This window comes from Nocardia sp. NBC_00565, assembly GCF_036345915.1.
Lineage (GTDB): Bacteria > Actinomycetota > Actinomycetes > Mycobacteriales > Mycobacteriaceae > Nocardia.
Window position 1 is genome coordinate 8963977 of sequence record NZ_CP107785.1, and the last position, 113259, is coordinate 9077235.

The 113259-nt window shown below is 66.7% G+C and carries 112 protein-coding genes, 1 tRNA gene and 1 pseudogene (2 of these 114 cut by a window edge); 61 read left to right on the plus strand and 53 right to left on the minus strand.

Annotated features, from left to right (window positions below; translation table 11 throughout):
- The 3 genes from OG874_RS40970 to OG874_RS40980 all read left to right on the plus strand — a co-directional run.
- On the plus strand, positions 1-1319 hold the 3' portion of the coding sequence (locus tag OG874_RS40970; protein WP_330252389.1) for an MFS transporter. It extends 175 nt beyond the left edge of the window; only the last 1319 of its 1494 coding nucleotides appear in the window; the start codon falls outside the window, past its left edge; its stop codon occupies positions 1317-1319.
- A 286-nt stretch (positions 1320-1605) separates the two neighbouring features.
- Positions 1606-2823, plus strand: a complete 1218-nt coding sequence (locus OG874_RS40975; protein ID WP_330252390.1) for an NADP-dependent isocitrate dehydrogenase — start codon at positions 1606-1608, stop codon at positions 2821-2823.
- Between the two features lie 234 nt (positions 2824-3057).
- On the plus strand, positions 3058-4284 hold the full coding sequence (locus tag OG874_RS40980) for an MFS transporter (RefSeq protein WP_330252391.1): 1227 nt from the start codon (positions 3058-3060) through the stop codon (positions 4282-4284).
- On the opposite strand, the gene OG874_RS40985 is transcribed toward OG874_RS40980, so the two are convergent.
- Positions 4262-4672 (minus strand): nitroreductase family deazaflavin-dependent oxidoreductase, encoded by a 411-nt coding sequence (locus OG874_RS40985; RefSeq protein ID WP_330252392.1) that lies wholly within the window; start codon positions 4670-4672, stop codon positions 4262-4264. The two genes, OG874_RS40980 and OG874_RS40985, sit on opposite strands and share 23 nt — an antisense overlap.
- 85 nt (positions 4673-4757) lie before the next feature.
- A complete protein-coding gene (locus OG874_RS40990; protein WP_330252393.1) occupies positions 4758-5336 on the minus strand; it encodes a TetR/AcrR family transcriptional regulator in 579 nt (192 codons plus the stop codon).
- A 106-nt stretch (positions 5337-5442) separates the two neighbouring features.
- Between OG874_RS40990 and OG874_RS40995 the strand changes: the two genes are divergently transcribed.
- From OG874_RS40995 to OG874_RS41025, 7 genes are all read left to right on the plus strand, one after another.
- Positions 5443-6003 (plus strand): TIGR03086 family metal-binding protein, encoded by a 561-nt coding sequence (locus OG874_RS40995; protein ID WP_330252394.1) that lies wholly within the window; start codon positions 5443-5445, stop codon positions 6001-6003.
- A 54-nt stretch (positions 6004-6057) separates the two neighbouring features.
- The gene (locus OG874_RS41000) at positions 6058-6714 is read left to right on the plus strand and encodes a TetR/AcrR family transcriptional regulator (protein WP_330252395.1); all 657 of its coding nucleotides are present in this window, start codon (positions 6058-6060) and stop codon (positions 6712-6714) included.
- A gap of 486 nt (positions 6715-7200) precedes the next feature.
- The gene (locus OG874_RS41005; RefSeq protein WP_330252396.1) at positions 7201-8406 is read left to right on the plus strand and encodes a lipid-transfer protein; all 1206 of its coding nucleotides are present in this window, start codon (positions 7201-7203) and stop codon (positions 8404-8406) included.
- 71 nt (positions 8407-8477) lie between these two features.
- Complete coding sequence (locus OG874_RS41010) at positions 8478-8921, plus strand: type II toxin-antitoxin system Rv0910 family toxin (RefSeq protein ID WP_330252397.1); 444 nt, start codon at positions 8478-8480, stop codon at positions 8919-8921.
- Between the two features lie 24 nt (positions 8922-8945).
- Positions 8946-9824 (plus strand): MaoC/PaaZ C-terminal domain-containing protein, encoded by an 879-nt coding sequence (locus tag OG874_RS41015; RefSeq protein ID WP_330252398.1) that lies wholly within the window; start codon positions 8946-8948, stop codon positions 9822-9824.
- 85 nt (positions 9825-9909) lie between these two features.
- Positions 9910-10791 carry an SDR family oxidoreductase gene (locus OG874_RS41020; protein WP_330252399.1) on the plus strand — a complete coding sequence of 294 codons (882 nt, stop codon included), beginning with the start codon at positions 9910-9912 and terminating at the stop codon, positions 10789-10791.
- Positions 10792-10887: 96 nt separating this feature from the next.
- Positions 10888-12150, plus strand: coding sequence for an acyl-CoA dehydrogenase family protein (locus tag OG874_RS41025; RefSeq protein WP_330252400.1), 1263 nt, complete (start codon positions 10888-10890; stop codon positions 12148-12150).
- Between the two features lie 37 nt (positions 12151-12187).
- Here OG874_RS41025 and OG874_RS41030 read toward each other — a convergent pair whose 3' ends face one another.
- Positions 12188-13039 carry an alpha/beta fold hydrolase gene (locus OG874_RS41030; RefSeq protein WP_330252401.1) on the minus strand — a complete coding sequence of 284 codons (852 nt, stop codon included), beginning with the start codon at positions 13037-13039 and terminating at the stop codon, positions 12188-12190.
- Between the two features lie 69 nt (positions 13040-13108).
- Between OG874_RS41030 and OG874_RS41035 the strand changes: the two genes are divergently transcribed.
- The 3 genes from OG874_RS41035 to OG874_RS41045 all read left to right on the plus strand — a co-directional run bounded on the left by OG874_RS41035 (position 13109) and on the right by OG874_RS41045 (position 15031).
- Entirely contained in the window at positions 13109-13924 is an 816-nt protein-coding gene (locus tag OG874_RS41035; protein WP_330252402.1) for an exodeoxyribonuclease III, read from the plus strand.
- 130 nt (positions 13925-14054) lie between these two features.
- Positions 14055-14543: a ribonuclease domain-containing protein gene (locus tag OG874_RS41040; RefSeq protein ID WP_330252403.1), complete on the plus strand. Its 489-nt coding sequence runs from the start codon at positions 14055-14057 to the stop codon at positions 14541-14543.
- Positions 14543-15031 (plus strand): barstar family protein, encoded by a 489-nt coding sequence (locus OG874_RS41045; RefSeq protein WP_330252404.1) that lies wholly within the window; start codon positions 14543-14545, stop codon positions 15029-15031. Before OG874_RS41040 ends, OG874_RS41045 begins: the two co-directional genes overlap by 1 nt.
- Positions 15032-15053: 22 nt before the next feature.
- On the opposite strand, the gene OG874_RS41050 is transcribed toward OG874_RS41045, so the two are convergent.
- Positions 15054-15698, minus strand: a complete 645-nt coding sequence (locus OG874_RS41050; RefSeq protein WP_330252405.1) for a TetR/AcrR family transcriptional regulator — start codon at positions 15696-15698, stop codon at positions 15054-15056.
- 580 nt (positions 15699-16278) lie between these two features.
- Between OG874_RS41050 and OG874_RS41055 the strand changes: the two genes are divergently transcribed.
- The 3 genes from OG874_RS41055 to yhjD all read left to right on the plus strand — a co-directional run bounded on the left by OG874_RS41055 (position 16279) and on the right by yhjD (position 19353).
- Positions 16279-17211: an oxygenase MpaB family protein gene (locus tag OG874_RS41055; RefSeq protein ID WP_330252406.1), complete on the plus strand. Its 933-nt coding sequence runs from the start codon at positions 16279-16281 to the stop codon at positions 17209-17211.
- Between the two features lie 21 nt (positions 17212-17232).
- Positions 17233-18267 carry a tryptophan--tRNA ligase gene (gene trpS, locus OG874_RS41060; RefSeq protein WP_330252407.1) on the plus strand — a complete coding sequence of 345 codons (1035 nt, stop codon included), beginning with the start codon at positions 17233-17235 and terminating at the stop codon, positions 18265-18267.
- Between the two features lie 66 nt (positions 18268-18333).
- Positions 18334-19353: an inner membrane protein YhjD gene (gene yhjD, locus OG874_RS41065; protein WP_330252408.1), complete on the plus strand. Its 1020-nt coding sequence runs from the start codon at positions 18334-18336 to the stop codon at positions 19351-19353.
- A gap of 134 nt (positions 19354-19487) precedes the next feature.
- On the opposite strand, the gene OG874_RS41070 is transcribed toward yhjD, so the two are convergent.
- Positions 19488-20774: a D-alanyl-D-alanine carboxypeptidase family protein gene (locus OG874_RS41070; protein ID WP_330252409.1), complete on the minus strand. Its 1287-nt coding sequence runs from the start codon at positions 20772-20774 to the stop codon at positions 19488-19490.
- Positions 20775-20911: 137 nt separating this feature from the next.
- Here OG874_RS41070 and OG874_RS41075 point away from each other — a divergent pair, with 137 nt between their 5' ends.
- Positions 20912-22456: an MFS transporter gene (locus OG874_RS41075; RefSeq protein WP_330252410.1), complete on the plus strand. Its 1545-nt coding sequence runs from the start codon at positions 20912-20914 to the stop codon at positions 22454-22456.
- Positions 22446-23072, plus strand: a complete 627-nt coding sequence (locus tag OG874_RS41080) for a TetR family transcriptional regulator (protein ID WP_330252411.1) — start codon at positions 22446-22448, stop codon at positions 23070-23072. The genes OG874_RS41075 and OG874_RS41080 overlap by 11 nt, the downstream gene beginning before the upstream one ends.
- Before the next feature lie 9 nt (positions 23073-23081).
- Here OG874_RS41080 and OG874_RS41085 read toward each other — a convergent pair whose 3' ends face one another.
- The 3 genes from OG874_RS41085 to OG874_RS41095 all read right to left on the minus strand — a co-directional run bounded on the left by OG874_RS41085 (position 23082) and on the right by OG874_RS41095 (position 25450).
- The gene (locus tag OG874_RS41085; protein WP_330252412.1) at positions 23082-23753 is read right to left on the minus strand and encodes an ester cyclase; all 672 of its coding nucleotides are present in this window, start codon (positions 23751-23753) and stop codon (positions 23082-23084) included.
- A 91-nt stretch (positions 23754-23844) separates the two neighbouring features.
- A complete protein-coding gene (locus tag OG874_RS41090) occupies positions 23845-24762 on the minus strand; it encodes a phenylalanine 4-monooxygenase (protein WP_330252413.1) in 918 nt (305 codons plus the stop codon).
- A 127-nt stretch (positions 24763-24889) separates the two neighbouring features.
- On the minus strand, positions 24890-25450 hold the full coding sequence (locus OG874_RS41095) for a DUF4396 domain-containing protein (protein ID WP_330252414.1): 561 nt from the start codon (positions 25448-25450) through the stop codon (positions 24890-24892).
- 120 nt (positions 25451-25570) lie between these two features.
- Here OG874_RS41095 and OG874_RS41100 point away from each other — a divergent pair, with 120 nt between their 5' ends.
- A complete protein-coding gene (locus OG874_RS41100) occupies positions 25571-25774 on the plus strand; it encodes a type II toxin-antitoxin system VapB family antitoxin (RefSeq protein WP_330252415.1) in 204 nt (67 codons plus the stop codon).
- A 15-nt stretch (positions 25775-25789) separates the two neighbouring features.
- Here OG874_RS41100 and OG874_RS41105 read toward each other — a convergent pair whose 3' ends face one another.
- Positions 25790-25975, minus strand: coding sequence for an alpha/beta hydrolase (locus OG874_RS41105; RefSeq protein ID WP_330252416.1), 186 nt, complete (start codon positions 25973-25975; stop codon positions 25790-25792).
- Between the two features lie 36 nt (positions 25976-26011).
- On the opposite strand from OG874_RS41105, the gene OG874_RS41110 reads away from it, so the two are divergent.
- Positions 26012-26695, plus strand: a complete 684-nt coding sequence (locus OG874_RS41110; RefSeq protein ID WP_330252417.1) for a JAB domain-containing protein — start codon at positions 26012-26014, stop codon at positions 26693-26695.
- 87 nt (positions 26696-26782) lie between these two features.
- On the opposite strand, the gene OG874_RS41115 is transcribed toward OG874_RS41110, so the two are convergent.
- From OG874_RS41115 to sdhC, 4 genes are all read right to left on the minus strand, one after another.
- Entirely contained in the window at positions 26783-27556 is a 774-nt protein-coding gene (locus OG874_RS41115) for a succinate dehydrogenase iron-sulfur subunit (RefSeq protein ID WP_330252418.1), read from the minus strand.
- Positions 27556-29307, minus strand: coding sequence for a succinate dehydrogenase flavoprotein subunit (sdhA, locus tag OG874_RS41120; protein ID WP_330257631.1), 1752 nt, complete (start codon positions 29305-29307; stop codon positions 27556-27558). Before sdhA ends, OG874_RS41115 begins: the two co-directional genes overlap by 1 nt.
- A gap of 108 nt (positions 29308-29415) precedes the next feature.
- Entirely contained in the window at positions 29416-29847 is a 432-nt protein-coding gene (locus OG874_RS41125) for a succinate dehydrogenase hydrophobic membrane anchor subunit (protein ID WP_330252419.1), read from the minus strand.
- A 152-nt stretch (positions 29848-29999) separates the two neighbouring features.
- Entirely contained in the window at positions 30000-30398 is a 399-nt protein-coding gene (gene sdhC, locus OG874_RS41130) for a succinate dehydrogenase, cytochrome b556 subunit (protein ID WP_330252420.1), read from the minus strand.
- A 292-nt stretch (positions 30399-30690) separates the two neighbouring features.
- Here sdhC and OG874_RS41135 point away from each other — a divergent pair, with 292 nt between their 5' ends.
- Positions 30691-31092 carry a cytidine deaminase gene (locus OG874_RS41135; RefSeq protein WP_330252421.1) on the plus strand — a complete coding sequence of 134 codons (402 nt, stop codon included), beginning with the start codon at positions 30691-30693 and terminating at the stop codon, positions 31090-31092.
- 22 nt (positions 31093-31114) lie between these two features.
- Here the strand turns inward: OG874_RS41135 and OG874_RS41140 are convergent, their stop codons facing one another.
- On the minus strand, positions 31115-31357 hold the full coding sequence (locus tag OG874_RS41140) for a hypothetical protein (RefSeq protein ID WP_330252422.1): 243 nt from the start codon (positions 31355-31357) through the stop codon (positions 31115-31117).
- Between the two features lie 122 nt (positions 31358-31479).
- Here OG874_RS41140 and OG874_RS41145 point away from each other — a divergent pair, with 122 nt between their 5' ends.
- Together OG874_RS41145 and OG874_RS41150 are read left to right on the plus strand one after the other, a co-directional pair.
- Positions 31480-32766 carry a thymidine phosphorylase gene (locus tag OG874_RS41145; protein WP_330252423.1) on the plus strand — a complete coding sequence of 429 codons (1287 nt, stop codon included), beginning with the start codon at positions 31480-31482 and terminating at the stop codon, positions 32764-32766.
- A gap of 316 nt (positions 32767-33082) precedes the next feature.
- Entirely contained in the window at positions 33083-34180 is a 1098-nt protein-coding gene (locus OG874_RS41150) for an adenosine deaminase (RefSeq protein ID WP_330252424.1), read from the plus strand.
- Positions 34181-34239: 59 nt separating this feature from the next.
- Here OG874_RS41150 and OG874_RS41155 read toward each other — a convergent pair whose 3' ends face one another.
- From OG874_RS41155 to OG874_RS41175, 5 genes are all read right to left on the minus strand, one after another.
- Entirely contained in the window at positions 34240-35499 is a 1260-nt protein-coding gene (locus OG874_RS41155) for a primosomal protein (protein WP_330252425.1), read from the minus strand.
- 26 nt (positions 35500-35525) lie between these two features.
- Positions 35526-35873 (minus strand): YbaB/EbfC family nucleoid-associated protein, encoded by a 348-nt coding sequence (locus OG874_RS41160; RefSeq protein WP_330252426.1) that lies wholly within the window; start codon positions 35871-35873, stop codon positions 35526-35528.
- 147 nt (positions 35874-36020) lie between these two features.
- On the minus strand, positions 36021-36371 hold the full coding sequence (locus OG874_RS41165) for a hypothetical protein (protein WP_330252427.1): 351 nt from the start codon (positions 36369-36371) through the stop codon (positions 36021-36023).
- A 20-nt stretch (positions 36372-36391) separates the two neighbouring features.
- Positions 36392-37510, minus strand: coding sequence for a C40 family peptidase (locus OG874_RS41170; RefSeq protein ID WP_330252428.1), 1119 nt, complete (start codon positions 37508-37510; stop codon positions 36392-36394).
- A gap of 4 nt (positions 37511-37514) precedes the next feature.
- Positions 37515-37823, minus strand: coding sequence for a hypothetical protein (locus OG874_RS41175; protein ID WP_330252429.1), 309 nt, complete (start codon positions 37821-37823; stop codon positions 37515-37517).
- Between the two features lie 154 nt (positions 37824-37977).
- Here OG874_RS41175 and upp point away from each other — a divergent pair, with 154 nt between their 5' ends.
- Positions 37978-38601, plus strand: a complete 624-nt coding sequence (upp, locus tag OG874_RS41180) for a uracil phosphoribosyltransferase (RefSeq protein WP_330252430.1) — start codon at positions 37978-37980, stop codon at positions 38599-38601.
- A gap of 10 nt (positions 38602-38611) precedes the next feature.
- Here upp and OG874_RS41185 read toward each other — a convergent pair whose 3' ends face one another.
- Both OG874_RS41185 and OG874_RS41190 read right to left on the minus strand, forming a co-directional pair.
- A complete protein-coding gene (locus tag OG874_RS41185; RefSeq protein WP_330252431.1) occupies positions 38612-40108 on the minus strand; it encodes a phospho-sugar mutase in 1497 nt (498 codons plus the stop codon).
- Entirely contained in the window at positions 40109-40888 is a 780-nt protein-coding gene (locus OG874_RS41190; RefSeq protein WP_330252432.1) for a purine-nucleoside phosphorylase, read from the minus strand. It lies immediately after the preceding gene.
- Positions 40889-41155: 267 nt separating this feature from the next.
- Here OG874_RS41190 and OG874_RS41195 point away from each other — a divergent pair, with 267 nt between their 5' ends.
- From OG874_RS41195 to OG874_RS41205, 3 genes are all read left to right on the plus strand, one after another.
- Positions 41156-41860 carry an enoyl-CoA hydratase-related protein gene (locus tag OG874_RS41195; protein WP_330252433.1) on the plus strand — a complete coding sequence of 235 codons (705 nt, stop codon included), beginning with the start codon at positions 41156-41158 and terminating at the stop codon, positions 41858-41860.
- Between the two features lie 198 nt (positions 41861-42058).
- Complete coding sequence (locus OG874_RS41200) at positions 42059-43225, plus strand: M20 family metallopeptidase (protein ID WP_330257632.1); 1167 nt, start codon at positions 42059-42061, stop codon at positions 43223-43225.
- 128 nt (positions 43226-43353) lie between these two features.
- On the plus strand, positions 43354-44529 hold the full coding sequence (locus OG874_RS41205; protein WP_330257633.1) for a M20 family metallopeptidase: 1176 nt from the start codon (positions 43354-43356) through the stop codon (positions 44527-44529).
- A gap of 55 nt (positions 44530-44584) precedes the next feature.
- Here OG874_RS41205 and OG874_RS41210 read toward each other — a convergent pair whose 3' ends face one another.
- On the minus strand, positions 44585-45064 hold the full coding sequence (locus OG874_RS41210; RefSeq protein WP_330252434.1) for a gamma-glutamylcyclotransferase: 480 nt from the start codon (positions 45062-45064) through the stop codon (positions 44585-44587).
- Positions 45065-45189: 125 nt separating this feature from the next.
- Between OG874_RS41210 and OG874_RS41215 the strand changes: the two genes are divergently transcribed.
- The 4 genes from OG874_RS41215 to OG874_RS41230 all read left to right on the plus strand — a co-directional run bounded on the left by OG874_RS41215 (position 45190) and on the right by OG874_RS41230 (position 50498).
- Positions 45190-46593 carry an NAD(P)H-quinone dehydrogenase gene (locus OG874_RS41215; RefSeq protein ID WP_330252435.1) on the plus strand — a complete coding sequence of 468 codons (1404 nt, stop codon included), beginning with the start codon at positions 45190-45192 and terminating at the stop codon, positions 46591-46593.
- 379 nt (positions 46594-46972) lie between these two features.
- Entirely contained in the window at positions 46973-47935 is a 963-nt protein-coding gene (locus OG874_RS41220; protein WP_330252436.1) for a hypothetical protein, read from the plus strand.
- 73 nt (positions 47936-48008) lie between these two features.
- On the plus strand, positions 48009-49103 hold the full coding sequence (locus OG874_RS41225) for a hypothetical protein (RefSeq protein ID WP_330252437.1): 1095 nt from the start codon (positions 48009-48011) through the stop codon (positions 49101-49103).
- 219 nt (positions 49104-49322) lie between these two features.
- Positions 49323-50498, plus strand: a complete 1176-nt coding sequence (locus OG874_RS41230; RefSeq protein WP_330252438.1) for an aminotransferase-like domain-containing protein — start codon at positions 49323-49325, stop codon at positions 50496-50498.
- 37 nt (positions 50499-50535) lie between these two features.
- Here the strand turns inward: OG874_RS41230 and glpK are convergent, their stop codons facing one another.
- Positions 50536-52035 (minus strand): glycerol kinase GlpK, encoded by a 1500-nt coding sequence (gene glpK, locus OG874_RS41235; protein ID WP_330252439.1) that lies wholly within the window; start codon positions 52033-52035, stop codon positions 50536-50538.
- Between the two features lie 260 nt (positions 52036-52295).
- Here glpK and OG874_RS41240 point away from each other — a divergent pair, with 260 nt between their 5' ends.
- Entirely contained in the window at positions 52296-54029 is a 1734-nt protein-coding gene (locus OG874_RS41240) for a glycerol-3-phosphate dehydrogenase/oxidase (RefSeq protein WP_330252440.1), read from the plus strand.
- 29 nt (positions 54030-54058) lie between these two features.
- Here the strand turns inward: OG874_RS41240 and OG874_RS41245 are convergent, their stop codons facing one another.
- The 6 genes from OG874_RS41245 to OG874_RS41270 form a co-directional block, all read right to left on the minus strand.
- Positions 54059-54640, minus strand: coding sequence for a TetR/AcrR family transcriptional regulator (locus OG874_RS41245; RefSeq protein WP_330257634.1), 582 nt, complete (start codon positions 54638-54640; stop codon positions 54059-54061).
- 62 nt (positions 54641-54702) lie between these two features.
- The gene (locus tag OG874_RS41250; RefSeq protein ID WP_330257635.1) at positions 54703-56067 is read right to left on the minus strand and encodes a hydroxysqualene dehydroxylase; all 1365 of its coding nucleotides are present in this window, start codon (positions 56065-56067) and stop codon (positions 54703-54705) included.
- A 67-nt stretch (positions 56068-56134) separates the two neighbouring features.
- The gene (locus OG874_RS41255; RefSeq protein ID WP_330252441.1) at positions 56135-56968 is read right to left on the minus strand and encodes an MBL fold metallo-hydrolase; all 834 of its coding nucleotides are present in this window, start codon (positions 56966-56968) and stop codon (positions 56135-56137) included.
- 98 nt (positions 56969-57066) lie between these two features.
- The gene (locus OG874_RS41260) at positions 57067-57213 is read right to left on the minus strand and encodes a TetR/AcrR family transcriptional regulator (protein ID WP_330252442.1); all 147 of its coding nucleotides are present in this window, start codon (positions 57211-57213) and stop codon (positions 57067-57069) included.
- A 58-nt stretch (positions 57214-57271) separates the two neighbouring features.
- On the minus strand, positions 57272-58078 hold the full coding sequence (locus OG874_RS41265; protein WP_330252443.1) for a DNA-formamidopyrimidine glycosylase family protein: 807 nt from the start codon (positions 58076-58078) through the stop codon (positions 57272-57274).
- Between the two features lie 24 nt (positions 58079-58102).
- Positions 58103-62932, minus strand: a complete 4830-nt coding sequence (locus tag OG874_RS41270) for an ATP-dependent helicase (protein ID WP_330252444.1) — start codon at positions 62930-62932, stop codon at positions 58103-58105.
- Positions 62933-63063: 131 nt separating this feature from the next.
- On the opposite strand from OG874_RS41270, the gene OG874_RS41275 reads away from it, so the two are divergent.
- Positions 63064-63609 (plus strand): histidine phosphatase family protein, encoded by a 546-nt coding sequence (locus OG874_RS41275; protein WP_330252445.1) that lies wholly within the window; start codon positions 63064-63066, stop codon positions 63607-63609.
- On the opposite strand, the gene OG874_RS41280 is transcribed toward OG874_RS41275, so the two are convergent.
- Both OG874_RS41280 and OG874_RS41285 read right to left on the minus strand, forming a co-directional pair.
- Positions 63599-63994: a hypothetical protein gene (locus OG874_RS41280; RefSeq protein ID WP_330252446.1), complete on the minus strand. Its 396-nt coding sequence runs from the start codon at positions 63992-63994 to the stop codon at positions 63599-63601. The genes OG874_RS41275 and OG874_RS41280 overlap by 11 nt on opposite strands.
- Positions 63995-64035: 41 nt before the next feature.
- Positions 64036-65118: pseudogene (locus OG874_RS41285) on the minus strand (lipase family protein); the annotation flags it as partial.
- On the opposite strand from OG874_RS41285, the gene OG874_RS41290 reads away from it, so the two are divergent.
- Both OG874_RS41290 and OG874_RS41295 read left to right on the plus strand, forming a co-directional pair.
- Positions 65119-65304 carry a hypothetical protein gene (locus OG874_RS41290; protein ID WP_330252447.1) on the plus strand — a complete coding sequence of 62 codons (186 nt, stop codon included), beginning with the start codon at positions 65119-65121 and terminating at the stop codon, positions 65302-65304.
- A gap of 355 nt (positions 65305-65659) precedes the next feature.
- A complete protein-coding gene (locus OG874_RS41295; protein ID WP_330252448.1) occupies positions 65660-69133 on the plus strand; it encodes an indolepyruvate ferredoxin oxidoreductase family protein in 3474 nt (1157 codons plus the stop codon).
- Between the two features lie 44 nt (positions 69134-69177).
- Here the strand turns inward: OG874_RS41295 and OG874_RS41300 are convergent, their stop codons facing one another.
- Complete coding sequence (locus tag OG874_RS41300; protein ID WP_330257636.1) at positions 69178-69447, minus strand: DUF3761 domain-containing protein; 270 nt, start codon at positions 69445-69447, stop codon at positions 69178-69180.
- Here OG874_RS41300 and OG874_RS41305 point away from each other — a divergent pair.
- On the plus strand, positions 69431-69652 hold the full coding sequence (locus OG874_RS41305; RefSeq protein ID WP_330257707.1) for a hypothetical protein: 222 nt from the start codon (positions 69431-69433) through the stop codon (positions 69650-69652). The two genes, OG874_RS41300 and OG874_RS41305, sit on opposite strands and share 17 nt — an antisense overlap.
- 201 nt (positions 69653-69853) lie before the next feature.
- Here the strand turns inward: OG874_RS41305 and OG874_RS41310 are convergent.
- Positions 69854-69927 (minus strand) — tRNA-Met (locus OG874_RS41310).
- Between the two features lie 73 nt (positions 69928-70000).
- The gene (gene amaB / locus OG874_RS41315) at positions 70001-71530 is read right to left on the minus strand and encodes an L-piperidine-6-carboxylate dehydrogenase (protein ID WP_330252449.1); all 1530 of its coding nucleotides are present in this window, start codon (positions 71528-71530) and stop codon (positions 70001-70003) included.
- Positions 71531-71639: 109 nt separating this feature from the next.
- Between amaB and OG874_RS41320 the strand changes: the two genes are divergently transcribed.
- The 3 genes from OG874_RS41320 (at position 71640) to OG874_RS41330 (ending at position 74881) form a co-directional block, all read left to right on the plus strand.
- Positions 71640-72092, plus strand: coding sequence for an Lrp/AsnC family transcriptional regulator (locus OG874_RS41320; RefSeq protein ID WP_040686931.1), 453 nt, complete (start codon positions 71640-71642; stop codon positions 72090-72092).
- A gap of 66 nt (positions 72093-72158) precedes the next feature.
- Complete coding sequence (gene lat / locus OG874_RS41325) at positions 72159-73508, plus strand: L-lysine 6-transaminase (protein ID WP_330252450.1); 1350 nt, start codon at positions 72159-72161, stop codon at positions 73506-73508.
- A gap of 116 nt (positions 73509-73624) precedes the next feature.
- A complete protein-coding gene (locus OG874_RS41330) occupies positions 73625-74881 on the plus strand; it encodes a YVTN family beta-propeller repeat protein (RefSeq protein ID WP_330252451.1) in 1257 nt (418 codons plus the stop codon).
- A 5-nt stretch (positions 74882-74886) separates the two neighbouring features.
- Here OG874_RS41330 and OG874_RS41335 read toward each other — a convergent pair whose 3' ends face one another.
- Entirely contained in the window at positions 74887-75225 is a 339-nt protein-coding gene (locus OG874_RS41335) for a hypothetical protein (RefSeq protein ID WP_330252452.1), read from the minus strand.
- Positions 75225-75644 (minus strand): DUF1707 SHOCT-like domain-containing protein, encoded by a 420-nt coding sequence (locus OG874_RS41340; RefSeq protein WP_330252453.1) that lies wholly within the window; start codon positions 75642-75644, stop codon positions 75225-75227. The genes OG874_RS41335 and OG874_RS41340 overlap by 1 nt, the downstream gene beginning before the upstream one ends.
- Before the next feature lie 184 nt (positions 75645-75828).
- On the opposite strand from OG874_RS41340, the gene OG874_RS41345 reads away from it, so the two are divergent.
- Positions 75829-77328 carry a serine/threonine-protein kinase gene (locus OG874_RS41345; protein ID WP_330252454.1) on the plus strand — a complete coding sequence of 500 codons (1500 nt, stop codon included), beginning with the start codon at positions 75829-75831 and terminating at the stop codon, positions 77326-77328.
- Positions 77329-77571: 243 nt separating this feature from the next.
- The gene (locus OG874_RS41350) at positions 77572-79962 is read left to right on the plus strand and encodes a serine/threonine-protein kinase (protein ID WP_330252455.1); all 2391 of its coding nucleotides are present in this window, start codon (positions 77572-77574) and stop codon (positions 79960-79962) included.
- Between the two features lie 123 nt (positions 79963-80085).
- Here the strand turns inward: OG874_RS41350 and OG874_RS41355 are convergent, their stop codons facing one another.
- From OG874_RS41355 to OG874_RS41365, 3 genes are all read right to left on the minus strand, one after another.
- On the minus strand, positions 80086-81036 hold the full coding sequence (locus OG874_RS41355) for a patatin-like phospholipase family protein (RefSeq protein ID WP_330252456.1): 951 nt from the start codon (positions 81034-81036) through the stop codon (positions 80086-80088).
- 164 nt (positions 81037-81200) lie between these two features.
- Positions 81201-83006: an acetyl/propionyl/methylcrotonyl-CoA carboxylase subunit alpha gene (locus OG874_RS41360; protein ID WP_330252457.1), complete on the minus strand. Its 1806-nt coding sequence runs from the start codon at positions 83004-83006 to the stop codon at positions 81201-81203.
- Between the two features lie 162 nt (positions 83007-83168).
- Positions 83169-84083: a sulfurtransferase gene (locus tag OG874_RS41365; RefSeq protein ID WP_330252458.1), complete on the minus strand. Its 915-nt coding sequence runs from the start codon at positions 84081-84083 to the stop codon at positions 83169-83171.
- A 166-nt stretch (positions 84084-84249) separates the two neighbouring features.
- Here OG874_RS41365 and OG874_RS41370 point away from each other — a divergent pair, with 166 nt between their 5' ends.
- The gene (locus tag OG874_RS41370; RefSeq protein ID WP_330252459.1) at positions 84250-85080 is read left to right on the plus strand and encodes a helix-turn-helix transcriptional regulator; all 831 of its coding nucleotides are present in this window, start codon (positions 84250-84252) and stop codon (positions 85078-85080) included.
- Here OG874_RS41370 and OG874_RS41375 read toward each other — a convergent pair.
- The 3 genes from OG874_RS41375 to OG874_RS41385 all read right to left on the minus strand — a co-directional run bounded on the left by OG874_RS41375 (position 85006) and on the right by OG874_RS41385 (position 87747).
- A complete protein-coding gene (locus OG874_RS41375; protein WP_330252460.1) occupies positions 85006-85641 on the minus strand; it encodes a Maf family protein in 636 nt (211 codons plus the stop codon). The genes OG874_RS41370 and OG874_RS41375 overlap by 75 nt on opposite strands.
- Before the next feature lie 5 nt (positions 85642-85646).
- Positions 85647-85976, minus strand: a complete 330-nt coding sequence (locus tag OG874_RS41380; protein ID WP_330252461.1) for an acyl-CoA carboxylase subunit epsilon — start codon at positions 85974-85976, stop codon at positions 85647-85649.
- A 130-nt stretch (positions 85977-86106) separates the two neighbouring features.
- Positions 86107-87747, minus strand: a complete 1641-nt coding sequence (locus OG874_RS41385) for an acyl-CoA carboxylase subunit beta (protein ID WP_330252462.1) — start codon at positions 87745-87747, stop codon at positions 86107-86109.
- Between the two features lie 303 nt (positions 87748-88050).
- Between OG874_RS41385 and OG874_RS41390 the strand changes: the two genes are divergently transcribed.
- On the plus strand, positions 88051-88236 hold the full coding sequence (locus OG874_RS41390; protein WP_330252463.1) for a hypothetical protein: 186 nt from the start codon (positions 88051-88053) through the stop codon (positions 88234-88236).
- A gap of 84 nt (positions 88237-88320) precedes the next feature.
- The gene (locus OG874_RS41395) at positions 88321-89121 is read left to right on the plus strand and encodes a biotin--[acetyl-CoA-carboxylase] ligase (RefSeq protein WP_330252464.1); all 801 of its coding nucleotides are present in this window, start codon (positions 88321-88323) and stop codon (positions 89119-89121) included.
- 105 nt (positions 89122-89226) lie between these two features.
- On the opposite strand, the gene OG874_RS41400 is transcribed toward OG874_RS41395, so the two are convergent.
- Positions 89227-90180, minus strand: coding sequence for an acyl-ACP desaturase (locus OG874_RS41400; protein WP_330252465.1), 954 nt, complete (start codon positions 90178-90180; stop codon positions 89227-89229).
- A 281-nt stretch (positions 90181-90461) separates the two neighbouring features.
- On the opposite strand from OG874_RS41400, the gene OG874_RS41405 reads away from it, so the two are divergent.
- Genes OG874_RS41405 through OG874_RS41415 form a run of 3 tightly spaced genes read left to right on the plus strand, consistent with a single transcriptional unit; the run spans position 90462 to position 93060 of the window.
- Positions 90462-91007: a PH domain-containing protein gene (locus tag OG874_RS41405; RefSeq protein WP_330252466.1), complete on the plus strand. Its 546-nt coding sequence runs from the start codon at positions 90462-90464 to the stop codon at positions 91005-91007.
- Positions 91008-91047: 40 nt separating this feature from the next.
- Entirely contained in the window at positions 91048-91725 is a 678-nt protein-coding gene (locus OG874_RS41410; RefSeq protein WP_330252467.1) for a response regulator transcription factor, read from the plus strand.
- A gap of 18 nt (positions 91726-91743) precedes the next feature.
- On the plus strand, positions 91744-93060 hold the full coding sequence (locus OG874_RS41415) for a sensor histidine kinase (RefSeq protein WP_330252468.1): 1317 nt from the start codon (positions 91744-91746) through the stop codon (positions 93058-93060).
- A gap of 18 nt (positions 93061-93078) precedes the next feature.
- On the opposite strand, the gene OG874_RS41420 is transcribed toward OG874_RS41415, so the two are convergent.
- The gene (locus tag OG874_RS41420; protein ID WP_330252469.1) at positions 93079-93621 is read right to left on the minus strand and encodes a GtrA family protein; all 543 of its coding nucleotides are present in this window, start codon (positions 93619-93621) and stop codon (positions 93079-93081) included.
- A gap of 39 nt (positions 93622-93660) precedes the next feature.
- Here OG874_RS41420 and OG874_RS41425 point away from each other — a divergent pair, with 39 nt between their 5' ends.
- The 4 genes from OG874_RS41425 (at position 93661) to OG874_RS41440 (ending at position 97461) form a co-directional block, all read left to right on the plus strand.
- The gene (locus OG874_RS41425; protein WP_330252470.1) at positions 93661-94887 is read left to right on the plus strand and encodes a 5-(carboxyamino)imidazole ribonucleotide synthase; all 1227 of its coding nucleotides are present in this window, start codon (positions 93661-93663) and stop codon (positions 94885-94887) included.
- On the plus strand, positions 94877-95380 hold the full coding sequence (gene purE, locus OG874_RS41430) for a 5-(carboxyamino)imidazole ribonucleotide mutase (protein ID WP_330252471.1): 504 nt from the start codon (positions 94877-94879) through the stop codon (positions 95378-95380). Before OG874_RS41425 ends, purE begins: the two co-directional genes overlap by 11 nt.
- A gap of 85 nt (positions 95381-95465) precedes the next feature.
- Positions 95466-96152 carry a TetR family transcriptional regulator gene (locus OG874_RS41435; RefSeq protein WP_330252472.1) on the plus strand — a complete coding sequence of 229 codons (687 nt, stop codon included), beginning with the start codon at positions 95466-95468 and terminating at the stop codon, positions 96150-96152.
- A 148-nt stretch (positions 96153-96300) separates the two neighbouring features.
- On the plus strand, positions 96301-97461 hold the full coding sequence (locus tag OG874_RS41440) for an acyl-CoA dehydrogenase (protein WP_330252473.1): 1161 nt from the start codon (positions 96301-96303) through the stop codon (positions 97459-97461).
- Positions 97462-97545: 84 nt separating this feature from the next.
- Here the strand turns inward: OG874_RS41440 and OG874_RS41445 are convergent, their stop codons facing one another.
- A complete protein-coding gene (locus tag OG874_RS41445; protein WP_330252474.1) occupies positions 97546-97872 on the minus strand; it encodes a GNAT family N-acetyltransferase in 327 nt (108 codons plus the stop codon).
- Between the two features lie 38 nt (positions 97873-97910).
- A complete protein-coding gene (locus OG874_RS41450; RefSeq protein ID WP_330252475.1) occupies positions 97911-99320 on the minus strand; it encodes an FAD-binding oxidoreductase in 1410 nt (469 codons plus the stop codon).
- 141 nt (positions 99321-99461) lie between these two features.
- On the opposite strand from OG874_RS41450, the gene OG874_RS41455 reads away from it, so the two are divergent.
- Entirely contained in the window at positions 99462-99773 is a 312-nt protein-coding gene (locus OG874_RS41455; protein WP_330252476.1) for a hypothetical protein, read from the plus strand.
- A gap of 68 nt (positions 99774-99841) precedes the next feature.
- Entirely contained in the window at positions 99842-100360 is a 519-nt protein-coding gene (locus OG874_RS41460; RefSeq protein ID WP_330252477.1) for a GtrA family protein, read from the plus strand.
- A 5-nt stretch (positions 100361-100365) separates the two neighbouring features.
- On the opposite strand, the gene OG874_RS41465 is transcribed toward OG874_RS41460, so the two are convergent.
- The 3 genes from OG874_RS41465 to OG874_RS41475 are packed head-to-tail and all read right to left on the minus strand — an operon-like array spanning position 100366 to position 102326.
- Complete coding sequence (locus OG874_RS41465; RefSeq protein ID WP_330252478.1) at positions 100366-101004, minus strand: Type 1 glutamine amidotransferase-like domain-containing protein; 639 nt, start codon at positions 101002-101004, stop codon at positions 100366-100368.
- Positions 101005-101010: 6 nt separating this feature from the next.
- Positions 101011-101850 carry a maleylpyruvate isomerase family mycothiol-dependent enzyme gene (locus OG874_RS41470; RefSeq protein WP_330252479.1) on the minus strand — a complete coding sequence of 280 codons (840 nt, stop codon included), beginning with the start codon at positions 101848-101850 and terminating at the stop codon, positions 101011-101013.
- Entirely contained in the window at positions 101847-102326 is a 480-nt protein-coding gene (locus OG874_RS41475) for an HIT family protein (RefSeq protein ID WP_330252480.1), read from the minus strand. The genes OG874_RS41470 and OG874_RS41475 overlap by 4 nt, the downstream gene beginning before the upstream one ends.
- A 426-nt stretch (positions 102327-102752) precedes the next feature.
- Here OG874_RS41475 and OG874_RS41480 point away from each other — a divergent pair, with 426 nt between their 5' ends.
- From OG874_RS41480 to OG874_RS41490, 3 genes are read left to right on the plus strand one after another with little or no spacing between them, the layout of a single operon-like run.
- Positions 102753-103871, plus strand: coding sequence for a Re/Si-specific NAD(P)(+) transhydrogenase subunit alpha (locus tag OG874_RS41480; protein WP_330252481.1), 1119 nt, complete (start codon positions 102753-102755; stop codon positions 103869-103871).
- Positions 103871-104188 carry an NAD(P) transhydrogenase subunit alpha gene (locus OG874_RS41485; RefSeq protein ID WP_330252482.1) on the plus strand — a complete coding sequence of 106 codons (318 nt, stop codon included), beginning with the start codon at positions 103871-103873 and terminating at the stop codon, positions 104186-104188. The genes OG874_RS41480 and OG874_RS41485 overlap by 1 nt, the downstream gene beginning before the upstream one ends.
- Before the next feature lie 17 nt (positions 104189-104205).
- Positions 104206-105618: an NAD(P)(+) transhydrogenase (Re/Si-specific) subunit beta gene (locus tag OG874_RS41490; protein WP_330257637.1), complete on the plus strand. Its 1413-nt coding sequence runs from the start codon at positions 104206-104208 to the stop codon at positions 105616-105618.
- Between the two features lie 117 nt (positions 105619-105735).
- Here the strand turns inward: OG874_RS41490 and OG874_RS41495 are convergent, their stop codons facing one another.
- The 3 genes from OG874_RS41495 to OG874_RS41505 all read right to left on the minus strand — a co-directional run bounded on the left by OG874_RS41495 (position 105736) and on the right by OG874_RS41505 (position 108253).
- Complete coding sequence (locus tag OG874_RS41495; RefSeq protein ID WP_330252483.1) at positions 105736-105975, minus strand: ribosomal protein L7/L12; 240 nt, start codon at positions 105973-105975, stop codon at positions 105736-105738.
- A gap of 51 nt (positions 105976-106026) precedes the next feature.
- Positions 106027-107244 carry an MFS transporter gene (locus OG874_RS41500; protein ID WP_330252484.1) on the minus strand — a complete coding sequence of 406 codons (1218 nt, stop codon included), beginning with the start codon at positions 107242-107244 and terminating at the stop codon, positions 106027-106029.
- A gap of 160 nt (positions 107245-107404) precedes the next feature.
- Positions 107405-108253 carry an SDR family oxidoreductase gene (locus tag OG874_RS41505; RefSeq protein WP_330252485.1) on the minus strand — a complete coding sequence of 283 codons (849 nt, stop codon included), beginning with the start codon at positions 108251-108253 and terminating at the stop codon, positions 107405-107407.
- An 80-nt stretch (positions 108254-108333) separates the two neighbouring features.
- Between OG874_RS41505 and OG874_RS41510 the strand changes: the two genes are divergently transcribed.
- Positions 108334-109293 (plus strand): AraC family transcriptional regulator, encoded by a 960-nt coding sequence (locus OG874_RS41510; protein ID WP_330252486.1) that lies wholly within the window; start codon positions 108334-108336, stop codon positions 109291-109293.
- Positions 109294-109319: 26 nt separating this feature from the next.
- Complete coding sequence (locus OG874_RS41515; RefSeq protein WP_330257638.1) at positions 109320-109712, plus strand: acyl-CoA thioesterase; 393 nt, start codon at positions 109320-109322, stop codon at positions 109710-109712.
- Between the two features lie 122 nt (positions 109713-109834).
- Here OG874_RS41515 and OG874_RS41520 read toward each other — a convergent pair whose 3' ends face one another.
- The gene (locus OG874_RS41520) at positions 109835-110329 is read right to left on the minus strand and encodes an Lrp/AsnC family transcriptional regulator (RefSeq protein ID WP_330252487.1); all 495 of its coding nucleotides are present in this window, start codon (positions 110327-110329) and stop codon (positions 109835-109837) included.
- 146 nt (positions 110330-110475) lie between these two features.
- Between OG874_RS41520 and pdhA the strand changes: the two genes are divergently transcribed.
- The 3 genes in view from pdhA to OG874_RS41535 are tightly spaced (at most 25 nt apart) and all read left to right on the plus strand, a layout consistent with a single transcriptional unit that may run on beyond the window.
- Positions 110476-111588, plus strand: a complete 1113-nt coding sequence (pdhA, locus tag OG874_RS41525) for a pyruvate dehydrogenase (acetyl-transferring) E1 component subunit alpha (protein WP_330252488.1) — start codon at positions 110476-110478, stop codon at positions 111586-111588.
- Entirely contained in the window at positions 111585-112556 is a 972-nt protein-coding gene (locus OG874_RS41530; protein ID WP_330252489.1) for an alpha-ketoacid dehydrogenase subunit beta, read from the plus strand. The genes pdhA and OG874_RS41530 overlap by 4 nt, the downstream gene beginning before the upstream one ends.
- Before the next feature lie 25 nt (positions 112557-112581).
- On the plus strand, positions 112582-113259 hold the 5' portion of the coding sequence (locus OG874_RS41535; protein ID WP_330252490.1) for a dihydrolipoamide acetyltransferase family protein. The gene runs 687 nt beyond the window's last position; the window shows 678 of its 1365 coding nt (coding positions 1-678); its start codon is at positions 112582-112584; its stop codon lies off the right edge, out of view.

The window sequence follows — 113259 nt, forward strand, 5'->3', positions numbered from 1 at the left end:
AATGGATGCTCACCGCCTACACGCTGATCTTCGGCGGCCTGCTGCTGCTCGGCGGGCGGCTCGCGGACTACCTCGGCAGGCGCCGGGTCTTCATTGTCGGCCTGGTCGGTTTCGCGGGTGCTTCCGCGGTGGCCGGTCTCGCGCAGAACGGCGCGGAGCTGTTCGCCGGTCGGGCTCTGCAGGGCGCGTTCGCGGCTTTGCTTGCGCCCGCGGCACTTTCGCTGCTATCGGTGACCTTCACCGAGGCCAGGGAGCGCGCGACGGCGTTCGGTATCTTCGCCGGGATCTCCGCCGGTGGCGCCGCGCTCGGTCTCATCGCGGGCGGTGCGCTCACCGAGTACGCCTCGTGGCGCTGGTGCCTGCTGGTGAATACGCCGATCGCATTGCTCGCCCTGCTCGGCGCGCTGGCGTTTGTGGTGAAGGACATACCGGTCCCGCGCACCGGCGGCTACGACGTGCCCGGCGCGGTCACCGTGACGCTCGGCCTGATCGCCATCGTGTACGGATTCAGCCGCGCCGCCGAGGACGGCTGGCTGGCCGGGAGCACCCTCGCACTGCTCGTCGTCGGTGTCGCCTTGCTGATCGCCTTCGTCGCCATCGAGCGACGTTCGTCGAATCCGCTACTGCCGTTGCACATTCCCGGCGAGATCAACCGCGGCGGCGCCTTCCTGGCCGCGCTGCTGATCCCGATCGCGATGTTCGCGATGTTCCTGTTCCTGAGCTACTACTTCCAGATCACCCTCGGCTATTCGTCGCTGAAGGCGGGCTTCGCCTTCCTGCCGTTCCCGGCGGGCATCGCGATCTCCGCCGGTGTCACCAGCGCGCTGCTGCCCAAGCTCGGCCCGCGGCCGCTGATGGTGGCGGGTGCCGTGCTCGGTGTCCTGGGCCTGCTGTGGCTGGCTCAGTTGAGCTACGGCGACAGCTACGCGGCCAGCGTGCTGCCCGCTCAGTTGTTCATCGCGCTCGGTATGGGCCCGCTGTTCGTCGGCATGCAGACTGTTGCGCTGCATCAGGTCGAGGAAGCGGATTCGGGTGTGGCCAGTGCGTTGCTCAACGCGGCACAGCAGGTCGGCGGCGCGGTCGGCACCGCACTGCTGACCACCATCTCGGTGCAGACGGCCAAGTCCTACGCGGAGAGTCACGCGACGATCGACAACCTGATGGCACGTGCCTCGATTCACAGCTACGACGTCGCGTTCTATGTCGGCGCCGGATTCTTCCTCGCCGCGATTCCGGTGATCGCGTTGATGATCCGGGACAAGCCGGAGAACCTGATCGAGGGCTCCGAGGAGGGCGCGCGGATTCCGGTCGCGGTCTGATCGCGAAATAGCCTGTCCGGGTATCGCATCCGCTGCGATACCCGGACATTGCTGTGGTGCGCGCCACTCCCGGCCTACTTGTCGGTAACAATTTCGGGCAGGTTCACATGGGGGGCTGCCCGCGCGGTGCGGTCGTTGGCAGCAGTACGCTTGTCTTGTTTGCACCACATGTCTCGCGGACAACGCGGGGCATATACGTTGTCTGTTGGAACAGCTGGGGTCCGCTCACAAGCGTGTTCGCCTGGCCGTGCAATAAGGGCACCATCCTAGGAGGACACGAAGATCCATGTCCAAGATCAAGGTTGAAGGCACCGTCGTCGAACTCGACGGCGACGAGATGACCCGGATCATCTGGCAGTTCATCAAGGACAAGCTGATCCACCCGTATCTCGATGTGAACCTGGAGTATTACGACCTCGGTATCGAGTATCGGGACAAAACAGACGACCAGGTCACCATTGATGCGGCGAATGCCATCAAAGAGCACGGCGTCGGTGTCAAATGTGCCACCATCACCCCCGACGAGGCCCGGGTCGAGGAATTCGGCCTGAAGAAGATGTGGCGCTCGCCCAACGGCACCATTCGCAACATTCTCGGCGGCACCATTTTCCGCGCGCCGATCATCATCTCGAACGTGCCGCGTCTGGTTCCCGGTTGGACCAAGCCGATCATTATCGGCCGCCACGCGTTCGGTGACCAGTACCGCGCCACCGACTTCAAGGTGTTCCAGAGCGGCACGGTCACGCTCACCTTCACCCCGGACGACGGCAGCGAGCCGATCGTGCACGAGGTCGTGCAGATGCCCGAGGACGGCGGCGTCGTGATGGGCATGTACAACTTCAAGAAGTCCATCGAGGACTTCGCGCGCGCGACGTTCAACTACGGCCTGCAGCAGAACTACCCGGTGTACATGTCGACGAAGAACACCATCCTCAAGGCCTACGACGGCATGTTCAAGGACACCTTCCAGGAAGTCTTCGACGCCGAGTTCAAGACCCAGTTCGACGCCGCGGGCCTCACCTACGAGCACCGCCTCATCGACGATATGGTCGCCTCCTCCATGAAGTGGGAGGGTGGCTACGTCTGGGCCTGCAAGAACTACGACGGCGACGTGCAGTCCGACACCGTGGCCCAGGGCTTCGGCTCGCTCGGCCTGATGACCTCGGTGCTGCTCACCCCGGACGGCAAGACCTGTGAGGCCGAGGCCGCGCACGGCACCGTCACCCGGCACTACCGCCAGCACCAGCAGGGCAAGCCGACCTCGACCAACCCGATCGCGTCGATCTTCGCCTGGACCCGAGGCCTCGAGCATCGCGGCAAGCTGGACAACACCCCCGAGGTGATCGGCTTCGCGCAGACCCTCGAGGACGTCGTCATCAAGACCGTCGAGGGCGGCCAGATGACCAAGGACCTGGCTGCGCTGGTCGGCGGCGATCAGGGCTATCTGAGCACCGAGGAGTTCCTCGGCGCGCTCGATGTCAACCTGGCCCGCGCCCTGCGCTGACTCGGTTGAACTGAATATCCCGGCGCTGGAGCATTCCGGCGCCGGGCGCGACATACGGGCACCCGCACCACACCGGTGGTACGGGTGCCCGCACTGTTTCCGGGAGCTGGTTGCTCGGTGCGTGCCCGAAATGGGCGGTATCGCGATGATCTGGACGATTTCTTCATGCTGACGTGGGCGAACTCACGTCTACCCGGGGAAGCGGATCCGGCTGCTCGGCGGTTACATGAACACGTGACCGGACTCGTTGCCACGCAGACTCCCGCGCGCCCCGAGGCCGAGCGGACGGACTGGCATATTCCGGCGATGCTGGCGCTCGCGCTCGGCGGATTCGGCATCGGCACTACCGAATTCGTCACCATGGGTTTGCTACCGGATATCGCGAGCGCCATGGACGTTTCCGAACCGCAGGCGGGTTACGCGGTCTCGGCCTATGCACTCGGTGTCGTGGTCGGCGCTCCCGTGATTGCCGCGCTCTGTGCGCGGGTGCCGCGCAAGCGCCTGCTCGTGCTGCTGATGGTCGCGTTCACACTGGGTAATGCGGCGACCGTGCTCGCGCCGAGTTTTTCGACGCTGGTGATCGCACGCTTCGTCTCCGGCTTGCCACATGGCGCATACTTCGGCGTCGCATCGCTGGCCGCCGCGACGCTCGCGCCGGTTGGCCAGCGGGCCAAGGCGATTGCCGCGGTTATGCTGGGGTTGAGCGCCGCCAACGTTGTCGGCGTTCCCAGTGCGACCTGGCTGGGTCAGCATCTCGGCTGGCGCAACGCCTACGTGGTGGTCGCATTGATCGGCCTGGCAACCGTGGCCGCGCTACTGCGCTTCGTCCCGGAACTCACCGGCATCAAAACCACCAACCCACTGACCGAACTCGGCGCACTGCGCCGTTCGCAGGTGCTGCTCACCCTGGCGGTCGGCGCCATTGGCTTCGGCGGCATGTTCGCGGTCTACACCTACATCACCACCACGCTGACCGACGTCGCTGGTATGCCACTCGGCCTTGTCCCACTGGTGCTCATGCTCTTCGGTCTCGGCATGGTGGCCGGCAATATCGTCGGCGGCGTACTGGCCGACCGCGGCGTGGACCACGCGATCTATGTCGCGATGATCGCCATGCTCGTCATCCTCGCGGCCTTCATTGCCGCCGCGCACAATCCGTACACCGCGGCCATCGGCGCATTCCTGATCGGTGCTTCCGGTGCGTCGCTGTCCCCGGGCCTGCAGACCCGCCTCATGGACGTGGCCGCCGACGCCCAAACCCTCGCCGCCGCCCTCAACCACGCCGCCCTCAATATCGCCAACGCCGCGGGAGCATGGCTGGGCGGCCTGGTCATCGCCGCCGGCCTCGGCTACACCGCACCCGCCGTCATCGGTGCGGGCCTGGCGGTTCTCGGCGTCCTGCTGTTCACGCTGACCACCTGGGCGGCTCGCCGAACGGCTACGTACTCGGTTGCAAGCTGACGACCGGAATCACTCGGCTGGTCTTGGTCTCGTAGTCGGCGAAGCCGGGCATGACCGCCACCATCGCGGCGTAGAGCCGATCGCGCTCGGGTCCCTCGGTGATCGCGGTGGCGGTGGCCGCGACGGTTTCGGTGCCGATCTCCAGCGAGACCTTCGGGTGGGCCAGCAGATTGTGGTACCAATCCGGGTTTTCGGGCGCGCCGGCCTTGGACGCGATGATCACCAGCCGGTCGCCGTCGCGGATGTAGGCCGCCGGGTTCGTGCGTGGCAGACCGCTTTTCGCGCCGGTCGTGGTGAGCAGCAGTAGGTCCTTGCCTTCGAATGGGCCGCCCACCTTGCCTTTGTTGGCCCGGAACTCCTCGATGATGGTGGTATTCCAGTCGGTCATCTGCGCTCCTCGATCGAAGGATCGGTTTGGAGGTAATCGTCGCGGATGGTGGTGCACTCCGCAGGCCCTTGGCGATTACTTCGACTTATCGTTCGGTGATGCACAGGAGACGATCGACGAGAGTGTCGACGTAATCATCGGTGAGCGGGCCGGTGCCGAAGAGGGTGCGGGTGTACATGGGGGCCAGGATGATGTCGACGACCTGGAGTACATCGGGGGCGTGTTCGCCGCGGGCGGCGGCCCGGTCGAGCATGCGCTGGACCTGCTCGACTCGGTCGGCCAGGAACTGGTCGCGGGTTCGTTCGCCGGCCTCGCCGGTATCGATGAGCGCGAGGATGGAGCGCAATAGCGCAAGTCCGTTGGGGCCGTTCACATCTCGCGCCGCCTGCGTCGCATAGGCGCGCAGGTCGCCGTCGAGGGTGCCGGTATCCGGCATGGCCGAATCGGTGGTGAGTCGGTCGACGGTGACCTCCATGGCCAATGCCTCGAGATTGCCCCAGCGGCGGTAGATGCTGGTGTCCGCCACGCCGGCGCGGGCCGCGACCTCGGCGACGGTGAAGTTCCCGTACCCCCGTTCGGCGACGAGTTCGGTGACCGCCTGATGCACCGCCGCACGCACGCGGGCGCTGCGGCCGCCCGGGCGGCGGGCTCGTTGTTCTTCCATGCACCTACCTTAACGCAGTTTCAACTTGCGTTTGTGTTCGAGTGGGCGTTAGTCTGTCATTAACACCGATATGAACTGCGTTTAGACAACCTTTCAGGAGCATGACATGAACGACATGATCAACCGCATCGACCGGGCCATCGAGATGTCGGCGGCCGTTGTCGCGGGCATTCCGGCCGATCGGATGACCGCGCCGACACCCTGCGTCGACTGGGATGTCCGCGAGGTGCTCAACCATCTGGTGGGCGGGATGAACATCTTCGCCGCTCAACTGCGCGGCGTGGAACCGGGCCGGGAGCACCACGACGACTGGCTCGGCGCCGCGCCGCACGCCGCCTACGCCGCCGCGGCCGTCGTCGACATGGCGGCATGGCATCGCTCCGACGCGCTCGAACGGACGGTGCGCCTCGGCTTCGGCGAGGTCCCGGGTCCGATGGCGGCGGTGATCCATCTGACCGAGGTACTCGTGCACGGCATTGATCTGGCGGTCGCGACCGGCCAGGAGTCGCTGCTCGACCAGCAACTGTGTGCGGAAATGCTCGCGATCATGCGGAACATGGGCATGGACAACTTCCGCGGGCCCGGCATGTTCGGCCCCGAACTCCCGGCGGTCGCCGATGCGCCCGCGCACCGCCAACTGTCCGCCTATCTCGGCCGCTCATTCTGAACGGGCCACCTCGCATAGAACATGCAGATCTGTATGTAAGTGTAGAATTGCCGGATGACCAGGTCAGCAGAGCCCAAGCGGCGCCGCACGCAGGAGCAGCGCAGCAGTGAGATGCGCACCCGGCTGCTCGACGCGACCATTGATTGCCTGGTCGAATACGGATACGCGGGGACCACGACACCGCGGGTCGCCGAGCGTGCCGGTGTCACGCGCGGGGCGCAGGTGCATCATTTCGGATCCAAGACCGACCTGGTCGTCGCGGCCATCAGCCATCTGGCGCAGTTGCGCGCGGAGACCGCGATGCGCGAGATGGGCAAGGTCCAGGCCGTTGACGATCCGGTCGGGGCGGCCCTGGAATTTCTGTGGGAGTTGCATCAGGGACCGCTGTTCATCGCGACCGCGGAACTCTGGGTGGCCGGCCGGACCGATCCGGTGCTGGCCTCGGCGATGGAGAAGGTCGAGCCGTTCGTCAATAACGCGGTGCTGATGTCGGTCGCCCGGTTCGTACCGGATGAGATGCGGCGCAAGGAAGCTCGCGATTTCATCTACACCGCCATGGACGCGCTGCGCGGAATTCTGGTGTCGAACTTCATCGATCCCGATAGTGAACGGGCGCACCGGCGTTGGCGGCGTGCCTCGGTGCATCTGCGAGATATCGCGACCGCCGCGCTGGCGGGACAGGTACCCGCCGTCCAGCCGCAGGCCGAGTAGGCCGGCCGCTCAGGTCGGCGTCTTGCCGGACGGGTTACTTCAGGAGTTCACCGCGAGGAATATCGGTCGTTCCAGGTAGGTCTTGGTGACCCGAAGTTGGTCCAGGGCGGCGAGCCGGAGTGGGCGGCGGTCACGTTGGTCTGACCGATGACCACCAGCTCTGCGGCCGGCCGACCCGGCCGCGATGGATCTCCACATCACGGTGTGGCGTGATGGCCATCACAGCAATCACTTTCGGCTGGGTGCGATCCGGCTGTGGCGATCGCTGGAGATGCCTGCTACCAGCGCATACTGGCTACACATACACGGCTAGCTGTATGTAGCCACGTATGCGCAATTACCTCGCTATTTTCTGAGAGTGGCAGCTTTTCCGGTACCTATCTTGCCATGTTACATACAACTCTGTATGTTTGTTGCCAGTTCGATCCGCTGGATCGGCCACCGTCGTCCGCCACTGGCGTGGACGGCCCTACCTGAGGGAGTTCGATGACGAACAAGGTCTACGTCGTCGGCGTCGGCATGACGAAGTTCGAGAAGCCGGGCCGTCGCAAGAACGAGGACGGCAGCGCCTGGGACTACCCAGATATGGCTCGGGAATCGGGCACCAAGGCGCTCGCCGACGCGGGCATCGATTACCGCGAGGTCGAGCAGGCCTATGTCGGGTACGTCTACGGCGAATCCACTTCCGGCCAGCGCGCGGTCTACGAACTCGGCATGACCGGCATCCCGGTGGTCAACGTCAACAACAACTGTTCCACCGGATCTACCGCGCTTTTCCTTGCGGCGCAGGCGATTCGGGGCGGGTTGGCGGAATGCACGCTGGCGCTCGGTTTCGAGAAGATGCAGCCGGGCTCGCTGGGTTCCACCTGGGACGACCGCGAACAGCCGATGGCCAAGCACGTCATGGCGCTGGCCGAGATCTCCGAGGTGCTGTTCCCGGTGGCGCCGTGGATGTTCGGTGCGGCCGGTCGCGAGCACATGAAGCAATACGGCACCACCGCTGAGCATTTCGCGAAGATCGGCTACAAGAACCACAAGCATTCGGTGAACAATCCGTATTCACAGTTCCAGGACGAGTATTCGCTCGACGACATCCTGGGCTCGCGGATGATCTACGACCCGCTCACCAAGCTGCAGTGCTCGCCGACCTCCGACGGTTCCGGTGCGGTCATCCTGGCCGGCGAGGACTTCGTGAACTCGCACGACCTCGCGGCGCAGGCGGTGGAGATCGTCGGCCAGGCGATGACCACCGATTTCGCCTCCACCTTCGACAACACCGCCAAGAACCTCATCGGCTACGACATGAATGTCCAAGCCGCGCGGAAGGTCTACGAGCAGGCCGGGCTCGGTGCGCAGGACTTCCAGGTCATCGAGCTGCACGACTGCTTCTCCGCCAACGAACTGCTGCTCTATGAGGCCCTCGGGCTCTGCGGCGAGGGCGAGGCCGGAAAGCTCATCGACGATAACCAGACCACCTACGGCGGCAAGTGGGTCGTGAACCCCTCCGGCGGACTGATCTCCAAGGGACATCCCTTGGGCGCAACCGGTTTGGCGCAGTGCTCCGAGCTCACCTGGCAGCTGCGCGGCACTGCCGACAAGCGTCAGGTCGACAACGTCACCGCCGCACTGCAGCACAACATCGGACTCGGTGGCGCTGCCGTCGTTACCGCGTACCAGCGCGCTGATCGCTGAGCTTGCGGCGTCGATCCAACACAGCGCTGACATTCCAACTGCCGCAACAACACTCGACGAGGAGTCGAACCATGGGACATATCGAAGCCACCAAGGACGTCAACGCCACCCCCGAGGCCCTGTGGGCCGTCGTCTCCGACCCGCGGACCTGGGACAAGTGGTTCTCCATCCACGAGCGTTTCATCGAGGAGCCGCCTGCCGTGCTGACCCCCGGCGCGAAGCTGGTCGCGAAGATCGTGATGCTGGGCATGGCGAACAAGTTGGAGTGGTCGGTCGTGGCGGTCGAGCAGCCGAACAAGCTGACCCTCGGCGGCAGCGGACTGGCCGGTGTGAAAACCGAATTCACCTTCGATATCCAGCCCAGGGACGGCGGCGGCTCCACCGTGTCGGTCTCCGGTGACTTCGAGGGCGCGCTGATCAAGGGCGCGCTCGGCAAGGCGGTCGAGAAGGACGGCCTGAAGCAGCTCGACACCTCGCTCGAGCAGCTCGACTCGCTCGCCGTCGCCGCGGCCTGATTTCCGCCACCGAAGGAGAGTGTGATGACAGCGGAGACCACTGCGGCCCGCCTGGTGGAGTTCGACGACGCGGGTCTGGAAATCTGGTGCGACGAAGAGCGTTTCGAGGTCACCAGGGAACGGCTCGCCGAATACGCGGCGGCCACCAACGACCCGATCGCCGCCCATCTGGCGGGCCGGGTCGCGGCGCCGATCTTCGGCATCGTCCCGGTCTTCGAGGCCATGATGATGCCGGTGATCGACGTGGTGCCGATGGATATCTTCGGCCGGGTCGTGCACGGGGAGCAGGACTTCCATTTCCACCGCGCGATCCAGCCGGGGGACGAGCTGGTCTCGCGGGCCAAGGCCGTCGGCTACACCAGTCGCTCCAATGGCACCACCATCACCATCCTCATCGAATGCCGCACTGACGACGGGGATTTGGTCAACGAGCAGTATCTGACCGCCTTCTTCCGCAATATTGATGCTGGCAAGTCGGCGGGTATGGCGGCCCCGGCGCACAAGTTCGACGAGAACCTGCGGGCGCGGGACCCGATCGCGGTGGTGCCCCAGCACGTCGATGACGACCAAACCTTCCGCTACGCACCGGCTTCCGGTGACCCGGTGCCGCTGCACCTGGACGAGCAGGTCGCCAAGGACGCCGGGTTGCCCGGCATCATCGCGCACGGTCTGTGCACCATGGCCTTCGCCTCGTGGGCCGTGCTGACCGAGGTCGCCGGCTCGGATGTCGACCGGCTGAAGCGATTTGCCGTTCGATTCGCCAAGTTGGTCTTCCCCGGTGACGACCTGGAGACCCGGATCTGGAAGGTCGGCTCGGCCGACGGCATCACCACCTACGCCTTCGAAACGGTCCGTGGCGAGGACGTCGTCCTGAGCGACGGCCTCGCGGAGATCGCCGACTAGCCACATTGTCCCGGCGAGAGCCGCGACATTCATTTTCGCCACCGACCGGCCCGGCCGCCGGGGCAGAGGACAGGAGCCGACGCACATGGGTGCACTGGAAGGAAAAGTCGCCGTCATCACCGGCGCGGGCCGTGGTATCGGCCGTGAGCACGCCCTGCTGTTCGCCAGCGAGGGCGCGAGCATCGTCGTCAATGATCTGGGCGGCAGCAACTCCGGCGAGGGCACCGATGTCGGTCCCGCGCAGGAGGTCGCCGATGAGATCGTCGCGGCCGGCGGCAAGGCCGTCGCCAATACCGAGAACGTCGCGACCTGGGACGGTGCGAAGAAGCTTGTCGATCAGGCGGTTTCGGAGTTCGGCGGCCTGGACATCGTGATCAACAACGCGGGCATTCTGCGTGACGCCTTCCTCGCGGGCATGGACGAGGCCCAATGGGACGCGGTCGTCGCCGTGCATCTGAAGGGCCATGCGGCCGTGCTGCATCACGCCGCGGCGTTCTGGAAGGACCAGAGCAAGTCCGGCAACCAGCCCAATGCGGCGGTCGTCAACACCGCGTCGGCCTCGGGTGTCACGGTGCCCAACGCCGGTCAGGGCAACTACGGCGCCGCCAAGGCGGGGATCGCGGCGCTCACCCTGGTCGCGGCCGACGAACTGGCGCGCTATGGCGTCCGGGTCAATGCCATCGCGCCGATCGCGCGCACCCGCCTCACCCTGGCCACCCCCGGCATGGGCGCAATGCTGGCCGCCGAGGCCGAGGCGGCCGAGGAAGAGGGCGGTTTCGATGCCTTCAGTCCGGCCAATATCTCGCCGCTCGTCGCATACTTGGCTTCCGACAAATGTGCGCTCACCGGCAAGGTGTTCGCGGTGCAGGGCGGTGCCATCTCCGAACTCGCCGGTTGGCACGACGTGAAGACGATCGAGACAGAGGGCCCCTGGCTCATCGACAACATCGCCGCCCGGCTCGCCTGAGTTCACCCACCCCGTCGGCTTCGCCGACTGCCGCCCCCGAGTTCACCTACCCCGTCGGCTTCGCCGACTGCCGCCCCCGGAATTAGGAGAACAACGATGTTCCATTGGTCCGAAACCGATGTGATGGTCCGCGACGCCGTGCGGACGTTCATCGACAAGGAAATCCGTCCGCACCTGGACGGGCTGGACGACGGTTCGGTGTCGCCCTACCCGATCATCCGGAAGCTGTTCAGCGAGTTCGGCATCGATGCCATGGGCGGCGAGGCGATCGAGAAGATGCTGGCCGAACAGAAGGCGAAAGCGGCCGCCATCGCGGCGGGAGAGCCGAAGCCGGAGAAGAAGGAAAAGTCCTCCGGCGGGAGCCCGTTCAGCGGCCAGGAGTCGCTGATGGCCGTGCTGATCGCCGAATTGTCCGGCGTCTGTATGGGTTTGGTGACGGCTATGGGCGTGTCCATCGGTCTGGGCGCCACCACCATCATGTCGCGGGGCACCCTGGCCCAGCAGGAGCGCTGGCTCGCCGACATCGTGACCATGAAAAAGATTGCGGCATGGGCGATTACCGAGCCGGACTCGGGTTCCGACGCGTTCGGTGGCATGAAGACCTATGTCAGGCGCGACGGCGAGGACTACATCCTCAACGGTCAGAAGACCTTCATCACCAACGGGCCGTTCGCCGATGTGATGGTGGTCTACGCGAAGCTGGACGAGGGTGACGGCGGTGATAAGCGCGAGCGCAAGGTGCTGACCTTCGTCCTCGACAAAGGCATGGAAGGCCTCACTCAGGGCAAACCGTTCAAGAAGATGGGCCTGCACGCCTCGCCGACCGGCGAATTGTTCTTCGACAACGTGCGACTCGGCAAGGACCGGCTGCTCGGTGAGACCGAGGAGCACAAGGGCGGCGACGGACGTGAAAGCGCCCGTTCGAGCTTCACCGCCGAACGCATCGGCGTCGCGTTCATGGCGTTGGGCATCATCAACGAATGCCACCGGCTCTGCCTGGAATACGCCAAGAGCCGCAAGCTCTGGGGCCAGGAGATCGGCCGCTTCCAGCTGGTGCAGCTCAAGCTGGCCAAGATGGAGATCGCTCGAATCAACGTACAGAACATGGTGTTCAACACCCTGGAGCGCGGCAAGGCGGGTAAGCCGCCGACGCTGGCCGAGGCCTCGGCCATGAAGCTGTACTCCTCGGAGATCGCCACCGAGGTCGCGATGGAAGCGGTGCAGCTGTTCGGCGGCAACGGCTACATGACCGAATACCGGGTGGAACAGCTGGCCCGCGACGCGAAGTCGCTGATGATCTACGCGGGCAGCAACGAGATTCAGGTGACGCACATCGCGAAGGGCCTACTCGCGCAGTGATTACCCGTGCATATTCGGGGCGTCGGACCGTATCGGGTCAGACGGCGCGCAGGTGGGTGCGGCTGGCGTAGATGTGTTCGGCTATCAGGGTCGCTATGCGGTCGGGGGCCTCGAGCATGGGAACGTGGCCGACGCCGTTGACGAGGATGCGGTCGGCGGAGTCGGGGAGTTCCCGCAGGAAGCGTCGGGCGTAGACGCGGTTCGGGATGATGCGGTCGTATTCGGCCATCAGCAGTCGAACCGGGGTGGGGAGGTTGGACAGGTCCTCCAGCGCCGGGGCGCGCGCGCTGCCGAGGATCATCGGGATCATGGCGTCGCAGTGCAGGGCAGCGGTGATTATGGCGGCGACATCGCGGCGGGAGACCGCCGAGACATTCTTGCTCAGCGCCAGCAGCGCGAAGCGTTGGGCGATCGGGTTGTTGATCGCGAATCCGCCGAGGCGTTTGCCGATTTCGACGATCGGCACCAGCGACAGGAACTTCGCGCCGATGCGGAACTGGGTGAGCGACGGCGAATCCCAGCCGCCCGCCGGTGCGATCGCGGTGAGGGTGCGGGCCCGCCCGCGTCGCGCCAATTCGAACCCGACCCAAGCGCCCAGCGAATTACCCGCGATATGGCAGGTGCGCCAACCCAGGTCATCGAGTTGATCCTCGATCCGGTCGGCGAGCGCATGGACATCGGTGGACCAGCCCTCGATCCGGTCACCACCCCAATGCCCCGCGAAGGCCGGGGCAAAGACCTCGCAATGCGAGGCCAGCCGCAACGCAACCTGTTCCCAGCAATGTGGCGAGAGCATGAATCCGTGCAACAGCAGGACCGGATCACCCGATCCCACATGCAGCGCCTTGATCGGCGCGAGACGGGCGGAGGAGTTGGCGGTGCCTGACATCTGTCATCACCCCTTCCTGGACGGCGGTGTCCGGGGGAGTTCGTCTGACCAGCATTGTACGGTCGTCAGGTGCCATACATCATCTCCACGGTCAATGTGAACGGCGTTCGGGCGGCGACGGGGAAGACGGGCAAGGGGATGCTCGAGTGGCTGGCGGCCACCGAGGCCGACGTCATCTGCCTGCAGGAGACGCGGGCAACCGATGAGCAAACGCGCGCCGCGCTCGCGCCCGCGCTGGATGCGGGCTGGTATCTGACGCATGCGGAGCCGGGAGCGAAGGGGCGGGCCGGGGTCGGCATTCTGTCGCGCCGCGAACCGCGCGCGGTGCGCATCGGGATCGGGAGCCGGCAGGACGGTGCCTGGCGGCCGAGCGCCGAATTCGCCGCAAGTGGACGCTACGTCGAGGCCGAATTCGACGAACTGACCGTGGCCAGCGTGTATGTGCACACCGGCGAGGCCGATACGCCGATGCAGGACGAGAAGTACCGGTTCCTGAACGCGATCGGCGCCCATATGAAGGCGCAGACCAGCGATTTCGTGATCTGTGGCGACTGGAATGTCGCGCATACCGAACTCGACATCAAGAACTGGAAGGGCAACCTGAAGAACTCCGGCTTCCTGCCCGACGAGCGGGCCTGGATCGACGATATGCTCACCGCCGGATATGTGGACGTGGTGCGCAGCCTGCATCCGGGTATCCCCGGTCCGTACAGCTGGTGGTCCTACCGCGGTCGCGCCTACGACAACGACGCGGGGTGGCGCATCGACTACCACCTGGCGCGCGGCGAGGTGGCCGCCCGGGCCAAACAGGCCGTGGTCGAGCGGGCCGACACCTACGCGCAGCGCTGGTCCGACCATGCGCCGGTCACGGTGCAGTACCGATGAGGTCCGGGCCGACGATGATTCTCGGCAGTGCCGGGGATCGCGGCGCAGGATCGACGAACCTCGCGCCGAAGACAGTCCATACCCGCGCCGGATATGGTGCGGTCACGTTCGGGAACGCAGTGGAGTACTGATGAACTTGACGTCGAAGCGGGTCCGCTCTTTTGCCGTATTGGGCGTGGCCTTGCTGGCGCTCGTTATCGCGGTGCTCGTGTCGCGCGGGGGCGGGGACAGCAAACCCGTTGCGGCTTCGGTCACTTCGACCGCTCGCAGCACCAGCGCGGCGGTCCCGGCGCGCGGACCGGCCGCGACCACCGCGCCCGCGACGAACCGAGCTCCTGGTGTACCGGATCGCGCCTACGTGACCCTGGTCGAGATCGATGCGGGTCGCTGGCCGGATTCGGCGAACGCGCCGGGCACCAAAGGCGGCGACACCTGGATGAACCGCGCGGGGACCCTGGCCGCCAAGGATTCGGCGGGCAAACCCATCACCTACCAGGAATGGGATGTGAATCCGAAGCAGCGCAACCGTTCTCGTGACGCCGAACGCATCGTCACCGGCAGCGACGGTTCCGCCTGGTACACCGGTGACCACTACGAAACCTTCACGAGGATGCGCTGATGACCCGGTCGATTCCGTTATCGCAGTTCCTTGCTCGCCCTGAACCACGCCGGTCCGCCGCCCCGGCGTCCGGAGCTGCCGCGCGCGCACTGGGCGCTCTCCCGGTCGACGCCCCGACACTCAGTGGTGTGCGCTACGACGCCCCGTCCGGCTACGCCGTTCGCGAGTTGCGCGGCACCAAGATGCGCACGACCGCAGGGGTATTCGACGAATTCGCCGCCGCCTTCCAATTCCCGTACTACTTCGGCGAGAACAAGGACGCGTTCGACGAATGTCTGCGCGACCTCGATGATTTCGTCGGCCCCGCCACCGGATACGTTGCCGTGATCCGCGATTCGGCCGATCTGCTCGCCGATGAGCCCGCCGCGCGCGACTGGTTCACCGACACCATCGGCGAAGCCGCCGAATACTGGTCCAAGAAGGGCATCCCCTTCCGCGTCGTCCTGCAGGGGGAACCTGATGACAACGCGGTCCCCCTGAGCCCCTGAGCCGCCTCGAATACGCTGTCGCTCAGGTGAGGCGGCGGGCCAGATCCTCGCCGAGCAGCACGAATACATCCGTGGTGTGCTCGATCAGCTCGTCGCGGGTGAGTGGCAGATCGCCCTGGAGCCAGGCGGTCAGGGTTTGGACCAGTCCGCCGACGAGGTAGGTGGCACGGAAGTCGATGGTGGGCTCCGGATCCGGATCGGTGACGCCGTAGAAGTCGATGCCCTCGGCGGCGACCAGCCGGGCGAACACCCGCACCGTCTGATTCGTGCGAGCCCGCAGTTCCGGCGTCGCCATGCCCGCGACCAGTGCGACGTGCGCCTTGCGCGGATCGTCGGTGAGCAGATGAATGCCGGCGGAGATCGCGGCATGTGCTTTGGATCGGGTATCCGCCGGGGCGGTGTGCAGCGCTGCGACGATTGTTCCGGCCAACTCCTCGGCGATCCCGTCGACGAGCGCGCCGAGCACCGCGTCCCGGCTGTCGAAGCTCTCGTAGTAATACCGCTCGTTGAGTCCGGCCTGCGCGCACAGCCCGGAGACGGTGAGCTTGGCAATGCCCTGGGTGCCGATGATCTCCAGCGCGGCGTCCAGTAGCGCCGCGCGCCGCTGCGCCCGGCGCTCATCCGCGGAGACGCCGCCATACGTCCGCTGCGCCGGCCCACCCGTCATCCGACCATCACCCCCGCGGAATCGGTCCGTGATGCTGGCCGACTCGTCGCCCGACCACCGCTCCCCGTGGACTCGCTACGTGATGCTGGCCGACTCGTTGCCCGACCACCGCTCCCCGTGGAGTCGCTACGTGATGCTGGCCGACTCGTTGCCCGACCACCGCTCCCCGTGGAGTCGCTACGTGATGCTGGCCGACTCGTTGCCCGACCACCGCTCCCCGTGGAGTCGCTACGTGATGCTGGCCGACTCGTCGCCCGACCACCGCTCCCCGTGGAGTCGCTACGTGATGCTGGCCGACTCGTCGCCCGACCACCGCTCCCCGTGGACTCGCTACGCGATGCTGTCACATTGCGATTCTGGCACGGGTGCGGTTGCGGCCGAACGGATCGCGGTCCGATGCGGTCGTTGGACGCGCCCGGATCCAGCCCGGACAATATCTGGCAGACACTATTGCCAGATCACTAATTCTGGGGGATTCTATTGCCAGATGCTGTAGATCCCGGCGTGCGCCGGGATGGCGGGCAGTCCGGATCACCGCTGCCCGTTGACCCGACGGCACGCGCTCAACGAGGAGGCAGCGATGTCCGAGCCCGGCTACTTCGCCGACAATTCGATGGCCCGACGGGTCATGAGCAAGCGTGCGGTGGGTCTCACCTACGGTCAGCGCGCCCTGGTCATCGGCGCCGTGCACCCGCTGCTCTATGTCGGAACAGCCGAGAACACCGAGCATCGGATGACCCCGTACACCCGACTCGCGTTGACCGGCAAGCTCTTCGAGGCCGTCTTCCTCGGCACCAAGGACGAGGCGGATCGGGCGCTGGCCTTCACCGCCAAGAAGCATGCGAAGGTGGCCGGTGCACTGCCCGAGGACGCGGGTGCACACCACCCGGCGGGCACCGGCTACTCCGCGTTCGACCCGCATTTGATGTACATGACCATGGCGTTCGCCTTCGACTCCGCCGAGGTGATGCACGATCTGCTGGTTCGCCCGCTGACCGACGGCGAGCGCGAGGGCCTGTACCAGGACTACGTCCGCTGGGCCGAGCTGTTCGGCATGCCGCGTGCGGCCGCGCCCGGCAGCTACCGGCTGTTCCGCACATCCTTCGACGCCTACCTCGCCTCGGATGAGCTGTTCCTCACCGATGAGGCCCGGCTGGTCGGCTCGTATCTCGCCGGGCAGCGCGTGCCCTATCCGCAGCGCAGACCGCTGCGGCAGGTCGCCTCCGCATTCTTCCTGCTGGTGCAGGGCAGTCTGCCGCCGCGGATCCGCGCGATGTACGAGATGCGCTGGGGACTGCCCGAGCAGCTCGCGTACCGTGCGCTGGCACGGGGCGTGCGCACCGCGCATATCGCGCCGCCGCTGGTACCGCCGGTGCTGCGCGGCACGCTGGCCGGGCCGAGTGCGCCGGTGTACCGGCTCGTGTCCAAGCGCGAACACGAACTTCTCGGCACCGGTCGCCCGAGCATGCCCGGCGTCGACCCGCGCAACTGGGCGGCGCGTAATTCAGCTTGAGGGGCGTGCGAAGATCGGGATATGTCCAGTCCTGCTCAGACGACCCCGGCCGCTGAACGCAAACAGCGGGTGCTGTCCGGGATCCAGCCCACCAGCTCGTCCTTTCATCTCGGCAACTACCTTGGGGCGCTGCAGTACTGGGTGACCATGCAGGACGATTACGACGCGCTCTACTTCATCCCGGACATGCACGCGATCACCGTGCCCCAGGATCCGAAGGAACTGCGCGCCCGCACCAAGGCGGCCGCCGCGCAGCTGCTCGCGATCGGCATCGATCCCAAGCGGTCCACCCTGTTCGTGCAGAGTCAGGTGCCCGAGCACGCCGAGCTGACCTGGGTGCTCAGCTGCATCACCGGATTCGGCGAGGCCAGCCGGATGACTCAGTTCAAGGACAAGTCGGTCAAACAGGGCGCGGAGAACGCGAGCGTCGGGCTGTTCACCTATCCGGTGCTGATGGCCGCGGACATCCTGCTCTATCGCCCGCATCAGGTGCCGGTCGGCGAGGATCAGCGCCAGCATCTGGAGCTGACCCGAAATCTGGCCCAGCGCTTCAACACTCGGTTCAAGAAGACGTTCGTGGTGCCGGAGGCGCATATCGTCAAGGGCACCGCGAAGATCTACGATCTGCAGGACCCGACCTCGAAGATGAGCAAGTCGGCGTCCACCGATGCCGGTCTGATCAACCTGCTCGACGATCCGAAGATCACCGCCAAGAAGATTCGCTCCGCGGTCACCGATACCGAGCGTGAGATCCGCTACGACCCGGAAGCAAAGCCGGGGGTCAGCAATCTGCTGGTGATCCTCAGTTCGCTGAGCGGTACACCGATCGTCACGCTGGAACGCGACTATGCGGGTAAGGGTTACGGCGAGCTGAAGTCCGACGTCGCCGACGCACTGGTCGAATTTGTCACGCCGTTGCGGACGAAGGTGGAAGAGTACCTGGCGGACCAGGGTGAACTCGACCGCATTCTCGCCGCCGGTGCCGAGCGGGCGCGTGAGATCGCCGGCAACACCCTGGCGCAGGTTTACGACCGGGTGGGGTTTTTGGCGCGCTAGCCGGGGAACACCGGTAGCGACCGCTTGCGGATCCACACCGCGGTCTCTGTTGAAGGGGCGTGACAGGTGCAGGTGATCGACAATGTCAAGGCGTCGCTCGAACGGCGGATCCAGTCGCGGCCGTGGCTGGATCATCTGGTGCGGGCGGGTGGGCGGTATCAGCGCCAGCGTGGCGACTACTACGCCGCCGGGATCACGTATTTCACGGTGCTGTCGCTGTTTCCGCTGTTGATGGTCGCCTTCGCGGTCGCTGGGTTCGTACTGTCCGGTCATCCGGATGTGCTGACCGATCTGCAGCACAAGATCGTGGAGAACATTCCGGGATCGCTCGGCACGCAGCTCAACGATCTGATCGATCAGGCGGTGCGCTCGCGCGGCACCGTTGGCACGCTGGGTCTGCTGGTCGGTGTCTACACCGGGCTGGGTTGGATGGCGAATCTGCGTGCGGCGTTGACCGAGCAGTGGGATCAGCAGAGCCCCGAAGGCAACTGGTTCTTCACCAAGCTCTCCGACCTCGGCGCGCTGATCGGGTTGGGGTTGGCGTTCGTGGTTTCCATCGGCCTGTCCGCGATGGCATCGAGCACCCTCGGCGCCCGACTGCTGATCACCTTCCACCTGTCCCAACTGCCCGGTGCGCGGTTGATGCTGGTGCTCACCACAATCCTGCTCGGATTCCTCGCCACCTGGGCGGTATTCGCGTGGATGATCGCGCGGCTACCACGCGAGCCGGTCACCTTCCGCAGTGCCGCACGGGCGGCGGCGCTTGCCGCAGTGGTCTTCGAAATCTTCAAATACGTCGCGTCGATCTATTTGCAAGCCGTGCTGACCAGCCCGGCGGGCGCGGCATTCGGCTCCATCATCGGCCTGATGGTGTTCAGCTACATCACCTATCGGATCATCCTCTTCGCAACCGCCTGGGCCGCAACAGCATCCGATAACCTGCGCGAACCCGACATCCCCCCACCCGCCGCCGCCATCATCACCCCCCGCCTGAGCACCCCCACCTTCTCGATGAGCACTGGCGCCGCCTACTTCGGCGCCGGCGCCCTCGCCACCCTGATCCTGTCAGGCCTGCGCCGCCGCTAGCCGCGCCTGGCTCGGTTGCCTGCTACCCGGATGCTCTAGAAAATGCGGACGACGTGAGGGACCGCACTGGAAGGGCCGGTGGCCGCGCTGGATCTTGGTACACCACCGACGACGGCGTCTTGTCGCCGGCGGGGCTAGCGGTGACGGTTGATGCGGCGGGCACCTAGCAGGAGGGCCAGGATCAGGATGGCGCCGCTGACGAGGAACAGGGTGCGGGTGCCCGCGTGGTTGTCGGGTTCGGCTGCGGTCTCGGCCGTTTGGTCGGTGTCCTTCGGGGGTGGGGAGGCCAGTCCCGCAGTGGCTTTCGTGGCTGCGGTCGTGGTCTCGGGGAGCTTGCCGACGGTGGCGGTCTTGGGGAGGGCGAAACCGTAGTCGAGCAGGCGGGCGGCTTGCTCCCATGGACGCAGCGGCAGCACATCGGCTTTCAGCAGCGTCACCACCAGCCGGCGGCCGTCGCGTTGGGCGGCGGCGACGAAGGTCTGCCTGGCGTCGTCGGTGAAGCCGGTCTTACCGCCGATCGCGCCCTCGTATTCGTAGAGCAGGTGGTTGTCGTTGGCGATGGGGAAGCCCGGATGGTCTTTGTCGTCAGGGTTTTTCGGGTCCTTGGGGAAACCGGGGAAGTCGACCTGTTCGGTGTGGATGAGTTCGGCGAACAGCGGGATGGTCATGGCCTCGCGGAACAGCACCGACAGGTCATAGGCCGAGGTGCTCATGCCGGGACCGTCCAGGCCGGACGGGCTCGCGGTGCGAGTGTCCAAGGCGTACAGCGACTTCGCCAGCTCGTTCATCTTCTGCACCGTGCCCGCGTCGCCGCCGAGCTGCGCGGCGATGGCGTGTGCGGCGTCATTGCCCGACGCCATGATCAGCGCCTGCATGAGCTGCCGGTTGGTGTACTGCCCGCCGGGGCCGATGCCGACCCGGGTGCCATCGGCGTTCGCGTCCTCCTGGGTGCCGATGACGGTCTTGTTCAGGTCGAGGGTGCGCAGCGCGACGGCCGCGAGCAGCACCTTGATGGTGCTGGCGGGCCGGTAGCGCCCGTGCGGATCCTTGGCCGCGAGCACCTCGCCGGTATCGAGATCCGACACCTGCCACGCGGTCGCCGAAATGTCCTGCGGCACTGGTGGTGCGCCACGCGGGATGACCACACCGCACTCGCCGAGCCGGGAGCCGCCGACCGGCGGAATCGGTACCGACAGCGGGGTCGGTGTCGGCTGGCCCGGCTCGGGGACCTCGGATTCGTCGATCGGATTGGGCGGCTTCGTCTTCTGCGGGCAGCCGTCGGTATTCGGCGTGCTGAACGGCGTCGTGGTCGACGGTGTCGCCTGCGCAGGAGTCGCGGCAGGGCCCCAGGTCACGGCCGTAATGGCCAGTACCGACCCGAGGCAGAGGGCGGCGCGGAGGCGAAGGTCCCGGATGCTCATCGGCTGCGAGCCTACTGATCCCGCGCCCGGTGGGCCGCACATGCGACACGCGCGGCCGTGCCGAGCCAACTATTGACAGGAGCTACTAAATGAGAGTTACCATCAAAAAGCTGTAGCTATCATTTTTTGGAGGGGTTATGAAGACAGATTCGACTCGCCGCTGGCTGGCGCTGGGGGCGCTGGCCGTGGCCATGCTGACCATCGGCCTGGATATGACCGTGCTGACGGTCGCGCTGCCCACCCTCGCCGTCGATCTGAATGCGAATACCGGTGCGCTGCAGTGGTTCAGCACCGCCTACACGCTGGCGCTCGCGGCCGTGATGCTGCCCGCCGGCGCACTCGGTGACCGCTATGGGCGCAAGAAGCTGCTGCTCGGTGCCCTGGTGCTGTTCGGAGCCGCCTCGTTGGCCTGCGCCTTTGCCACCACCGCCGGTCAGCTCATCGCGGCCCGCGTGGTGCTCGGCGTCGCGGCGGCGGTCATGATTCCGCTGTCTCTGGCGGTGCTGCCGGTGCTCTTCTCGGATCCGGCCCAGCGGGCCAAGGCCATGAATATCTGGGTCACCTCGACCGCACTCGGGTTGCCGCTGGGGCCGATCCTCGGCGGCTGGCTGATCGATAACTTCTGGTGGGGCTCGGTGTTCCTGATCAATGTCCCGATGGTGGTGCTCGGCGCCGCGGCCGTCGCGGTCCTGGTACCGGAATCGCGAAACCCGGAGCAGCGGCCGATGGATTTGCCGGGCGTTGTGCTGTCGATCCTCGGCATGCTCGGCGTCACCTACGGATTCATTCGGCTCGGTGACAAGGGCTGGGGCAATGGGCTCGGCTGGGGCGCGCTGCTCGGTGGCGCCGCGATCGTGGTGGTGTTCATCGCGTGGCAGCGGCGTGCCGGCTTCCCGTTGATCGATCTCGGCCTGTTCCGGAGCTCCGGTTTCCGCTGGGGCGCCGCGTTCACGGTGATCATCACTTTCGGGTTGTTCGGCCTGTTCTTCACCGTGCCGCAGTACTACCAGGCGGTTCTCGGTGTCGACGCGCTCGGCAGCGGGCTGCGGCTGCTGCCGATGATCGGCGGGCTGCTGATCGGTTCGCGGCTGGGAGATCGGCTACAGCCGAAACTGGGACCAGCGCTCATGGTGGCCCTGGGCTTGGCGGCCCTGGCACTCGGCTTGGGCCTCGGCGCGCTGACCACCGTGGGAACGTCGTACTGGTTCATCGCCTGCTGGGTCGGCTTGACCGGCGCCGGTATGGGACTTGCCTTGCCGGTCGGCATGGCGGTGGCATTGGACAACCTCGAGGTGGCCCGCGCGGGTATGGGGTCGGCATTGGTGCAGGCATTGCGTCAAGCGGCCGGCACCATCGCGGTGGCATTGCTCGGCACCGTGCTGGCGACGGTGTACCGCGGCGATCTGGGCGCGCTGAACGTCGACCCGATCGGCGACAGCGTGAATGCCGGCGTGGCGGTGGCGAAGTCCACCGGCAATGCGGCCATGTTGGAGCAGGTGCAATCGGCCTTCGCCAGCGGAATGAGTGCGATGCTGTGGGTGTGCGCGGTCATCTGCGCGGTCGCGGTGCCGCTCGCGCTGTGGGTGCTCCCGCGCCGGGCCACCGCAGCCCAGAACCGCGCGGAAGCGACATCTGACGCGGCGATCACTGTCGATGCGCCAGAATCGACTCATGTCGGTTGAATTGCCCGGTGCCGGGACTGCTGCGCAGGGGCTGCGTGAGCGGAAGAAGGAACGGACCCGCCGGACGATTCGGGTGGAAGCGTTCCGGCTGTTCCGTGAGCAGGGCTACAGCGAGACGACGATCGAGCAGATCGCCGCGGCCGCCGACGTATCGCCGAGCACCTTCTTCCGCTACTTTCCGACCAAGGAACAGTTGGTGCTCGCCGACGATCTCGATCCGGTGATGATCGAGGCGTTTCGGGCCCAGCCGCGCGACCTGCCGCCGCTTACCGCGTTCCGCAAGGTCGTCACCGAGGTTTTCAAGAATCTGCCCCCCGCGGAACTGGCATTCGAGCAGGAACGTCAGGCGCTGCTGTTCCATGTGCCCGAACTGCGCACTGCCATCGGCTTGGAGTACGGCCGCAGCATCGACCTGATGTCCGAACTGCTCGCCGAGCATATGGGTTGTTCCGCTGACGATTTCGAGGTGCGGATAACGGCTGGCGCGGTTACCGGCGCGGCACTCGCCCTCACCACCATGACGCCGATGAATGCCGAAAACATCGGCCGGGTATTGGAATTCATCGAAGCAGGGCTGCCGCTCGGCAAGTCCGTGCCTACCGAGCAGCAGCCCTGATCGATACATCTAGGCGGACTTGGTGACCGGGCACCCGTGCGCCAGCGGCCCGAGCAGCTTGTTGTTGTCGTAGAAGTGCTCGAGTTCGAGAATGCGCAGGTCGTCGCTGACCCGGGCAATCGTCATGCCGTACATCTCGATCAGCTCACCGGTGGGCTGGTTGCCCTTGTACTTGCCGTCGTAGTGGCCCCAGTGCCGCCAGCGGAAGGTGACCGCGGGCGGTCCGGCGAGCACCTCGAGCACCTCCCAGAAGAAGCCGTTCGGGAATGCGGTGTGGAAGGTCTCGTGCGAGGACTCGAAGGTCTCCTTCTCGACCTCGTAGTACGGGTTGTCGCCGATCAGGATGTTGTAGCTGCCGATTCTGGCGAACTCCTCGGCGTTGCGCCATGGTCCGCCGTTGACCCGGCCGCGGTAGTACTCGGCCACCAGCGATACCCACTTCGCCGGATCCTTCTTGTGTGAGACCTCCATCTCGAAGACCCGTACCAGATCCTCGACGATGGCCTCGAGCGAACCCGCCGCGTGGTCGGTGGTGCGCTCGCGCGGCACGATTTCCTTGGTCAGGTGGTAATCGGGTGCGCCATCGCGCCAATCCTCGGCCGCCGCGGCCGCGACCACCGCGTCTCGGCCCCGCAACCACAGCGGTGTCTCTGGTGTGGAATCCGTTGTATCAACTGTCATCTCGGCTCTCGCCCCTTCGAAGAGATCGAACTCCGAGGCAGGCTAACAGTCGGCCGGACGATTGTCGCTATATGTGAAACAGTCGTGAACGCTAATGTGCCCCAGCAACATTCGAGTTTGCGCCCCGTCGATCGCGTAGTGCGCGCAGCGGTGCGTCGTCGTCCATGGTGGCGAAGAATCCGCCGATCACATCCTCGATCTCCGAAATCGATTGCGCGCAATACAGAATCGGTTGGTAGTGGGTGATGTCGTAGACGGCGGTGCCCATCGCGGCGACGTCGAGTGGGCGCAGTTCCGCGTGCCGGAACTCCTCGATCTCGCCGAATGAGGACAGCAATCCCGCACCATAGCAACGGATTTCGTCGCCATCGCGGACCACGCCGAATTCCATCGAAAACCAGAACACGTCGGCGAGAAACTTCAGCGCCGTCTCGGTGGTCAGTCGGGCGACGGCCGCGCCGGCCGTCTCGTAGATGACGGCGAAGCGCGGGCTGGCGATCTGATTGGCGTGCCCGATGATCTCGTGGATGGCATCGGGTTCCGGCGTGTACAGCGGTGCCGAGTGATGCCGAATGTACTGGGTGGAGTGGAATATCCGGTCGGCGAACGAGCCGAAGAACTCGCGCAGTGGCACCAGGCCGGCCGCGGGGACGTAGCGAAATCCGGTCAGTGGGGTCAGGGCCGCGGAGACCTCGCCGAGTTGCGGGATGTGATCGCCCGGTAGCGCGAGCCGGGCGGCGGCTTCGAGCACCTCGGTGCACGCGTACTTCTGGTGTTTGCGGGCCAGTTCCGCCGAGACGATCCGCCACACCTGCTGTTCGGCATCGGTGTAGTCGATATGCGGCAGTGGCTTACCCGGTGCGTAGTCCAGCGCCATCGCGGCGATCGCGTTGCGGCGGGCCCGGTAATCCGGGTCGTGCACACCGGGGTGCTCGTCGCTCAGGTGCACCATGACATCGCCATCGCCGGACCGGGTCACCGGCGAGTACAGCTGAGCTTCGGTGAACATATCTCGATGCAAGCACCGCTTGGCCGTTGCGACAACAAAAGCCCGACCAGGTGGTCAAACTGCCTAGTTGAGTCGGCTTTCTCGGGCGATTACCGGCGGCGGACCGGGCTTTGCCGCGGCGAGCTGATCAGTGGTGGGCGTGCAGTGAATGCACTACCGCGTGGCCTTTGCCGCGGCCGATCATCCACTTGTTCACCGGCGTGGTGAGCACGAACGCGACCACCAGGGAGAAGGCCAGCGTCGCCCAGAACATGACGGTGTCAAGATGTGCGTCCATGGCGCCGGGTACGGCCAGGATGACGGCGTTGTCGACGATCTCCATGACGGTGATCGAGACGGTGTCGGCGGCCAGCGCGGTGGTGACGGCGGCGGCCAGCGGCAGACCCGCCTTCAGGACGCCACGCATGGTCAGCAGGTAGCCGAAGAAGAATGCCAGGACGATTGCCAGCACCATGGTCGCGGTGTTGTTCCAGCCGAGTGCGGTGCCGATCACCATGCCGAGGATTTCGCCGATCGCGCAGCCGGTGAGGCAGTGCAGGGTGGCCTGCGCGGCCATCCGCCAGGACGCCGGAGCGTGCTGCCCGATATTTGCTCGAGCGGTGTGCGCGGTGTCCGTCAGCTGCGCGGAATGTCCTGCGTGCCCGGCATGTTCGTGGTGATCGCGGGGTTTTCCATGCGCGTGCTCCATGCGGTGAACTATACCCCCGTAGGGTAATGAGTCAACATGCTGGATTGTGGCGTTGTGCCCTATTTGCCGGACATGAGCGGGCTCCATGACGCAATATGGCGAACGTACGAAGGAGGGCGCATGAAAACCGTGCGGATCGATCTCGACCAGAAATTGCTCGCCGCCGCGGCCGCCATTATGGGTACGTCGACGAGCAACGCCACCATCAACGAGGCGCTGCGCCGAATCGTTGTGCACGAGCGGCAACTTCACCACCTGGAGCGCTTGGCCTCCGGCGTGTTGTGCGCCCTGCCCGGACCGGAGGTGATCACGGTGGCCGAATAGGTCGCCACCGGAGCGCTACTGGGCGTGGGCGCACCGCAGACCGTCGGCGGGCGACGACAGCTCGATGAGGTATTTCAGGACCGGTTCGTCGACACACTCGACGCCGTCCAGGAACGAACCGTGTCGGATGCCTTCGTAGGTGACCAGGGCGCGGACGCGACGGTCCAACTCGACAACCGACCTGTCGGTGGGTGCTGGCATGATCCGATGGATCGCACCGCATTCGAGGGGGATTTGATGTCGGTACCCATTGCCAGCCTGCCCTTCGGTCAACGACCGCGGGAACGACTGCTCACCCTGGGGCCGCATGCGCTCAGCGACAGCGAGTTGCTCGCGTTGCTGCTCGGCCAGGGCCGTCCCGGTGCGAGCGCATTGGAAATGGCCGCCGAATTACTCGCCGAACACGGCGGCATCGCCGGTTTGGCGTCCGCGCGCCCTGAGGAATTGTCGCGGCGGGCCGGTGTCGGCGTGGCGAAGGCCGCCGCGATCATCGCCGCCTTCCACCTCGGCACCCGGGCACGCAACAGTCCCGATACCGCACCGCGACTGGACGGCGCCGCCGATGTCGTCCGGATCGCGCTGCCGCTGTTCGCGGGTGCCCGGGTGGAACGGCTGCTCGTGCTGGTGTGCGATGCCCAGAATCGGTTGCGGCAGAAGGTCTTCGTGGCCGAGGGCGCTATCGACCAGGTCGCCGTCCCGGTCCGCGAAATCCTGAACACCGTGCTACGCCACGACGGTCGCGCCTTCGCCGTCGTACACAATCACCCCTCCGGCGATCCGGCCCCCAGTTTCGACGACCGCCGCGCCACCACCCTGCTGATCGAATCCGCCCGCACCGTCGGCCTGCGCTTCCTCGACCACGTGGTGATCGCCGGTGAGGTCTGGGCCAGCGCCACCCCCCTGATCCGTTCCTGCGAATGAAACCGACTGTCGCGGTGGTGGTTTCAGTGCAACGACGAAGGCCGCCCGCATCTTTCGATGGAGGCGGCCTTTGTGCGAGCCGGGGTGTCAGCGGGCGAAGAGCAGGGCGCGCTTGACTTCCTGGATGGCTTTGGTGACTTCGATGCCGCGGGGGCAGGCGTCGGTGCAGTTGAAGGTGGTGCGGCAGCGCCAGACGCCTTCGACGTCGTTGAGGATGTCGAGGCGTTCGCGGGCGCCTTCGTCACGGCTGTCGAAGATGAAGCGGTGTGCGTTCACGATCGCGGCCGGGCCGAAGTAGCTGCCGTCGCTCCAGTACACGGGGCAGGAGGTGGTGCAGCAGGCGCACAGGATGCACTTGGTGGTGTCGTCGAACCGGGCGCGGTCGGCCTGGCTCTGGATGCGCTCGCGGGTCGGCTCGTTACCCGAGGTCATCAGGTAGGGCTTCACGGCACGGAACGCGTCGAAGAACGGCTCCATGTTGACCACGAGGTCCTTCTCCACCGGAAGGCCGCGGATCGGCTCGACGGTGATGGTGATGGACTTGCCGCCCTTGGGCAGCATGTCCTTCATCAGCACCTTGCAGGCCAGCCGGTTCACACCGTTGATCCGCATGGCATCGGAACCGCACACACCGTGCGCGCAGGAGCGACGGAAGGTGAGCGTGCCGTCCAGGTAGGACTTGATGTAGATGAGCACGTTCAGGAAGCGGTCGGTCGGCAGGACCGGCACCTGGAACGACTCCCAGTGCGCGCCCTTGTCGTCCTCCGGGTTGAACCGGGCGACCTTGACGGTGACCATGACCGAGCCCTCGGGGACCGGTGCGGCCTTGGCCGGAGGTGTGTTCTCGAGTACGGCAGTCATCAGTACTTACGCTCCATCGGCTCGTAGCGGGTCTGCACCACCGGCTTGAAGTCGAGGCGGATATCGGAGATGAGCTCCGCGCCCTCCTTGTAGGCCATGGTGTGCCGCATGAAGTTGACGTCGTCGCGGTCCGGATAGTCCTCGCGGGCGTGGCCGCCGCGTGATTCCTTGCGATTGAGCGCACCGACCACGGTGACCTCGGCCAGCTCCAGCAGGAAGCCGAGCTCGAGGGCCTCGAGCAAATCGCTGTTGTAGCGCTTGCCCTTGTCCTGCACGGTGATCCGGGTGTAGCGGTCCTTGAGCGCGTGGATATCGGTGAGCGCCTGCTTGAGGGTGTCCTCGGTGCGGAACACGGCGGCGTTCATATCCATCGTGTACTGCAGTTCGGTGCGGATATCGGCGACGCGCTCGTTGCCGTGATCGGACAGGATCAGCGCCAGCCAGTCCTGCACCATCCGGGTCGGGTTCTCCGGCATGTCGACGAATTCGGTGCGCTGGGCGTACTCCGCGGCGGCGATGCCGGAGCGGCGGCCGAAGACGTTGATATCCAGCAGCGAGTTGGTGCCGAGCCGGTTGGAGCCGTGCACCGAGACGCACGCGCACTCACCCGCGGCGTACAGCCCGGGCACCACATCGGTGTTGTTGCGCAGCACCTCGCCGCGAATCTTGGTCGGGATACCACCCATCACGTAGTGACAGGTCGGCATGACCGGCACCAGTTCGGTCACCGGGTCCACACCCAGGTAGGTGCGGGCGAATTCGGTGATGTCGGGCAGCTTCTCCTCGAGCACATCCTCGCCGAGGTGGGTCACGTCGATGTAGACGTAGTCCTTGTTCGGTCCGGCGCCGCGGCCCTCGAGCACCTCGAGCACCATCGAGCGGGCGACGATGTCACGCGGCGCGAGGTCCTTGATGGTGGGGGCGTAGCGCTCCATGAAGCGCTCACCGCTGGCGTTGCGCAGGATGCCGCCCTCACCGCGGACGGCCTCCGAGATCAGGATGCCGAGGCCGGCCAGGCCTGTCGGATGGAACTGGTGGAATTCCATATCCTCCAGCGGCAGACCCTTGCGGAACACGATCGCCATACCGTCGCCGGTCAGCGTATGCGCGTTCGAGGTGGTCTTGTACATCCGGCCCGAGCCGCCGGTGGCGAAGATGATCGACTTCGCATGGAAGACGTGCAGTTCGCCGGTGGCCAGCTCGTAGGCGACCACGCCGGTGGCGACCGGACCACGGTCGGTCTCGGACATGACCAGGTCGAGCACGTAGAACTCGTTGAAGAACTCCACGTCGTGCTTGACGCAGTTCTGGTAGAGCGTCTGCAGGATCATGTGGCCGGTGCGGTCGGCGGCATAGCACGCACGGCGGACCGGAGCCTTGCCGTGATCGCGGGTGTGGCCGCCGAAGCGCCGCTGGTCGATCTTGCCCTCGGGCGTCCGGTTGAACGGCAGGCCCATCTTCTCCAGGTCCATCACCGCGTCGATGGCCTCCTTGGCCATGATCTCCGCGGCGTCCTGGTCGACCAGGTAGTCACCACCCTTGACGGTGTCGAAGGTGTGCCATTCCCAGTTGTCTTCTTCGACATTGGCCAGTGCGGCGCACATGCCACCCTGCGCCGCACCGGTGTGGCTGCGGGTCGGGTAGAGCTTCGTCAGGACGGCTGTGCGGGCCCGGGGACCGGCCTCGATCGCCGCGCGCATACCGGCGCCACCGGCACCGACGATGACGACGTCGTAGCGATGCTCCTGAATCCGGGATTCACTCATGCCTCCACCTCGCTGCGCTCGGCTCCGGCATGTGTGGAACACGCTGTGTCGAGGATTCGTTCGCTGCGCTCACTCATCGGAGTTGGCCTGTTCCTAACTGATGTTGGGGTCGAAGGTGAAGATGACGTAGGTGCCCACGCCCACCACGAGGATCATCGAGATGGCCAGCGCGGTGTTCAGCCAGAAGCGGGTCGAGTCCTTGCGGGAGTAGTCCGCGATCACGGTGCGCAGGCCGTTGCCGCCGTGTAGCTGGGCCAGCCAGAGCATGGTGAGATCCCAGAACTGCCAGAACGGGCTGGACCAGCGGCCCGCCACGAAGGCGAAGTTCAGGCGCTTCACGCCGCCGTCGAGCAGCAGCATGATCGTCATGTGGCCCAGGACCAGCACGATCAGCAGCAGGCCGGAGAAGCGCATGAACAGCCACGCGTACTTCTCGAAGTTGTTGTTCGAGCGGGCGCGCGGCGAGCGAGGAAGGTCCAGGCTGGCGGGCCGGTCGTACGACTTACCGAGAACAGGTGCGCTCATGCCTGCACCTCGCTGGCGCTCGGCTCCGGCATGACCGCACTGGCGGCTGTGTTCATTGTTCGCTCGCTTCGCTCGCTCATGCCTGCACCTCGCTGGCGCTCGGCTCCGGCATGACCGCACTGGCGGCTGTGTTCATTGTTCGCTCGCTCATGTCAGTGCTCCGTGAAGAGGTAGAAGAACTGGCGGCCGATCGCCGGAACCACCAGCACGAACCAGATGGCGAGAATGACCCAGAGCATCGTCTTCTGGTACTTGGGGCCCTTGCCCCAGAAGTCGACCAGGATCACGCGGACGCCGTTGAGCGCGTGGAACAGCACACAGACGACAAGACCCATCTCCATCAGGGCGACGATGGGGTTCTTGTAGGTCTCGATGGCGCGGTTGTAGGTGTCGGGGCTGACCCGAACCAGCGCGGTGTCCAGGACGTGCACGAAGAGGAAGAAGAAGATGGTGACACCGGTGATCCGGTGCAGCGCCCAGGACCACATTCCGGGGTCGCCTCGGTACAGCGTCTTCCGCTTCGGCTGTGCCGGAGCTTCTATCGTGGTCATAGAGTGCGGTGCCTCCAACGTCGTTGATGGACCCGGTCGCAGGTCCCTTGCCGACTGCCTGGAGGGGGCAAATGCCCAGGTGGCTGCGCTTTGTTCCGTAAGCGCGGGGCCGCCGCCGGGAACCTGAACCGATCTGTTCTGGACTCTAATCCCCTCCGAATGCCGGAACTAATTCGGCGTGCCGTGCGTTGCGCTACAGTCGGCCGAGTTAGGTTTACCTTTCTTGATGTGTAAAGGGTTGTGCGGCGGTCCTCGCGCGCCCTCGTTCGGGCCGGTTCACGGGAGGTCGCCGATGTCAGAAATCGACTGGAATATATTGCGCGCCAATGCCATTCAAGTTATGCATAACGCCTATGCGCCATACTCCCGTTTCCCCGTCGGCGCGGCGGCTCTCAGCTCTGCCGGCCGAATTGTGAGCGGCTGCAATGTGGAAAATGTCTCATATGGATTGGGCCTGTGCGCCGAATGCGTACTCATCGGTAACTTGATTTCCGGCGGCGGGGGACGCTTGATCGCCGTCTCGGTAACCGATTCCCGAAGCCAAATCCTGATGCCGTGTGGGCGCTGCCGTCAGCTGTTGTACGAACACGGCGGGGCCGATCTCCTGGTGGACCACAAGGGCGGTCCCATCGCACTGCGTGAGTTACTGCCCGACGCTTTCGGTCCTTACGACCTGGACGCCGGGCAGATGTGACGACCGGTGGCGATGCGTTCGGTCAGTACTCGTCTTCGAGCTTGGCGTCGATCTCGGCTTCGGACGGGGCAGCGATGATCGGGAGATCGATCGGAGCGAGTCCCATGTGCTCCATGATCAGTCCGATTCCGCGTCCTACAGCGTTCACGCCGTCGATGAGGCGATCTTCGACGATGTCGCTCTTCACGGCGCTTCTGGTCAGTTTGTAGATGGACTCGCTATGGCATGTCTCGACGTCGCCGACCCGAGACTCGAGCTTTGCCACGCGCCGGTCCATGTGTGCGAACGTCAATGCTCCCCCTACCTCGCTTCGAATGATGTGGCGAGGCTATCGGAACCCACTGACGGGAACCAGGGGGCGAGCGTGTCCGTGCCAGACTGGCCGGTGTGACGGCAGTGGACGCGGTTTCGGTCATTACCACCAAGCGCGACGGCGGGGAGTTGTCGGATGCGCAGATCGATTGGGTGGTGGATGGATTCACCACGGGGGCGGTCGCAGACGAGCAGATGGCGGCGTTGGCGATGGCCATTGTGTGGCGGGGAATGACGCGGCGGGAGACGGCGCGGTGGACTGCGGCGATGATCGCCTCGGGGCGGCGGATGGAATTCACGGATCTGCGGCGGCCGACGGTGGACAAACATTCGACCGGTGGGGTGGGGGACAAGATCACGTTGCCGCTGGCGCCATTGGTCGCGGCGTGCGGGGCCGCGGTGCCGCAATTGTCGGGGCGCGGGCTCGGGCATACCGGCGGCACCCTGGACAAACTAGAGGCGATTCCCGGGTGGCGGGCCGATGTTCCGGTGTCGCGGATGCGGGAGATTCTTTCGGACCCTGGTATTGGTGCCGTGGTGTGCGCGGCGGGCGCGGATCTGGCGCCCGCGGACAAGCGGTTGTACGCGCTGCGTGATGTGACCGGCACGGTCGAATCGATCCCACTGATCGCCAGCTCGATCATGAGCAAGAAGATCGCTGAGGGCACCGCCGCGCTGGTGCTCGATGTGAAGGTCGGTTCCGGCGCATTCCTGAAGACCATGGACGGCGCGCGCGAATTGGCAACGGCGATGGTCGAACTCGGCACCGATGCGGGAGTGCGGACGGTGGCGTTGCTGACCGCGATGGACACCCCGCTCGGGCGCACCGCGGGTAATGCACTCGAGGTCGCCGAGTCGGTGGACGTGCTGGCAGGCGGCGGTCCCGCCGATATCGTCGAACTCACCCTCACCCTGGCGCGGGAGATGGTCGCCCAGGCCGGAATCGATATCGACCCGGCCGATGTGCTCGCCGACGGCCGCGCGATGGACCACTGGCGTGCGATGGTGCGTGCCCAGGGCGGCGACCCCGACGCGGCGTTGCCTGTGGCGAAACACACCGAGATCGTGCGTGCCGAGAGCGATGGCGTGCTGACCCGGCTCGACGCAATGGGTGTCGGCATCGCGGCATGGCGACTCGGCGCGGGCCGCGCGCGACAGGGCGATCCGGTACAGGCCGGGGCCGGCATCGAAATGCACGCCAAACCAGGCGATTCCATCATCGCGGGCCAACCGCTGCTCACCTTGCACACCGATACTCCGGAAGCCTTTCCGGGCGCGCTCGCGGCTCTCGACGGCGCGTTCACGATCGGTGCCGAGCGTCGGCCTGCGCCCGTATTGGTTTTGGACCGAATCGGCGCCTGATCCGTCGGGGCTTGCCCTCCGGCATCCTCGGAGCAATCAAACCGGTCGGATTACGACGCACCCGGGTGTGCTCGAATCTGCTCTGAGCGTGCACTCTTCGCCGGAATCCGGCTGAATCGCCGGATTCGCTGGGAAAGTGCCTGCTCCGGCCGTCTATTCGGGTGGCGGTGAAAACCGGACGAGTGGTCGCTTCGACTACGGCACGACCGCCCGATTGTCGACTCGAGGGGGCGATATGCGGTCAATATCTCGGAGCCGAGCATCGGAGAGGGCAATCACAGGCGCGGCGACCCGGATGTGCGGCTAACGTGTGGTCATGACAGGACCGATGCCTTTGACCCTTGCCTCGATCCGCCAAGCTCCCAAGGCGCTGCTGCACGATCACCTCGACGGTGGTCTGCGGCCCGCGACCGTATTGGAGCTCGCCGCCGATTGCGGTTACGACGATCTACCCGCTACCGACGAAGCCGCGCTGGGCGCGTGGTTCCGTGACGCGGCCGACAGCGGCTCGCTCGAGCTCTACCTGGAGACCTTCGCGCACACCGTCGCCGTGATGCAGACACCCGAGGGGCTGCGCCGCGTCGCCCGCGAATGCGCGCAGGACCTGGCCGCCGACGGCGTGGTCTACGCCGAGATCCGGTTCGCGCCGGAACAGCATCTGGAGTTCGGCCTGACCCTCGACGAGGTGGTCGAGCACACTCTCGCCGGATTCCGCGAGGGCGAGGCGGCAGCGGCGGCCGCGGGCCACCCGATCGTGGTGATCTGCCTGCTCACCGCCATGCGGCATGCCGCGCGCTCGCGGGAGATCGCCGAACTCACCGTGCGCTGGCGCGACCGTGGCGTCGGCGGCTTCGATATCGCGGGCGCCGAGGCGGGCTTCCCGCCCAGCCGGCACTTGGACGCGTTCGAGTACATGCGGGCCAACAGCGCGCACTTCACCATTCACGCAGGCGAGGCGTTCGGGCTGCCGTCGATCCACGAGGCGCTGGCGTTCTGTGGCTGCGATCGACTCGGCCACGGCGTGCGCATCACCGACGACATTGCCGTGCCCGGCTCGATCGAGGACGCCCAACTCGGTCTGGTCGCGAACTACGTGCGGGACATGCGAATTCCGCTCGAGCTCTGTCCGTCCTCGAACGTGCAGACCGGTGCGGTGCCCGCGCTGGACAAGCACCCGTTCGACCTGCTCGCGCGGCTGCGCTTCCGCGTGACGGTCAACACCGACAATCGCCTGATGAGCGACACCAGCATGAGCCAGGAAATGCTCAAGCTGGTCGACACCTTCGGCTACGGCTGGAGCGACCTCGAGCGCTTCACCATCAACGCGATGAAATCGGCGTTCATCCCCTTCCCCGACCGCCTGCGCATCATCGACGACATCATCAAGCCCGGCTACGCGGTCATGCTGGGATAGGCAGCGCGACAACAGGTTTCGTGCGCATCCGTGATCTGGATGCGCACGAGGCCGCGAGGCTACTTGTGCGGGGTGAGCCGGGACTCGAAGTTGCGCTCGAGTTCGCGCCAGCTCTTCGCCTCCGCGTCGAACGGCGGGTTCGGGGCCAGCCGGGTCGGGTCCGGGTTCAGCAGGTAGGAGACGTACCAGCCGAGCGGGGTGGACTGGGCCAGCGCCTGCTCCACCGCATCGTCATCGGCGTAGTCGGCGGCGTCGCTGAACAACTCGACCGCCAGATCGAGCTGTTCGATATCCACTGCCTCCGGGCCTTCGCCCAGATCGTCGGCCAGACCGGGCAGCACGTAGACGTTCTCGTCGGTGACCTCGACCTCGAGGGAACCGTCAACGGCGGCGGTCTGCACATCGGTGTAGGTGCTCACCCGCGCCAGCTCGTGCTCGTGGTCATCGGCCAGGTAGCGGGCCAACGCGCGTTCGGAGCCGAAGACGGTGATGTCGCCGTCCTTGCCCAGGAAAATCGGCTCGTCGTCGAGGTAGCAGCGCAGTGTGAAGTAGGTGCCGTCGGAGGTGACGATCTTGACCGGGTCGATGCCGACCTCGTGCCAGAACGACTCGTCCTCGTCGGCGTCCTCGTCTTCGTCGTCCGCATCGAGGTCGACGGTTTCGAATTCCTCTTCCTCTTCGCTGTCGGCCACATCGTCGGCGTCGACGACGTTCTCCTCCGCGGCGAGCAACTCGGCCTCCGCGACCGCGACGGCCTCGGCATCGACCTCGGGGGTCTGCACCACGGAGTCGATGGCGTCGAGGACATCGTCCCAACCCTTGGCGATGGCCGCGCCGATCTGATCCCACAGCTCTTCGCCATCGCGCCCGACGAACGCGCTCACACCGCTGGCCAGCGCGCCGACCACCGGATGGGACCCGAAGAACTTGGTCACCGTCTCCAGCTCGCACACCTCACCGATATTGCGAACCATGCTGAGCGTGTCGTCGAGCTCGCCGATGATGTCCACATCGGGATCGCTCGCGACCAGCTCCGGCACGCCGACCAGATCGAAGGTGAAGTTCTCCTCCGGCTCCAGTTCCGCCGCCGACAACCCGGCCACGACTTTCCACGCGGGATGGTCGACGAGGTCGTTATCGGAGTTGGTCCGGATGAACGCGGCCAGCTCGGCAACGCTCTCGAAACCATAGAGGGAGTCCTCATGTCCGAGGAACGCCTCCCACTCGTCGTCACCGTCGCGCCAGCGCGGTGCCCACAGGGTGACGAGATCGCCGTCGGTCAGGCCGAGCTCGATCGGGACGATGTCTCCAGAAGCCATGTGCGGAAGCCTATCGACCTTCCGTGTCAGTGACTATCCGGCCCGCCCCCAACACTGCCGGAGGCGCCATCCGGCGCAGGTGCGAACGACTCGTTCAGTGTCGCAACGACCTTCGATCGCTGGTCGCCCGCGTCCTCGGCGGCCTGCCGACAGGCCCAGACGATCAGCTGTCCGACCTCGGCTGGCGGCAGCGAGGTGACCGACTCCGACAGGGTCAGCGCGACCAATGCGCCATCGCTGTTGACCTCGACGCCGACCGTGCCGTCCTCGGTGCGGAACCGGCCGTGCACCTGCTTGAGGCCGTACAGCGCGGCCTCCAACGCCTCGAGCTTCGCCGTCGCGTTCGCGACCAGCGCGTCCATCTCAGCACTCATGCCCGCGCCTCGCTGCCGCTCGGCTCCGGCATGACTGCTGGGGCAGCTGTGTTGATTGTTCGCTCGCTTCGCTCACTCATGCCCGCGCCTCGCTGCCGCTCGGCTCCGGCATGACTGCTGGGGCAGCTGTGTTGATTGTTTGTTCGCTCATACCGGCCTCATCCAGCTAGTCGGTCCCGTGTCCGCGTCATCGATCCGGTCCAGCTCGTCCACCGCGGCCTGGCGGGTGGGCAGTCCGAGCTTGTCCAGGATGTCGGCGGGCATCCCCGCCTCGGCGAGCAACTCGCGGCGGCGTGCCCGCGCGGCGACGGTGGAGCGCTTGGTGAGCCGCAGGATCTCGTCGGCCAGAGTCTGCGCGCCGTAACGGTATTCGCTGCGCTCGAACTTGATCTCGATCGGCATGCCCTGATCGGTGGCGCGGACCGAGATGGTGCCCGATCGGTTGCTGCTCGACGCCACCGTGACATTGGGTATCGGTGGTGTCTGGGGCTCAGACATGTTTCGTTCGCTCCGCTCACTCATGAGGTCGGCCGGTAGAAGCCATAGAAGTTCATACCCATGTTGTCCGTTCGAACCGAGCTGATCTGGACCGGATTACCGGCCTCGACGAACTGCCCGTTGCCGACCACCATCGCGACATGGCCATCCCAGACGGCCAGATCGCCCGGCATCAGATCACCCGGCGAGACCTGCATATGGCCGTTGCCCTGCTCCTGGGCCAGCCGGGGCAGGTCGACGCCCGCTTCGCCATAGGCATATTTGGTGAGACCGCTGCAGTCGAGTCCGGAGCCGGGCGTATTGCCACCCCACACGTAGGGCGTGCCGACGGCGCCGATCGCCGAGCGGACCGCGGTCGCGGCCTTCTCGTTCGGCGCCTCGACGACGCTGCCGTCGGGCAGCGTGATCTTGACGCCCTTGCCTGTGGTCGTCGGCGAACTCGTAGTGCCCGAGTTGGACGTGCCCGGTTTGGTCGCGGCGGCGGTCGAGGTGGTCGCGCTCTTGCTCGCCGTGCTCATCAGACTGCTCAGCATGCCGCCCGCACCGCTCGCGACGCTGCCGACCGTCGAGGTCAACTGTGAAACGCCCTGGGTGGCGGTGCTTGCCGTGCTGGCGACATTGGACAGCGACGGCGTCGACGGCGCGGGGGTCAACTCGTTCATCGACGCGGTCTGGGTATCCAGCTCGTTGCGCACGCGGCCGACGACATTCAGACCCTGGCCGATGTGATCGATCGCGGAGCCGACGAGCACCGTCAGACCCGCCGGTGTGGCGAGTGCGGGGCCGAGACTGGTGGCCTGGTTCACGAACGACTGGACGATCCCGTTGAGATCCTTCTGGCCCGATTCGACCTGGGCGGCAGCCTGATTCACGACGGTAGCCATATCGTTGCCGCGGTCGGAAATGGTGGCGGCGGAAGTCTGCACCCGCAGCGCCTTCGCGGTGACGGCATCGGCGGCCGCGCCGTCCCACGCGGTATTCACCTGGTTGATGCTGTTGCGGCCGAGCGCGTGCACCTGGTCGACGGCGGACGAGGTGGAGGTCAGTGCGTCGGCGGGTCCGCCGGTGGGCAGGACGCCGGTACCGAAGCTGGAGAGCAGGTCGAGCAGTGGCTGGACCAGGGCGCTGACGTCGATCACCGCGTCACCCGTCCAGTCCGGTGGCGTTCAGCCCGGCGGCATTGTTCAGGTCGGTTTCCTCGAGTACGACGGCCGAGCCGACGGCCGTGCCGCCGACACTCGCGAGCACCGCCGACAATTGGCCGATCGACGCGACGTGCCCGGCGTGCGCCGCGGCGTAGGCGGCCATGAAATCACCGCCGATCAAACCCATGATGGGACCCAGCAGCGTGGGATCGGCGGCCGCGGCGCTCACCCCGGCGGCCGCGAGATCACCGGACATGGCCCCGGCGGTCGCGCCGTAGGCGGTGATGCCCTCGGTGTCGGCCGACATCTTTCGCATAGTGCTTCCCCCATCTGTTTGTTCCCAGGCAGAGTACGTCATCTACCTAGTTCGACGCGCTGCCTTACCGATCGGTTCCAGCCGTTCGAAAAAAATTCGGGTGGAGGAACGCCGCCGAACTCGAATTCGACCTTATCGTTCCCTCATGCGCACGCACACCGTGGACCATCCACTCGCCGCTGCCCTGCTGACGACGATGCGCGATGCGCGCACGCCCAATCCCGCTTTCCGTGCGGCACTACGCGATCTCACCGGGATCCTGATCTACGAGGCGCTGCGCGAGGCGCCGGTGGATCGGTTCCCGATCACCACGCCGGTCGCACAGACCGATGGCACGCGCCTGGCCAAGCCGCCGCTGCTGGTGCCGGTGCTGCGCGCCGGGCTCGGCATGGTCGACGCGGCCGCCGAGCTGATCCCCGACGCGCGAGTCGGTTTCGTCGGCATCGCCCGCGACGAAACGACCCACCAGCCGGTGCCCTATATGGAGTCGCTGCCCGCCGACCTGTCCGAACTGCCGGTCTTCGTCCTCGACCCGATGCTGGCCACCGGCGGTTCGATGCGCCACACCTTGGCGTTGCTCGCCGCCCGAGGGGCTACCGACATCACCGCGGTCTGCGTGGTCGCCGCACCCGAAGGCGTTGCGGCGCTGGCTGATTCGGGTCTGCCGGTGCGTTTGGTCACCGCCGTTGTCGACGCGGGCCTGAACTCCGACGCCTACATCGTCCCCGGCCTCGGTGATGCGGGCGACCGCCAATTCGGTCCCCGCTGATCGTTGCGGGTCAGAGTCCGCCGCAGAAGGCGCGCAGCTCGGTCAGGCGTAGCTCGGCCGCTGTTCGCGCGGCGGCGAGTGCCGCGCGACCGGCGACCGGCTCGACCACTTCCAGGTAGCACTTGAGTTTCGGTTCGGTGCCGGACGGGCGGACCACGATTCGTGCGGCCGCGCCCTCGAAAATCAGTGCGTCGGTGCGCATTCGGCCGCGCACCTGCAGCAGATCGGTGTATTTGACCGGCTCGCCGGCGATCTCGCCGGGCGGCGCGGCGCGCAGCCGGTCGACCACGTTCGCGGCGGCGGCCGGATCCGGCAGGCGCAGCGCGACTTGATCGGTGGCGTGCAGGCCGAATTCGACCGCGTAGTCGTCGAGTTCGTCGGCGAGGGTGCGGCCCGCGGCCTTCAGCCGGGCGACGAGGTCGGCGGCGAGTACCGCCGCGGAGATGCCGTCCTTGTCGCGGACGGTGGCCGGGTCCACGCAGTGGCCGATGGCTTCCTCGTAGGCGTAGACCAGGCCGTCGCCCGCGCGGGCCAGCCATTTGAAGCCGGTCAGGGTTTCGGCGTACCTGGCGCCACGGGCGGCGGCGAGTTTCGAGAGCAGCCGCGAGGACACGATCGTGGTGGCCACCAACGCGGACGGTGGTGCGGTCCGCAGCACGCAATCACCGAGGATTACGCCGGTTTCGTCCCCGCGCAGCATGCGCCACCCGCCGTCGCCGTCCGGGATCCCGATGGCACAGCGATCGGCATCCGGGTCGAGCGCGATAGCGATATCCGCGCCGATTCGGGTTGCGGTGCCGAGTAAGAGGTCGGTGGCTCCGGGCTCTTCGGGATTCGGGAAGGCGACAGTGGGGAAGTCGGCGTCCGGTGCGAACTGTTCACCGACGACGTGCACATGCTGGAATCCCGCCGCGGCAAGGGCTGCGACGGCAGTGTCGCCGCCGACACCGTGCAACGGGGTCAATACGATTCGGACGTCGGCGCGTTCGCCGGGACCACCGATCAGCTCGGGCAGCCGGGCCACCCGCTCGAGGTAGCGACGCACCAGGCCATCGTCGGCGGGGGTGACCGGCGTGCGGGCGATCGGCTCGCCGACCGCCTCGATGCAGCGCTCGATCTCGGTATCGGCCGGGGCGATCAGCTGCGCGCCGCCGTCCAGGTACACCTTGTAGCCGTTGTCCGTCGCGGGATTGTGCGATGCGGTGATCTGTACTCCGGCAACGGCTCCCAGTTCACGCACCGCGTAGGCGACGATCGGCGTGGGCAGTGGGCGCGGCAGCAGTGTCACCGGAAAGCCCGCGGCGGCAAAGATTTCCGCGGTGGCGATGGCGAACTCGGCGGAGCCGTGCCGCGCGTCGCGGCCGACGACCACCGCGCCGCCGCCGAGACAGCGGTCGCGCAGCCAATCGGCGAGTCCCGCCGTCGCCCTGCTCACGGTGGTCGGGTTCATCCCGTCGGGGCCGTCCCGCAACGGCCCGCGCAGCCCGGCGGTGCCGAAGCGCAGCATCTAGAGCCGTTCCAGTACGCCGCGCAGCAGTTTGCCCAATCGCGGTGCGGCCGCATGTCCTTCGGCGAGTACCTCGGCATGGGACAGATGCGCACCGGTGACGCCCGCGGCGAGATTGGTGACCAGCGAGATGCCGAGCACCTTCGCGCCGAGCGCTCGGGCCGCGATCACCTCCAGCACAGTCGACATGCCGACCAGATCCGCGCCCATGGTGCGCAGCATCCGGATCTCGGCGGGGGTTTCGTACTGCGGTCCGGTCAGGCCCGCGTATACGCCATCGGTCAGACTCGGGTCGATTTCCCTTGCCAGCGCGCGTAATTCGGGATCCCACGCGTCCACGAGGTCGACGAAGGTCGCCCCGGTCAACGGCGTGCGGCCGGTGAGATTGAGATGGTCGCCGATCAGCACCGGCTCACCGACGTACAGCCCATCCCGGATTCCGCCCGCGGCATTGGTGAGCACCACGGTTTCCGCGCCCGCCGCGATCGCCGCGCGCACCGGATGCACGACATCGCTCGGCTGATACCCCTCGTACAGATGCTGACGTCCCATCAGCAGCAATACCGGGGTATCGTCGACGGCCACCGAATGCACCATCCCGACATGCCCCTGCGCGCTCGGCGTCCCGAACCCGGGCAGCTCCGGCATCGGCACCGACGCGGACGCCGTGCCGATCTCCGCGGCCGCCTCCTGCCACCCCGAGCCGAGCACCACCGCAACCCGGTGACGCGGCACTCCCGTACGTTCGGCGATCGCCTTCGCGGCCTGTTCGGCAAGCATGACCACACTGTATCTTTTGGCCGCGCCTGCGGCGCGGCGTGTTCGCGGCCCCTGGATGTCTCGCGTCCGAGCCGTCGAGACTCGCGACTGCGTCGCATGCGCTTCGACGGCTCGGACGCGGGACGGGCCGCGAACGGTCGCTCGTAAGACTCGCTCCGTGGTGGTTACGGAGGTGGCTATCTGACGACCAGGTGTTCGCGATGCGACCTGCCGAGGGTTAGCTACCCACGAGTAGGGGAACCGATAAGGACCCGTTACGCTGCACGCATGCCGTATCTGGGACGTGAAGGGGATGTGTTTGTCGTCTACCTCGGGAACGAGGGGCAGACCGACAGCGAGAACCGTTTCCATCCGGATTGGATCGATGAATTCCACGGCCTGCTCGATCAGGTCGAGGCGTCCGAGGGACCGGCGGCGCTGGTCACCACGGCGACCGGGAAGTTCTACAGCAACGGGCTCGACACCGACTGGCTGTTCGCCAACCTCGACAAGATGCACGGCTACCTCGACCGTGTGCACACCGTCTACTCCCGGCTGCTCACCTTCCCGATGCCGACGGTGGCCGCCATCAACGGTCACGCCTTCGGCGCGGGCGCGATGCTGGCCACCTCGCACGACTTCCGGGTGATGCGCGGCGACCGCGGCTTCTGGTGCCTGCCCGAGGTGCACCTGGGCATGCCGTTCACCGTCGGCATGAACGCGCTGCTCACCGAGCGGCTCACCAATCAGGTCTGCGTGCAGGCCATGACCGCCGGGCATCGCTTCGCCGCGGACGAGGCGATCGCCGCGGGCATTGTCGACGCCAAGGCCGATGCTGATGTGTTGCTGACGTCCGCGATCGAGCGCGCCGCCGCGCTCGCAGCAAACCGCAAGCCGAATCTGCCGGTGATCAAGCGGTCGCTGCACGCCAAGGCGCTGACCGGTCTCGCCACCCCGACCACCCCGGAGAATCTGGCGTTCGCCCCGGGTTAACCGCAGCCTGATCGCAACTATTGCGCGGCGGGTTCGCCCCGCGCCGGGGCGTGGGCCGCACCTGATCAGCGGCGCAGTGCGACACTGTGTGCCATGCCACCACCGCGCAGCGGCCACCCCGATTCCCGCACTGACGATGACGTCGCGCGCACGGATGCTGATCGTTGCGAGCGACCTGCGAGCAGTCGCTACGAGGCGATGGTGTCGGACGCGATCGAGGCCGCGACCGCCCAACTGATCGATCTCTCGCACGCCATCCACGCCGAACCGGAGCTGGCGTTCCAGGAGACCCGCAGCGTCGCCAAGACCATCGCGCCGCTGGCCGAACGCGGCTTCGAGATCCAGACCGGCATCGCCGAGCTGCCCACGGCGTTCCGCGCCAGCTATGGCTCCGGTGATCTCACCGTCGGCATCTGCGCCGAGTACGACGCGCTGCCCGGCATCGGACATGCCTGCGGGCACAACATCATTGCCGCCGCCGCGGTCGGCGCCGCGCTCGGTCTGGCCGAGGTCGCCGACGCGCTCGGCATCACCGTCGTCGTGCTCGGCACCCCCGCCGAGGAGAGTGGCGGCGGCAAGGTGCTGATGCTCGAACGGGGTGTCTTCGACGATGTCGCGATGGCGATGATGGTGCATCCGGGCCCCATCGACATCGTGGATGCGCGCTCGCTGGCGCTGGCCGATCTGTCGGTGATGTTCCACGGCCGCGAGGCGCATGCCAGCGCCGCGCCGGAAATGGGTCGCAACGCGGGTGACGCGGTGACCGTCGCGCAGGTTGCTCTTGGATTGCTGCGTCAGCATCTCCGACCCGGACAGCAACTTCACGGTATAGTCAGCGACGGTGGCGTGGCCCCCAACATCGTGCCCGGACGTGCGGAACTGCTGTATTACCTACGCGCAGTCGACTCCGCATCCCTCGACGATCTGATGCGACGAGCGTCGGCTTGTTTCGAGGCGGGTGCGTTGGCAACCGGCTGCACCCACGAGATCCGGACGGTTGCGCCGACATATACCGAGCTAACGCCCGATTCGGCACTACTGTGTGCCTATCGCGAGCAGATCGTCGGTTTGGGCCGGGTGCCGATCGCACCGGAACTCGAGGCGCAGCGACCGCTCGGGAGTACGGATATGGGCAACGTCACCAACGTCATTCCGGGCATCCATCCGGTCATCGGCATAGATGCCGGTGGGGCGGTGACTCATCAGCCCGGCTTCGCCGCGGCCAGTGTCAACGCCTCGGCGGATCGTGCGGTAACCGATGGCGCGCTCGCGCTCGCGTGTACCGCCATCGCGATAGCCCGCGATGAAGTACATAGAAGCAGGTTGTTGCAACAGCTCGTTCAACGACAGGAGGACATTCGGTGAGCACTACCGGCCGTTTGGCGGCGCGGGTTACCGCCCCCGGTGCGGCAGCGGGTGTGACCACGGGGAATCAAGCCACGGGAGATTCGGCTGACGGAAATTCGGCCAACGGACATTCGGAGAGCGTCGTAATGGCGGATATCGTGCAGACCGGGCAGGACGCGGTCGAGTCATGGTTGGCCGACCATACGGTCGATCTCGTCCAGTGGCGTCGCCACATCCACGCCAACCCGGAGCTTTCCCGCACCGAATTCGGCACCACCGAGTTTGTCGCGACGTGGCTGACCAAGGCCGGACTCTCGCCGCAGAAGATGCCCAACGGCACCGGAGTGCTCTGTGATATCGGCCCGACGGACGCGCCGCGGATCGGCCTGCGCGCAGATATGGACGCGCTGCCGCTGCAGGAGTTCACCGGGCTGAGCTTCGCCTCCACGGTCCCCGGCGTCTCGCACGCCTGTGGCCACGACGCGCACACCACGATTCTGCTCGGCACCGCGCTCGCGCTGGCCGATATGCGGCTGCCGGTGGGCGTGCGGTTCGTATTCCAGCCCGCCGAAGAGGTCATGCCGGGTGGTGCGATCGATATGGTCGCCGCCGGGGCGATGGCGGGCGTGGACCGAATCTTCGCACTGCACTGCGATCCCCGGCTCGAGGTCGGCCGCATCGGCATCCGGGTCGGTGCGATCACCTCGGCCGCCGACACCATCGAACTGGTCCTGGATTCCCCTGGTGGCCACACCTCGCGCCCGCACCTGACCAGCGACCTGGTCTACGCCATCGGCACGGTGATCACCGGACTGCCCGGCCTGCTCAGCCGCCGCATCGACCCGCGCACCAGCACAGTCATGGTCTGGGGTGCGGTCAGTGCGGGCAAAGCGCCCAACGCGATTCCGCAGACCGGCATGCTCACCGGCACCGTCCGTACCGGCGATCACGCGACCTGGTCGTTGCTGGAACCGATGGTGCGCGAGATCGTGGACGGTCTGCTCGCCCCGACCGGGGTGCGCTACCAGTTGAACTACAAGCGCGGCGTGCCGCCGGTGGTCAACGACGAACATTCGACCCGGATATTCGAGGACGCGATCCGCGCGATCGGCCCGGACGCACTGGCCGACACCATGCAGTCCGGCGGCGGCGAGGACTTCTCCTGGTACCTGGAGGAGGTGCCCGGCGCGATGGCCCGCCTCGGCGTCTGGTCCGGTCACGGCGAGCAGTTGGATCTGCACCAGCCGAACTTCGACATCGACGAGCGCGCGCTCGCGGTCGGGGTTCGAGTGCTCAGCAATATCGTGCTCAGCGCGGGCTGACAGCAAAAATACGGAAGCGGCCGATCCGAATGGATCGGCCGCTGTTGCGTCGAGCTCAGTTGCCGAAGAAGCCGGGACCGACGTTCTTGCTGTTGCGGGTGCGTAGCGCGTGCACGTATTCCGCTGGCGCGCCGGCCTTTTCGGCCGCGTCGGCCATTACGCCGATATAGCGCGCCGACGGCAGCCCGCCCTCGTACGCGTCGAGGACATACAGCCAGGCCAGGATTGGGTCGGAACCGCTGCCCGGGCTCGGCGTCACCCGTAGCCGGATCTTGCGGTGGATGCCGAAGTCGGAGCCCTCCCAGCGGTCCAGGCGCTGCTCGTCCTCGGGGGATACGTCGTAGAGCACGACGAATACTCGGGAGCCCGGCTCCTCGACAACGGTGGCCAGCGGGCCCTCCCAGCCGATGTCGTCACCGCTGAAGGTGAGGCGCCAGCCCTCCAACCAGCCTGTCCCGGACATGGGGGAGTGCGGACAGCGCTCGAGCATCTGGGACGAGTCCATGTTCGACCCGTAGGCGGCGTAGATCGGCACGACGCAAGGGTATCCAATAACCTGCGCGCCTCGTCTCTATCCCGGCGAGATGACAGTGTGTTCGCCAGCTAACGTTGACCACCGGCACCGGAGATCCCGGTCGAACAGCTCCAGCGGAGGTATCCATGACCCGCATAGCGATCATCGGTGGCGGACCGGCCGGTTACGAAGCGGCATTGGTGGCGGCCCAACACGGGGCCACGGTCACCCTGATCGATTGCGACGGCATCGGCGGGGCGTGCGTCCTGTGGGACTGTGTGCCGTCCAAGACCTTCATCGCCTCGACCGGCGTGCGCACCGACCTGCGTCGCGCCCGTGACCTGGGCATTACGCTCGATCCGAGCCAGGCCCAGATCGAACTCGGCGAGGTGAACGCGCGCGTGAAGGCGCTCGCGCTCGCGCAGTCCTCCGATATCCGATCCAAGGTGCAGGCCGCCGGAGTGACGGTAATGGCTGGGCGCGGACAGCTCAGCGATCGGGCCTCCGGGATGGCCGCGCACCGCGTGCGCGCGCTGCTGGCCGATGGCACCGAGCAGTTCATCGAGGCCGAAGTGGTGTTGATCGCGACCGGTGCGAGCCCGCGCGTGTTGCCCGGCGCCGAGCCCGATGGCGAGCGCATCCTGAACTGGCGTCAGCTCTACGACTTGGCGGAGCTGCCGGAGACCCTGGTGGTGGTCGGTTCCGGTGTGACCGGCGCCGAATTCGTCTCCGCCTATACCGAGATGGGCGTACGGGTGAAATTGGTCTCGAGCCGCGACCGCGTGCTGCCCGGTGAAGACGCCGACGCCGCCCTCGTGCTCGAGGACGCACTCGCCGAACGTGGTGTCGAGCTGGTCAAACATGCGCGCGCCGATGCGGTGGAGCGCACCGCCGAGGGCATCGTGGTCAAGCTGTCGGACGGCCGCACCGTCACCGGCACGCACGCGCTGATGACCGTGGGCTCGATCCCGAACACCGACGACCTCGGTCTGGAACGAGTCGGCATCGAACTCGACCGTGGTGGTTACCTGCGGGTGGACCGAGTGTCGCGGACCTCGGTGCCCGGTATCTACGCGGCCGGCGACTGCACCGGTCTACTGCCGCTGGCCTCGGTGGCCGCGATGCAGGGTCGGATCGCGATGTACCACGCGCTGGGTGAGGGCGTCAGCCCGATTCGGTTGAAGACCGTCGCCTCGGCGGTGTTCACCCGTCCGGAGATCGCGACCGTCGGCGTGAGCCAGACCGCCATCGATAACGGTGAGGTGCCCGCGCGCACGGTGATGCTGCCGCTGAATACCAACCCGCGCGCCAAGATGTCGGGTCTGCGACGGGGTTTCGTCAAGATCTTCTGTCGGCCCGCGACCGGTGTGGTCATCGGTGGCGTGGTGGTCGCGCCGATCGCCTCGGAGCTGATCCTGCCGATCGCGCTCGCGGTACAGAACAATCTGACCGTGAACGATCTCGCCCAGACCTTCTCGGTATACCCGTCGCTCACCGGCTCGGTGACCGAGGCCGCGCGCCTGCTCATGCGGCACGACGACCTGGATTAACAGCTGTGTTGGATTTGCCGCACCTGCGATAGGGCCGCGAACATCGCCCGTAAGACTCGCTCCGTCGTGGCCAATTACGCGGTCGATCTCTGGTGCCCCGAGTCTTACTGTCTTGTCTGAACTTTCACCGCGTTGCCAGGCAGGCCCGCATGTGGTTCACTTCCCGCAGAGATGCGATCGGCGGGCGATCGCGAGGGTTCTGTGTGGGGGGATCGATCCTTTCCAGCGGGAACGGCGAACGGCCGCATGGTCGTTCGCCGCTCCTGCTTCAGGGGCCAAGCGTCTCACCAGGGATAACTGTGTGTGACCGAGTCGGTCGCACCCGGGAAAGGGATTGCGAAAAGTGAAACATCGTAAGCCGAGTCGGGCGCAGCGAGCGATGGCGAGCACATCGTTGCCGCTGGCCACCGCGGCGGCCGTGGCCACTCTCTTCGCGGCGCCGGCGGGGGCAGTTCCGGATCAGCCGAGTACTCCGACCAACCCGGCACCGGCCCCGGCCGATCCGGGCACCAGTGCGCCGACGGATCAGGCACAGCCGGAGACCACCAAGCCGGACCCAGGTAAGCCGGAGACCAAGCCGACGCCGAGTCAGCCCGGCGTCACCACCCCGGACCCCAATCAGGTGATGCCGAATCAGCCGAAGGATCCGAAGCTGTCCGTGCCGACGCAGCCGGGTGTCACCACCCCGCGCGTCGCACCGCTGCCGGTGCCCGGCCAGACCGGTCCCGCGATCCCCGCGGTCGTACCGGAGACGGCCCCCGGCACCACGCCGAAGCCCGCCGAGCCGGGTGCGGTGAACCCGACCGATCCCAACGCCCGGACCGCGCAGCAGCCGGAGACCGAGACGCTGGTGCAGCAGCCGCGCTGGCAGGCACCGCGCTTCCAGCAGGCGCCCGCCGCCCCGGTCGTCGAGATGGACGGTCCGCACCAGGAGATCAGCGCCAATATCGATGGTGGTTCACTGGCCTCGGGTTACGTGGCCAACACCCATCACTTCAACAACGCCGACGGCTATGTCGGCACCATCGGGTACCGCACCCCGACCGGTGCGGGCGAGGCCGGTGTCTCGGTCGAGTACATCGGCGCCAATACCGTCAAGGTCACCAGCTACACCGGTGGCGAGGGTCTGGCCGATAACAAGACCGAGCTGGTCCTCGACACCACCCAGGCGAACCTGGCCAAGGCCGCGGTCGAGCACTGGATTCGGGAACAGCCGGGCGGCGAAGCTGCGCTCGAGGCCGCCGCGCAAGTTAAACTTCCGGTGCCGCCAGGCGAACTGGCTCCGCAGACGGTCAACGTTGCCGGGGTCACCACCCAGTGGGGTGGGTCACTCCAGTACTGACACGAGCTGATTCGACGGGTGGGGCGGTCGTTCGCGACCGCCCCACACGTGTGTCCTGGGGAAAGGATTTGGTGTGGGCTCCGTGGGTGATGGCAAGGACAACGAATCCGACCAGTCCGGGTCGGAGTTCGGTCCCCCGTTGGACGATTTCGGCCCGCCGGTCTCCGAATTCGGTCCGCCGGTGGGCGAATTCGGTCCGCCGACGGGCGATTTCGGCCCGCCGACGGGCGATTTCGGCCCGCCGACGGGTGGACAGGTTCGACCGCAGTGGGCCGTGCCGGAACCGGCCACCGATCATCCCGAGCTGATCTGGCGTCCTGCCGACGAGCCGCCGTCGGTGCCGCCGCCCCCGCCGCAGTACCGCGCGCCGGACTCGACGGTGTTCGGCGATGCGCCGCCACCCCCACCCCCACCGACGCGGCGTCCGCAGCCGCCGGTCGAACCGGATCCCACCGAGGCCACCGTCCGGCACACGACGCCGCCCCCGGCGCAGCGCGAGACCTGGTGGAACAGCCCCACCGAGTCCGGCGGCGTGCCGACCCCGCCACCCGAGCCGCCGGGCCTGTCATGGGCCGACGATCCGATCGCCAAACGTCTTGCGCCGAAACTGCTCTCCGATGAGATCGCCGCTACGCCGTCCCGGTCGGGTTCGCGCGGCCGGTGGATCGCGCTCGGTGTGTTGGCCGCGGTCGTGGTGGCGCTCGCGCTCGTGGTGACCTTCGTCGCGGTCAGCCGCGACGACAACACCAGCCCGAAGGCGGCACCGCCGCCACCGCCGAGCACCTCCGCCGCATTGAGCTGTCCGGCCAGTAAGGACGGCAGGGTGACCCGGGGTAACGGCCAGGGCGACACGTCCAGTGGCGCGGGCGCGATTCTCGGCTTCCAGTACGAGTTCTACGTCGACCGCAATGGCGAGAAGGCCAGGAAGTATGTAGCGCCGGACGCGGAGAACGTCTCTACCGCCGAGATCATCCAGCAGGCCATCAATGACCAGATCCCGGTCGGCAGCACACATTGCCTGCGGGTCGCCGAGGTCGCCGGCGACACCTTCGAGGTGGATCTGACCGAGCATCGTCCCGACGGCACGACCAATGTGTACCGGCAGACCGTGACCACGGTGGACCGGGACGGCAAGACCGTGATCTTCGCGATTCGGGAGCGGATCTGACGCTCCGCTGCGACGAATAGCGAAAATTCATCCCATGATACGGTAAGTGGGCTGCTGATTTCGCAAGCACATGGGTAACTCGTCCGGTACGCCCAGAACTCAGTACGCACTGAACTATCAGCCCGCGACGAGACGATCGTTCGCTCCCAACGACCGGCAAAATATCCGGGGCGGCGGGGGAGCATTCGCGTACCGTGGCGTCCCCTCGGAGGTTTTTTCATGTCGCCGACCAATCCACCGCTCGCGGCCAAGCTTGGCGGACTGAAGAGCTCGGCGATCCGTGACCTGCTGAAGCTGACCACGCGCGCCGAGGTGATCAGCCTGGCGGGCGGACTACCGGATGCGGAGCTGATGCCGCGTGAGCGACTCGCCGCGGCGGCCGATGCGGCGCTGGGGAGTTCGGCGGTATTGCAGTACACCGAGTCGCCCGGCTGGGCGCCGCTGCGCGAGGTGCTGCGGGAGCGGGAGACGGCCAAGCTCGGCCGTGCGGTCGCGCTGGACGAGGTATTCGTGACTCATGGCTCGCAGCAAGCGCTTTCGCTACTTGCCGAGGTGCTGCTGGATCCGGGCGCGCTGGTTGTCGTCGAGGATCCGGCGTATGTCGGTGCACTGCAAGTGTTCCGGGCCGCTGGCGCGCGAATTGTGGCGGTGCCCTTGGATTCGGAGGGTATGCGGGTGGATGTGCTGCAGGACTTGCTCGCGCGCGGTGAGCGTCCGGCGGTCGTGCACACCGTGAGCAACTTCCACAATCCGGGCGGCGTCACGATGAGTACGCCGCGGCGACGCGAGTTGGCCGAACTCGCGGACGCGTACGGGTTCTGGGTGATCGAGGACGACCCGTACGGCGAGCTCTGGTTCGACCAGCCCGCGCCCGATCCGGTGGCGACGTACTCCCGCAACGTGATTCGACTCTCCAGCGCCTCGAAGATCCTCTCGCCCGCGCTGCGCGTCGGCTGGATGGTGGCTCAGGAAGGGGTCTGCCGCGCGGTCGAATTGCTCAAACAGGGTGCGGACCTGTGTGGTTCGGCGCTGACCCACCAGATCGCCGCCGACCTGCTCACCGACGAATCCTGGCTGACCGGTCACGTCGATACCGTGCGCAGCGCCTACGGCGAGCGCGCCAAGGCGCTGGTATACGCCGTGCGCAGCCGCTTCGGCGAGCGCGTGACCTGCACCGACGCCAACGGTGGCATGTTCGTGTGGGCCGATTTCACCGACGGCACGAATACTGATCGGCTGCTGCCGCGGGCGCTGGAACACGGCGTCGCCTTCGTGCCCGGCTCGTCCTTTGCCGTCGACACCGACTACAGCCATTCGATGCGCATGTGTTTCACCACATTCGACGCGTCGACGCTGGAGGAAGCGGTCGACCGCTTGGCCCGCGCCGCGGAGTAGTGCTCGGTAACCCCGCTGCTGCGAACGGATTTCGGCGTCAATCCACCCAGTTATAGGTGCGCTCGACGGCCTTGTTCCATGCGGCCAAGTGGGTGTCGCGATCTGTGGCCGACATCGCGGGTTGCCAGGTCTTGTCGGCGGCCCAGTTGGCGCGGATGTCGTCGGTGCTCTCCCACAGTCCGACCGCGAGCCCGGCCGCGTAGGCGGCTCCCAGCGCCGTGGTTTCGTTGACGACCGGACGGACCACGGGCACATCGAGGATGTCGGATTGGAATTGCATCAGCAGGTCGTTGCCGACCATGCCGCCGTCTACCTTGAGGGTGGTCAGCTCCAGCGGCAGCGCCTGGGATTGCGCGTCGGCGCGCATCGCGTCCATCACCTCGCGAGTCTGAAATGCGGTGGACTCCAACACCGCTCGCGCCAGATGGCCCTTGTTGACGAAGCGGGTGAGACCAGCGATCACGCCGCGGGCATCCGGCCGCCAACGGGGCGCGAACAGGCCCGAGAAGGCGGGGACGATGTACGCGCCGCCATTGTCCTCGACGCTGCGGGCCAGTGGCTCGATCTCGTCCGCGGTGGCGATGATGCCGAGATTGTCCCGGAACCACTGCACCAGTGAGCCGGTCACCGCGATGGAGCCCTCCAGCGCGTACACCGCGGCTTGGCCGCCGAGCTGATAGCAGACCGTGCTCAGCAGTCCGTGCTTGCTGAATACCGGTGTCGTTCCGGTGTTGAGCAGCATGAAATTGCCGGTGCCATAGGTGTTCTTGGCCTCACCGGGGGACAGGCAGGCCTGGCCGAAGGTCGCCGCCTGCTGGTCGCCGAGGATGCCGGCGACGGGTATGCCGGCCAGCGGGCCGGAGGTGATCTGCGCGTAGATCTCGGCGGAACTGCGGATCTCGGGCAGCATCGATGGCGGCACGCCGAATTCCGCGCAGATCCCTGGATCCCATTGCAGCGTACGCAGATCCATCAGCATGGTGCGCGACGCGTTGGTCACATCGGTGATGTGCTCGCCGGTCAGGTTCCACAGCACCCAGCTGTCGATGGTGCCGAAACACAGCTCGCCCGCCTCGGCCCTGGCCCGCGCACCGTCGACATTGTCGAGAATCCAGCGCAGTTTCGGCCCGGCGAAATACGTGGACAGCGGCAGACCGGTGCGGTCCTGGTAGCGCGTCGGGCCGAATTCGCCGCCGAGTTCGGTGACCAGCCGATCGGTGCGGGTGTCCTGCCAGACGATCGCGTGGTGAATCGGCTTGCCACTGGCCCGATCCCACACCACCGTCGTCTCGCGCTGATTGGTGACGCCGACCGCGTTGATCTCCTCGGCCGCGATACCCGCGCTTCGCAGCACCTCGCCGAGCACGAATTCGGTATTGCGCCAGATGGTTTCCGGATCGTGCTCGACCCAGCCCGGCCGCGGGAAGATCTGCTCGTGCTCGCGCTGGGCGACGCCGACCACGCGGCCCTGCCGGTCGAAGACGATGCACCGACTCGAGGTGGTGCCCTGGTCGATCGCGGCCACATACCGTCGCATTGCAGCAGGCTACTAAAGTCACCGCGCGCCGTGCGCCACATCGCGGGGTCCGCGTTGCTCGATTAGTGTTGGCAGTGGTTACCCGTGGGTAGCTCGGGCCGGACCGGGCGCGGCGACACGGCCTCCGCGCCCGAGCTGGGATCGGTGCCGATTCGCCTAGCCTGTAGACCAGCGCAGCCATGACGAGCAGCTCGATCGTGTGCCCGATAGACCACCAACGTCGTCTACACCCGACGCCGCGTCGGCTGGAGGAGTCGAGCATGACCATGAAACCGGATTCGCAGTTCCTCGGCCCCGAACAGCGCGCGACGGCCTGGGAGCGCTTCGGCAAGGACCACTTCGATGTGGTCGTGGTCGGCGGTGGTGTGGTCGGCTCCGGTATCGCGCTGGACGCGGCCACGCGCGGTCTCGAAGTGGCGCTGGTCGAGGCGCGTGATCTCGCCTCCGGCACCTCCAGCCGGTCCTCGAAGATGTTCCACGGCGGCCTGCGGTACCTGGAGCAGTTGGAGTTCGGGCTGGTGCGCGAGGCCTTGCGGGAACGCGAACTCGCTCTGTCCACGCTCGCGCCGCATCTGGTGAAACCCCTGCGCTTCCTGTACCCGCTGACCCACCGCGGCTGGGAACGCCCATACGTGGCGGCCGGATTGGTGCTCTATGACACCATGGGCGGCGCGAAATCCGTTCCCGGCCAACAACATCTATCGCGCCAGGGCGCACTTCGGCTCGCGCCCGGTCTGCGTCGCGACGCGCTGATCGGCGGCGTCAGCTACTACGACACCGTCGTCGACGACGCCCGCCACACCATGACGGTCGCGCGCACCGCCGCGCACTACGGCGCGGTGATCCGCACTTCCACCCAGGTGGTCGGCTTCCTGCGCGAGGCCGACCGGTTCGTCGGGGTGAAGGTGCGTGACAGCGAGGACGGCCGCACCGGCGAGATCCGCGCGCACGTGGTGATCAATGCGACCGGCGTGTGGACCGACGAGGTCCAGGCGCTTTCGCACAATCGCGGCCGTTTCCACGTGCGCGCCTCCAAGGGTGTGCACATCGTGGTGCCGCGCGATCGGATCGTCAGTGATGCCGCGATCATCCTGCGCACCGCGACCTCGGTGCTGTTCGTCGTCCCGTGGGGTGCGCACTGGATCGTCGGCACCACCGACACCGACTGGAATCTGGACCTCGCGCATCCGGCGGCGACCAAGGCCGATATCGACTATCTGCTGGATCGGGTCAACCAGGTGCTGGTCACCCCGCTCACTCCCGCCGATATCGACGGTGTCTATGCGGGGCTGCGGCCTTTGCTCGCGGGTGAGAGCGATTCGACCTCCAAGCTGTCGCGTGAACACGCGGTCGCGCGGGTCGCACCGGGACTGGTCGGCATCGCGGGCGGCAAGTACACCACCTACCGGGTGATGGCCTACGACGCGGTCGACGAAGCGGCGCAGGACATTCCGGCGCGCGTCGCGCCGTCCATCACCGAGAAGGTTCCGCTGTTGGGTGCCGACGGCTATTTCGCGCTGATCAATCAGACGGTGCAACTGGCCGAGGCCTACGGCGTGCACCCCTACCGGATCAAGCACCTGCTCGACCGCTACGGCTCGCTCATCGATGAGGTGATGGCGATGGCCGAGGGCAAACCCGAACTGCTGCAACCGATTATGGACGCGCCGTCCTATCTGCAGGTGGAGGCCGTCTACGCCGCGGCCGCCGAGGGCGCGCTGCATCTGGACGACATCCTGGCCCGCCGGACCCGAATCTCCATCGAATACTCCCACCGCGGCGACAACTGCGCCGAACAGGTGGCTCGCCTGGTCGCACCGGTGCTCGGCTGGGACGATGACGAAATCGACCGGGAGGTAAGCACTTACCAGGCGCGCGTCGAGGCCGAGGTCCGTTCCCAGACCCAACCCGACGACCAATCCGCCGACGCCCTGCGCATCGCCGCCCCCGATCCGCGTCCGGAGATACTGGAACCGGTCCCGCTGGACAGCTGAGAATTTCGTAATGCGGTTGAAACCGCAGCTCAGTGCGCCTTTTGGGGTGACTCGACGTGCGTGGCCCATGCGACGAGCGACCGAATGTAGCGCAATACCAGTTCGTCCGGGTACTGCTGCGAATCGGCCAGATGCAGCCGGGTCAGTTCTTCCAGCGCTGCCAGCAGGATGCGCTGGGTCGCGCCGTCCGGATCGACGGTGGCTCCGGCATAGCGCGACAGATGCCGCGCGCCGATCCTCCGCGCATAGGCTCGGCCGAGCTCGAGCCGATCCCGCAGATCCGGCGGCCCGCCGTCGGGTGGGCTGAGGATGATCCGCCAGCTGGTCGGCGCGGCATGCAGATAGGCGAGGATGCCGCGGCCGACCTCGTCCACGTCGTCGGCCGTGCCCGCCCAGTCGACACTGCCGATGCCCGCCAGCGCGATCGCCGATTCGCGATCCAGCAGCGCGGTTGTGAGCCCGGACAGATCGGAGAACTGCTGATATACCAGGGCGCGGGCGACCTGTGCCTCGCGCGCGACCCGATCGATGCTCACCGCGCCGAACCCATCGGCGGCGACGATATCGCGCGCGACGTCGAGTAACTGTGCGCGCCGGTCGGACGAGGACATGCGGCGCTTCGGCGCGGCAACGGGTTTCGCGCTGAGGTGCTCGGATGCCGAGCGCTCCGTGGTCACGGAACCGACGGTAGCGTAAGGAGTAGCTCCACCGCTTTGGCAGCGCTCTGTACCGCGCTCTCCATGGTGGCCGACCAGTCGGTCGCGGTCCAGTCACCCGCCAGTACCAGCGTCGGCACCGAGGTGCGCTGATCCGGCCGTAGCCCGTGCGTGCCGATCACTTGGGAGAAGGTCGCCTTGGGCATCCGAACCACGTGTCCCTGAATGACTTTCGCGTGCTCGGCGGCCGGGTAGTAGCGGCGCAGCAGCCGCATCTGCTCGTCGAGGATCTCCTCGTTGCTCTTGTGGATCTGTTCATACGCGCCGCTGGTGGTCAGGCAGTACAGCCACGCCTGGTCGGTGCCGCGACCGGTCATCAGCTGCCGGTCGAAGACCTCGTCGATGATGCCGGTGCCGCCGATCAGCGCCTCGAACTCGGCCGTGGTGCCGAGCGGCCGGTCCAGGTAGAGGTTGGTGCTGACGATCGGGGTGAAGCCCAATTTGTCGGCGGCCGCGTAGATTTCGGCATGTTCGGGCAGTTCGTCGAGCAGGCCGCTGATATTCGAATTGGGGACCGCGCAGACCACCACATCGGCGGGTACGACCGAACCGTCGGCGAGTGCCACTCCGGTGACCGCGCCATTGCTGATGTGAATGCGGCGGGCGACCGCGCGGTGGCGCACCGCCACGCCGTACTTCTCGAAAACCCTTTGGGCGCCGGTGATGTAGAGCGTGTCGAGGTCGGTGGTCGGGTAGCCGATGGTGACCGGCTTGCGATGCTTCAGTCCCAGCCGGATGCCGGTGGCCATCAGATCGGCGAGGATTTTGGCCGATTCCTGCTGTACCGGTTCGGCGGCCAGACCGAGAGCGAGCCAGTCCCACAACGCTTCTCGCGCGGTGGCGGGCATGCCGAGCCGGTTGAACCACTGTTCGGTGGTGAGGTCGGCCAAGTCGGCGGGCTGGCTGAGGCACTGCCGGCCCAGTCGCACGGTGGCGCGGGCGGCGCGCAGCCGGTCGAGCAGGCTCGCGTCGGGGTGCGCGCCGAACAGCGTGCGCAGCGCGCCCCAGCCCCTGGTCGACATGGACGCGCTGCGTCCGTCCGGCCAGCGCAGCGTGGCGCGATGCGGGAATACGACGTAGTCGCGAGTGCCGACGCTGGTCAGATAGCGGAACAGGTGGTCGTAGCCGCTGGCGATCACATGTTGGCCGTTGTCGGGGAGGTCATCGGCCGCCTCGACCTTCATCGCATGGGTGCGGCCGCCGAGTCGGCCGCGGCGTTCCAGGAGGGTGACCTGCTTGCCCGCCTCGGCCAGCCAGACCGCGGACGCCAGTCCGGCCAGCCCGCCCCCGATGACCACATATCGCCGCGGATCGTTCACGATGCACTCCCTCGGTCAACTTTCAATCTGCAAGTTAACCGGGAGTGCTTGGGACGTCAAGGGTTTCGCGTCAGGCGGCGACCCGCTGTAGGGCGCGCAACTCGGCGGCGTTGTGCGCGGAGAACACTGTGACCTCGTCGCCGTGGTCGCGGATCAGCTCGCGCAGCCGCTGTTGGTTGTCCAGTCGTGGTCCGCGCAGCGTCTGCACGCTCTTCTCGAAGAGCGACAGCCCGAGCGGCTGATGCGGCCGGACCGGATCGAGCACGCCGGGGTGGAAGTAGGCATCGCCCGCCGAAAGCAGCCAGCCGTTGCCGGTGTCGACGGCGATACCCGCATGTCCGCGAGTGTGCCCGGCCAGTGGAATGAGCAGGATCGTCGGCGGTAGTCCGCTCAGTTCGCGGACGGCATCGAAACCGAACCAGCTCTCGCCGGTATCGGCATAGGACTCCCAGCGCGGGCCGTGCCGGAACTGAGGTTCCTTGTAGCGCAGGCGTTCTTCCGCGGAATGCGCGCCCTCGAGCGCGCGCAGTTCTTCGGCATAGACATGCACCCGGGCGTGCGGGAAGTCGGCAAGACCGCCCGCGTGATCCAGATCGAGGTGGGTGAGCAGGATGTCGCGGACATCCTCGCGCCGGTAGCCGAGCGCCTCGACCTGATGCGCCGCGGTTTGCGCGAGATCGAGCACCGGACTGGTGAGCCGGATGAAGCGGCGGCCGAGCCATTCCACCGGTCGGCGGACGGCTTGTTCGCCGACTCCGGTCTCCACCAGGACAAGTCCGGAATCGAGCTCGATGAGCAGGCAGTGGCAGATCATCTCGCCGCGGTGCAGGAATCCGCCGGTGCCATCCATCAGTCGTCCGCCGGGGGGACGCATGGTGCCGCAGTTGAGGTGGTGAACTCGCATCAGGACAGCTCTCGTTCGAAAGTGGTGCGCAGGTGGTCGGCGACGGCCCGCAGCGGGGCGGTGTCGCGCTGGGTCTTGGCGAGCAGTCTGAGACTCGCTCAACGGAAGTGGAAGTAGAGCGAGCCCTTGGGTGCGCCGCCCGCGCTGACGAGCTGATTGAGCCCGGTGGCGTGATAACTCTGGGTCTGGAAGAGGTCGGCCGCGGCATCGATGAATCGTTGCCGCGAGTCGGTGTGTGGTATCACACGGTTACGGTATGTGAACTATGGCGACCGGTCTAGTGAATACGGACGCTCGGGGTGATCAGGCGGGCTCGGGCTGGCAGCGTGGGCAGAAGTAGATGCCGCGTTCGCGCTGGGTAATGCGGTCGGACGGGGTGATTCGGGCAGTTCCGCTCGGCGCGGTCGCGGTCTCGCCGAGCAGATGGACGACCATTCGGGTGCCGCAGCGTTGACATGGGCGGCGCGCCCGGCCGTAGGCAAGAGGCCGCCACGGTGGTTCGGTGGCCGCCTTGGTGAGTACGCGATGCGCCTCGTGCACCAGCGCGAGGAGATCGGGGACGTCGCCGACCGGGGTCGCCGGGTGGACGCGGCGCAGGAAACAGATCTCGCTGCGGTAGATATTGCCGATACCGGCGAGGTTGCGCTGGTCGAGCAGGGCAAGGCCGATCGGCTGCGCCGGATATCGGGTCAGCCGCCGCACCGCCTCGGTGACATCCCAGTTCGCCCCGAGTAGATCGGGTCCGAGGTGGTCGGTGGCGTTGTGCTCGTCCGCGCGTCGCAGCACCTCGACGGTGCCGAGGGAAAAGCCGACGGCCTCGGTATCGTCGGTGCCGAGCACCAGTCGGGCGGTGACCGGGGGGCGCGTCCACCGCTCGCCGGCGCAGTAGGTCCGCCACTCGCCCTCCATCTTCAGGTGCGTGTGGACGCTGACCTGGTCGGTGCGGATGAACAGATGTTTGCCGTAGCTGGCGACGCCATCGACCCGCTGCCCGACCAGATCCACCGTGGCGTAGCGCGGCACCCGGAAATCGCTGCGGATCAGCGTCTTTCCGTCCAGCGCGAGCCGCAGTCTGGCGGCGGTGCGGAATACGGTGTCGCCTTCAGGCATGGTTCGACCATAGGCCCGATCGGGTCACGGCTTGCTCCGCAGTCGCAGGCCGCGCGGGGTGGTGGCGAATCCGGCTTCGGTCAGGAATCCGGCGAAGGTGTTGCCGTGCACGGTTTCTCCGTCGACCCGGTCGATGACCAGGGAGTCGACGCGACGGTCCTGGACCAGGGCGGCCAAAGCGGCGGCCGCGGCTTGCCGGGAATTCGGGTCCTCGGTGAAGGTCAGCAGGGTTTTGCCGCCGCGCTCCAGATACAGGGCGAGTTCGCCGTCGATGAGTACGACGATCGCGCCCGCCTTGCGTCCGGGGCGGTGGCCCGCGCCCTCGGAGGGGCCCTTCGGCCAGGGCAGCGCCGCGCCGTAGGGGTTCGCGGGATCGCTTGCCGCCAAGGCGAATGCGATGCTTCGGCGTTGTTCGCTGGTGCCCGGGCGAGCGCGTTCGGTGTCGAAGGAGCGCAGTCGGTCGACCACATCGGTGGTGGAGAACTGTGCGCCGCCGAGCGAATCGATGAAATACCCACGGCGGCAACGGCCGCGATCCTCGAATTCGGTGAGCACCCGGTACATGAGCGCGAATCCGCCCGGCACACCCTCGTTCTGCACCGAACCGCGGGTCAGCACGCCATAGCGTTCCAACAGCATGTCCGCGGTCGCGTGGGCGCGCAGGGTGTTGTCCGCCACCCGTTCCGGCAGCAGCGACCAGCGGCCTGCCACTGCGGGCGGCCCCGATCTGGTCGGCATATTCGGACGTGGGAGATAGGCCCGTCCGCGTGGCGCGCGCCGCGGCATCCGATGCGCGGTAACGGTCCGCGCCGTACCCGATAGCAGTGCCCGGACGGGTGCGAAGGTGTCACCGGAGACCACGCCGGCCCATACGAGTTCCCACAGTGCGGCCGCGACCCGGGTGTCGTCGAGTAGGCCGGTGGCGTCGGCGAGCTGACGGAAGAAGTACGCGCCGCCACCGTGCAGGACGGGCGGGAGTCGGGGCGAAACAATGTCGACGGTCTCCGAGCGGTCGCGCGCCGCCGAAATGGCCGGTGCCGCATCATCATCGAGCGACACGATCGGCTCGGAGCCGGATGGACCGGTCTCCAGTGTCGCCGCGGCGGATTCCATGGCGGTCCACGGAGCGATCGATGCGCCCAACGCGGTGAGCAGGCGCAGGTGTACTTCGGACAGCTCGATCTCGTCGGCGGGTGTCAGCGTGAACGGTGCCTGATCGGCCATATGCAGCGCGATCCAGCCGTCCTTGGCGGTAATGGAACCGTGCCCGGACCAGATCACCTCGCCGGTGGCCATGAGTTCGTCCAGTATGGCGGGGGAGTAGTCGCGCACCCGCGCGGGCAGGACCAGCGATTCCCACGCCGAGGCGGGAATCGGCACGCCCGCAAGCTGTTCCACCACCGCCGCGACTCCGTCGACGCCGCGCAGTTCGCCGGTGCCGACGTGCTGCCAGGACGGCAGGAAGCGGCCGAAGGCGGCGGTCGCGACCGGCTCCACCTCGTGCCTGGCCGCCGCGAGCGAGCGGCGGCGCAACCGGCGCAGCACCTGGGTATCGCACCATTCCGAGCCACTGGCCGCAGGGGTGAATTCGCCTTCTACCACGCGTTTTTCGGTCACCAGCCGATGCAGTGCGGTCGCGGCGACGGCGGTGCCGAGACCGAAGCGGGCGGCCACGGCCTCGGTTGTGAACGGACCGTGGGTGCGCGCGTAGCGGCCCACCAGATCGCCGAGCGGGTCGGCGACCGGCTCGATGAAGGCCGCTGGTGTGCCGATCGGCAGCGGCACCCCGAGTGCGTCGCGCAGCCGGGCGGCATCCTCGACAGCCACCCACCAGGTTCGACCCGCGAACGAGACTTCCAGTGCGCGTTTCGATTTCACCAGTCCCGCGAACCACTCGGCGACCTCGATCGCGTTGTCGTGCGGTCCTTCAGGTTGCCGCTCGCGGCCCTCCGCCGCGTCTTCGGCGAGCTCGGCCTCGTTGCTCTGCACGCCGCCGACGCACCGGGCCGCGGCCTCCGCGGCGGTCAGCGGCCCCAGCAGTCGCAAGAGATCGGCCAGGCCCTCGGCATCACGCGCCAACCGTTCCGGGGTACGCCGCTGCAACTCCCGTTCGGTCTGCTCGATAATGCCGGCGTCCAATAGCTCTCGCAGCTCCACCCGCCCGAGCAACTCGGCGAGCAGACTCGAATCGAGCGACAGCGCGGCGGCCCGGCGTTCGGCCAGCGGACTGTCCCCGTCGTACATGAACTGCCCGATGTAGTCGAACAGCAGGGAATTGGCGAAGGGCGATGGCGTCGCGGTCGCCACCTCGACCAGCCGCACCTGGCGACGTGCCACCTGCCCGAGCAGATTCCGCAGCGACGGCAGATCGTAGACATCGCGCAGACATTCGCGCACTGTCTCCAACAGGATCGGAAAGTCCGGGAACTTGCGCGCCACATCCAGCAGCTGCGCCGACCGCTGCCGCTGCTGCCACAGCGGCGCGCGCTTACCGGGATCGCGCCGGGGCAGCAGCAGCGCCCGCGCCGCGCACTCCCGGAACCGCGATGCGAACAGCGCCGATCCGCCGACCTGCTCGGTGACGATGTCATCGATCTCATCCGGTTCGAAGACGAAAAGCTCGGCGCCGGGCGGATCGTCGGTGGTATCGGGCAGGCGCACCACGATGCCGTCATCGGAGGCGTTCGGCGACACATCCACGCCGAACCGCTCGCGCAGCCGGGCGCCGATCGCCAGTGCCCATGGCGCGTGCACCGGCAGCCCATACGGCGAATGCAGGACCAGCCGCCAATCGCCGAGCTCGTCGCGGAACCGCTCGACGATCAAAGTCTTGTCGGTGGGCAATTGTCCGGTGGCCGTGCGCTGTTCATCGAGCAGGGCCACCAAGTTCGCGACGGCGTTGTCATCGAGGCCAGCACCCCGCATGATCTCGGTGAATCCATCGGCCGAGGTCGTTGGCTGCTTTCGCTCGACCGTTGTCTCGGGGGCCGTCCGCGTGGGGTTGTGAGACTGTGTACCGGCCTTACGAATGAATTCGCCCAGCGCCGCACCGAGTTCGGCGGGTCGGCCGAGTCCGTCGCCGTGCCAGAAGGGAAGTCGACCCGGTTGCCCGAATGCGGGTGTGACCAGCACCCGGTCGAAGGTGATCTCCTCGATGCGCCAGCTGGTCGCACCGAGCGCGAAGACATCGCCCACCCGCGACTCGTAGACCATCTCCTCATCGAGTTCGCCTACCCGCGATGCCTTTTCGCCCACCATGTAGACCGCGAAGAGACCACGGTCCGGAATCGCGCCACCCGAGGTCACCGCCAGCCGCTGCGCGCCGGGCCGCCCGGTGAGCGTGCCCGCGTCGCGGTCCCACACCAGTCGGGGGCGCAGCTCGGCGAACTCGTCCGATGGGTAGCGACCGGCGAGCAGATCCAGCACCGACTCGTACGCGGACCGGGGCAGCGCGGCGTAATTGCCGGTGCCGCGCACGGTTTCGAACCACGCGTCGACATCGACCGGCTCGAGTGCGCAGGCCGCGACGGTCTGCTGCGCCAGAATGTCCAGCGGATGCGCCGGGATCTCCAGCGACTCGATCTGTCCGGCCGTCATCCGCTGCGAGGCGACCGCGCAATGGATGACATCGGTGCGATGCTTCGGAAACAGCACCCCGCGCGAGATCTCACCGACCTGGTGCCCGGCTCGCCCGACCCGCTGCAACCCGCTGGCGACCGACGGCGGCGCCTCCACCTGTACCACCAAATCGACGGCGCCCATATCGATGCCGAGTTCGAGACTGCTGGTGGCCACCACACAGCGCAGCCGGCCGCTCTTGAGATCGTCCTCGATCAGCGCCCGCTGCTCCTTGCTCACCGAACCGTGGTGTGCGCGGGCCAGCAGGGGATCGGCACCGTGGATCACTTCGGTGGACGCGCCGAGTTGGGCGGGTGGCTTGTGCTCGGTTTCGACGGCCTCGCCGAGCCGCGCGGCGTAAGTCTCGTTGAGTCGTGCGGTCAATCGCTCGGCCAACCTGCGCGAATTCGCGAATACGATCGAGGACCGGTGTTCCAGCACCAGATCCACGATCGCCTCGTCCACATGCGGCCAGATCGAGCCGGGCTGATCGGAGTCGCCGGGCTCGGTCATATCCGCGATCGGTACCCGTACGGACAAGTCGAAGGTCTTGGGCGCGGGCGGCGCGACGATGGTGATCGGCGCATTCCCCACCAGGAATCGCCCGACCTCCTCGGGCGGGCGCACCGTCGCCGAGAGCCCGATCCGCTGGGCGGGCCGCTCGGTCAGTTGATCCAAGCGGGCCAGCGACAGCGCCAGATGCGCGCCACGCTTGCCACCGGCGATGGCGTGCACCTCGTCCACGATCACCGTGCCGACCTCGCGCAGCGTCTCCCTGGCCGCCGAGGTGAGCATCAGGAACAGCGATTCGGGCGTGGTGATCAGAATGTCGGGCGGTGTGCGCTGCATCGATCGCCGATCCGCCGCGCTGGTATCGCCGGATCGCACCCCGACGGTGATCGCGGGCGGATCCAGCCCCAGCCGCTTGGCGGTCTGCGTGACCCCGACCAGGGGTGCCCGCAGGTTCCGCTCCACATCCACCGCCAGCGCCTTGAGCGGCGACACATACAGCACCGAGGTGCCGCGCGGTGTGGCCTTGCCCTGCGGCTTCTCCCGGGTGGCCAGCTGATCGATGGCCCACAGAAAAGCGGATAACGTCTTGCCCGAACCGGTCGGTGCGACGACCAACGTGTGCTCACCCGCCGCAATGGCCTGCCACGCTCCCAGTTGAGCGGCCGTCGGCGCGGGAAACGCACCGTCGAACCATTCCTGGGTGGCGGTGGAGAACTGGGCCATGCCCTCAGTGTGCACCTGACCACCGACATCCTGGGCTGGGCCGACTGTCGGCACCCTGTCCGGTCAACTGTCCGAGCGAAGGGTTGGCAATCGAAGTACGGCCACCAGCGTTGCGCCGTACGCTTCCAACCGTGCAAAAGGTGCTCAGACTCGACCTGGTCAGCCATGGCATGACCGAGGCGATGCGAAAGGCACGTTTTCCAGTAGACGAATCGCTGACCGAGGCCGGTCGCCGAGCAATCGCGTCGTGTGGACGCCTGACCGCGGCCAGAGTGCTCACCGGACCCGAGCGCCGGGCCGTCGAAACCGCCGCGCTGATGGGACTCCCGGGCGAGGAGGACACCCGGCTGCGCGATCTGGACGCCGGTGCGTGGCGTGGTGGTGAACTGATGTCGGTGCCGCAGGACGAGCTATACGCCTGGCTGACCGACCCGCACTTCTCTGGTCACGGCGGTGAATCCGTGGTCGATGTGGTCGAGCGGACCAGGTACTGGATGGCCGAAATCGCGTCCGAGGGCATGTCGACCGTCGCGGTCACGCATCCGGCGGTGATCCGCGCGGCGATGCTGGTGACCCTGGACGCACCGCCGAAATCATTCTGGCGGATCGACATTCCGCCGGGCAGCGTCACCCGGCTGCACTACCGCGGCGAATGGACGTTGCACTTCACGGCGTGACGCCAGGCAGCGGTCCGACCCTGACGGTGACCAGCATGCGGACCGCATCGGTGATCAGCCGAGCCGGTATCGACGGATCGACGGCACGTTGCATGCCGAGGCCGATCCCCATGCTCAGGATCGTGGTCGCGGCATCTTCGGCGGGCATCGGCAGCGGGATCCCGATCGTGTCCGAGAGCGTCTGCACTTGCGCCGCGACCGCGCCGCGCATCATGGCGAGGCTGGAGACCAGCGCGGCCTGCAACTCCGGATCGTCGCGAGCAACCGTGGCGAATTCGAACTCGAGCAGCGTCCAGCCGACATCGCCGATGGTTCGCTCGGCCCACCCCTGGAACCGCTCCAGCTGATCGTCGAGGTTCTCACCCGCCGCGAGCAGATCGGTCACCTCGCCGAACTTCGTCGCGGGGCCGCTGTTCGTCGACCGGTTCAGCAGCTGGTCGGCACCGGATCGCCGCGGAAGCGGGCCTCCACGTAATTCCAAGCGTCGAAGAAGCCGGCCACGGCCGTCGTCATGTGTTCGGCGATGTCATAGGGATGGAAATCGACCGGAGCTCCGGCGCGGCAATAACGTTCGGCCACCTCGGCCACCGGGTTGAAGAAGGTGAGGGTATCGAATCGGCCCTGCCAGATGTAGGTGGGTACGGTCGGGACGCCGGGGTAGAGGCGCAAGCTGTTCTCGCGCAGCACCGCTCGCGCTTCCGGGCTGTCCATCAGACTCTTGGACGCGGCCATCTGCTCGGCGCTGCGGAAGATGCCGTGGAAGAGCAGGAAGCGGCGGCACGCGTCGTGTGTGAATTCCCGGAACCACAGACCGTTGTCGTTGAGTTGATCCGAAATCGGCAGCCGGTTCGGGTATTCGCGCTCCAGGCCCATGGCGGCGGCGAAGGCCAGCCCGAAGCCGGGGTGCGGATTGAAGCCGAGTGCGAGCGCCATCTCCTCCAGGTCGGCGGGAATGCCGCCCGCGACCGCGGCGGCGAGCTTCAGGTCGGGGGCGTAGCTGGGCTGTAGCGCGGCCGCCCACGCGGTGGCCATGCCGCCGCCGGAGTAGCCGGCGATCGCGACCGGCGAGTCGGCCAGACCGAGGTCGTTGACCTTCTGTACGGCCTTGACGCTGTCCAGGGTCATCATGCCGCTCAAGCGCGCCGCGCCATAGGCGGAGGTGGGGCCGAGGTAATCGGGCAGCGAGATCGCCCAGCCGCGTCCGATCGGCAGCATCGCGCCGACCGCGTCCTGCAATTCCCCGTTGAACAGCGACCGAGACGGACTGCACTGGGTACCAAGGGAATTGATCAGCGCCTGATAGGAGACCAAGGGCGGATTCTTGACACCGACCGGGAGCAGCACAGTGGTGATGCCCATGACGGGGTTGCCGAGGGAGTTGGTGGAGCGGAACGCCACCTGCCACCCCTCGGTGCCGACATAGAGGCCGGTGTCGATCTTGCGGGTGCGCACCACATCGCCGGGTTTCAGCGCACCGAGTTCGGCGGGTGGTGTGTAGAAGGCATCCGGATGCCGAAGGTCCCGACACCTCGGCCGATATCGGACGGACCGGCACTACAAGGGGAAACCGCAGTGCACTACGTCGTGCACTACGCGGATGGGAAGAAGAAACCGGCGGCCGAGCCGAACGCGAGCCGATCGCGGCAGATTCCTCGCACCGCCTTCGGCTCCGCGGCCACCCGGTTGCCGCAGTGAGCGGCACCATCTGCTGCGAAATTAGCGCAGGGTGTGCGGTCCCGCGAAATGAACACGATGAAATGAGATAGGTCACAGCGCCGACCCACCCGCGGCTGGTCGAAATCACGGCGCACCCAGGCGGTCCGCTATGGCGTTGATCATCCGCACGCGCGCGGCCGGAGTCACGTGGCCGAGGTCACATCACACCTCGCATCCTGCATAGCTCGTGCCCACTATGAGTTACTGAGATTGAGCAGTCTGCTCAACATGTCGCATGTCGGTTGTGCGTTCAGCTCTTCAGGGACAGGATGGCAGCAACAAATGCTCAACGAAGCGAAGCGCCCGATCGGCGCCTCGCGGACGGGTGGACTACATGACCGAGCTCGCGGACCGCGAACTGATCCCAGCCCCCTATGACCTTGCCGACCGCTACCGCGTCGGCGCGGGCACCGTTGTCCTCACCGGCGTCCAGGCGATCGCTCGACAGCTGGTCGAGCAGCATGTTCGTGATCTGCGCGCCGGGCGCCGGGTCGGCACCTTCGTATCCGGATATCAGGGCAGCCCGCTCGGCGGCGTCGACAAGATGCTGAACGGAATGCCGAATGTGCTGGCCGAGCACGATATTTCCTTCGTACCGGGTTTGAACGAGGAGCTCGCCGCGACCTCGGTGTGGGGGAGTCAGGCCGATCTGCCCGCGGGCAATGCGACGCATGACGGGGTGGTCGGGGTCTGGTATGGCAAGGGGCCTGGACTCGATCGCGCGACGGATGCGTTGCGGCACGCCAATATGTACGGCGTCAACGCCCGTGGCGGCGTGCTGTTGCTGGTCGGTGACGACCCGGCTTCCAAATCCTCCACCGTGCCCGCGGTGAGTGAGCGTTCGCTGGCCGCGATGGGCATTCCGGTGCTGTTTCCGCGCAATGCGCGCGAGATCATCACGATGGGTCTGCATGGTGTCGCCCTCTCGCGGGCGTCGGGCTGTCCGGTAGCGCTGAAGATCGTCGCCGATGTGGCCGATGGCGCGTGGACGGTCGACGGCACAGTCGGCGATATCGACCTCACCGTGCCCGAAATCGAGTGGGAGGGTAGGCCGTTCACCTATCTGCAGCGGCCGATGGCCGCGCCGACGGACAGCGTGATCGCCGAGGCGGATCTGCACGGACCGCGCTGGGAAATGGTCAAGGCCTACAGCACGCTCAACGAACTCGATGTCATCGAGGTGAATCCGGCGCGCGGCACCATCGGCATCGCCGCCACCGGAACCACCTTCGACGCCGTGCGCCAGGCGTTGGTCGATCTCGGCGTCGACGATGACGCGCTCGTGCGCGCCGGGGTCCGGCTGCTGCGCATCGGCATGCCGTATCCCATTGCGCCCGAACGCGTCCGGCAGTTCGCCGCGGGGCTGGAGTGCATCGTGGTCGTCGAGGACAAGACCGCCTTCATCGAAACCCAGATCCGCGAAATCCTGTACGGCACAACCAATGCGCCGCGCATCATCGGCAAGCGCGATGCCGAGAATCGGCCGCTGTTCGCCCAGGATGGCGAACTCACCTCGGGCCGGATCGTCGCGCCCCTGCGTCGTTCGCTGCAGGACCACCTGGAGATGAAACGTCCCTTGCCGCAGCCGCTGTCGCTTGCGGTTTTGCCAGCCAAGCGTGCCGCCTACTTCTGCAGCGGCTGCCCGCACAACCGGTCCACCGCGGTACCGGAGGGGTCGCTGGCCGGTGGCGGCATCGGCTGCCACACCATGGTGACGATGTCGGACCGCGCGGACAGCAAGGTCACCGGGCTGACCCAGATGGGCGGTGAGGGCGCGCAGTGGATCGGGCAGGCCCCGTTCACCTCGGTGCCGCATCTGTTCCAGAACATCGGTGACGGAACATTTTTCCACTCCGGCCAACTCGCCGTGCAGGCGTGTATCGCCGCCGGGGTGAACATCACCTACAAGCTGCTCTACAACGACGTCGTCGCAATGACCGGCGCGCAGGACGCCGAGGGCGCGCTCGCGGTGCCGATGCTGACCCACAAGCTCAGCACCGAGGGTGTCCGCCAGATCATCATCTGCGCCGACGATCCGAAGAAGTACCGCAAGCGCGATCTGGCCGCCGGAACCCGGCTCTGGCACCGGGATCGGCTCGACGAAGCCCAGCGCGCGCTGCGCGAGATTCCCGGCGTGACCGTGCTCATCTACGACCAGCACTGCGCCGCCGACGCGCGCCGCCGGCGCAAGCGGGGCACACTGCCGGCCCGGCGGACCCGGGTGGTCATCAATGAGGCGGTGTGCGAGGGCTGCGGCGACTGCGGCGTCAAGAGCAACTGCCTGTCGGTGCAGCCGGTCGATACCGAGTTCGGCCGCAAGACCCGCATCGATCAGACCTCGTGCAACACCGACTACAGCTGCATGGACGGTGACTGCCCGTCATTCGTCACCGTAGAACTGCCGGATCCGGCGAAAGCCGAGAAGCGCAAGGGAGCTCGACGCCCCGAGCCGCCGGACCTGCCCGACCTGCCGAATGTCGCCCCGGCGACCACCCAGAACGTCTTTCTCGCGGGCATCGGCGGTACCGGCATCGTCACCGTGAACCAGGTGCTGGCGACCGCCGCGCTGCGCGCCGGATACGAGGTGGCGAGCCTGGATCAGATCGGACTGAGCCAGAAGGCCGGACCCGTTGTCTCGCACCTGCGCTTCGCGACCGGCGAACTGGAACCGGCGAACCGGCTGACCCCCGGTTCGGCCGACTGCATCGTCGCCTTCGACCTGCTCACCGCTACCGACAACAAGAACCTGGCCTACGGCTCGAAGCAGAGCACCCTATCCGTCGCGTCGACCAGCAAGACCCCGACCGGTGCCATGGTCTACGACAAGTCCGTCGCGTATCCCGAAGAGCGCGAGCTGCTTTCCCGGCTCGAACAGGTCTCGCGGTCGGTGCGCTCGTTCGACGCGCTGGCCGCCGCAGAGGTGTTGTTCGGCAATACCGCGGCCGCCAACTTCCTGCTCGTCGGCGCCGCCTACCAGATCGGCGGCCTGCGTTTGCCCGCGTCGGCGATCGAGGAGGCCATCGAGATCAACGGTGTCGCGGTGAACGCCAATATCGCGGCATTCCGCTGGGGTCGTGCGGCGATCGCCCGACCGGATGAATTCGCCGCGGTCACCACCCGCAAGACGCGCAAACGCGCCGAAACCACCATTCCGGCAGACCTTTTCGACGGGGTGACCGCGACGGGTGAGACCAGGCGTCTGCTCGAACTGCGCGCCGCCGAGCTGATCGGCTTCCAAGGCGTGCGGATCGCCCGAGACTATGTCGGCACCGTGCAATGCGTCTGGGCTGCCGAGCGGCGCGTCACCGATCGCACCGAATTCAGCGAGCAGGTGGCGCGCGGCCTCTACAAATTCACCGCCTACAAGGACGAATACGAAGTCGCCCGCCGCCTGACCGATCCCACCTTCCTGGACGAGGTCACCGACCAACTCCCCGACGGCGCCAACCTCACCTACCGCCTGCACCCACCCATTCTGCGCGCCATGGGCCGCAAGAAGAAGATCGGCCTCGGCCCTCGCAGCCACCTCGCCCTGCGGTTACTGGCCAAGGGAAAGCGCCTGCGTGGCACCAAGTTCGACCCCTTCGGCTACGCCCACCTGCGCCGCGTCGAACGAACCCTACTGTCGCACTACACCGAAATGGTGGCCGAACTCGCCGCCGACCTCGATCAGTCGAGCTATGACCGCGCGGCCCAGGTCGCCGCACTCCCCGATATCGTGCGCGGCTACGAGGACATCAAACTCGCGAATGTCGAGCTGTACCGAAACAGCCTGCGCGACTTGGGTATCGAACCACCGCAGGTTTAGTCCGTGGGCCGGGCACTGTACCCCGGCCCACGGCATCGGCCTGCTCAGAGCCAGTTGGCGACCCCGCCGTGGTGCGAGCACGTCCCCGAACGGTGCTGGCTGTAGCTGTAGGTGCCATCGCCGCAGCGAGCGGTCGCGCCGGGCGGTGCGGCCGGGGCGGATTGCGGGCGGTGCACGCACTGACCGTCGGAGTTGACATAGGAATCCGCGCCGCAGCCGGCTGTGCGGCTTTCCGCGACGGGTGGAGCTACCGCGGCAGGTGGTGATGCTGCCGCGGGCGGGGTGTAGGCCGTGGTCGTGGGCGGGATCGACACGGCGGCCGGTGGTGGTGTTGCGGATGGTGTCGGTGCGGCCGCAGTGGTGGTGGTCGTCGTCGCGGTGGATGTCGTGGTTTTCGGTGCGGTGCTGGATGCCACGGCCGCGGTGGTGAGTCCGGGCCCGGTCGGTGGCGATGCGCACCCACCGAGTAGAAGCACGAAAGTGCCTGCGAGACCGACGCTGGTAACCAGAAGCGCGTAAGGACGGTGCTGCATATTTCCCCATCAGGCTGAGCCAGATCGGGTTGCGAATGTCTGTGACCTGGCGCAGATTCCATCGAGTCAGCAGACGCCTCGTTACCGACACTCGGTCACGACACGCAGGCGATCGCTGCGCCGGTCGATGTACACAAAAAACGGTCCGGGCCAGTCGGTTTATAAACCGACCGGCCCGGACCTGCAGTAGCAGGGACCGGATTCGAACCTGTGACCTCTGGGTTATGAGCCCAGCGAGCTACCGAACTGCTCCACCCTGCGTCGTTGTTTGAAGATTACGCGGGGTCCTGGGGACGCGCGAGCGATTTATCGCGCGGCTGAGCTGGGCGGTGGTTCAGCCGAATTGGATGCCCTGGGCCAAGGGCAACTGGTCGGAGTAGTTGATGGTGTTGGTGGCGCGGCGCATGTAGGCCTGCCAGGAGTCCGAGCCGGATTCGCGTCCACCACCGGTCTGTTTCTCGCCGCCGAACGCGCCGCCGATCTCCGCGCCGGAGGTGCCGATATTGACATTGGCGATACCGCAGTCGGAGCCGTCGGCGGCCAGGAAGCGTTCGGCCTCGCGCTGGTCGGCGGTGAATACGGCGGAGGAAAGTCCTTGCGGCACATCGTTGTGCAGCTCGACTGCGGCGTCAAAGTCGTGGTAGTTCAGCACGTAGAGGATCGGCGCGAAGGTCTCCGCGCGGACCACGGCGGTCTGCGCGGGCATCCGCACGATGGCGGGACGCACGTAGAAGGCGTCGTCGCCGAAGCCGTCCACTCGTTCACCGCCGCAGACCAATTCACCACCGTCGGCCAGCGCCTGGTCGATCGCCGCACGCATGCCCTCATAGGCCCGCCGGTTGATCAGCGGACCTACCAGCACACCGTCGTCGAGCGGATTGCCCACGCGCAGTTGCCGATACGCGCCAGCCACCCGATCCAGCAGCGGTCCGACCACATCGGCGTGCACGATCAGCCTGCGCAGTGTCGTACAGCGCTGCCCGGCCGTGCCCGCCGCCGCGAATACGATCCCGCGCGCCGCGAGCTCCAAATCGGCTGTCGGCGTGACGATCGCGCCATTATTGCCGCCCAACTCCAGTAGGCACCGCCCGAACCGAGCGGCCACCCGCGGCGCGACGATGCGGCCCATGCGCACCGAACCGGTCGCGCTAACCAGCGCCACCCGCTCGTCGTCGACCAGCCGGGACCCGACCTCCGCGGCACCCTGAATCAGTTGGTGTACGTCGGGATCCGCGCCGACATCGGCCGCCGCGCGGCGCAACAGCGTGTGGCAGGCCAGCGCCGTCAGCGGTGTCGTCTCCGACGGCTTCCACACCACCGTGTCACCGCACACCAGCGCGAGCGCGGTATTCCACGCCCATACCGCGACCGGGAAGTTGAACGCCGAGATCACCCCGACCACGCCGAGTGGATGCCAGGTCTCCAGCAGCCGATGTCCCGGCCGCTCCGAGGGCATGGTCCTGCCGTACAACTGCCGCGACAACCCGATCGCGAATTCGCAGATGTCGATCATCTCCTGCACCTCGCCGACGGCCTCGGCGCCGATCTTGCCCGCCTCCAGGGTGACCAGCTCGCCGAGTTCGGCCTTGTGCGCGGTCAACAGCTCGGCCAGCCGTCGCACCACCCCGGCCCGTACCGGCGCGGGCACGGTGCGCCAGCTCCGAAAGGCCGCGGCGGCTCTGCCGATCGCCGCGTCCACCTCGTCGAGCGAGTCCGCGGGCATGGTCAGCAGCGTGCCGCCAGTGATCGGCGTCCGCGCGGGCAGTTCGCCCGCAACGGGCGTATCCGCGCCGATCGCGCGCAACAGCTCCGCCGCGCGTGCGGACAGATCCTTGGTCAGGTGGTCGTCGAGCGTATGTGTCATCGATTGCTCCGCAGTAGCTTTGGGTCGCTGGTCCAGGTCGAATGGGTACGGGGAGTTAACGAGTGGAGGTTTTCGCCACGAGTCGGGTCCGCTGAGTTAGCCTTCGCTGATGGCGGATACACCGGCAAGACCCGTACTCGATGACATCGATCGCCTGCTGATTCGTGAACTGATGGCCGATGGTCGCGCCACCCTGTCGAATCTGGCCGAAAAGGCGAGCTTATCGGTCTCGGCTGTGCAATCGCGGGTCCGCAGACTAGAGGCACGCGGGGTGATTCGTGGCTACACGGCGCATGTCGACCCCGAGGCGCTCGGACAGTTGTTGTCGGCATTCGTCGCAATCACTCCTCTCGACCCCTCGCAACCCGACGACGCGCCCGCGGTGCTGCAACATATCCCGGGAATCGAGGCATGCCATTCCGTGGCCGGTGACGAGAGTTACGTACTGCTGGTGCGGGTGGCCTCTCCTCGGCACCTCGAGCAGTTGCTGCAGGAGATCAGGGCGACCGCCAACGTGCGAACTCGAAGCACCATCATCTTGCAGACATTCTACGATAGATAGCCATATGGCCGGAATTACTACGATTGTTGTGTAGAACTTTCGTAAAGATTCCCTTACCCTACGGGTGTGACCATCGAACTGGAGCGCACCCGCGCGGGGAGTGGCACTGCACCGGTCACCCCCGCCACCCGGGTACACGAGATTTTGTCGGCGCACATCCTCGCCGACGGATTCGACCTGGTGCTGGACCTACGGAAATCCCGTGGCTGCCGGATCGTCGACGAACGAGATGGCAGCTCCTACCTCGACATGTTCGGTTTCTTCGCCTCGAACGCCCTCGGCATGAACCATCCCGCCCTGGCCGAGGACGAAGAATTCCGGGCGGAACTGGGCGCGGCGGCGCTCAACAAGCCGAGCAACTCCGACATGTACACCGTCGAAATGGCCCGCTTCGTACAGACTTTCGCGCGCGTGCTGGGCGATCCCCGGCTACCGCACCTGTTCTTCATCGACGGCGGCGGAGTCGCGGTGGAGAACGCGCTCAAGATCGCGTTCGACTGGAAGAGCCGGCACAACGAATCCCACGGCCGCGCACCGGAACTCGGCACCAAGGTGCTGCATCTGACCGGCGCGTTCCACGGCCGCACCGGCTACACCATGTCGCTGACCAATACCGATCCGGTGAAGACGGCTCGCTTTCCCAAGTTCGATTGGCCGCGCATCGACGCGCCGTTCCTGGCCGACGGTGTCGACATCGCCGCCGCCGAGGCACAGGCGCTCGACCAGGCGCGACGTGCCTTCGCCGAAAACCCGCACGACATAGCGTGTTTCATCGCCGAACCGATCCAGGGCGAGGGCGGCGACCGTCATCTGCGCGCGGAGTTCCTGCAGGCCGTGCAGCGCCTGTGCCACGAGAACGACGCGCTGTTCGTCCTCGACGAGGTGCAGACCGGCGTCGGGATGACCGGAACCACTTGGGCCTACCAACAACTCGGGCTCGCGCCGGATGTGGTCGCATTCGGAAAGAAGACCCAGGTCTGCGGCGTAATGGCGGGCGGGCGCGTGGACGAGGTGCCCGATAACGTCTTCGTGGTCAGCTCTCGGCTCAATTCCACCTGGGGCGGCAACCTCACCGATATGGTGCGGTCTCGGCGCATCCTCGAGGTGCTCGAGCACGATGAGTTGATCGAGCGGTCAGGACCGCTCGGCGCGCATCTGCTGCGGCGGCTGGAACAGCTCGCCGCGGATCATCCTCGGGTCACCGAACCGCGCGGCCGCGGGTTGATGTGCGCGATCACGCTGGCCGGCCCCGAGTTGCGCGACGAGTTGCTGACCACGCTGCGCGAACGCGAACACGTGTTGATCCTGGGCACCGGCGACTGCGGCATTCGGTTCCGGCCGCCGCTCATCGTCACCGAGGCCGAGTTGGACGCCGCTGTCGACGCCATTGATCGGGTGCTCAGCGACGCCGGATAGGAAGAATCGGGCAATCCGCGCGCTTGGGCGCGGATTGCCACGGAATCTCGGCGGCAACGCCTACGCTTCGCACCCATGTCATCTCGTCTTCACCACCGCCTGGCACGGTGCAGCGCGTGAAACGACAGCGCAATCACCGAAACTGCGCACCATCGGGCGGGACCATCGGTGCCGCCAACCACCCACTGATCGCCGCGTTGGCCGTCGTCGTGACGGTCGCGGGGTGTGCCGCCAGCGAGGCCGGATCGGCGGGCGTCGCGATTCCGCCCGCCACCACGACGCCCGCCACCACGATCCCAGCCACCAGCGCGGCGCCGCCGCATCTGGAAAACCTCTTGCCCGGCATGCCGCCGCCGCTGTCGCCGACCGATGTGTATGCGGCGAATCGGGAGTTGAGTCGGGCGGTGGCCGATCATCGCCCGCTGGTCTATGTGCCGAACAGCGAATCACATTCGGTATCGGTGATCGATCCGGCGACCTTCCAGGTGATCGATAGATTCTCCGCGGGCGGACGGGAGCCACAGCATGTGGTGCCGTCCTATGACATGCAGACGCTGTATGTCACCAATGATCTGCCGATCGGCGGGGGCAGCCTGCTGCCGATCGACCCGCGCACCGGTAAGCCCGGTGCGCCCTTCCCGGTCCGCGACCCCTACAACATGTACTACACGCCGGACGGTCGATACGCCCTCGTTGTCGCCGAGGCGGACAAGTCGCTGGACTTCTACGATCCGCACACCTGGCAGAAGGTGCACGCGCTGGCGGTGCCCGACTGCGCGGGTGTGGACCATATGGACTTCACCGCCGACGGCCGATTCGCCTTGGCCAGTTGCGAATTCATCGGCCGGATGCTGGTCTTCGACGTCGCCGAGCGCACGGTGGTCAAGATGATCGACCTGCCCGGTGGCCGCGGTGGGAAACCACAGGACGTCAAGCTCTCGCCGGACGGGCGGACCTTCTTCATCGCCGATATGGTCGCCGACGGCATCTACACCATCGACGCATCGTCGTGGGAGAACACCGGTTTCGTGCCGACCGGTAAGGGGGCGCACGGTCTGTACGTCACGCGCGACTCCAAGCAGATGCTGATCACCAACCGGCACGAGGGCAGCATCTCCGTGTGGGATTTCGCCGCGAACACGCTGGTGCACAAGTGGTTCATCCCCGGCGGCGGCAGTCCGGACATGGGCAATATCTCCGCCGATGGCCGGGTCTTCTGGGTCTCCGGTCGCCATCACGGCGAGGTCTACGCCATCGATATCGTGAACTGGAACCTGTTGGCGCGCATCCCCGTTGGGCGCGGCGCGCACGGCCTCACCATCTGGCCCCAGCCCGGACGTTATTCGACGGGCCACACCGGTGTCATGCGGTAGCTGAATCAGCGCAGTTGGAGGCCGAGGCCGCCTTCGACGAAACGGCGGACCGCGGTGGTGCCGGTTTCGAGGGCGGGTTCGTAACCGGGGCGGGACCAGCCGGTGAGTTCGGCAGTCTGGTCGGGGCCGGGGGTCACGACGATTTCGGCGACCAGTTCGGCGGTGGTGGGTTCGCAGACGGCCCAGGAGAAGTGGGTTTCGTTATCCCACTGCTCACTGCGGACAGTGACGTAATCCGGGTCGGTGATGCCGCCGTCGGCGAGGGCGGGGCGGTCATCGATCCGGTCGTCGGCGCGCAGAGCGCGCAGATACCAGGTGCCCGCGTTGATTTCGACTGGCTCCATCAGTCCTCGATCTCCCGGCGGCCGCGGCGACGCTGGCGACGGCCGCGCTGGTGCTGCTCATGCCGACCGCCGAACAGCAGCGCGCCCGCCAGTGGGATGGCCAGGAACCAGAGCCAGCTGCCGGTGACGAAGAAGAGGATGACCGCGAGGATCGGGATCACCGCCATCAATCGCTCCGGCCATTCGTCGAGGAAACCGGAGTCGCGCTTGGCCGGTACGGCGGCGGTGGCCAGGGCGGGCTCGGGCAGGTCGGTGAAGACTTTGTCCAGGTCACCGCGGGTCAGCGCGGCCGCGACCACGGCGCTGCGCTCATCGAATTCCGCCACGCTGAGCCGCCCGGCGGCGAAATGATCGGACAGTCGCTGCATCGCCTGCTCACGCTCCGCGGTACCGATGCGGATCTCGGGCACGTCACTCATATCAGCAAGGCTAGCGGCTGAGGCTGAACACGATCCTGACCCGCTCCTCGGATTTCGCGCCGTCGAACCGACCGACTGCGGCAAGATCAGTCGGCCGCGGCGTCGTTTTCGCAGATTCCGCGATGGCGGTACGGATTTCGGGGTACGTCTCGATGCAGGCGCAAGATTGGTGGGAGGTTTCGACGTGTCCGAGACGTGGTTCGGCCATTACCGTCTCGACCGGTTGCTCGGCGGCGGAGGCACGGGGCAGGTCTGGCTCGCGTGGGATACGGTCGCCGACCGCGCCGTCGCGCTGAAGATGTTGGCCGCCTCGCACGCCGCGGATCCGACCTATCGGCTGCGGTTCACCAGAGAGGCCCGCCTGGCGGCCCAGGTGCCTGGGCCGCATACGGTGCCGATCCACGCCTTCGGCGAACTCGACGGCCGACTATATATCGACATGGAGTTCATCGAGGGCACCGATGTCGGGGCGCTGCTGCAGCGTGCTGGGCCGATGGCTCCGGCGGGCGCCGTGGCGATCATCGCGCAGACCGCGACGGCGCTCGATGCCGCCGAGCGGGCGGGTCTGGCGCACCGCGATGTCAAACCGTCCAACATCATGGTGCGTCCTGACGGCTTCGTCCAGCTGATCGACTTCGGCATCGCGCACCGCGTCGACCAGCCCGCGATCACGACCTACGGCAATGTGATCGGCACCCTGGGATATATGGCGCCGGAACGCTTCAACGGCATCGCCGACGCCAGGGCCGACCAGTATTCGCTGGCCTGCGTCCTCTACGAATGCCTCACCGGCCAAAGGCCTTTCGGCAACATAGACGCCCCACAGCAACTGTTCGCCCACTTAGCGGCCACGCCACCCAGCGCCGCAGCGGCCAACTCCGCTGTGCCCGTGGCCCTCGATACCGTAATCGCCCGCGCCATGGCCAAGGACCCGAGCCAACGCTGGCCCAGCGCAGGCGACTTCGCCGCTGCCGCATATGCGGCGGTAACCGGGCGGGATGCGTCGACGGTCGAGATCACGGCGGCGACGACCAGTGCGCTACCCGAACCATGGGGTGTGGCCGAGTCCCGCGGGGCCGGCGAGTCGCGGGTGATGGCTGCGTCGGACGGGGCAGGCTCGAGGCAAGAACTCGGGGACCGGCACGAATCGATTCGGGGCGATGGACAGGTGAGTGATCGCGAGCTCGGGTGGGCAGGGGGACCGGGGCGTGCGGTTGCTGTCATCGCGGCACTGATCGGTGTGATCGGGTGGGCGCTGTGGCTCGGGCGGCCCGGCGGAGCTGAAACAAGTTCGGCCGCACCCTCACCGGCCCGGTCGGCACCGGTCCATTCCAGCGCGACACCGCACCCGGCCGAGTCGGTGCGGGCGGCGGCACCGAACGCGGTTATCCCGATTGCTGGGCAGCCGTGTAATCCAGCCGTCGACGGCGATACCGTCGCACGCGACGGCACATTGCTCGTCTGTCGGTCTGTGGGTGGCAGCACGGCGAATTGGATTCCGGCGCAGTCCTCCGGTGGTGAATCGCGGTCCGAAGGCGAGCAATCAGCCTCGGCGAACTCGGGCAACAGTGACTCGGTTCCCGGCAACCTAGGCGGCGGCAATTCGGGCGGTGGCAATTCGGCCAGTGATAAGCCGGGCAACGGCAAACACGGACACGGTAAGCCGGCGAAGCCGGGCAAGTAGGCGTTGATCACCGCGTACGCCGATGCGCGCGGTATGGAGGTGTCGTCGGTACTGCGATTTCGGCTACCGCTGTTCGGCGGCCGTCCGGTCGCTTGTCCGGCTGATCGCTGAGTAGGAATACGTAGGGGACGTCACACTGGTCGGGGGGCGGGGGCGGGGCTAGGGTCGGGAGAGGTCGGGCGATGCGGTTTCGATCGGGTTGCCGCCCCACTCCGCAACGGCGCGGCCACCGGGAGGTCAATGATGGGGGAACAGTTCGGGAAGTACCGGCTCGACCGTTTGCTCGGGCGCGGTGGCATGGGGGCGGTGTGGCTGGCGCATGACACCGGCAGCGGGCGCACGGTCGCGCTGAAGGTGTTGGCCGAGCATGTGGCCGCCAATTCGGAGTACCGGCAGCGGTTTCAGCGTGAGGCGCGGCTCGGGGCTGGTCTGCGGCATCCGCATATCGTGCGGATCCACGGGTTCGGGGATCTCGACGGCCGGTTGTTCATCGATATGGAATACATCGATGGCATCGACCTGGCCGAAATGCTCACCAGGGTGGGCACGTTGACGCCCGTCGCGGCCGTCGACTTCGTGACGCAGGTGGCCTCGGGCCTGGATGCGGCGCATCGGGCCGGGCTCATCCATCGTGACGTCAAACCGTCGAACATCCTGGTCGGCACCGGCGGCCACGCCTATCTCATCGACTTCGGCATCGCGCAGAGCCTGGGCCAGACGGCCGTCACCGCCACCGGAATGGCCATCGGTAGCTGGGCCTATATGGCGCCGGAACGCTTCAACGGCACCGTCGACGCCCGCTCCGACGTCTACTCACTCGCCTGCGTCCTCTACGAATGCCTCACCGGCCGCCGCCCGTACGGCGACACCGACCCGGCCCGCCAGATGCACGGCCACCTGATGACCGACCCGCCGCGCGTATCGACGGTGAACCCGGCAGTACCCACGGAACTGGACGCGGTGCTCGCCCGCGGCATGGCCAAGGACCAAACCCAGCGCTATCCGACAGCACGCCAATTCGCCGCCGCAGCCTACGCGGCCACCGCCCTATCACGCCGCTCGCACGCGGGCGCGCCGTCATCGCCGCCCGGATCAGCGACGCCGTCGGTCCAGCCGCCGAGCACATCGGGTCGGCCATTGGCTGCCTCGGACGAGGGCGCGCTGTCGCACGCGGGTGTGCCGCAATCGTCGACGCCTGGGTCGGCGACGCCACAGGCTCGGACGCCGGCTGCGCCGGGTCGACCGCTGGCCGAGTCGGCCGAGGCAGCCGAGGGCGCACAGTCGCAAACTCCGCTGCCGCAACAGCCGAGACCGACGCGAGTGGAAACGCACGCGCCTATGACATCGGCGGAACCTGCAGCGCCACTGGCCAAGTCGCCGAAGCCGCTGCCACCGACAAAGGTACTGCCGGAACCCGGGTCGGCGGCGCAGTCGGGTCGTCCGCAGGCCACGTCGGCCGAGGCGTCGGACGGCGCGCTCCCGCAGTCGCATGCTCCGCTCTCGCAGGAACCGGTGGCCGAGGAGCAGTCGAGACCGACGCGAGTGGAGACGCGTGCGACGACACCATCGGTAGAACCCGTAGCGTCACTGGCCAAGTCGCCGAAGCCGCTCCCACCGACGAAGGTGCTGCCGGAGCGGCCGCTAGCTGAGGAGCAGTCGAGACCGACGCGAGTGGAGACGCGTGCGACGGCATCGGCGGAACCCGCAGCGCCACTGGTCGGGTCGGCGCCGAAGCTGCTTTCGCCGACGAAGGTGCTGCCGGAGCCGGGTCCGACGCCAACGCTGGTCGCGACTCGATTGGCACCCGGTCCACCCATTGCACCGGTGGGAAGTGTTGTACCACAACAGAATTCGCCGTGGTCGCCGCGCGTTCCCGGTGTCGCAGGGCAGCCGAGATCGCTCGTTCGCCCGCCGACTCCGGCCGGGCGGGCTGTGCCGCAACCGAGGAAAGCCGGGCGGCGAGTGCCGGTGGCCCCGCGGTGGACGGTATCGCAGCGCCGTCCGTGGATTGCGCCGCCGCCCGTGCGCAGAGCCCCCCGTCGCCCACGGCGGAAGTCCTTCCTGGCCAGGATGATCGGCGCACTCGTCGTCATCTTCCTGACGCCGTTCATGCTGGCGGCCGGTTGTGCGGCACTGGTCGCCTTCGGCAATACCGGCAGCGGGGGCGGCCCGCGAACCGGCGATCCATCGGTCGCGGTGCGCGATGACGGCACCGCGCAATCGGCCGAACCACCCGCGCCACTGCTATCCGGCCTGAACACCCCGGTGCGTGACGGGAAGTTCGAATTCGTGGTCACCGCAGTGGATTCCGGTATCTCGCGGATCGGATTGCAGAACGCGGGCGGCACCTACTCCATCGTCACCCTCGACGTGCACAATATCTCCGATGAGCCGAAATGGTTCCTACCCGTGGGCCAACGCCTCGCCGACCCCCAGGGCCGCCAGGTCGATCACAATGCGATCGCCACCATGTGGCAGACCACCCAGCACCGCTACGGCTACTCGTTCGAACTCCAACCCGGCCAGTCCGCCACCACCCAACTGGTCTTCGACGTCCCCCAGGACGTCACCCCCAGCCAGCTCGAACTCCACGACTTCATGCTGTCCAATGGCGTCACCGTCAACCTGAACTAGCTGCGCCCAACACCGGATCAGCGCTGATCGCACAGCCTCATCTGGGCAATCACCGACGCACGTACGGGTGGGGAATCGTCGGTCACGCGGCCGAGGTCGCCGGTCGATGCTCGCGATATCGGGTCAGCGTGCGTTGTCGACCGAGCTGACCAGTGCGGCCAAGGAGGTGTGCACGGCTCGGCGTCCGATGGTCAGTGCCTCGGCGAGCAGTGCGGTGTCGCGGGCAGCGCTATCGATATCAGGCGAGCCGAGAGGCGGATGGATCTGTAGGACCGCATCCCCGAGGTTCGCCATAAAACCGTCCTCGACGGACTGCTGGTGTGGCCGCTGGAGCCAGGCGCGATAAGCCCCAGGTGCGCGCACCCGCAGATAGCTACCGCCCACCACCTGGTGCAGCCGCGGGGCGGGTGGCCTTTGCTCATCGATGCGGCGGGTGCGCAGCACCAGCGCGTGCGTCGTCCCATCGCGCACCGCTGTGCGGATCGGCACTGTTTCGGACAGACCGCCGTCGAAATACTCGGCATCGCCCAGCGGCACTGGCGGCCCCGCGAGAATCGGTAACCCCGCCGAGGCGCGCAGCGCGGTCATCAGCGTGTGTTTGTCGACAATGTGGCGATGCAAGTCGACGGCGTGCCCGGTGCGGGTATCGGTGCCGATGGGATGAAAGGTGGTGGTGTTGGCCAGAATCGCCGGAAAATCCATCGGCTCGATGCCGTCGTACACCTGGTGCACCAGGTAGTCCAGATCGAAGGCCGGGCGTCCGCGCAGCAGCCGAGCCGGATCGACCGCGCGCCGCATGATCACCGGATCGGTCCAGGAACGCATGCCGGCCACGGCACGTCCACACAACAGCCACGCGCCGTTGATCGCGCCCGCCGAGGTGCCGTAGACGGCGTCGAAGATCGCGGCGAGCCCGAGTTCTTCCAGGGCCTGCACCATGCCGCTGGAGTAGACGCCGCGACTGCCGCCGCCCTCGATGATCAATGCGAGGCGATGGCCGTCGGCGCGGCACGAGGATTCACGTCGGCCGCGGATGACCTCCGCGACGGTCGGCACAGCGGTCGAACGGCTCACCCGATTCACGATACGACAAGGCGGGCGTACACAGCGTTGCCCGAGCGCCCGCTCGAATTGGTATTCGCCCAGTGTTTACGTGATCGACCGCACCGGTATCCGGCCGCAAACGACAAAGAGCGGGCGCGGACTCCGATGTCCGCGCCCGCTCTCGGCGGTACCGCTTACTTGATCTCCGCGAGCACCGTGCCCTGGGTGATGGCCGCGCCCGCCTCGACGGACAGTCCGGTGACCACGCCCGACTTGTGCGCGTTGACCGGGTTTTCCATCTTCATCGCCTCGAGCACCACGATCAGATCGCCGGCCTCGACGGACTGGCCCTCTTCGACCGCGACCTTCACCACGGTGCCCTGCATCGGCGCGGTGACCGCGTCACCGGAGGCCGCGCCGGCACCGGCGCCGCCACGCTTGCGCGGCTTGGGCTTCTTGCGGATCACACCGGCGCCGTTGCTCGCCGCACCCGCACCGCCGCCACCGACGGAGAAGTTGCCGGGCAGCGAAACCTCGACCCGACGCCCACCGACCTCGACGACGACCTTCTGCCGCGGCAGGTCCTCGTCCTCGTCCTCGGTGACACCGGCCGGGGTGTACGGCTCGACGGTGTTGACCCACTCGTTTTCGATCCACTTGGTGTAGACGTCGAACTTCTCGCCGTCACCGATGAACGCCGGATCCTCGACGATCGCGCGGTGGAACGGGATGACGGTAGCCAGTCCCTCGACGCGGAATTCGGCCAGCGCGCGGCGGGCCCGCTGCAGCGCCTGCTCGCGGTTCTCGCCGGTGACGATCAGCTTGGCCAGCATCGAGTCGAACTGGCCGCCGATCACACTGCCCTGCACCACACCGGAGTCGACGCGCACACCGGGGCCGCTCGGCTCGGAGTAGACCGCGACCGGGCCGGGGGCGGGCAGGAAGCCGCGACCGGCGTCCTCACCGTTGATCCGGAACTCGAAGGAGTGACCGCGCGGCGTCGGATCCTCCTTGATCGTCAGCTCGTGGCCCTCGGCGATGCGGAACTGCTGGCGCACCAGGTCGATACCCGCGGTCTCCTCGGTGACCGGGTGCTCGACCTGCAGGCGGGTGTTCACCTCGAGGAAGGAGACGGTATCGCCCTGCACGAGGTACTCCACGGTGCCCGCGCCGTAGTATCCGGCCTCCTTGCAGATGGCCTTGGCGGAGGCGTGGATGCGCGCGCGCTGGTCGTCGGTCAGGAACGGCGCGGGGGCCTCCTCGACCAACTTCTGGAAGCGGCGCTGCAGCGAGCAGTCGCGGGTACCGGCGACCACGACATTGCCGTGCTGGTCGGCGATGACCTGGGCCTCGACGTGGCGAGCCTGGTCCAGATACTGCTCGACGAAGCATTCGCCGCGACCGAAGGCGGCGACCGCCTCACGGGTGGCGGATTCGAACAGCTCCGGAATCTCCTCGATGGAGTGCGCGACCTTCATACCGCGGCCACCGCCACCGAAGGCGGCCTTGATGGCGACCGGCACGCCGTACTGTTCGGCGAACTCGACCACTTCGGCCGCGTTCTTGACCGGATCCTTGGTGCCCGCGGCCATCGGCGCCTTCGCGCGCTCGGCGATGTGGCGCGCGGTGACCTTGTCACCCAGGTCGCGGATGGACTGTGGCGAGGGGCCGATCCAGATCAGCCCGGCGTCGATGACAGCCTGGGCGAAATCGGCGTTCTCGGAGAGGAATCCGTAGCCGGGATGGATGGCGTCGGCACCGGACCTGGCCGCGGCGTCGAGGATCTTGTCGAAGACGAGGTACGACTCGGCCGAGGTCTGGCCGCCGAGGGCGAAGGCCTCATCGGCGAGCTTCACGAATGGGGCATCGGCGTCCGGCTCCGCATATACCGCGACGCTGCCGATTCCGGCATCCTTGGCCGCCCGGATCACGCGAACGGCGATCTCGCCTCGGTTAGCTACGAGTACCTTCGATATCCGCGCGCTGGCATGGCTGGGCACTGAGCCTCCTGTTAGCAATCTTTTTGGTCGCCCCGTGGTCGACAAACTTCCGTCTGGGGGAGTGTAGGCAGTCTGCCAACAGAGGCTGAACTCGGATAGCCCTACTCAACAGTAGGTCGCGGATCACATCAAGCCCCCGCTTGTGCCTGACGCAGATCAGGGTTACCTGGTACGGGCCTTGCGGACTGAACCGGTCGGTGCGTCACCGGGTTCATACCCCTTGGCAATCGGCATGCGCACCGAGTTACCCCATTCGGTCCAGGAGCCGTCGTAATTGCGCACCGTTTCGAAGCCGAGCAGATAGGTCAGCACGAACCAGGTGTGACTGGAGCGCTCGCCGACGCGGCTGTAGACGACCACGTCTTCTTCGGCCGCCAATTCGCCGTAGGTCTCGTCCAATTTCGCGCGGGACCGGAAGCGGCCGTCGGTGTTGAAGGCTTCGGTCCACGGAATGTTCACCGCGGTCGGAATGTGCCCGCCGCGCAGTGCCGCGCTCTCGGGATTGATCGGCGGTTGGATCAGCTCGCCGGAGTACTCCTCGGGTGAGCGCACGTCGATCAGCGGTTTGCCCAGGTGCGCGTGCACGTCCTCGCGGAACGCGCGCACGGTGCTGTCGTCGCGATGGACCAGTGGATACTCGCTGCGGATGCGGTAGGGCAGGTCGAAGGTGGTGTCGCGTGCCTCGGAGATCCACGCGTCCCGGCCGCCGTCGAGCAGCCGCACATCCGGGTGCCCGAACAGGGTGAAGACCCAGAAAGTATGCGCGGCCTGCGCGTTGCCGCGATCACCGTAGATCACCACGGTATCCTCGCGCTCGATTCCCTTGTCGCGCATCAACTCGGTGAACCGGGCACCATCGATATAGTCACGCGTAACCGGATCATTCAGGTCGCCCCGCCAATCGATCTTGGTGGCGCCGGGAACGTGTCCGATGTCATAGAGCAGTATGTCCTCGTTGGACTCGACGATCTTGAGTCCCGGCGTGCCTATGTTTGCCGACAGCCACTCTGTGGTTACTAGTCGGTGAGGATGTGCGAAGGGACCGAAAGCAGGATGAGAGTCCGGAGCAGCGGGCACGATATGGGTCCTTCACACGAGGTAGACGGTGGTTACAGCGGTTCGGGTCTCGCAGCGATGGTAAGTGTGAGGCGATAGGGAAACTCGTTTCAGATCACAAATCGGCTGAATGGGCGAATAAATCGCACCCTCATCCGATAAAGTCTCCCGGGAGGAGGGGTGAGCTATGTCCGATTCTTGGCCGAGGCGTCGACTGCTCGCGATCCTACGTGGCGCTAGCGAACCTCTCGATGCGCAAGAACTGGCCAGAATCACCGGACAGCACGTCACCACTGTTCGGTTCCATCTGGATGTACTCACCAGGGAATCGCTGGTGCGGCAATTCCAGCAGCCACCGCGCGGCCGTGGCCGCCCGCGCATCGGCTATAGCGCGGTCCAGCGATCGGTCGGTTATCAGGAGTTGGCCCAGGTATTGGCCGACCAGCTCGGCCCCGATCCACGGCGTCGCTCCGAGGCGGCCATCGAGGCCGGGCGGGCGTGGGGCGCCAAGCTCGACGCGGGCGATCACGCGGTCGAATCGCTGGAGGACGCCAAGGACGTCACCATAACGCTGCTCTCGGAGCTCGGTTTCGCGCCGGAACGCGATCCGGCCACCGAAACCGACGAGCAGGTGCTGATCCGGATGACCGCCTGCCCGCTGCGCGAACTCGCGCGCACCCACTCCGAGGTGGTGTGCGGCGTGCATCTCGGTCTGATCAAAGAGGTCCTGGACCGCAATGGTGTGCGCGGTGAAGTGAATGTCCGGCTGCACCCTTTCGTCGAGCCGGAACTCTGCGTGGTCCGGTTGGAGCTCATGGCTGGACGACGGGACCAAGAGGCACGACGGGACCAAGACGTGCGGCGGGAGCCGGAGCACGGCCGCGAGGCGACACCGGTGCCGATCGGCGCCGAAGCCGGAGCAGAGCAGAGGATCGCGCCGCCGTCAGCGGGCCGAATGGCTCCACAACTGCGCAATGCCGACCCCAACGTCACCAAGCAGTCGGCGCAGCAGTGGTAGCCCGATCCCGATAACGCTGGACGGATCGCCATCGATGCGATCGACGAACCAGCCGCCCATGCCGTCGAGGGTGAACGCGCCCGCCACCTGCAAGGGTTCACCGGTCGCGATGTAGGCGTCCAGCTCCTCGGGTTCGGGTTTGGCGAAATGCACTGTGGTGGAACTGCAGTCGACCGATTCGGTGGTGATCGCACCGTCTCGCAGGCGCAGCACGCAATGACCGGTGATGAGATCGGCACTGCGCCCGGCCATCTCGGCCCAGCGGGCCCGCGCCACCTCGGGCGTATGCGGTTTGCCCTGCAACTGGCCGTCCACCAGCAGCATCGAATCGCAGCCGACGACAACGCAATCCGTGGCGAAGTCGGGAATGGTGGCGGCCACCGATCGGGCCTTGGCCCGCGCCAGTTCGACCACGACGATCTCGGGCGCCGTACCGGGCGGCAGTGCCGCGGCGACGGCGTCCTCGTCGACGTCGGAGACTCGGACGACGGGATCGATGCCCGCCGAGCGAAGCACCTCGCGGCGGGCCGGCGACGCGGAGGCGAGAACCAGTCTCGTCATCCTTTTCAGTCGCGCAGGTGTGACAGTTGCGGGAAGGCGTACGGGGAGAACGGGGAGGTGCCGCGATGCATCAGGGTCGGTCGACCCCAGCCGTCGGCCGGACCGGCCGGACCGCTGCCCGCGGCGCCGTTCGCGGCCGCCGACAGCACTAATACGAGCGCCGCGACATCCTCGTCGGAGGGCGCTCCCTTGATGACTCGAATGAACGGATGCTCGATCGCCTCGGGATCGGGGGTCGCCGCTGGCGTGGCCGCCTCGACCACGGCCGCGATCGGGTCGACTGTGAGATCCAGTTCGACGGCGGTCAACACATCTTCTTCTGCCACGGTCGTCACAGTGCCAGATCCTCTCTCTATATTGATCGAGCCTACGAACCCGATGTCATATGGATCAAGCGATCATCCTCGAATTCACTCATTGCTTCTCTGCAATCAGTGTGCGCGACCCATCGAGGTTATCGCTCGATCACAGCGGAATGTTGCCGTGCTTCTTCGGCGGCAGGGTCACCATCTTGCGCTCGAGCAGGCGCAGCGCCGAGACGATCTGGCCGCGCGTGTGCGAGGGCGGAATGACCGCGTCCACGTAGCCGCGCTCGGCGGCGACATAGGGGTTCACGAGGGTGTCCTCGTACTCATTCTGCAGCTCGAGGCGCAGCGTATCGACGTCGTCGCCATTCTTGGCGGCGTCCTGCAGCTGCTTGCGGTAGACGAAACCGACCGCGCCCGAGGCGCCCATGACCGCGATCTGAGCGCTCGGCCACGCCAGGTTCACATCGGCGCCCATGTGCTTGGAACCCATGACGTCGTAGGCGCCGCCGTAGGCCTTGCGGGTGATGATCGTGATTTTGCCCACAGTGGCCTCACCGTAGGCGTAGAGCAGCTTCGCGCCGCGCCGGATGATGCCGTTGTACTCCTGGCCGGTGCCGGGCAGGAAGCCGGGCACGTCGACCAAGGTGATGATCGGGATATTGAAGGCATCGCAGGTGCGCACGAAGCGCGCGGCCTTCTCCGCGGCGTCGATATCGAGGCAGCCCGCGAACTGGGTGGGCTGGTTGGCCACGATGCCGACGCTGCGACCGTCGATGCGACCGAAGCCGACGATGATGTTCATCGCGCGCTCGGCCTGCACTTCGAGGAACTCGTCGTCGTCGAGCAGGCGACGGATGACCTCGTGCATATCGTAGGGCTGGTTCGGCGAGTCCGGGATGATCGTGTCCAGCTCGAGGTCCTCGTCGGTGAGCGAGTCCTCGATGGCGCCGGTGATCGGGTCGGTGGCCGGGAAGCGCGGCGCCTCGGCGCGGTTGTTGCTGGGCAGGTAGCTCAGCAGATCCTTGACGTAGTCCAGCGCGTCCTGCTCGCCGGAGGCGACGTAGTGCGCCACACCGGATTTGGTCATATGTGTGTGCGCACCGCCGAGGTCTTCCATGGTGACGTCCTCACCGGTGACCGTCTTGATGACGTCCGGGCCGGTGACGAACATCTGGCTGGTGCCGTCGACCATGACGACGAAGTCGGTCAGCGCGGGGGAGTAGACGTGGCCACCGGCCGCCGGGCCCATGATCAGCGAGATCTGCGGGATCACGCCGGAGGCCTGGATGTTGCGGTGGAAGATCTCGCCGTAGAGGCCGAGCGAGACGACGCCCTCCTGGATGCGCGCGCCCGCGCCCTCGTTGATGCCGACCAGCGGGCGGCCGGTCTTGAGCGCCAGATCCATCACCTTGACGATCTTCTCGCCGTAGACCTCACCGAGGCTGCCGCCGAAGACGGTGACGTCCTGGCTGAAGATGCAGACGTCGCGGCCGTCGAGAGTGCCGTAGCCGGTCACCACGCCGTCGCCGAGCGGACGGTTCTTCTCCAAGCCGAAGTTCACGCTGCGGTGGCGGGCCAGCGCGTCGAGTTCTACGAAGGAACCCTCGTCGAGCAGGGCAAGGATGCGCTCGCGGGCGGTCATCTTGCCCTTGGCGTGCACCTTGTCGACCGCGGCCTCACCCATCGGGTGCTTCGCTTCTTCCAGCCGATTCCGCAGGTCAGCCAGCTTCCCAGCGGTGGTGTGGATATCGGGGGCGCCCGCCGATTCCGATGCGGGCTGCTGCTGGACACTCGTCATGGCTTCGGAGTGTAACCAGTGCCAGTGCTTCTCTCTAACCGAGTGCCGCTTACCGGTGAGTAGAGAAACCCCAGCTAGATCATGTTCCGATCCGCGAATGACGGCAAACTTCCTGGTCGATTACCGAACCGCGGTGGGGGCCGTGCGCTATTGGTCGCCGAGAAAATCAGTGGTGGGCGGTGGGTGTGCCCAGATAGCCTGGGGGCGTCAGTAATTCGACCGAGGGGAGGTCCCAGAAATGTTGGGTCGGAATCGAGTAGCCGCGTCCTGAGCACGCCGAGCGCACTGAGGGGAGGGAAACAAATGTGGGAATGGAGTCGTAGAACCGCCGAACACGCGTCGGCGGCGTCCTGGACCAGCTGGCAGCCGGTGCGGACCGAGCCGACCGTGGTCGAGCCGGAGTGCCGCAGCACTGAGACGACCGAGTCCACCACGGCGGAGGAGAGCTCCGGCATGGCGGCACCCCTGGAGTACTACCTCGTCGGATAGCTCCGGCTTTCGCTACCTGCCGCGGTATCGACGGCTCCGTCGACCTACCGCGGCAGGCTGGCGAGTACCGAGTAGCCTGCCGGTGTGCACAGGCCACCGTTGGATGCAGAGCAGTTGCGGCGCAGTCTCATCGAGTCGCCCGAGCTGTCGTTCTTCTCCCACATCGATGTGGTGGAGTCGACCGGGTCCACGAATGCGGACCTGATCGCGCGGGCCACCGACGCCGATGCCGATCGCGCGGTACTTCTCGCGGAAACCCAGGAGCAGGGGCGCGGTCGGCATACCCGGACCTGGATCAGCCCGCCGCGCGCACAGATAGCGATGTCGCTGTTGGTGCGGCTGCTCGGCATCGAACCGTCCGCGCTCGGCTGGCTGCCGCTGCTCACCGGTGTCGCGGTGGTGGACGCGCTGCGCGCCAACGCCGGTGTGGACGCGAATCTCAAGTGGCCCAACGATGTGCTGATAGGTGACCGCAAAGTCGCGGGCATCCTGGCCGAAGTCGCCTCCGGTGGTGGGGCGCCCGCCATTGTCGTCGGGGTCGGTCTGAACGTCAGTCTCACCGAGGCGGAACTGCCGGTGCCGCATGCCACTTCGCTCACGCTGGCGGGTGCGAAGGTCACCGACCGCACCGAGCTCGTGCGGTCGCTGCTGGCCGAATTCGCCCACCGCTTCACCGCGTGGCGGGACGCCGATTGGGATACCACCGATCTGATCGGCGTCTATCGCGAGCGGTGCACCACCCTCGGCGCGCTGGTCCGCGCCGAGCTGCCGGGCGGACAGACCATCGAGGGTGTCGCCACCGACGTCGATAGCGCCGGTCGTCTGCTGATCGGCGAGCACGCGGTCTCCGCGGGCGACGTAACCCACCTCCGCGCCCAGTACTGACCCAGGCCTTCGCACCCCTTGCAGGCCCCCATACCGCGAGTGCGAAGGCCGGCAAGGGTGCGAAGTCATGCCGCCGTTCCCTTGGTGGGCAGCGATGTTCGGGTGTCAGACGGGTTGCATGATGCCGCGGGCCGCTTCCCTGGCGAACATGCGGTCGCGCTGTTCCTCGAACTTGAGCACGTCCTTTTCCAGCTTCTCCAGGAACACGCCCAGCTCCTGCCGCGCCTGCTCGCCGCGCGGGCCGAAGTCGGTGCGGTCGAAGATGTTCCACTTCTTCAGCACCGGCTGCACCACTTCCTCGAGGTGCTGGCGCAGATCGTAGATGCCGTGCTTGGCCATCAGCACGCCGTTGCGACGGAAGTTCGGCATGCCGTAACCGGGCATGACGAAGTTGGTGACGATCGTGGTGATCGCCGCTATGGCCTGGTCGGGGACCAGGTCCAGGTACGCACCGCAGAGGTTGCGGTAGAAGATCATGTGCAGGTTCTCGTCGGCGGCGATGCGCTGCAGCATGCGGTCGGCGACCGCGTCGTTGCAAACCCGGCCGGTGTTGCGGTGACTGACCCGGGTGGCCAGTTCCTGGAAGGTCACATACGCGACGGTCACCGGGAAACCACTCCAGCCGTCGGGCGCATGCATGCCGCCGGTCATGTGGATCATGCGGGCCTGTTCCAGCGCGACCGGATCGACGCCGCGGGTGACGACCAGGTAGTCGCGCATGACGATGCCGTGCCGGTTCTCCTCGGCGGTCCAGCGGCCGATCCAGCTGCCCCAGGCGCCGTCGGAGGAGAAGTTCGCCGAGATCTCCCGATGGTAGGAGGGCAGGTTGTCCTCGGTGAGCAGGTTGGTGATCATCGCGGCCTTGGCGACCTCGTTCAACGTGGACTGCTCCGGCGCCCAGTCCTGTCCGCCCATCGCGGCGAAATTGCGACCGTCGTCCCACGGGACGTAGTCGTGCGGGTGCCAGTCCTTGGCCGTGGACAGATGGCGGTTGAGATTCTGTTCGGCCACCGGTTCGAGTTCGGTCAGGATTTCCAGCTGTGTCAGATGCTTGGTCACACGCGCCTCCACAGTTCGTATCGACGTCTTATCAAGCCGGACTTGTCTTTTCACAGGCAGACCGCTGAGCAGAACAAACGAGAGCTAATCGAACGGGCAGAGCCGATTCGCGGCCGGGTCGAGCGGCTGCCGCCGGACTGAGGCTGGGCAGCGATCCTGCGGGAAATCTCGAATGTGCTCAAGAGTATATCGAGCACGCGGCGGTGCGAGGTGACGATTGTGCAGCACGGCTTGTGTCGCTGTCCCCGCTTTCCGGCGTGTTCTCGCGGTAGGGTTCCGGCATGGGTTATCCGGAGGAGGTGCTCGCCCCGGACGAGCAGTTGATACTCCATCGTCATCCGCATTGGAAAATGCTGTTCTGGCCGATCGTGACGCTCATCGTCGCCACCGCGCTCGCAGGATTCGCCGGGGGGCTGATCTGGCGCAAGACCGAGGGAACGACTCGCTCGGTGCTGCTGATCGTGGTGCTCGTGCTCTGGCTCGGCATCCTCGGATGGCGTTGTGTCGCACGGATTATCAGTTGGAAGTCGACGCATTTCATCGTGACCGACCGCCGGGTGCTCATCCGGCAGGGCGTGGTCACCCACACCGGCATCGATATCCCGATGAGCCGGATTTCGAGTGTGCAGTTCCGGCACGGTCTGTTCGATCGGATGCTCGGGACCGGCACCCTGATCATCGGTTCCTCGTCGGACGAACCGCTCGAATACGACGACATCCCCCAGGTACAGAAGGTGCACGCCCTGCTGTACCACCAGGTATTCGAGGAATCCCGGGACGACTGGGACGACCGCGGTCGCGGCGGGGCACCGGGAGGCCACCGATGAAGTGCGCGGCGTTGCTGGCTCGAGTCCGTAATCTGGGCGTATGACCGCCGTACTGCTGGCCGAAGACGATGAGGCCATCGCCGCGCCGCTGTCGCGTGCGCTGGGGCGCGAGGGCTATTCGGTTACCGTCGAACGTTTCGGGCCCGCGGTGCTCAAGCGCGCGCTCGAGGGCGATCACGACCTGCTCATCCTCGATCTCGGTCTGCCGGGCATGGACGGGCTCGAGGTGTGCCGCCAGGTTCGGGCCCGCGGCGCCGATCTGGCCGTGCTGATGCTCACCGCGCGCACCGACGAGGTGGATTTCGTCGTCGGGTTGGACGCGGGCGCGGATGACTATGTCGGCAAACCGTTCCGGCTGGCCGAGCTGCTGGCGCGGGTGCGAGCGTTGTTGCGGCGCAGTGGAATCGGTGACGAGGCTGTCGAGGTCGGCGGCATCCGGCTGGAGCCCGCGGCGCGACGGGTGCTGGTCAACGGCGTCGAAGTCGGTTTGGCCAACAAGGAATACGAGTTGCTCAAGGTGCTGATCGATCGGGCGGGCCAGGTGGTGCCGCGTGAGACGATCCTGCGCGAGGTGTGGGGTGACGCCGAACTACGCGGCTCGAAGACCTTGGATATGCACATGTCCTGGCTGCGTCGCAAGATCGGCGACGAGGGCCCGATGGCCGAGCGGCGCATCGTCACGGTGCGCGGCGTCGGCTTCCGGCTGAACACCGACTGATGTTGCGGCACAACTGATATGCGGCGCAGAATTCTGCGATCGATCCTCACCGTGCTGACCATCACCACGGCGGTGCTCGGCGTCCCGCTCATCTACACCGCGTGGCTGTGGGTCGAGGACATCACGCGCAACGACCTGGAGAACCGCCTGGAGCGGATCGCGACGGAGATCATCGCCCAGGAGCACGCTGACGGCATCGTGCTCGGCGAGCTCGATACCCGACTGGTGCGCCCGCTCATCCCCAACGACGGCAAGCTGACCATCATCTATCCGGCGCCGCAGGACAACGCGTCGCGGCTCGATATCGGTGTCGAGCAGGTCGATGACCCACTGGTGGAATCGCTGTCGATGGGCACCAGCGGTTCGCTGCGCCTGGAGGTGCCGAAGGGCCCGATGCACCGGATGCAGATCCAGGCCGTCGGGGTGGTGGCGTTCGCGGTGCTCGCCTCGCTCGGCGCGGCGGTATCGGTGGCGATGATCGCCGCGCGCCGGGTCGCCGATCCGCTGCGTGATGTGGCGGCCCGCGCCGCCCGGCTGGCGATGGGGGATTTCCGGCCGGATCCGCGCCGGCACGGGATCTCCGAATTGGATCGGGTCTCCGATGTGCTCGACTCGGCGACCGTCGAGATCGCCGGGCGGCTGCAGCGCGAGCACGCGCTGGTCGCGGACGTCTCGCATCAGCTGCGCAGCCGCCTGACCGCGGTGCGGTTGCGGTTGGACGAGTTGTCCGCGCACTCCGATCCGGCCGTCGTGCACGAGGCCGAGGAGGCGATGGCACAGGTCGATCGGCTGACCGAGGCGATCGACGATCTGGTGCGCGCCTCGCGCGACGAGGATGCCGCCGACCGCGATCCGGTGCCGGTGATGGACGAATTGCGCGGCGTCGTCGAGGAGTGGTCCCATCCCTTCACCGAGGCGGGCCGGACGCTGCGGCTGATCGGTGACGAATCACTGCGCGCTCCCATCACCGGTTCCCGGCTGCGCGAAGCCGCCGCGGTGCTGGTCGACAATGCGCTGATGCACGGCGGCGGTACCTGCACGGTGTCGGTGCGCACGGTGCGCACCGTCAGCGAGCGCGAGCCGTTGGTGGTGGTCGAGATCGCCGATGAGGGCGACGGTGTGCGGGACGAACTCGCGCCGCACATCTTCGACCGTGGCTTCTCCGCGGGTGGTTCGACCGGTGTCGGACTCGCCCTGGCCAGGGCGCTCATCGAGGCCGATGGTGGGCGGTTGGAGTTGCAGCGGCGCAGGCCCGCGCTGTTCGCGATGTTCCTCGGATCCAGTGCGTCCTCGCGGACACCCAACGGCGCGCAGCAAGTTCCTGAGCCGCGCTAGCTGAGGCCCTGAGCCGCGCTAGCTGTGGCCGAGCTGCTCTTCCTCGAGCAGATCCTCGAATTCCTCGACGAGCTCGCTGATCTCATCGGGGAACACCCAGCGGCGCATCGCCCAGAAGCGGAACGCCATCTGCAGCAGGTTGCCGATGATGAAGGCGCTGATGAAGTCCGCGATGTTCTCGACGGTGAAGCTCACATCGGGTTGGCGCAGATCGAAGACATAGCTGGAGACCCACAGCGGGATGAAGCTCAGCACCACGCCGACGCCGCTGACTCCGAAGAACAGCAGCGCTTCGTGATGCTTCTCCCGGCCGCCGCGATTCTTGAACGACCACTCGCGGTTCAGGATGTAGGAACAGATGACCGCGATCACGCCCGAGATGATCTTCGCGGTGACCGGCTTGGTCTCCAGCACGGTCCACTTGAGCATGTAGAAGATGCCCGAGTCGATGATGAATGTGGTGGCGCCGACGATGGCGAATTTGATCAGCTCGTGGTGGTGGTACGCGATCTCCCGCAGGGGCTTGGGGAGGACGTTGACCACGTCGTCGACGAAAGACACAAGGCCCGAGTGTACCGGTCCCGATCATGGCCACCGGACATGACAAGATTGCACGACGTGAGCGTCTCTCGTTCGTTCGATCCTTCTGCAATGCCCACCGTCACCATGATCGGTGGTGGCCAACTCGCGCGCATGACGCACCAGGCCGCCATCGCGCTGGGCCAGCGGCTGCGGGTGCTCGCCGAGAATCCCGATGATCCGGCTGCCCAGGTGAGTCCGGAGGTCGTGCTCGGCAGCCACACCGATCTGACCGCGCTGCGCAAGGCCGCCGTGGGTTCGCACGCGCTCACCTTCGACCACGAGCAGGTGCCGACCGAACATCTGGAGGCGCTCGTCGCCGAGGGCGTGAACGTCCAGCCGCCGCCGCGGGCGCTGGTCTTCGCGCAGGACAAGCTGGCGATGCGGACCAAGCTGTCCGAACTCGGGTTGCCCGTGCCCGCCTTCACACCGGTTGCCTCGGTGGCCGACGCGGTGCGGTTCGGTGCCGAGCACGACTGGCGGATCGTGCTGAAGGCGGTGCGCGGCGGATACGACGGGCGCGGTGTCTGGATGCCGGAGTCGGCGGCCGCGGCCGAGACGATTGTGGCCGACCAGCTCGCGCACGGTGTGCGGCTGCTCGCCGAGACGAAGGTGGACCTGAAGCGCGAACTGTCGGCCATGGTGGCGCGTTCGCCGTTCGGTCAGGCCGCGACCTGGCCGGTGGTGGAGACAGTGCAGCGCAACGGCCAATGCGCGGTGGTGATCGCGCCCGCGCCGGAGCTCAGCGCCGCATCGGCCACGCAGGCCGAGACGCTCGCACTGAATCTGGCCGAGGAACTCGGTGTCGTCGGTGCGATGGCGGTCGAGCTCTTCGAGACCACCGACGGTGCCATCCTGATCAACGAACTGGCCATGCGCCCGCACAACTCCGGTCACTGGGGCATGGACGGCGCCTGCACCGGCCAGTTCGAACAGCATCTGCGCGCGGTGCTCGACTACCCGCTCGGCGACACCAGCCCGCTGGCCCCGGTCACCGTGATGGCGAATATTCTCGGCGCGCCCGAGGCGCCCGCGATGTCGATGGATGAGCGGCTGCATCACCTGTTCGCCAGGATGCCCGAGGCGAAGGTGCACATGTACGGCAAGAGCGAACGCCCGGACCGCAAGATCGGGCATATCAACGTGCTCGGCGACGATGTCGCCGTGGTGCGGGAGAAGGCCGAGCGGGCGGCGCACTGGATGTCGCGCGCGATCTGGACCGACGGATGGGATCCCCATGGTGAGTAATGCGCAAGTTGGCCTGATCATGGGCAGCGACTCCGACTGGCCGACCATGGAGGCCGCCGCAATCGCCTTGGCGGAGTTCGATATTCGTTTCGAGGTCGGCGTCGTCTCGGCTCATCGCACCCCCCAGCGCATGCTCGACTACGCCCGCGACGCCACGGGCCGCGGCCTGCAGGTCATCATCGCGGGCGCGGGTGGCGCCGCCCACCTGCCCGGCATGGTCGCCTCCGCCACCGCGCTCCCGGTCATCGGCGTCCCGGTTCCGCTGAAGTACCTCGACGGTATGGACTCCCTGCTGTCCATCGTCCAAATGCCCGCGGGCGTCCCGGTCGCGACGGTATCGATCGGCGGCGCCCGCAACGCGGGCCTGCTCGCCGTCCGCATCCTCGCCGCCGCCGACCCAGCCCTGCGCACCCGAATGGAACAGTTCCAGGCCGGACTCGAAACCATGGTTCTGGAAAAGGACGAAGCCCTGCGCACCAAACTCCTCGGCTGAACCCGACGGTCCGCACCGAGCGACCATGCAGTGCTCTTCGGTCATGTGCGGGCGGGTTGGTCGCCGGGCTGGCTACGGTGATGCGGTGGCGACTGAGGAACCCGTTCGGGGACGGATCGGAGATGACGCGGCCAGGTTTCGGCTGACGGTGGTGGATCAAGCACTCCGGTTGTTCGCTGAGCAAGGGTATGAGGCGACGACGGTGGATGAGATCGCGGAGGCGGCGGGGATTTCGCGGCGGACCTTCTTTCGGCAGTTCCGGTCGAAGGAGGATGTCATCTTCGCTGATCACGAGGCGCAGTTGGCGCGGGCGGCGGAGTTCTTGGCGGCGGCGCGGGGGGATCCGTGGGAGGCGGTGTGCGCGGCGGTGGTGCAGGTGTTCGAGCGGTTCACGCAGTGGCGGGAGATCGCCGAGCGGCGATATCGGGTGGTGCGCAAGGTGCCCGCGCTGCGTGAGCGGGAGATCGTGACGGTGTTCCGCTACGAGCGGTTGTTCACCGACTTTCTGCGCGAGCGGTTGCCCGAGGTGCCGGATCTGGCGCGGGTGCAGTTCACGGCGGCGGTGACGGCGACGCACAACTACCTGCTGCGGCGGATGGTGCGCGGCGAGTCGGATGCGGGTGCGGCGGATCTGCGGGTGGAGTTGGCCGCGATTCCCCGCGGTGTCGGACGTGGGCCGGGGGCCGAGGAATTGGTGGTCGCGGTGTTTCCGAGGGATATGCCTGCGCGGCAGGTCGCCGATCTTGTGACCCGGCAGCTCGGTAGTCTGTGACGGGAATCATAATATGCAGAATCTGACACTCAGTGCCATGGCGTAACCGCACTTGACGCTGCATTCGGGGCGTATACTCGATCCAAGATGGCACTGAGTGCCGACAGCGGGCATTGGCCCAGCACCGACGACCAGGAGTGTGCCCCCCATGGCGGGAAATCCGAATTTCAACCTGTTCCAGTTGGAGGACTTCCACGATGAACTGCGTGCGGCCATCCGCGGACTGGCGGAGAAGGAAATCGCACCGTACGCCAAGGACGTCGACGGCAACGCCCGCTTCCCGCAGGAGGCGCTCACCGCGCTGAACGCCTCGGGCTTCAACGCGGTGCACGTGCCCGAGGCCTATGGCGGCCAGGGCGCGGATTCGGTCGCTACCTGCATCGTGATCGAAGAGGTCGCCCGCGTCTGCGGTTCGTCCTCGCTGATTCCCGCGGTCAACAAGCTCGGCACCATGGGCCTGATCCTCAACGGTTCCGAGGAGCTCAAGCAGCAGGTGCTGCCGGACCTCGTCAACGGCGCGATGGCCTCCTACGCGCTGTCCGAGCGGGAGGCAGGCTCCGATGCCGCGGGCATGCGCACCCGCGCCAAGAAGGACGGCGACGACTGGATCATCAACGGCTCCAAGTGCTGGATCACCAACGGCGGCAAGTCTTCCTGGTACACCGTCATGGCGGTGACCGATGCGGAGAAGGGCGCCAATGGCATCTCGGCGTTCCTGGTGCACTCCGACGACGAGGGCTTCGTGGTCGGCCCGCTCGAGCACAAGCTCGGCATCAAGGGATCGCCCACCGCCGAACTGTATTTCGAGAACTGTCGAGTGCCGGGTGACCGCATCGTGGGCGAGCCGGGCACCGGCTTCAAGACCGCGCTGCAGACCCTCGACCACACCCGCCCGACCATCGGCGCACAGGCCGTCGGCATCGCGCAGGGCGCCCTCGACGCCACGATCGCCTACACCAAGGACCGCAAGCAGTTCGGCACCGCGATCGCCGACTTCCAGAACACCCAGTTCATGCTGGCCGATATGGCGATGAAGATCGAGGCCGCCCGCCTCATGGTCTACACCTCGGCCGCGCGCGCCGAGCGCGGCGAGAAGAACCTCGGGTTCATCTCCGCCGCCGCCAAGTGCTTCGCCTCGGATGTGGCCATGGAGGTCACCACCAACGCCGTCCAGCTCTTCGGCGGTGCCGGCTACACCACCGACTTCCCGGTGGAGCGGATGATGCGCGACGCCAAGATCACCCAGATCTACGAGGGCACCAACCAGATCCAGCGTGTCGTGATGTCGCGAGCGTTGCTGCGGGGCTGATCTGGCATACCGACCGGGTGTTCCGGCAAGTCTTTTCCCGACTGTTGGTGCACCCGGTCTTTTCCTCGCGGACTACCTGCGGACCTAGGCGACCAGATCCGCGTATTCGCCATGTTCGACGATGTACTTCTCGACGTACCAGCAGGTCGGGATGATGGCGAAGCCCTCGGCGCGGGAATCGTTCAGCGCGTATGCGACCACTTGGGCGGCCACGCCATGGCCTCGGAACTCGGGGAAGGTCATGGTGTGGTGGAAGTCGCGGACCCTGCGGGGACGGTAGTCGGCGGAGCCGACGGGGTGGGTAGGAGGAGCATCGTCACGTTCGGCGTAGTCGGCGTACCCGGCGAGGGTGTCGTCGATATAGATCTCGAATCGGGTATCGGCGACATTGTGCTCGAGCCTGGTGGTCATGATCTGGTGAAACTCCTTCGCGGCCGGGAATGTTCCGTCTAGAGAATCGCGCCTGGGTTGAGGATGCCATGCGGGTCGAGCGCGTCCTTGATGCGCCGAGTGAGTGTCATCACATCGGGGCCGAGCTGATCGGGCAGCCACGCCTTCTTCAATCGGCCGACCCCGTGTTCGCCGGTGATCGTGCCGCCCATTTCGATCGCCAGGTCCATGATCTCGCCGAAGGCGCGATGCGCGCGCTCGGTCATCGCCGCATCGGTCGGGTCGTGCACGATGAGCGGGTGGGTATTGCCGTCCCCGGCGTGCGCGATTACCGAGACCAGCACGTCGTTGCGCGCGCCGATGGCGGCGATGCCGGTGACCAGCTCGCCGAGTCGCGGCAGCGGGACGCCGACGTCCTCGAGCAGCAGCTGCCCGATCTTCTCCACCGCGGGAATGGCGAAACGCCGTGCGGCGGTGAAGGCCTCGCCCTCCTCGGGATCCTCGGTGTGGAAAACCTCGGTGGCCCCGGCCTTTTCGCAGATGCCGACCATGACTTCGGCTTCGTGCCTGGCGAATTCGCCCGGCGCGTCCGAGCGGGCGACCAGCAGCGCCGCCGCCGCGCGATCCAGGCCCATCCGCATCTCATCCTCGACCGCGTTGATCGCCACCCCGTCCATGAATTCGAGCATGGCGGGCCGCAACGTGCCGGTGATGCCGAGAATGGCCTCGGTGGCGGCGCTCAGCGTCGCGAAGGTCGCGACCACGGTGGACTGCGGTGGCTGCGCGGGCAGCAGCCGCAGAGTGAGTTCGGTGATCACCCCGAGGGTGCCCTCGCTGCCGACGAACAGCTTGGTCAGCGACAGCCCCGCCGAATCCTTCAGGCGCGGTCCGCCGAGCCGCACCACCGTGCCGTCGGCCAGTACCACCTCCATGCCGAGTACGTAGTCCGTTGTGACGCCGTACTTCACACAGCACAGACCGCCCGCATTGGTGGCCGCGTTGCCGCCGATCGAACAGATCTCGAACGACGACGGGTCCGGCGGGTACCAGAGGCCGTATTCGGCGACCGCGCGCTTGACCTCGGCGTTGAGCAGGCCCGGTTGGACCACCGCGGTGCGGGTGACCGGATCGACGGTGATCGCGCGCATCCGCTCGGTGCTGAGCACAATCCCACCGTCGACGGCCGTCGCGCCACCGGACAAGCCGGATCCGGCCCCGCGCGGCACGACCGCGACCCGGTGTTCGTGCGCCCAGCGCAGGGTGGCCGCGACATCGTCGGTGGCGTTCGCGCGGACCACGGCCAGCGGTGTGCCCGCGTCGGGGTCGCGCGCCCAGTCCTGCCGGTAGCCCGCCAGCAGGTCGGCGTCGGTGAGCACCGCACCGTCGGGCAAGCGGGAGATCAGGTCATGCAGGTCCACAGAACTCACGCTATACGCCGCCGACAGGTGGGCGAGTCCGCCGGGCCGCATGCCGGGCCGGCCATAACAGTCGCGGGCCCGGTTCTCCCTGGAGGTTGCTACAACGCGGAGACCGGCGCGATGTGGAGCGATCCAGTGGTGCCGGGTCCGTTCGGCGATAAGAATTCCGGGCAACGCCGTTAAGGAGGTCTCATGCAGGTCGAGTCGCCGGACTACCGTGAACTGGTCGCCGCGGTCTTCTCCTACGAGTTCGTCGACGGCGGCATCGACCCGGACGCGCTCCGGCGCATCCACGCGGGCGATCTGCAGGAATGGATCACGGCGCTGGACCGTTGCGGCATGTTCGGCAAGACCGCCATCGCGACCCTGTCCGAACAATGGCACCGCGACCCCCGCATCCTGCTCGACGCGCTGCTGGACGAGCTCGACGATGTCACCCGCCGCCGCTGCCTGGTCGCCTGGTCCGCCCTGGACCGTCGCCCACCGCTCACCCAGATCAGCTGATCGCGCGAGCACAATGTGGTTTGCCCGATGATCACCTGGCGGACACCTGCCGCTGGCATGCTGGCGGCGTGCCGGACCTAGCGAGGACCACCGACTCCGTGGCGGACCGCTTCACCCGCTGGTGCGAGGCCGTCGTCGCGCGCCTGCCGTGCGGGCTGAATCACCTTGTCCCCCCGACCTTCCTGGGCTTCGCGCTGATCAACGGATTCACCTTCGGTGTCGACTTGGCGCTGCTCACCGTGTTTCACGGCTGGTGCGGACTACCGGTGTGGCTGTCGGTCACGGTGGCCTATATCTGCGCGTTCGGGCTCAGCTTCGTGCTCAACCGCACCTTCAACTTCCACTCGCACGCCCCCGTCGGCAGGCAGGCCGCGGTGTACGTGGTGGTGGTCGTGATCAACTACCTCGCCTTCATCCTCGGCGTCGGTAGCGGTCTGGCCGCCCTCGGCCTGGAGTACCACCTGTCCCGGTTGCTGGCCGGGGCATGCGAGGCGGTCTACATGTACACCGCGATGCGCTGGGTGGTGTTCCGCAATCGCGAGCCGGTGCGGCCGCAACCCGAACTCGCGCCCGACGTGCGGTTCTAGCGGGCTTACCGCAGCACTTCGGTCCGGTCGCCGTCGACCACGACGACGTCATCGTCGGTCAGTGCCCAGTGCGGGATGCCCTCGTTCCGATAGCGGGCGGCCAGTAGCGTGGACGCACCGTCGGGATCGGTCGCGGAGTCCAGATGTGGCACGATTCGGTGGTCCACCAAACCCAGTCCGTCCCAACGGGGTTCGATGCCGCAGGTCGGTTCGACCTCGGCGGGATCATCGGTGGATTCCAGGCCGCGCAGGTCGGGTGTCAGCAGGCAGGCGCCTGCGCTGTATCCGGCGTAGACCAGCGCGTCGGCGGCGAGCAGTTCGGGCAGGACGATATCGGCTCCGCTGCGGGCGAATTGGGCGCGCAGCACGAAGGTATTGCCGCCGCGCACCCACACCAGCGGGTAGTCGGCCAGTGTGCGCGCCAATGCGGTTGCGCGCCCGACGAATTCGCGCAGATCCAGTACCTCTGGGGCGTAGCCGAGCTTGCGCAGTGGGACCACATCGCTGCTGACCGCGCCCGACCAGGCCGCCGGCCAGGCGTCACAAGCGTTGGGAATCACCGCGACTCGGCCCGGCGCACCGACCAGCGCGGCGAGCCGGTCGTAGTGCGCGCCGAATCGGTAGCTGGACAGGAACAGTCGCACCGCGGCTCAGATGGTGAACGCCAAGTTGCGGACCAACCGGTTGCCGAGTTCCGTATCGCCGGAGATGGTGAACTCGCCGGCGTGCTCATCGGCCGTGGTGCGCCCGCCGCGCAGCCGGGTGAACAGCCCGGAGTTCATGCCGACCATCACGGTGGCGGGCGCGTCCAAGACGTCGACAATATTGGCCCGGCCGTCCACCGCGACGTGCAGGGTCATGGTCAGCGGGCCGGTCAGCTCGAAGGTGATGCGGGAGCCGTCCGGCGCCTGCGCGCCCTTGGCCACCGACCGGCCGATGCTCGGTACGAGTTCGGCGAAGGCCCGCTCGGCGCGCGGTCCGCCCTCGTCGACGGAAACGCCGAGCCCATCGGCGAGATCGAGTTCGTGCATCCAGCAGTCGAACAATCGCACCCGCATGAACCGGCCGTAGCTGACCTTGCCGATCGGCGATACCGTCTCGGCCTGCCATTCGGTGTCGCCGAAGCTCGCCAGCGCCTCGCGCCTGCGATCGGTGACCTCGCGGTACAGCTCCAGCAGCCGCTTACCCGACAGCGGCCGCAGCCGATCGACCCAGATCTCGTTGAGCACGCCGGTTTCGTTGCGCACATGCGGCAGCGCCTTGACATCGGTCTTGGGCCGAATCGGATCGTGCGCGGGCGGGATCTCGCCGAGCAGCCACGATTCGGTGCCAACGACATGGGCGAGGACATCGAACAACGACCAGCCCGGCAGCGGCGACGGTGTGCGCCAACGCTCTTCGTCGAGATCGGCGACCAGCGCCGCGATCGCATCCCATTGTTGCGAGAGCAGCCCGGTCAGCTCGGTCCGGTCCACGGTCGGGTCGGTCATCCTTGCAGTCCTTCCTCGGCGCCGCCGTACTCGGCGCTCGTTTCGTCGTCGTGCTCCAATGCCGAAATTCCGGCTCGGATGGCGGCCGCGGTGGATTGCGGATCGTGCGGGCGGCGCAGCAGCAGCCCGGCGGCGAAGCTCAGTTTGTCGCCGTGTCGGCGCGGGATGACGTGCAGGTGGACGTGCGGGACGGTTTGGAAGGCGGCGGTGCCATCGTTGAGCACGAGGTTCGCGCCGTCCGCGGCCAGGTCGCTGCGCCGGATCGCCAGGGCGAGCCGGTGTCCCGCGCGGAACATGTCGGCGCCCAACTCGGCGTCCAGATCCGCCAATTCGGCGGCGTGCCGCTTCGGAATGACCAGGGTGTGGCCGCGGGCGATGGGGCGGATATCGAGGAAGGCGCACAGTGTGTCGTCCTCGTAGACCTTGGCCGCCGGGGCCTCGCCCGCCGCGATGCGGCAGAAGACGCAGTCGTTCACACGCCGACCATACGGCGTACGACCTATCGGCGACAGCTTCGGGCATGATGCACGTCACTGTGCATACCTCTTGCGCGGTGTCGACCTGGATTCGAACCCGAGGATTGGTAATCGACTTCTACATCCGGTCTTGTGGCCGTTACCTGCGACGACAACCATCGAAACCGATAAGCCCTGATCAACCGTGTGCGCCGGAGGTGCGCACCGTGTTCGCCCCGATGCCGTGAATCCGGCATAACACCGGAATCCGGCGCCAACTTGTGACGGCCATCTCAGCTAGGCTCGCCGCTAGCGACTGCTTGCGGGTCGCTCGAAAGGTCAGTGAGCCGGGTACAGTTGCGAGGATTTGGACGAACTTACTCAAGAGTAATATTGTCCGCCGTCGACCGGTTGCTTGAAGCTCAGCCAGAGAAGGAAGTCTGACAAGTGGAGACAACGCAGAGCGTAGGCGACCAATCGCCACGCGGAGCGCGTGTCGGAGTCGTTCGCGAGTCAAACGCGGGCGAGCGGCGTGTCGCATTGGTGCCGAAGATCATCCCGAGCCTGCTGAAGCAGGGCGTGGACGTGGTGGTCGAAGCGGGTGCCGGACTCGGTGCGCTCATTCCGGACACAGCTTATGTGGAAGCAGGCGCGACGATCGGCGATCCGTGGTCGGCCGATGTGGTCGTGAAGGTGGCTCCGCCCAGTGACGCCGAGGTGGCGAAGCTGGCCAGCGGTCAGACCCTGATCGGCTTCCTCGCCCCGCGCAATGCCGAGAATCAGATTCCGGCGCTGAAATCGGCGGGGGTGCAAGCGTTTGCCGTCGAGGCGATTCCGCGGATTTCGCGGGCGCAGGTGATGGATGCGTTGTCCTCGCAGGCCAATGTCTCCGGGTATAAAGCCGTGCTGCTCGCCGCCTCGGAATCGACCCGCTTCTTTCCCATGTTGACCACCGCGGCGGGCACGGTGAAACCGGCGACGGTGCTGGTGCTCGGTGTCGGTGTCGCCGGTTTGCAGGCACTGGCCACGGCCAAGCGTCTCGGTGGCCGGACCACCGGTTACGACGTGCGGCCCGAAGTCGCAGATCAAGTGCGGTCGGTCGGTGCGCAGTGGCTGGATCTGGGGATCGACGCCGCCGGCGAGGGCGGATATGCCCGTGAGCTCACCGATGCGGAAAAGGCCGAGCAGCAGCAGGCCCTCGAGGATGCGATCAAGGGCTTCGACGTGGTGATCACCACCGCGCTCGTCCCGGGTCGGCCCGCACCGCGGCTGGTGACCGCCGCGGCGGTCGAGGGTATGAAGCCCGGCAGTGTGATCGTGGATCTGGCGGGGGAGACCGGCGGTAACTGTGAGCTGACCGAACCGGGTGAGACGGTGGTCAAGCATGAGGTGACGATCGCCTCGCCGTTGAATCTGCCTGCCACGATGCCCGAGCATGCCTCGGAGTTGTACTCGAAAAATATTGCGGCACTGCTGGAGTTGATGTTGGTCGACGGGAAGTTGGCCCCGGACTTCGATGATCAGGTGCTCGCCGATTCCTGTGTCACTCGTGAGGTGGATTCCTGATGTACACCGAACTTCTTGCGAATATCGCGATCCTGGTGTTGTCCGGGTTCGTCGGGTTCGCCGTCATCTCCAAGGTCCCCAATACCCTGCACACCCCGCTGATGTCGGGTACCAACGCCATTCACGGCATCGTCGTGCTCGGCGCCCTGGTCACCCTGGGTAACGTGCAGGACCCATCGATCCTGACCCAGATCATCCTGTTCGTCGCCGTCGTGTTCGGAACCCTCAACGTCATCGGTGGTTTCGTGGTCACCGACCGCATGCTGGGCATGTTCAAGGGTAAGAAGGCCGCAGCGCCGGTGAAGGCGGAGAAGTGATGCATACCTTCGATAATGTGACCTATCTGGTCAATGGCCTCTACATCATCGCGTTCGGCATGTTCATCTACGGTCTGATGGGTCTGACCGGGCCCAAGACCGCTGTGCGCGGCAACCTGATCGCCGCCGCGGGCATGGTCATCGCGGTTGTCGCGACACTGATTTCGATCCGTCACACCTCGAACTGGATTCTGATCGTCGCCGGTCTGGTCGTGGGTGTCGTGTTGGGCGTGCCGCCCGCGAAGTTCACCAAGATGACCGCCATGCCGCAGCTGGTGGCGGCGTTCAATGGTGTCGGTGGTGGCACCGTCGCGTTGATCGCCTGGTCGGAATTCATCAATAGCGACGGGTTCTCGCACTTCGATGAGGAACCGACCGTGCACATCGTGGTCGGATCGCTGTTCGCGGCGATCATCGGCTCGATCTCGTTCTGGGGATCGCTGATCGCGTTCGGCAAGCTGCAGGAAATCCTACCCGGGCGTCCCATCGGCCTAGGTAAGTTGCAGCAGCCGTTGAACCTGCTACTGCTGCTCGGCGCGATCGCCGCCGCCGTGGTAATCGGTATCGGCGCCACCAATGACGGTGTGCCCCAGATCTGGATGATCGCGGTACTCGTCCTGGCCGGTGTGCTCGGTTTGGCGGTCGTGCTACCCATCGGTGGCGCGGATATGCCCGTTGTCATCTCATTGTTGAACGCCCTGACCGGATTGAGTGCCGCCGCAGCCGGTTTGGCGTTGAACAACACCGCCATGATCGTGGCGGGCATGATCGTCGGCGCGTCCGGCACCATCCTCACCAACCTGATGGCCAAGGCCATGAACCGGTCCATCCCCGCCATCGTCGCCGGCGGATTCGGTGGCGGCGGAACCGCTCCCAGCGCCGGGGACGGTGAGGCCAAGCAGGCCAAGGCCACCTCCGCCGCGGATGCCGCGATCCAGATGGCCTACGCCAATCAGGTCATCGTGGTGCCCGGCTACGGTATGGCCGTCGCCCAGGCCCAGCACGCCGTCAAGGAAATGGCAGCGCTGTTGGAAGCCAAGGGTGTCGAGGTCAAATACGCGATTCACCCTGTCGCCGGCCGTATGCCCGGCCACATGAACGTGCTGTTGGCCGAGGCCGAGGTGTCCTACGACGCGCTCAAGGAAATGGACGATATCAACGGCGAATTCTCCCGCACCGATGTCGCTTTGGTGATCGGCGCCAACGATGTCACCAACCCGGCCGCCCGTGAGGACTCCACCAGCCCGATCTACGGCATGCCGGTGCTCAACGTCGACCAGGCCAAGTCCGTCATCGTGCTCAAGCGTTCCATGAACAGTGGTTTCGCCGGAATCGACAACCCACTGTTCTACGCCGACCACACCTCCATGCTCTTCGGCGACGCCAAGAAATCCGTCGGCGCGGTCACCGAAGAACTCAAAGCACTGTAATGTGAAGGTGCGGTAAGACTCTCGGCTCCCGGCGCTAACACCCTCTCAGGTCCGCACCGGGCAAGGTAAGCCCGCTTCCGTTCGCGGAAGCGGGCTTACCTATTTGTACGACCGTCGTCAGTAGCCCCCGTGCTCGCGTGCTTCGACCGCGTCCTTGGCCTCCTTCAGTCCCGCACTGGTATGCAGTTCGCGGTAGAGCTTGATGGCCTGGATCTTTTTGCCCTGCCGCAGGAGTTCGTCGATCTCGCCATAGTCGAGCGAGGCGTCCGGGCTCGGGATGCCGAGGTGCTCGAGGATCAGGTCGAGCTTGCGTTCGAGGCGGTCGATCTTGCGCTCGAGTCTGGTGGCGGCGAACATCTCTCGAACATACCGATGACGGCGGGGCCGGGGCTGGTCTGTCGCATAACGCTATTTACTCTGCGGCCGCACCGCACCGGCTTGCCAACTGCACAGGAGCACCGCGATGAGCGGCGCGACCATGGCGGTGGTGAGGGGAACCAGTGCGGTGAGCCAGCCGATGATGGAGGGGCCGGCGAGCAGGCCGAGGTAGCCGAGGCTGAAGACCCGGGACATATCGGTCGCCGCCGTGGCGGAGCCGAGATTGCCTGCGGCGGTGAAGATTTGCGGAATGCCGCCGGAGAGGCCGAGGCCGCACATGGCCCAGCCGAGCAGGGTCAGCGGAACCCAGCCGGAGGTCATGATCAGGACGAGTCCCAGCGCGGCGATCAGGGTGCCGTAGCGGACCACGGCGACGCGACCGAAAGCGCCGCTGAGGCGGTCGGCGGCAAAACGGCCCGCGGTCATGGTGAACGAGAATGCGCCGAACGCCAGTGCGGCGGTGGCATCGTCGACATCGAGATGGTCGCGGACCTGCAGGGCGCTCCAGTCCGCGGCGACGCCCTCGGTCAGCAGGAGTGCGAAGGCAATAGCAGCCAGCGCCAGTACTTTTCGTGAGCGGTTCTGTTCGGCGGTTCGGGCCGGAGTGGTGTCGGTTGTCGGCCGGACGGCTTCGGCGGAGTCTGATTCGGCAGTGTCGGGGGGCGTTTCGGATCCGGTATCGCCGAGCAAACGCGGCACGAGTGCCGCGGTGATCAGCACGCCTGCCACTGCCGCCAGGGACAAGGTCAGGCGCACATCCCAGCCCGCGCCCTGGGCGGCCGCACCGAGCAGCGAGCCGAGGAATCCACCACCGGAGAACAACGCGTGGAATGCCGACATGATCGGTCGGCGATAGGCCCGTTCGACGTGCACCGCTTGGGTATTCATCGAAACGTCCAGCGCGCCGCTGCCGAAACCGAAGCAGGCCAACGCGATCGCCAGGGTGACCGGCCCAGTCGCGAGCCCGGGCCCGAGCACCGCCACCGATGTGATCGTGGCGGCGGCCCCGACGACCGTCCGGCTGCCGAGCCGGTCGGCGAGCGGTCCCGCGATGCGCATGCCGACGATGCCCGCACCGGCCAGCATCAGGATGAACATGCCGAGCGTGGAATGTGCGATGCCGGTCCGGTCCGTGATGGCGGGTATGTGCACCACCCACATGGCCAGCAGGAATCCGTTCAACGCGAACACCACGAATACCGCGGCGCGCGCTATCCGAATCCGCGGATCGATCGTCGTGGTGGCCACCGATTCGACGGTACCGATTGAATCGGCCCTGTGGCCGCCGATCGGTGCGCGTCGCTACGCGGGACCGGTCCGAGACGCCGTTGTCCGGGATCCGGCTCCGTGGATCTCGCCATTGAGATCCCGCCCGCGCGCGACAGATCTACTTGTCATTTACAACGGGCTACCAACCCTGGATGTTCCAGATTCCGGCGGCCGCCGCCGCATGGGCGTAATCGCGGAAATCCTTCGCCGCCCGCCCCAGCGCGCGCTGTACCCCGTCCGTGGTCTTGGAATTCCTGCCGTCCAACACCGTGCCGAACAGGTAGTCGAGCAGGCTGACCACATCGGCGGGAACCTGGTATTCGGTCAGTGCCGCAACGAAATCCGTCCGGGAGATCGGGATGAAGGCGATCTCGCGTCCGGCCGCCGCGGCGATTTCGCCGACCGCCGCGGCGAAGGTCAGCGACCGTGGGCCGGTCAGTTCATAGAGTTCGCCGCTGTGCCCGTCCTCGGTCAGCGCGGCCACGGCGACATCGGCGATATCGTCGGCGTGTACGAACGGTTCGGGCACATCACCGTTGGGCAGCGCCACCTCGCCCGCCAGGACGTACTCCAGGAATGCGCCCTCGCTGAAGTTCTGCGCGAAGAAACTGCAGCGCACGATGGTCCAGTCCAGACCCGAGCCCTGGACGATCCGCTCGCACTCCACTGCCTCCGGTTCGCCACGGCCGGACAGCAGCACGAGCTTGCGCACACCGTTGGCCTTGGCTGCGTTGGTGAAGGCCCGGATGACCTCCGGTGCGCCCGGTACCGCGAGATCCGGCTGGTAGGCGATGTACACCGCGTCGACGCCGAACAGCGCCGGTGTCCAGGTGCTGCGATCGGCCCAATCGAACGGGATCTCGGCGCTGCGCGAACCGATCCGGGCCGGATGGCCGGCCTGCCGCAGCCGGGTCGCGACGCGACTGCCGGTCTTGCCCGTACCGCCGGTGACGAGCATAAGACGTCGGTGAGAGGTGCTGTTTGTCATGATTCGAGTACATCGGCGCGGGCCGCGAGGAAACATAGTTCAGCGACTCGTGATCATGTGTCGGCGTCTACTGTTGATGTGTGGATGCGCTCGCCAGTCTGCTCGAAGGTCCACGCGCCCGAGGTGCGTTCGTGATGTGCTCGTTGCTCGACCCGCCGTGGTCGCTGCGGATCCAGGACGAGGCGCCGCTGACGGTGGTATCGATGATCCGGGGCACGGCCTGGATCATGACCGACGCGGCGGGCAGCAAACCGCGCCAATTGAGTGCCGGCGATGTGGCGATCTTCCGCGGTCCCGATCCGTATACCGTCGCCGACGATCCGGCCACCGAACCACAGATCATCATCGACCCGGGCAACATCACCAAGACGCCCGACGGTGAAATCCTTTGTGAGACACTGAGTCTCGGTGTACGCCAATGGGGCACCGATCCCAACGGCGCGACCCTGATGGTGACCGGTACCTATGAGTCCGCCGGCGCGGCCAGCCAACGGCTGCTGCGCGCCCTGCCGCCGGTGATCGTATTGCCGCGCGGCGATTTCGATACCCGCCTGCTCGATATCCTGGTCGGCGAGGCCACCAAGGACGAGCCCGCCCAAGGCGTCGTGCTGGACCGGCTGCTCGATATGGTGCTGATCGCCGCGCTGCGCGCCTGGTTCGCCCGCAACGACGCGCCCGCCTGGTACCACGCCTACAGCGATCCGCTGGTCGGCAAGGCCCTGCGTCTGCTGCAGCACAATCCGGCGCACGGCTGGACGGTCGCCAGCCTCGCGGAGACGGTCGGGGTATCGCGCGCCGCGCTGGCCCGCCGGTTCACCGATCTGGTCGGCGAACCACCCATGGCATTCCTCACCGAATGGCGGCTGGCCCTGGCCGCCGACCTACTGCAGGAATCCGACGCCACCATCGAGTCCATCGCCCGCCAAGTCGGCTACGGCAGCGCCTTCGCACTGAGCACGGCCTTCAAACGCCACTTCGGCGTCAGTCCCCGCGACCATCGACAGGGCACCAACCCGGCTGAGCTATCGTCGGCCGGGTGACGCAGCAGTATCCAGTTCTCTGGCCGATGCCGACCCGCTGGGCCGATAACGACCACTACGGCCACGTGAACAATGTGACGTACTACTCATACTTCGACACCGCGGTCAATGCCTGGCTGATGCACGCCACCGGCACGGATATCCGCGAGCTGCCCGCGCTCGGCGTGGTCGCCCAGACGTCCTGCCAATACCACGGCTCCCTCAGCTTCCCCGACCAGCTGCAGGTGGGTTTGCGCATCTCCCGCCTCGGCCGCTCCAGTATCACCTACGACCTCGCCATCTTCCGCGAAGCCGGTGACGCCCTCGACCTAGCCGCCACCGGCACCTTCGTCCACGTCTATGTAGACAACGAAACCCGCAAACCCGTCGAAATCCCCGAAATAATCCGCACCGCCGCCGCCACTCTCGTCACAGACTGAGTTTCCCTTCGCCCGCCGGCCGTAGGATGTCGGCGCCGGAGCCGAGTTCCTCGCTCTGCTCTAGCCTTCGGCGCCATCCCAATGTGCCACCATGACAAGCGAAATCGGTTCGGGCCCGAGGATCAGCTGAGGCCGGCCAGTCGATCGAGTAATGGCGCGGTGCGCGGCCCGACGAATTGCTGCATCACCAACGCCATGTTGGTGCGCTCCACACCGGGAATCTTCAATATCTGCCCGGCGACCCGATACAGATCGTCGGCATCCTGCGCCACCACTCGGACGGTGAGATCGGTCAGCCCGGTCATGCCGCATACCTCCGTCACCTCCGGCACCCGGGCAAGTTCGTCGACCACCGAATCCAATCGATGCTGATCGACGACAACGGCGACGAAGGCGGCCAGCGGGTAGCCCAGCGCCTGTGGCTGCACTCGCCGCTCGAAGCTGCCGAGCACCCCACTCGCCTCCCAGCGCGAGAGTCGAGCCTGCACGGTATTGCGGGACAACCCGAGCCGGGTAGCCAGCTCGACGCCGGTCGCGCGGGGGTTGGCGACCAGCTCCAGCAACAGTCGCGCGTCGGTGGCATCCAGGATCACGTCGGCGGGTTCTCTACTGGACATACAACGCAGTATGACATCAGAAGGTGATTCGGATTTGAGCATTCTGCTTACTCGCATGTCGGTCACTTGCGCATTTCGCATTCTCATGGATGCTATGTGATATAGGGCACACCAGCCCTGCGCTCGTGGTCAGGAGGCGATCCCGAATGACGAATAAAACCGACTATCCGGTTCAGTTGATCCAACCCGACGGCCGCCGCGTACTCGACCGAGAACACACCGCCCTGATCGCCGATATCGGACCCGAACAGCTGCGCGCGCTCTACGCGGACCTGGTGATCACCCGCCGGATCGACACCGAGGCAACCGCCCTGCAACGCCAGGGTCAGCTCGGATTGTGGGCCCCGATGCTCGGGCAGGAGGCCGCCCAGGTCGGCTCCGCGTACGCCCTGCGCCCCGACGACTACGTCTTCTGCAGCTATCGCGAGCACGCCGTCGCCTACTGCCGCGGCGTCCATCCCACCGAGATCACCCGAATGTGGCGCGGGGTCGCGCACTCCTGCTGGGATCCTCACGCCGTCAATATGACCAATCCGAACATCATCGTCGGCTCGCAGGGCCTGCACGCGACCGGTTATGCCTACGCCGCCCACCTCGACGGCACCGAGATCGCGACCATCGCCTACTTCGGCGACGGCGCATCGAGCCAGGGCGATCTGGCCGAGGCGCTGGGCTTCGCCGCGAGCTGGAGCGCGCCGGTCGTATTCTTTTGCCAGAACAACCACTGGGCGATCAGTTCCCCGGTCCGGATACAGAGTGCGACGCCAATTGCGCGGCGCGCCTACGGATATGGCATCCCGGGCGTCCAGGTCGACGGCAATGACGTACTCGCGGTGCTCGCGGTGACCCGCCAGGCCGCCGCCCGGGCTCGGACCGGTGGCGGCCCGTCGTTCATCGAGGCGCTCACCTACCGCATGGGTCCGCACACCACCGCCGACGACCCCACCCGCTACCGCTCCGCCGCCGAGACCGAGGAGTGGGCGCGCCGCGACCCGATCGCGCGGATGCGCAAGCTGCTGGAGCGAGAGTCGCTGTGGGACGAGACATTCGAGCGACAGGTCGGTGCTCGTGCTGATGAGGTCGCGGACCAGGTGCGCACCGCGACCATCGATATGCCGGATCCGGCGCCGACGCAGCTGTTCGATCACGTCTATGCCACCCCGCATCCGCTGATCACCCAGGAGCGGAGCGAGTACGCGGCGTACCTGGCCGGTGATCCCGACGAGGCCACCGCGCGACCGGAAGGAGTTCCCACATGATCACGACCTTCGCCGCCGCGCTCAATGCCGGACTGCGACGGGCCATGGACGACGACCCGAAAGTCGTGCTGATGGGCGAGGATATCGGCCGCCTCGGCGGGGTGTTCCGCGTAACCGACACGCTGCAGAAGGATTTCGGGGACAACCGCGTCATCGATACGCCGCTGGCCGAATCCGGCATTGTCGGAACGGCTTTCGGTATGGCGCTGCGCGGTTATCGGCCGGTGTGCGAGATCCAGTTCGACGGCTTCGTCTATCCGGCCTTCGACCAGATCGTCTCCCATGTGGCCAAGATCCACTACCGCACGCAGGGAAAAGTGCTCGCGCCCATCACGATTCGCATTCCGTTCGGCGGCGGGATCGGTTCGGTGGAGCATCACTCGGAGTCGCCGGAGGTCTATTTCGCGCACACCGCCGGACTGCGAGTGGTGACGCCGAGCAATCCCGCCGACGCGTATTCGATGATCCGCCAGGCGATCATGCTCGACGACCCGGTCATCTTCTTCGAACCCAAGCGGCGCTACTGGGACAAGGCCGAGGTCGACTTCGATGCCGAGGCGCTGCCGCTGGACCGGGCCCGCGTCTGCGTCAGCGGTGCCGACGCCACCATCGTCGCCTACGGCGGCACCGTGGCCTCGGCCATCACGGCCGCGAAAATCGCCGCCGAGGAAGGGCATTCGGTCGAGGTGATCGATCTGCGCAGCCTCTCGCCGATCGATTTCGACACCATCGAGGCGTCGGTGACCAAGACCGGCAGGCTTATCGTCACGCACGAGGCGCCGGTCTTCGCCGGACTCGGGGCCGAAATCGCGGCGCGGATCACCGAGCGCTGCTTCTACTACCTGGAGGCGCCGGTGCTGCGCGTCGGTGGCTTCGACATCCCATACCCCCCGGCTAAGCTCGAAAAGCACCATCTGCCCGATCCGGACCGCATCCTGGCCGCGGTCGATCGATCGCTCGCCGCCTGACCACCGCACACTGAGAGGTGCCCCAGTGGAAGATCATGCCCCCGACGACGATCAGGGTCATGTCCTGGAATTCCGGCTGCCCGATCTCGGCGAGGGACTCACCGAGGCGGAACTGGTGTCGTGGGCGGTGGGCGTCGGCGATACGGTGCAGCTGAATCAGACGATCGCGGAGGTGGAGACGGCCAAGGCGGTGGTGGCGCTGCCGTCGCCGTTCTCGGGTCAGGTGGTCGAGTTGCTCGCACAGCCCGGGCAGACCATTGCCGTTGGGGCGCCACTGATCCGGGTGCGCAATGACCTCGAGGTCGGGCCGGAGAATGCGAATGGGCGGACTTCGGTGCTGGTGGGGTATGGGCCCGAAGCCGAGGCCGTATCGCGGCGGCGTAGGCCGGTCGCGGCGCCGTCGGAAGAGATTGCCGCTGCGGCGACGTCACCGGAGTCAGGACAGCGGAGTGCCAGCAGTACGGCGGGGATGAGCAGAGCCGCGGCCACACCGGCGGCCCGCCGACTCGCCCGGGAACTCGGAATCGACCTCTGGTACGTCGCGGGCTCGGGTCCCGATGGCGCGGTGACGGTCGAGGATGTGCGCAGTGCGGTCCCGGTATCGCAGCCGCGTGCCGTGGGCCCGGCCGCCACACTGCCGACGACCCCCTCGGTCACCGATCCGAACGCGGGCATCATCCGGCCCGCCGTCCGCGAGGAACGC

Coding starts and splice junctions, on each gene's coding strand:
- OG874_RS41110 (WP_330252417.1), top strand. CDS start 26,012: ATGTCGGTACCCATTGCCAGCCTGCCCTTCGGTCAACGACCGCGGGAA.
- OG874_RS41100 (WP_330252415.1), top strand. CDS start 25,571: ATGAAAACCGTGCGGATCGATCTCGACCAGAAATTGCTCGCCGCCGCG.
- OG874_RS41405 (WP_330252466.1), top strand. CDS start 90,462: ATGGGTTATCCGGAGGAGGTGCTCGCCCCGGACGAGCAGTTGATACTC.
- OG874_RS41135 (WP_330252421.1), top strand. CDS start 30,691: ATGTCAGAAATCGACTGGAATATATTGCGCGCCAATGCCATTCAAGTT.
- OG874_RS41270 (WP_330252444.1), bottom strand. CDS start 62,932: ATGGCCCAGTTCTCCACCGCCACCCAGGAATGGTTCGACGGTGCGTTT.
- OG874_RS40990 (WP_330252393.1), bottom strand. CDS start 5,336: ATGGAAGAACAACGAGCCCGCCGCCCGGGCGGCCGCAGCGCCCGCGTG.
- OG874_RS41070 (WP_330252409.1), bottom strand. CDS start 20,774: ATGAGCATCCGGGACCTTCGCCTCCGCGCCGCCCTCTGCCTCGGGTCG.
- OG874_RS41220 (WP_330252436.1), top strand. CDS start 46,973: ATGGCGAGCACATCGTTGCCGCTGGCCACCGCGGCGGCCGTGGCCACT.
- OG874_RS41495 (WP_330252483.1), bottom strand. CDS start 105,975: ATGTTCGCCGCCACCAGACTCGAGCGCAAGATCGACCGCCTCGAACGC.
- OG874_RS41190 (WP_330252432.1), bottom strand. CDS start 40,888: ATGCTTGCCGAACAGGCCGCGAAGGCGATCGCCGAACGTACGGGAGTG.
- OG874_RS41390 (WP_330252463.1), top strand. CDS start 88,051: ATGTGGGAATGGAGTCGTAGAACCGCCGAACACGCGTCGGCGGCGTCC.
- OG874_RS41025 (WP_330252400.1), top strand. CDS start 10,888: ATGTTCCATTGGTCCGAAACCGATGTGATGGTCCGCGACGCCGTGCGG.
- OG874_RS41105 (WP_330252416.1), bottom strand. CDS start 25,975: ATGCCAGCACCCACCGACAGGTCGGTTGTCGAGTTGGACCGTCGCGTC.
- OG874_RS41150 (WP_330252424.1), top strand. CDS start 33,083: ATGACAGGACCGATGCCTTTGACCCTTGCCTCGATCCGCCAAGCTCCC.
- OG874_RS40975 (WP_330252390.1), top strand. CDS start 1,606: ATGTCCAAGATCAAGGTTGAAGGCACCGTCGTCGAACTCGACGGCGAC.
- OG874_RS41455 (WP_330252476.1), top strand. CDS start 99,462: ATGCAGGTCGAGTCGCCGGACTACCGTGAACTGGTCGCCGCGGTCTTC.
- OG874_RS41440 (WP_330252473.1), top strand. CDS start 96,301: ATGGCGGGAAATCCGAATTTCAACCTGTTCCAGTTGGAGGACTTCCAC.
- amaB (WP_330252449.1), bottom strand. CDS start 71,530: ATGACACATACGCTCGACGACCACCTGACCAAGGATCTGTCCGCACGC.
- OG874_RS41350 (WP_330252455.1), top strand. CDS start 77,572: ATGGGGGAACAGTTCGGGAAGTACCGGCTCGACCGTTTGCTCGGGCGC.
- OG874_RS41010 (WP_330252397.1), top strand. CDS start 8,478: ATGGGACATATCGAAGCCACCAAGGACGTCAACGCCACCCCCGAGGCC.
- OG874_RS41055 (WP_330252406.1), top strand. CDS start 16,279: ATGTCCGAGCCCGGCTACTTCGCCGACAATTCGATGGCCCGACGGGTC.
- OG874_RS41095 (WP_330252414.1), bottom strand. CDS start 25,450: ATGGAGCACGCGCATGGAAAACCCCGCGATCACCACGAACATGCCGGG.
- OG874_RS41160 (WP_330252426.1), bottom strand. CDS start 35,873: ATGAGTGCTGAGATGGACGCGCTGGTCGCGAACGCGACGGCGAAGCTC.
- OG874_RS41295 (WP_330252448.1), top strand. CDS start 65,660: ATGACCGAGCTCGCGGACCGCGAACTGATCCCAGCCCCCTATGACCTT.
- OG874_RS41040 (WP_330252403.1), top strand. CDS start 14,055: ATGAACTTGACGTCGAAGCGGGTCCGCTCTTTTGCCGTATTGGGCGTG.
- OG874_RS41050 (WP_330252405.1), bottom strand. CDS start 15,698: ATGACGGGTGGGCCGGCGCAGCGGACGTATGGCGGCGTCTCCGCGGAT.
- OG874_RS41215 (WP_330252435.1), top strand. CDS start 45,190: ATGACCCGCATAGCGATCATCGGTGGCGGACCGGCCGGTTACGAAGCG.
- OG874_RS41255 (WP_330252441.1), bottom strand. CDS start 56,968: ATGCGAGTTCACCACCTCAACTGCGGCACCATGCGTCCCCCCGGCGGA.
- OG874_RS41410 (WP_330252467.1), top strand. CDS start 91,048: ATGACCGCCGTACTGCTGGCCGAAGACGATGAGGCCATCGCCGCGCCG.
- OG874_RS41155 (WP_330252425.1), bottom strand. CDS start 35,499: ATGGCTTCTGGAGACATCGTCCCGATCGAGCTCGGCCTGACCGACGGC.
- OG874_RS41075 (WP_330252410.1), top strand. CDS start 20,912: ATGAAGACAGATTCGACTCGCCGCTGGCTGGCGCTGGGGGCGCTGGCC.
- OG874_RS41165 (WP_330252427.1), bottom strand. CDS start 36,371: ATGTCTGAGCCCCAGACACCACCGATACCCAATGTCACGGTGGCGTCG.
- OG874_RS41000 (WP_330252395.1), top strand. CDS start 6,058: ATGACCAGGTCAGCAGAGCCCAAGCGGCGCCGCACGCAGGAGCAGCGC.
- OG874_RS41085 (WP_330252412.1), bottom strand. CDS start 23,753: ATGACAGTTGATACAACGGATTCCACACCAGAGACACCGCTGTGGTTG.
- OG874_RS41090 (WP_330252413.1), bottom strand. CDS start 24,762: ATGTTCACCGAAGCTCAGCTGTACTCGCCGGTGACCCGGTCCGGCGAT.
- OG874_RS41195 (WP_330252433.1), top strand. CDS start 41,156: ATGCCGTATCTGGGACGTGAAGGGGATGTGTTTGTCGTCTACCTCGGG.
- OG874_RS40985 (WP_330252392.1), bottom strand. CDS start 4,672: ATGACCGACTGGAATACCACCATCATCGAGGAGTTCCGGGCCAACAAA.
- OG874_RS41425 (WP_330252470.1), top strand. CDS start 93,661: ATGACAAGATTGCACGACGTGAGCGTCTCTCGTTCGTTCGATCCTTCT.
- OG874_RS41020 (WP_330252399.1), top strand. CDS start 9,910: ATGGGTGCACTGGAAGGAAAAGTCGCCGTCATCACCGGCGCGGGCCGT.
- OG874_RS41005 (WP_330252396.1), top strand. CDS start 7,201: ATGACGAACAAGGTCTACGTCGTCGGCGTCGGCATGACGAAGTTCGAG.
- OG874_RS41445 (WP_330252474.1), bottom strand. CDS start 97,872: ATGACCACCAGGCTCGAGCACAATGTCGCCGATACCCGATTCGAGATC.
- upp (WP_330252430.1), top strand. CDS start 37,978: ATGCGCACGCACACCGTGGACCATCCACTCGCCGCTGCCCTGCTGACG.
- trpS (WP_330252407.1), top strand. CDS start 17,233: ATGTCCAGTCCTGCTCAGACGACCCCGGCCGCTGAACGCAAACAGCGG.
- OG874_RS41175 (WP_330252429.1), bottom strand. CDS start 37,823: ATGTCGGCCGACACCGAGGGCATCACCGCCTACGGCGCGACCGCCGGG.
- glpK (WP_330252439.1), bottom strand. CDS start 52,035: ATGCGACGGTATGTGGCCGCGATCGACCAGGGCACCACCTCGAGTCGG.
- OG874_RS41385 (WP_330252462.1), bottom strand. CDS start 87,747: ATGACGAGTGTCCAGCAGCAGCCCGCATCGGAATCGGCGGGCGCCCCC.
- OG874_RS41520 (WP_330252487.1), bottom strand. CDS start 110,329: ATGTCCAGTAGAGAACCCGCCGACGTGATCCTGGATGCCACCGACGCG.
- OG874_RS41515 (WP_330257638.1), top strand. CDS start 109,320: ATGCCGACCCGCTGGGCCGATAACGACCACTACGGCCACGTGAACAAT.
- pdhA (WP_330252488.1), top strand. CDS start 110,476: ATGACGAATAAAACCGACTATCCGGTTCAGTTGATCCAACCCGACGGC.
- OG874_RS41230 (WP_330252438.1), top strand. CDS start 49,323: ATGTCGCCGACCAATCCACCGCTCGCGGCCAAGCTTGGCGGACTGAAG.
- OG874_RS41335 (WP_330252452.1), bottom strand. CDS start 75,225: ATGGAGCCAGTCGAAATCAACGCGGGCACCTGGTATCTGCGCGCTCTG.
- OG874_RS41080 (WP_330252411.1), top strand. CDS start 22,446: ATGTCGGTTGAATTGCCCGGTGCCGGGACTGCTGCGCAGGGGCTGCGT.
- OG874_RS41240 (WP_330252440.1), top strand. CDS start 52,296: ATGACCATGAAACCGGATTCGCAGTTCCTCGGCCCCGAACAGCGCGCG.
- OG874_RS41200 (WP_330257632.1), top strand. CDS start 42,059: ATGGTGTCGGACGCGATCGAGGCCGCGACCGCCCAACTGATCGATCTC.
- OG874_RS41470 (WP_330252479.1), bottom strand. CDS start 101,850: ATGACCGACCCGACCGTGGACCGGACCGAGCTGACCGGGCTGCTCTCG.
- OG874_RS41245 (WP_330257634.1), bottom strand. CDS start 54,640: ATGTCCTCGTCCGACCGGCGCGCACAGTTACTCGACGTCGCGCGCGAT.
- OG874_RS41185 (WP_330252431.1), bottom strand. CDS start 40,108: ATGCTGCGCTTCGGCACCGCCGGGCTGCGCGGGCCGTTGCGGGACGGC.
- sdhC (WP_330252420.1), bottom strand. CDS start 30,398: ATGACCACGATAGAAGCTCCGGCACAGCCGAAGCGGAAGACGCTGTAC.
- OG874_RS41205 (WP_330257633.1), top strand. CDS start 43,354: ATGGCGGATATCGTGCAGACCGGGCAGGACGCGGTCGAGTCATGGTTG.
- OG874_RS41015 (WP_330252398.1), top strand. CDS start 8,946: ATGACAGCGGAGACCACTGCGGCCCGCCTGGTGGAGTTCGACGACGCG.
- OG874_RS41340 (WP_330252453.1), bottom strand. CDS start 75,644: ATGAGTGACGTGCCCGAGATCCGCATCGGTACCGCGGAGCGTGAGCAG.
- OG874_RS41290 (WP_330252447.1), top strand. CDS start 65,119: ATGCCGAAGGTCCCGACACCTCGGCCGATATCGGACGGACCGGCACTA.
- OG874_RS41030 (WP_330252401.1), bottom strand. CDS start 13,039: ATGTCAGGCACCGCCAACTCCTCCGCCCGTCTCGCGCCGATCAAGGCG.
- OG874_RS41530 (WP_330252489.1), top strand. CDS start 111,585: ATGATCACGACCTTCGCCGCCGCGCTCAATGCCGGACTGCGACGGGCC.
- purE (WP_330252471.1), top strand. CDS start 94,877: ATGGTGAGTAATGCGCAAGTTGGCCTGATCATGGGCAGCGACTCCGAC.
- OG874_RS41045 (WP_330252404.1), top strand. CDS start 14,543: ATGACCCGGTCGATTCCGTTATCGCAGTTCCTTGCTCGCCCTGAACCA.
- OG874_RS41485 (WP_330252482.1), top strand. CDS start 103,871: ATGTACACCGAACTTCTTGCGAATATCGCGATCCTGGTGTTGTCCGGG.
- OG874_RS41125 (WP_330252419.1), bottom strand. CDS start 29,847: ATGAGCGCACCTGTTCTCGGTAAGTCGTACGACCGGCCCGCCAGCCTG.
- OG874_RS41415 (WP_330252468.1), top strand. CDS start 91,744: ATGCGGCGCAGAATTCTGCGATCGATCCTCACCGTGCTGACCATCACC.
- OG874_RS41265 (WP_330252443.1), bottom strand. CDS start 58,078: ATGCCTGAAGGCGACACCGTATTCCGCACCGCCGCCAGACTGCGGCTC.
- OG874_RS41370 (WP_330252459.1), top strand. CDS start 84,250: ATGTCCGATTCTTGGCCGAGGCGTCGACTGCTCGCGATCCTACGTGGC.
- OG874_RS41450 (WP_330252475.1), bottom strand. CDS start 99,320: ATGCGGCCCGGCGGACTCGCCCACCTGTCGGCGGCGTATAGCGTGAGT.
- OG874_RS40995 (WP_330252394.1), top strand. CDS start 5,443: ATGAACGACATGATCAACCGCATCGACCGGGCCATCGAGATGTCGGCG.
- OG874_RS41115 (WP_330252418.1), bottom strand. CDS start 27,556: ATGACTGCCGTACTCGAGAACACACCTCCGGCCAAGGCCGCACCGGTC.
- OG874_RS41375 (WP_330252460.1), bottom strand. CDS start 85,641: ATGACGAGACTGGTTCTCGCCTCCGCGTCGCCGGCCCGCCGCGAGGTG.
- OG874_RS41320 (WP_040686931.1), top strand. CDS start 71,640: ATGGCGGATACACCGGCAAGACCCGTACTCGATGACATCGATCGCCTG.
- OG874_RS41505 (WP_330252485.1), bottom strand. CDS start 108,253: ATGACAAACAGCACCTCTCACCGACGTCTTATGCTCGTCACCGGCGGT.